The organism is Arsenicicoccus dermatophilus (genome assembly GCF_022568795.1).
Classification (GTDB): domain Bacteria; phylum Actinomycetota; class Actinomycetes; order Actinomycetales; family Dermatophilaceae; genus Arsenicicoccus; species Arsenicicoccus dermatophilus.
The window spans coordinates 226,867-340,296 of the sequence record NZ_JAKZHU010000001.1 but is presented as its reverse complement, the minus strand read 5'-3'; the positions used below and the strand labels follow the sequence as shown (position 1 = coordinate 340,296).

Annotated in this window: 97 protein-coding genes, 3 tRNA genes, 1 other RNA gene and 1 pseudogene (2 of these 102 cut by a window edge); 50 read left to right on the top strand and 52 right to left on the bottom strand. The window is 72.8% G+C overall.

Annotated elements, in window-relative coordinates; genetic code table 11:
* Nucleotides 1–140: the 5' end (the start) of an MFS transporter gene (locus MM438_RS01575; RefSeq protein ID WP_241450020.1), read on the bottom strand. Its footprint begins 1,087 nt before the window's first position; only the first 140 of its 1,227 coding nucleotides appear in the window; its start codon is at nucleotides 138–140; its stop codon lies off the left edge, out of view.
* Nucleotides 141–260: 120 nt separating this feature from the next.
* On the opposite strand from MM438_RS01575, the gene MM438_RS01570 reads away from it, so the two are divergent.
* Entirely contained in the window at nucleotides 261–1,958 is a 1,698-nt protein-coding gene (locus tag MM438_RS01570; RefSeq protein ID WP_241450019.1) for a sodium:solute symporter family protein, read from the top strand.
* Between the two features lie 10 nt (nucleotides 1,959–1,968).
* Nucleotides 1,969–2,292, top strand: a complete 324-nt coding sequence (locus MM438_RS01565; RefSeq protein ID WP_241450018.1) for a hypothetical protein — start codon at nucleotides 1,969–1,971, stop codon at nucleotides 2,290–2,292.
* Nucleotides 2,293–2,368: 76 nt separating this feature from the next.
* Here MM438_RS01565 and nagA read toward each other — a convergent pair whose 3' ends face one another.
* Genes nagA through MM438_RS01550 form a run of 3 tightly spaced genes read right to left on the bottom strand, consistent with a single transcriptional unit; the run spans nucleotide 2,369 to nucleotide 5,569 of the window.
* On the bottom strand, nucleotides 2,369–3,526 hold the full coding sequence (gene nagA, locus MM438_RS01560) for an N-acetylglucosamine-6-phosphate deacetylase (protein WP_241450017.1): 1,158 nt from the start codon (nucleotides 3,524–3,526) through the stop codon (nucleotides 2,369–2,371).
* Nucleotides 3,523–4,773 carry a PTS transporter subunit EIIC gene (locus tag MM438_RS01555; protein ID WP_241450016.1) on the bottom strand — a complete coding sequence of 417 codons (1,251 nt, stop codon included), beginning with the start codon at nucleotides 4,771–4,773 and terminating at the stop codon, nucleotides 3,523–3,525. The genes nagA and MM438_RS01555 overlap by 4 nt, the downstream gene beginning before the upstream one ends.
* A gap of 55 nt (nucleotides 4,774–4,828) precedes the next feature.
* Nucleotides 4,829–5,569 (bottom strand): GntR family transcriptional regulator, encoded by a 741-nt coding sequence (locus MM438_RS01550; protein WP_241450015.1) that lies wholly within the window; start codon nucleotides 5,567–5,569, stop codon nucleotides 4,829–4,831.
* A gap of 164 nt (nucleotides 5,570–5,733) precedes the next feature.
* Here MM438_RS01550 and MM438_RS01545 point away from each other — a divergent pair, with 164 nt between their 5' ends.
* From MM438_RS01545 to MM438_RS01530, 4 genes are read left to right on the top strand one after another with little or no spacing between them, the layout of a single operon-like run.
* On the top strand, nucleotides 5,734–6,879 hold the full coding sequence (locus tag MM438_RS01545; protein WP_241450014.1) for an SIS domain-containing protein: 1,146 nt from the start codon (nucleotides 5,734–5,736) through the stop codon (nucleotides 6,877–6,879).
* Nucleotides 6,872–7,102, top strand: a complete 231-nt coding sequence (locus tag MM438_RS01540) for a PTS sugar transporter subunit IIB (protein WP_241450013.1) — start codon at nucleotides 6,872–6,874, stop codon at nucleotides 7,100–7,102. Before MM438_RS01545 ends, MM438_RS01540 begins: the two co-directional genes overlap by 8 nt.
* On the top strand, nucleotides 7,099–7,548 hold the full coding sequence (locus MM438_RS01535; RefSeq protein WP_241450012.1) for a PTS sugar transporter subunit IIA: 450 nt from the start codon (nucleotides 7,099–7,101) through the stop codon (nucleotides 7,546–7,548). The genes MM438_RS01540 and MM438_RS01535 overlap by 4 nt, the downstream gene beginning before the upstream one ends.
* Nucleotides 7,536–8,261, top strand: coding sequence for an HAD family hydrolase (locus MM438_RS01530; RefSeq protein WP_241450011.1), 726 nt, complete (start codon nucleotides 7,536–7,538; stop codon nucleotides 8,259–8,261). Before MM438_RS01535 ends, MM438_RS01530 begins: the two co-directional genes overlap by 13 nt.
* 197 nt (nucleotides 8,262–8,458) lie before the next feature.
* Here the strand turns inward: MM438_RS01530 and MM438_RS01525 are convergent, their stop codons facing one another.
* The 3 genes from MM438_RS01525 to pepN all read right to left on the bottom strand — a co-directional run bounded on the left by MM438_RS01525 (nucleotide 8,459) and on the right by pepN (nucleotide 16,244).
* Entirely contained in the window at nucleotides 8,459–11,458 is a 3,000-nt protein-coding gene (locus MM438_RS01525) for a S8 family peptidase (protein WP_241450010.1), read from the bottom strand.
* 178 nt (nucleotides 11,459–11,636) lie between these two features.
* Nucleotides 11,637–13,526 (bottom strand): penicillin-binding transpeptidase domain-containing protein, encoded by a 1,890-nt coding sequence (locus MM438_RS01520; RefSeq protein ID WP_241450009.1) that lies wholly within the window; start codon nucleotides 13,524–13,526, stop codon nucleotides 11,637–11,639.
* A gap of 123 nt (nucleotides 13,527–13,649) precedes the next feature.
* Nucleotides 13,650–16,244 (bottom strand): aminopeptidase N, encoded by a 2,595-nt coding sequence (gene pepN, locus MM438_RS01515; protein WP_241450008.1) that lies wholly within the window; start codon nucleotides 16,242–16,244, stop codon nucleotides 13,650–13,652.
* A 76-nt stretch (nucleotides 16,245–16,320) separates the two neighbouring features.
* Here pepN and MM438_RS01510 point away from each other — a divergent pair, with 76 nt between their 5' ends.
* The 3 genes from MM438_RS01510 (at nucleotide 16,321) to MM438_RS01500 (ending at nucleotide 19,599) form a co-directional block, all read left to right on the top strand.
* Nucleotides 16,321–17,178 (top strand): thioesterase family protein, encoded by an 858-nt coding sequence (locus MM438_RS01510; RefSeq protein WP_241450003.1) that lies wholly within the window; start codon nucleotides 16,321–16,323, stop codon nucleotides 17,176–17,178.
* A gap of 259 nt (nucleotides 17,179–17,437) precedes the next feature.
* On the top strand, nucleotides 17,438–18,634 hold the full coding sequence (locus MM438_RS01505; protein ID WP_241449995.1) for a pyridoxal phosphate-dependent aminotransferase: 1,197 nt from the start codon (nucleotides 17,438–17,440) through the stop codon (nucleotides 18,632–18,634).
* Nucleotides 18,631–19,599, top strand: coding sequence for a 2-hydroxyacid dehydrogenase (locus MM438_RS01500; protein WP_241449981.1), 969 nt, complete (start codon nucleotides 18,631–18,633; stop codon nucleotides 19,597–19,599). The genes MM438_RS01505 and MM438_RS01500 overlap by 4 nt, the downstream gene beginning before the upstream one ends.
* Before the next feature lie 67 nt (nucleotides 19,600–19,666).
* Here the strand turns inward: MM438_RS01500 and MM438_RS01495 are convergent, their stop codons facing one another.
* Nucleotides 19,667–20,824, bottom strand: coding sequence for a glycerate kinase (locus tag MM438_RS01495; RefSeq protein WP_241449979.1), 1,158 nt, complete (start codon nucleotides 20,822–20,824; stop codon nucleotides 19,667–19,669).
* 243 nt (nucleotides 20,825–21,067) lie between these two features.
* Between MM438_RS01495 and MM438_RS01490 the strand changes: the two genes are divergently transcribed.
* The 6 genes from MM438_RS01490 to MM438_RS01465 all read left to right on the top strand — a co-directional run bounded on the left by MM438_RS01490 (nucleotide 21,068) and on the right by MM438_RS01465 (nucleotide 29,081).
* Nucleotides 21,068–22,648, top strand: coding sequence for a GGDEF domain-containing protein (locus MM438_RS01490; RefSeq protein WP_241449971.1), 1,581 nt, complete (start codon nucleotides 21,068–21,070; stop codon nucleotides 22,646–22,648).
* Nucleotides 22,649–22,708: 60 nt separating this feature from the next.
* A complete protein-coding gene (locus tag MM438_RS01485; protein WP_241449957.1) occupies nucleotides 22,709–24,217 on the top strand; it encodes a methylmalonyl-CoA carboxytransferase subunit 5S in 1,509 nt (502 codons plus the stop codon).
* A gap of 22 nt (nucleotides 24,218–24,239) precedes the next feature.
* On the top strand, nucleotides 24,240–25,799 hold the full coding sequence (locus MM438_RS01480) for an acyl-CoA carboxylase subunit beta (protein WP_241449955.1): 1,560 nt from the start codon (nucleotides 24,240–24,242) through the stop codon (nucleotides 25,797–25,799).
* Between the two features lie 28 nt (nucleotides 25,800–25,827).
* Nucleotides 25,828–26,088: a hypothetical protein gene (locus tag MM438_RS01475; RefSeq protein WP_241449953.1), complete on the top strand. Its 261-nt coding sequence runs from the start codon at nucleotides 25,828–25,830 to the stop codon at nucleotides 26,086–26,088.
* A 27-nt stretch (nucleotides 26,089–26,115) separates the two neighbouring features.
* On the top strand, nucleotides 26,116–26,481 hold the full coding sequence (locus tag MM438_RS01470) for a biotin/lipoyl-containing protein (RefSeq protein ID WP_241449951.1): 366 nt from the start codon (nucleotides 26,116–26,118) through the stop codon (nucleotides 26,479–26,481).
* A 194-nt stretch (nucleotides 26,482–26,675) separates the two neighbouring features.
* Nucleotides 26,676–29,081 (top strand): transketolase-like TK C-terminal-containing protein, encoded by a 2,406-nt coding sequence (locus MM438_RS01465; RefSeq protein ID WP_241449949.1) that lies wholly within the window; start codon nucleotides 26,676–26,678, stop codon nucleotides 29,079–29,081.
* Nucleotides 29,082–29,104: 23 nt separating this feature from the next.
* Here the strand turns inward: MM438_RS01465 and MM438_RS01460 are convergent, their stop codons facing one another.
* The 4 genes from MM438_RS01460 to MM438_RS01445 all read right to left on the bottom strand — a co-directional run bounded on the left by MM438_RS01460 (nucleotide 29,105) and on the right by MM438_RS01445 (nucleotide 33,541).
* Nucleotides 29,105–29,848 carry a dienelactone hydrolase family protein gene (locus MM438_RS01460; protein WP_241449947.1) on the bottom strand — a complete coding sequence of 248 codons (744 nt, stop codon included), beginning with the start codon at nucleotides 29,846–29,848 and terminating at the stop codon, nucleotides 29,105–29,107.
* Between the two features lie 82 nt (nucleotides 29,849–29,930).
* Nucleotides 29,931–31,430, bottom strand: a complete 1,500-nt coding sequence (locus MM438_RS01455) for an amino acid permease (protein ID WP_241449945.1) — start codon at nucleotides 31,428–31,430, stop codon at nucleotides 29,931–29,933.
* 122 nt (nucleotides 31,431–31,552) lie between these two features.
* Nucleotides 31,553–32,437 (bottom strand): HpcH/HpaI aldolase/citrate lyase family protein, encoded by an 885-nt coding sequence (locus MM438_RS01450; protein ID WP_241449937.1) that lies wholly within the window; start codon nucleotides 32,435–32,437, stop codon nucleotides 31,553–31,555.
* A gap of 6 nt (nucleotides 32,438–32,443) precedes the next feature.
* Nucleotides 32,444–33,541 carry an HpcH/HpaI aldolase/citrate lyase family protein gene (locus MM438_RS01445; RefSeq protein WP_241449935.1) on the bottom strand — a complete coding sequence of 366 codons (1,098 nt, stop codon included), beginning with the start codon at nucleotides 33,539–33,541 and terminating at the stop codon, nucleotides 32,444–32,446.
* A gap of 160 nt (nucleotides 33,542–33,701) precedes the next feature.
* On the opposite strand from MM438_RS01445, the gene MM438_RS01440 reads away from it, so the two are divergent.
* Together MM438_RS01440 and MM438_RS01435 are read left to right on the top strand one after the other, a co-directional pair.
* Complete coding sequence (locus MM438_RS01440) at nucleotides 33,702–34,448, top strand: DsbA family protein (RefSeq protein ID WP_241449933.1); 747 nt, start codon at nucleotides 33,702–33,704, stop codon at nucleotides 34,446–34,448.
* Nucleotides 34,449–34,457: 9 nt separating this feature from the next.
* Nucleotides 34,458–35,288 (top strand): cytochrome c biogenesis CcdA family protein, encoded by an 831-nt coding sequence (locus MM438_RS01435; RefSeq protein WP_241449925.1) that lies wholly within the window; start codon nucleotides 34,458–34,460, stop codon nucleotides 35,286–35,288.
* A 301-nt stretch (nucleotides 35,289–35,589) separates the two neighbouring features.
* Here the strand turns inward: MM438_RS01435 and MM438_RS01430 are convergent, their stop codons facing one another.
* Nucleotides 35,590–36,447 (bottom strand): LytR C-terminal domain-containing protein, encoded by an 858-nt coding sequence (locus tag MM438_RS01430; RefSeq protein ID WP_241449924.1) that lies wholly within the window; start codon nucleotides 36,445–36,447, stop codon nucleotides 35,590–35,592.
* 243 nt (nucleotides 36,448–36,690) lie between these two features.
* On the opposite strand from MM438_RS01430, the gene MM438_RS01425 reads away from it, so the two are divergent.
* Entirely contained in the window at nucleotides 36,691–37,650 is a 960-nt protein-coding gene (locus MM438_RS01425; protein WP_241449922.1) for a TolB-like translocation protein, read from the top strand.
* On the top strand, nucleotides 37,647–38,114 hold the full coding sequence (locus MM438_RS01420) for an SRPBCC family protein (protein WP_241449920.1): 468 nt from the start codon (nucleotides 37,647–37,649) through the stop codon (nucleotides 38,112–38,114). Before MM438_RS01425 ends, MM438_RS01420 begins: the two co-directional genes overlap by 4 nt.
* Nucleotides 38,115–38,221: 107 nt before the next feature.
* Here the strand turns inward: MM438_RS01420 and MM438_RS01415 are convergent, their stop codons facing one another.
* From MM438_RS01415 to MM438_RS01405, 3 genes are all read right to left on the bottom strand, one after another.
* The gene (locus MM438_RS01415) at nucleotides 38,222–38,677 is read right to left on the bottom strand and encodes a hypothetical protein (RefSeq protein ID WP_241449918.1); all 456 of its coding nucleotides are present in this window, start codon (nucleotides 38,675–38,677) and stop codon (nucleotides 38,222–38,224) included.
* A gap of 77 nt (nucleotides 38,678–38,754) precedes the next feature.
* Nucleotides 38,755–39,402 (bottom strand): histidine phosphatase family protein, encoded by a 648-nt coding sequence (locus MM438_RS01410; protein WP_241449916.1) that lies wholly within the window; start codon nucleotides 39,400–39,402, stop codon nucleotides 38,755–38,757.
* Nucleotides 39,403–39,430: 28 nt separating this feature from the next.
* Nucleotides 39,431–40,654, bottom strand: coding sequence for a helix-turn-helix domain-containing protein (locus tag MM438_RS01405; protein ID WP_241449914.1), 1,224 nt, complete (start codon nucleotides 40,652–40,654; stop codon nucleotides 39,431–39,433).
* Between the two features lie 282 nt (nucleotides 40,655–40,936).
* Between MM438_RS01405 and MM438_RS01400 the strand changes: the two genes are divergently transcribed.
* Nucleotides 40,937–41,641, top strand: a complete 705-nt coding sequence (locus MM438_RS01400) for an AzlC family ABC transporter permease (RefSeq protein ID WP_241449912.1) — start codon at nucleotides 40,937–40,939, stop codon at nucleotides 41,639–41,641.
* Between the two features lie 16 nt (nucleotides 41,642–41,657).
* Nucleotides 41,658–41,969 (top strand): AzlD domain-containing protein, encoded by a 312-nt coding sequence (locus MM438_RS01395; protein ID WP_241449910.1) that lies wholly within the window; start codon nucleotides 41,658–41,660, stop codon nucleotides 41,967–41,969.
* A 60-nt stretch (nucleotides 41,970–42,029) separates the two neighbouring features.
* On the opposite strand, the gene MM438_RS01390 is transcribed toward MM438_RS01395, so the two are convergent.
* Nucleotides 42,030–42,641 (bottom strand): hypothetical protein, encoded by a 612-nt coding sequence (locus MM438_RS01390; protein WP_241449901.1) that lies wholly within the window; start codon nucleotides 42,639–42,641, stop codon nucleotides 42,030–42,032.
* 5 nt (nucleotides 42,642–42,646) lie between these two features.
* Nucleotides 42,647–43,804, bottom strand: coding sequence for a toxic anion resistance protein (locus MM438_RS01385; protein ID WP_241449893.1), 1,158 nt, complete (start codon nucleotides 43,802–43,804; stop codon nucleotides 42,647–42,649).
* 148 nt (nucleotides 43,805–43,952) lie between these two features.
* Here MM438_RS01385 and acs point away from each other — a divergent pair, with 148 nt between their 5' ends.
* Entirely contained in the window at nucleotides 43,953–45,881 is a 1,929-nt protein-coding gene (gene acs, locus MM438_RS01380) for an acetate--CoA ligase (protein WP_241449891.1), read from the top strand.
* A gap of 72 nt (nucleotides 45,882–45,953) precedes the next feature.
* On the opposite strand, the gene MM438_RS01375 is transcribed toward acs, so the two are convergent.
* A complete protein-coding gene (locus tag MM438_RS01375; protein WP_241449889.1) occupies nucleotides 45,954–47,495 on the bottom strand; it encodes a hypothetical protein in 1,542 nt (513 codons plus the stop codon).
* A 39-nt stretch (nucleotides 47,496–47,534) separates the two neighbouring features.
* Nucleotides 47,535–48,350 (bottom strand): glycerophosphodiester phosphodiesterase family protein, encoded by an 816-nt coding sequence (locus MM438_RS01370; protein WP_241449881.1) that lies wholly within the window; start codon nucleotides 48,348–48,350, stop codon nucleotides 47,535–47,537.
* A gap of 209 nt (nucleotides 48,351–48,559) precedes the next feature.
* On the opposite strand from MM438_RS01370, the gene nhaA reads away from it, so the two are divergent.
* The 4 genes from nhaA to MM438_RS01350 all read left to right on the top strand — a co-directional run bounded on the left by nhaA (nucleotide 48,560) and on the right by MM438_RS01350 (nucleotide 52,747).
* Entirely contained in the window at nucleotides 48,560–49,969 is a 1,410-nt protein-coding gene (nhaA, locus tag MM438_RS01365; RefSeq protein WP_241449879.1) for a Na+/H+ antiporter NhaA, read from the top strand.
* The gene (locus MM438_RS01360) at nucleotides 49,966–50,832 is read left to right on the top strand and encodes a YwiC-like family protein (RefSeq protein ID WP_241449877.1); all 867 of its coding nucleotides are present in this window, start codon (nucleotides 49,966–49,968) and stop codon (nucleotides 50,830–50,832) included. Before nhaA ends, MM438_RS01360 begins: the two co-directional genes overlap by 4 nt.
* 194 nt (nucleotides 50,833–51,026) lie before the next feature.
* Nucleotides 51,027–51,707, top strand: a complete 681-nt coding sequence (locus MM438_RS01355; RefSeq protein WP_241449875.1) for a phage holin family protein — start codon at nucleotides 51,027–51,029, stop codon at nucleotides 51,705–51,707.
* A 110-nt stretch (nucleotides 51,708–51,817) separates the two neighbouring features.
* Entirely contained in the window at nucleotides 51,818–52,747 is a 930-nt protein-coding gene (locus MM438_RS01350; RefSeq protein ID WP_241449873.1) for an alpha/beta fold hydrolase, read from the top strand.
* 18 nt (nucleotides 52,748–52,765) lie between these two features.
* Here MM438_RS01350 and MM438_RS01345 read toward each other — a convergent pair whose 3' ends face one another.
* From MM438_RS01345 to nth, 3 genes are read right to left on the bottom strand one after another with little or no spacing between them, the layout of a single operon-like run.
* Entirely contained in the window at nucleotides 52,766–53,971 is a 1,206-nt protein-coding gene (locus MM438_RS01345; RefSeq protein ID WP_241449855.1) for a MarP family serine protease, read from the bottom strand.
* A gap of 3 nt (nucleotides 53,972–53,974) precedes the next feature.
* On the bottom strand, nucleotides 53,975–54,637 hold the full coding sequence (locus MM438_RS01340) for an NUDIX hydrolase (RefSeq protein WP_241449841.1): 663 nt from the start codon (nucleotides 54,635–54,637) through the stop codon (nucleotides 53,975–53,977).
* Nucleotides 54,634–55,440: an endonuclease III gene (gene nth / locus MM438_RS01335; RefSeq protein ID WP_241449832.1), complete on the bottom strand. Its 807-nt coding sequence runs from the start codon at nucleotides 55,438–55,440 to the stop codon at nucleotides 54,634–54,636. Before nth ends, MM438_RS01340 begins: the two co-directional genes overlap by 4 nt.
* 146 nt (nucleotides 55,441–55,586) lie before the next feature.
* On the opposite strand from nth, the gene MM438_RS01330 reads away from it, so the two are divergent.
* The gene (locus MM438_RS01330; RefSeq protein WP_241449824.1) at nucleotides 55,587–56,264 is read left to right on the top strand and encodes a Crp/Fnr family transcriptional regulator; all 678 of its coding nucleotides are present in this window, start codon (nucleotides 55,587–55,589) and stop codon (nucleotides 56,262–56,264) included.
* Nucleotides 56,265–56,339: 75 nt separating this feature from the next.
* Here the strand turns inward: MM438_RS01330 and MM438_RS01325 are convergent, their stop codons facing one another.
* Genes MM438_RS01325 through MM438_RS01310 form a run of 4 tightly spaced genes read right to left on the bottom strand, consistent with a single transcriptional unit; the run spans nucleotide 56,340 to nucleotide 58,754 of the window.
* The gene (locus MM438_RS01325) at nucleotides 56,340–57,158 is read right to left on the bottom strand and encodes an MBL fold metallo-hydrolase (protein ID WP_241449822.1); all 819 of its coding nucleotides are present in this window, start codon (nucleotides 57,156–57,158) and stop codon (nucleotides 56,340–56,342) included.
* The gene (locus MM438_RS01320) at nucleotides 57,155–58,081 is read right to left on the bottom strand and encodes an NUDIX hydrolase (protein WP_241449820.1); all 927 of its coding nucleotides are present in this window, start codon (nucleotides 58,079–58,081) and stop codon (nucleotides 57,155–57,157) included. Before MM438_RS01320 ends, MM438_RS01325 begins: the two co-directional genes overlap by 4 nt.
* A gap of 4 nt (nucleotides 58,082–58,085) precedes the next feature.
* Nucleotides 58,086–58,565 carry a RidA family protein gene (locus MM438_RS01315; RefSeq protein WP_241449818.1) on the bottom strand — a complete coding sequence of 160 codons (480 nt, stop codon included), beginning with the start codon at nucleotides 58,563–58,565 and terminating at the stop codon, nucleotides 58,086–58,088.
* Between the two features lie 33 nt (nucleotides 58,566–58,598).
* Nucleotides 58,599–58,754 (bottom strand): Sp36 family protein, encoded by a 156-nt coding sequence (locus MM438_RS01310; RefSeq protein WP_241449816.1) that lies wholly within the window; start codon nucleotides 58,752–58,754, stop codon nucleotides 58,599–58,601.
* A gap of 90 nt (nucleotides 58,755–58,844) precedes the next feature.
* On the opposite strand from MM438_RS01310, the gene MM438_RS01305 reads away from it, so the two are divergent.
* Both MM438_RS01305 and MM438_RS01300 read left to right on the top strand, forming a co-directional pair.
* Nucleotides 58,845–59,873, top strand: a complete 1,029-nt coding sequence (locus MM438_RS01305) for an ArsA-related P-loop ATPase (RefSeq protein WP_241449813.1) — start codon at nucleotides 58,845–58,847, stop codon at nucleotides 59,871–59,873.
* Entirely contained in the window at nucleotides 59,870–61,033 is a 1,164-nt protein-coding gene (locus MM438_RS01300; RefSeq protein ID WP_407568245.1) for an ArsA family ATPase, read from the top strand. Before MM438_RS01305 ends, MM438_RS01300 begins: the two co-directional genes overlap by 4 nt.
* A 38-nt stretch (nucleotides 61,034–61,071) precedes the next feature.
* On the opposite strand, the gene MM438_RS01295 is transcribed toward MM438_RS01300, so the two are convergent.
* Entirely contained in the window at nucleotides 61,072–61,404 is a 333-nt protein-coding gene (locus MM438_RS01295) for a WhiB family transcriptional regulator (RefSeq protein ID WP_241449811.1), read from the bottom strand.
* A gap of 187 nt (nucleotides 61,405–61,591) precedes the next feature.
* On the opposite strand from MM438_RS01295, the gene MM438_RS01290 reads away from it, so the two are divergent.
* From MM438_RS01290 to MM438_RS01280, 3 genes are all read left to right on the top strand, one after another.
* Nucleotides 61,592–63,808 (top strand): transglycosylase domain-containing protein, encoded by a 2,217-nt coding sequence (locus MM438_RS01290; protein WP_241449809.1) that lies wholly within the window; start codon nucleotides 61,592–61,594, stop codon nucleotides 63,806–63,808.
* Between the two features lie 125 nt (nucleotides 63,809–63,933).
* Entirely contained in the window at nucleotides 63,934–64,866 is a 933-nt protein-coding gene (locus MM438_RS01285) for a metallophosphoesterase (protein WP_241449807.1), read from the top strand.
* Nucleotides 64,867–64,918: 52 nt separating this feature from the next.
* Nucleotides 64,919–64,995 (top strand) — tRNA-Pro (locus tag MM438_RS01280).
* 63 nt (nucleotides 64,996–65,058) lie between these two features.
* Here the strand turns inward: MM438_RS01280 and MM438_RS01275 are convergent.
* A complete protein-coding gene (locus tag MM438_RS01275; RefSeq protein WP_241449805.1) occupies nucleotides 65,059–65,703 on the bottom strand; it encodes a hypothetical protein in 645 nt (214 codons plus the stop codon).
* Nucleotides 65,704–65,947: 244 nt separating this feature from the next.
* Here MM438_RS01275 and MM438_RS01270 point away from each other — a divergent pair, with 244 nt between their 5' ends.
* The 5 genes from MM438_RS01270 to MM438_RS01250 all read left to right on the top strand — a co-directional run bounded on the left by MM438_RS01270 (nucleotide 65,948) and on the right by MM438_RS01250 (nucleotide 74,883).
* Entirely contained in the window at nucleotides 65,948–67,153 is a 1,206-nt protein-coding gene (locus MM438_RS01270; protein WP_241449803.1) for a globin domain-containing protein, read from the top strand.
* A 133-nt stretch (nucleotides 67,154–67,286) separates the two neighbouring features.
* Complete coding sequence (locus MM438_RS01265) at nucleotides 67,287–67,700, top strand: VOC family protein (protein ID WP_241449795.1); 414 nt, start codon at nucleotides 67,287–67,289, stop codon at nucleotides 67,698–67,700.
* Nucleotides 67,701–67,965: 265 nt separating this feature from the next.
* The gene (locus tag MM438_RS01260) at nucleotides 67,966–69,045 is read left to right on the top strand and encodes a threonine aldolase family protein (protein WP_241449793.1); all 1,080 of its coding nucleotides are present in this window, start codon (nucleotides 67,966–67,968) and stop codon (nucleotides 69,043–69,045) included.
* Between the two features lie 188 nt (nucleotides 69,046–69,233).
* Nucleotides 69,234–71,108 (top strand): calcineurin-like phosphoesterase C-terminal domain-containing protein, encoded by a 1,875-nt coding sequence (locus MM438_RS01255; protein ID WP_241449791.1) that lies wholly within the window; start codon nucleotides 69,234–69,236, stop codon nucleotides 71,106–71,108.
* 268 nt (nucleotides 71,109–71,376) lie between these two features.
* A complete protein-coding gene (locus MM438_RS01250) occupies nucleotides 71,377–74,883 on the top strand; it encodes a TM0106 family RecB-like putative nuclease (protein WP_241449789.1) in 3,507 nt (1,168 codons plus the stop codon).
* A 33-nt stretch (nucleotides 74,884–74,916) separates the two neighbouring features.
* Here MM438_RS01250 and MM438_RS01245 read toward each other — a convergent pair whose 3' ends face one another.
* A complete protein-coding gene (locus MM438_RS01245; protein WP_241449788.1) occupies nucleotides 74,917–75,789 on the bottom strand; it encodes a CPBP family intramembrane glutamic endopeptidase in 873 nt (290 codons plus the stop codon).
* A gap of 129 nt (nucleotides 75,790–75,918) precedes the next feature.
* Nucleotides 75,919–77,949: a PTS mannitol transporter subunit IICBA gene (locus MM438_RS01240; protein ID WP_407568244.1), complete on the bottom strand. Its 2,031-nt coding sequence runs from the start codon at nucleotides 77,947–77,949 to the stop codon at nucleotides 75,919–75,921.
* Between the two features lie 374 nt (nucleotides 77,950–78,323).
* On the opposite strand from MM438_RS01240, the gene MM438_RS01235 reads away from it, so the two are divergent.
* From MM438_RS01235 to MM438_RS01225, 3 genes are all read left to right on the top strand, one after another.
* Nucleotides 78,324–80,276 carry a M14 family metallopeptidase gene (locus tag MM438_RS01235; protein WP_241449784.1) on the top strand — a complete coding sequence of 651 codons (1,953 nt, stop codon included), beginning with the start codon at nucleotides 78,324–78,326 and terminating at the stop codon, nucleotides 80,274–80,276.
* A 160-nt stretch (nucleotides 80,277–80,436) separates the two neighbouring features.
* Nucleotides 80,437–81,414 carry an LLM class flavin-dependent oxidoreductase gene (locus tag MM438_RS01230; protein WP_241449782.1) on the top strand — a complete coding sequence of 326 codons (978 nt, stop codon included), beginning with the start codon at nucleotides 80,437–80,439 and terminating at the stop codon, nucleotides 81,412–81,414.
* Nucleotides 81,415–81,673: 259 nt separating this feature from the next.
* Entirely contained in the window at nucleotides 81,674–82,798 is a 1,125-nt protein-coding gene (locus MM438_RS01225) for a hypothetical protein (protein ID WP_241449780.1), read from the top strand.
* Between the two features lie 97 nt (nucleotides 82,799–82,895).
* Here MM438_RS01225 and MM438_RS01220 read toward each other — a convergent pair whose 3' ends face one another.
* Nucleotides 82,896–83,957 carry an aspartate-semialdehyde dehydrogenase gene (locus MM438_RS01220; RefSeq protein ID WP_241449778.1) on the bottom strand — a complete coding sequence of 354 codons (1,062 nt, stop codon included), beginning with the start codon at nucleotides 83,955–83,957 and terminating at the stop codon, nucleotides 82,896–82,898.
* Nucleotides 83,958–84,009: 52 nt separating this feature from the next.
* Nucleotides 84,010–85,278 carry an aspartate kinase gene (locus MM438_RS01215; protein WP_241449770.1) on the bottom strand — a complete coding sequence of 423 codons (1,269 nt, stop codon included), beginning with the start codon at nucleotides 85,276–85,278 and terminating at the stop codon, nucleotides 84,010–84,012.
* A 211-nt stretch (nucleotides 85,279–85,489) separates the two neighbouring features.
* On the opposite strand from MM438_RS01215, the gene MM438_RS01210 reads away from it, so the two are divergent.
* The gene (locus MM438_RS01210) at nucleotides 85,490–86,332 is read left to right on the top strand and encodes an AMP-binding protein (RefSeq protein WP_241449762.1); all 843 of its coding nucleotides are present in this window, start codon (nucleotides 85,490–85,492) and stop codon (nucleotides 86,330–86,332) included.
* Nucleotides 86,329–86,679 carry an AMP-binding enzyme gene (locus MM438_RS01205; RefSeq protein WP_241449760.1) on the top strand — a complete coding sequence of 117 codons (351 nt, stop codon included), beginning with the start codon at nucleotides 86,329–86,331 and terminating at the stop codon, nucleotides 86,677–86,679. The genes MM438_RS01210 and MM438_RS01205 overlap by 4 nt, the downstream gene beginning before the upstream one ends.
* Here MM438_RS01205 and MM438_RS01200 read toward each other — a convergent pair.
* The 3 genes from MM438_RS01200 to recR all read right to left on the bottom strand — a co-directional run bounded on the left by MM438_RS01200 (nucleotide 86,666) and on the right by recR (nucleotide 89,759).
* A complete protein-coding gene (locus MM438_RS01200; RefSeq protein WP_241449758.1) occupies nucleotides 86,666–87,790 on the bottom strand; it encodes an 8-amino-7-oxononanoate synthase in 1,125 nt (374 codons plus the stop codon). The two genes, MM438_RS01205 and MM438_RS01200, sit on opposite strands and share 14 nt — an antisense overlap.
* 807 nt (nucleotides 87,791–88,597) lie before the next feature.
* The gene (locus MM438_RS01195) at nucleotides 88,598–89,167 is read right to left on the bottom strand and encodes a DUF5063 domain-containing protein (RefSeq protein ID WP_241449756.1); all 570 of its coding nucleotides are present in this window, start codon (nucleotides 89,165–89,167) and stop codon (nucleotides 88,598–88,600) included.
* Nucleotides 89,160–89,759: a recombination mediator RecR gene (gene recR / locus MM438_RS01190; protein WP_338155488.1), complete on the bottom strand. Its 600-nt coding sequence runs from the start codon at nucleotides 89,757–89,759 to the stop codon at nucleotides 89,160–89,162. Before recR ends, MM438_RS01195 begins: the two co-directional genes overlap by 8 nt.
* Nucleotides 89,760–89,838: 79 nt before the next feature.
* Here recR and MM438_RS01185 point away from each other — a divergent pair, with 79 nt between their 5' ends.
* Entirely contained in the window at nucleotides 89,839–90,660 is an 822-nt protein-coding gene (locus MM438_RS01185; protein WP_241449752.1) for an LLM class F420-dependent oxidoreductase, read from the top strand.
* 100 nt (nucleotides 90,661–90,760) lie between these two features.
* Here MM438_RS01185 and MM438_RS01180 read toward each other — a convergent pair whose 3' ends face one another.
* The 4 genes and pseudogenes from MM438_RS01180 to ffs form a co-directional block, all read right to left on the bottom strand.
* Complete coding sequence (locus MM438_RS01180; protein ID WP_241449750.1) at nucleotides 90,761–91,429, bottom strand: lysophospholipid acyltransferase family protein; 669 nt, start codon at nucleotides 91,427–91,429, stop codon at nucleotides 90,761–90,763.
* Nucleotides 91,430–91,490: 61 nt separating this feature from the next.
* Nucleotides 91,491–92,678: a hypothetical protein gene (locus MM438_RS16585; RefSeq protein WP_241453513.1), complete on the bottom strand. Its 1,188-nt coding sequence runs from the start codon at nucleotides 92,676–92,678 to the stop codon at nucleotides 91,491–91,493.
* A 441-nt stretch (nucleotides 92,679–93,119) separates the two neighbouring features.
* A pseudogene (locus tag MM438_RS16580) lies at nucleotides 93,120–94,477 on the bottom strand (DNA polymerase III subunit gamma and tau); the annotation flags it as partial.
* Between the two features lie 142 nt (nucleotides 94,478–94,619).
* An RNA gene (gene ffs, locus MM438_RS01165) (signal recognition particle sRNA small type) lies at nucleotides 94,620–94,716 on the bottom strand.
* A gap of 97 nt (nucleotides 94,717–94,813) precedes the next feature.
* Here ffs and MM438_RS01160 point away from each other — a divergent pair.
* Entirely contained in the window at nucleotides 94,814–97,369 is a 2,556-nt protein-coding gene (locus MM438_RS01160; protein WP_241449748.1) for a bifunctional FO biosynthesis protein CofGH, read from the top strand.
* Nucleotides 97,370–97,610: 241 nt separating this feature from the next.
* On the opposite strand, the gene MM438_RS01155 is transcribed toward MM438_RS01160, so the two are convergent.
* Both MM438_RS01155 and MM438_RS01150 read right to left on the bottom strand, forming a co-directional pair.
* A tRNA-Ser gene (locus tag MM438_RS01155) sits at nucleotides 97,611–97,698 on the bottom strand.
* Nucleotides 97,699–97,774: 76 nt separating this feature from the next.
* A complete protein-coding gene (locus tag MM438_RS01150) occupies nucleotides 97,775–99,316 on the bottom strand; it encodes a helicase HerA-like domain-containing protein (RefSeq protein ID WP_241449741.1) in 1,542 nt (513 codons plus the stop codon).
* 102 nt (nucleotides 99,317–99,418) lie between these two features.
* On the opposite strand from MM438_RS01150, the gene MM438_RS01145 reads away from it, so the two are divergent.
* Complete coding sequence (locus MM438_RS01145; protein WP_241449739.1) at nucleotides 99,419–99,763, top strand: type II toxin-antitoxin system VapB family antitoxin; 345 nt, start codon at nucleotides 99,419–99,421, stop codon at nucleotides 99,761–99,763.
* A gap of 104 nt (nucleotides 99,764–99,867) precedes the next feature.
* On the opposite strand, the gene MM438_RS01140 is transcribed toward MM438_RS01145, so the two are convergent.
* The 6 genes from MM438_RS01140 to MM438_RS01115 all read right to left on the bottom strand — a co-directional run bounded on the left by MM438_RS01140 (nucleotide 99,868) and on the right by MM438_RS01115 (nucleotide 105,679).
* A complete protein-coding gene (locus MM438_RS01140) occupies nucleotides 99,868–100,515 on the bottom strand; it encodes a hypothetical protein (protein WP_241449737.1) in 648 nt (215 codons plus the stop codon).
* An 11-nt stretch (nucleotides 100,516–100,526) separates the two neighbouring features.
* On the bottom strand, nucleotides 100,527–101,717 hold the full coding sequence (locus MM438_RS01135; protein ID WP_241449735.1) for a S8 family serine peptidase: 1,191 nt from the start codon (nucleotides 101,715–101,717) through the stop codon (nucleotides 100,527–100,529).
* Nucleotides 101,718–102,029: 312 nt separating this feature from the next.
* Nucleotides 102,030–102,809 carry an enoyl-CoA hydratase/isomerase family protein gene (locus MM438_RS01130; protein ID WP_241449733.1) on the bottom strand — a complete coding sequence of 260 codons (780 nt, stop codon included), beginning with the start codon at nucleotides 102,807–102,809 and terminating at the stop codon, nucleotides 102,030–102,032.
* Between the two features lie 123 nt (nucleotides 102,810–102,932).
* Entirely contained in the window at nucleotides 102,933–104,762 is a 1,830-nt protein-coding gene (locus tag MM438_RS01125) for a S8 family peptidase (RefSeq protein WP_241449725.1), read from the bottom strand.
* A gap of 313 nt (nucleotides 104,763–105,075) precedes the next feature.
* A tRNA-Ser gene (locus MM438_RS01120) sits at nucleotides 105,076–105,165 on the bottom strand.
* Nucleotides 105,166–105,175: 10 nt separating this feature from the next.
* The gene (locus MM438_RS01115; protein ID WP_407568239.1) at nucleotides 105,176–105,679 is read right to left on the bottom strand and encodes a nucleoside deaminase; all 504 of its coding nucleotides are present in this window, start codon (nucleotides 105,677–105,679) and stop codon (nucleotides 105,176–105,178) included.
* 16 nt (nucleotides 105,680–105,695) lie between these two features.
* Here MM438_RS01115 and upp point away from each other — a divergent pair, with 16 nt between their 5' ends.
* From upp to MM438_RS01100, 3 genes are all read left to right on the top strand, one after another.
* Nucleotides 105,696–106,334, top strand: coding sequence for a uracil phosphoribosyltransferase (gene upp, locus MM438_RS01110; RefSeq protein WP_241449717.1), 639 nt, complete (start codon nucleotides 105,696–105,698; stop codon nucleotides 106,332–106,334).
* Between the two features lie 244 nt (nucleotides 106,335–106,578).
* Nucleotides 106,579–106,749 carry a hypothetical protein gene (locus MM438_RS01105; RefSeq protein WP_241449715.1) on the top strand — a complete coding sequence of 57 codons (171 nt, stop codon included), beginning with the start codon at nucleotides 106,579–106,581 and terminating at the stop codon, nucleotides 106,747–106,749.
* A gap of 16 nt (nucleotides 106,750–106,765) precedes the next feature.
* Entirely contained in the window at nucleotides 106,766–107,698 is a 933-nt protein-coding gene (locus tag MM438_RS01100; protein ID WP_241449713.1) for a PH domain-containing protein, read from the top strand.
* Here MM438_RS01100 and MM438_RS01095 read toward each other — a convergent pair.
* From MM438_RS01095 to MM438_RS01085, 3 genes are read right to left on the bottom strand one after another with little or no spacing between them, the layout of a single operon-like run.
* Entirely contained in the window at nucleotides 107,691–108,464 is a 774-nt protein-coding gene (locus MM438_RS01095) for an energy-coupling factor ABC transporter ATP-binding protein (RefSeq protein WP_241449711.1), read from the bottom strand. The genes MM438_RS01100 and MM438_RS01095 overlap by 8 nt on opposite strands.
* Complete coding sequence (gene cbiQ / locus MM438_RS01090; RefSeq protein WP_241449709.1) at nucleotides 108,461–109,384, bottom strand: cobalt ECF transporter T component CbiQ; 924 nt, start codon at nucleotides 109,382–109,384, stop codon at nucleotides 108,461–108,463. The genes MM438_RS01095 and cbiQ overlap by 4 nt, the downstream gene beginning before the upstream one ends.
* Entirely contained in the window at nucleotides 109,377–110,417 is a 1,041-nt protein-coding gene (locus MM438_RS01085) for an energy-coupling factor ABC transporter permease (RefSeq protein WP_241449700.1), read from the bottom strand. The genes cbiQ and MM438_RS01085 overlap by 8 nt, the downstream gene beginning before the upstream one ends.
* A 256-nt stretch (nucleotides 110,418–110,673) precedes the next feature.
* Between MM438_RS01085 and MM438_RS01080 the strand changes: the two genes are divergently transcribed.
* Nucleotides 110,674–112,212, top strand: coding sequence for an amino acid permease (locus MM438_RS01080; protein ID WP_241449698.1), 1,539 nt, complete (start codon nucleotides 110,674–110,676; stop codon nucleotides 112,210–112,212).
* Between the two features lie 97 nt (nucleotides 112,213–112,309).
* On the opposite strand, the gene MM438_RS01075 is transcribed toward MM438_RS01080, so the two are convergent.
* On the bottom strand, nucleotides 112,310–112,639 hold the full coding sequence (locus MM438_RS01075; protein WP_241449691.1) for a hypothetical protein: 330 nt from the start codon (nucleotides 112,637–112,639) through the stop codon (nucleotides 112,310–112,312).
* Between the two features lie 244 nt (nucleotides 112,640–112,883).
* On the opposite strand from MM438_RS01075, the gene MM438_RS01070 reads away from it, so the two are divergent.
* On the top strand, nucleotides 112,884–113,430 hold the 5' portion of the coding sequence (locus MM438_RS01070; RefSeq protein WP_241449689.1) for an HAD family hydrolase. Its footprint extends 287 nt past the window's final position; 547 of the gene's 834 nt are visible here — the first part of the coding sequence; it begins with the start codon at nucleotides 112,884–112,886; the stop codon falls past the right edge of the window.

Sequence of the window (113,430 nt, the reverse complement as noted above, 5' to 3'; positions counted from 1 at the left end):
GCCGGCAGGACCGGCGCGATCAGACCGAAGCCGAGCGCGATGAACAGGGCGGCGGCGACCAGGACCCAGATCTCGCGGGGGATGTGGTCTGCGTCGGGGGCGGTGGGCAGGGTGGGCGCGGCGGCGGGGGTCGATGGCATGACCAGGCAAGTATGACGGTTCGGCTACGACGGCCGCCCTCGCCGGGGGTCCTCGTCCGGGCCTGTGGTCAGACCGTCTAAGGTCCACAGGTCCAACTCTCCGACGACGTAGGGACAGCCATGGTTGTACTCGTTCCCGCGGCGCTGGTGGGCAAGGAGACCCTGATCACGGCTACCTGGGTCGACTACCTGCTCATCGCGCTCTACTTCACCTTCGTCCTGGGCATCGGCTTCGCTGCGCGTCGCCAGGTGTCGAGCTCGATCGACTTCCTGCTCTCCGGCCGGTCCCTGCCCGCGTGGGTGACCGGCCTGGCGTTCATCTCGGCCAACCTCGGTGCCGTCGAGATCATGGGCATGAGCGCCACCGGCGCCCAGATGGGCATGCCGACGTTCCACTACTTCTGGATCGGCGCCGTTCCCGCGATGCTCTTCCTGGGCGTGGTGATGATGCCCTTCTACTACGGCTCCAAGGTCCGTTCGGTGCCGGAGTTCATGCTCCGCCGGTTCGGACCGGGCGCCCACCTGGTCAACGCGATCTCCTTCGCCGCCGCCCAGCTGCTCATCGCCGGCGTCAACCTGCTGCTCCTCGCCAAGATCGTCGAGGCCCTCCTCGGCTGGCCGCAGTGGGTCTCCCTCGTGGTGGCCGCCGCGATCGTGCTGTCCTACATCACCTTCGGCGGACTGTCCGCGGCGATCTACAACGAGGTCCTGCAGTTCTTCGTCATCGTCGCGGCCCTGCTGCCCCTGACCCTCATCGGCCTGCACCGGGTCGGCGGCTGGTCCGGCCTGGTGGACAAGGTGACGCACAGCCCCGGCGGCGCCGAGCAGCTGTCGAGCTGGCCCGGCCAGGCGCTGTCCGGCTTCGACAACCCCGTGCTGTCGGCCCTCGGCATCGTCTTCGGGCTCGGCTTCGTACTGTCCTTCGGCTACTGGACGACGAACTTCGTGGAGGTCCAGCGCGCCATGGCCTCCAACTCGATCACCGCCGCCCGCAAGACGCCCATCATCGGGGCCTTCCCCAAGATGTTCATCCCCTTCATCGTGATCATCCCCGGCATGATCGCCGCGGTGCTGGTCAAGGAGATCGCGGCCGTCAAGGCCGGGGGCACCGGGGAGTTCACCTACAACGACTCGATGCTGCTGCTGATGCGCGACGTCCTGCCCAACGGTCTGCTCGGCCTGGCGATCACCGGCCTGCTGGCGGCCTTCATGGCCGGTATGGCGGCCAACATCTCCGCCTTCAACACCGTCTTCTCCTACGACCTGTGGCAGACCTACGTCGTCAAGGACCGTGACGACGCGTACTACCTGCGCATGGGCCGCATCGCCACGGTGATCGCCACGGTCGTCGCGATCTTCACCGCGCTGATCGCCGGTGGCTTCGGCAACGTCATGGACTACCTGCAGACGCTGTTCGGGTTCTTCAACGCCCCGCTGTTCGCGACCTTCATCCTCGGCATGTTCTGGCGCCGGATGACCCCGACGGCCGGCTGGGTGGGCCTGGTGGCGGGCACGCTGTCCGCGATCGGGCTGTGGTCCGCCTCGACCTTCGGCGGGGCCTTCACGCTCAAGGGCCAGGGGCTCGCCTTCCTGTGCGCGTCCACGGCCTTCGTCGTCGACATCGCCCTGAGCGTCCTGGTCTCGCTGGCGACCAGGCCCAAGCCGCGCGAGCAGCTGGTCGGGCTGGTCTACTCCGAGACGCCCAAGGAGCACCTCACCGACGCGGAGGCGGTCCACCTGCCGCTGCTCGCCAAGCCGGTCCCGCTGGCGGCGATCGCGCTGGTGCTCGTCATCGCCCTCAACACGATCTTCGCCTGAGGAGGCAGACATGAGCACCAGCACCTCCGCCCGCGACGGGCACGACGGGCACCGCCCGGGACGCTCCGGCCGCGGCCCCCGCAAGGCCGGCGCCTTCGACATCCGCAGCTTCATCGGCACGCTGCTCGGGCTCTACGGCGTGATCCTCACGCTCATGGGCCTGCTCGGCGACAAGGAGCTCGCCAAGACCGGCGGCATCAACGCCAACCTCTGGGTGGGCCTGGCGCTGCTCGTCGTCTCGGCGGTCTTCCTCGGCTGGGCCAAGGCCCGCCCGATGATCGTCCCCGACCACGTCGAGCAGACCGGGGAGGACGCGGGCCACGGCGGCCACTGACCTTCCCCTCACGCCACGGAGCCTCGCACCCCACGACGGGGTGCGAGGCTCCGTGACATCCGGGCGGTCGGGGTCCTCAGACCCAGACGCCGGCCTGCATCACCCGGGTGACGTGCAGGTCGGCGTCGAGCACCGCCAGGTCGGCGCGCGCACCGGGCGCGAGCACCCCCCGGTCGTCGAGGCCGTGGACGCGGGCCGGGTGGGCCGTGGCCGCGAGCAACGCCGTCTCCAGGGGGACCCCGGCCTCGGTCACGGCGAAGCGCACCGCCCGGTCCAGCGTCAGGGTGCTCCCGGCGATGGCGCCGCCCTCGCGCAGGCGGGCGACCCCGTCGACGACGTCCACGTCCAGCGGTCCGAGCAGGTAGTGCCCGTCCGGCGCACCCGCCGCCGCCATCGCGTCGGTGACCAGCACGAGCCGCTCCGGGCAGGTGCGGGCGACCAGGTCGACGACCGTGGGGTGGACGTGCACGCCGTCGCAGATCAGCTCCACCGCGACGGCGTCGGACGTCAGCGAGGCCCCGATGATGCCGGGCTCGCGGTGGTGCAGCGGCCGCATCGCGTTGCACAGGTGGGTGGCGACGGTGGCGCCCCGCGCGATCGCGGCCCGGGCCACGGCGTCGGTGGCGTCGGAGTGCCCGATGGCCGCGATCGCGCCGTGCTCCACGCAGGTCTCGACGGCGTCGAGTCCCCCCTCCAGCTCGGGGGCGAGGGTGACCATCTGCACCACTCCCGCATGCCGGGTCAGCAGCGCCGCCAGGTCCGCCCGCGTGGGCGCCCGCAGCAGGGCCGGGTCGTGGGCGCCCTTGTGGCAGGGGCTCAGCCAGGGGCCCTCCAGGTGCACGCCGGCCAGCTCGCCGGACGTCACCAGGGGCGCGAGCACGTCGAGCAGCTCGCCGAGCCGCGCGACGGTGTCGGTGACCAGGCTGGCCACCATCGTCGTGGTGCCGTGGGCCCGATGGGTGGCGAGGGCGGTGCGGGCGGCCGCGGCCGTGCCGTCGGTGAACGACGCTCCCCCGCCGCCGTGCGAGTGGGTGTCGACGAATCCGGGTGCGAGCAGGGCGTCCCCGAGGTCGACGTGCTCCTCGCCGGCGCCGTGTCCGGCGCGGGCAGCCTCGCCGACCGGGTCGGCGGAGGCGGCATGAGCCACCTCGACGACGCGGTCGCCCGACACCCGGACCCACCCGGGCCCGCCGAGGCCGGCGGGCCCGAGGAGGCGGGAGGCGGAGACGATCATCGCCGGTCGTCGTCGAGGACCATGCTGGACTCGCCCTCGTCCTCGCGGCCGGGGGTCTTGAGGTTCCAGCGGCGGATGACGAAGCGGAACAGCACGTAGTAGATCGCGGCATACACCAGACCGAGGATGACGACCAGCATCGGCTGGGTGGCGATCCGCCAGTTGAACACCATGTCGAACAGGCCTGCGGAGAAGCCGAAGCCGAGCTTGGCGCCGAGGGCGTTGCACAGGGCGAGCGAGACGCCGGTGAGGACCGCGTGGACGACGTAGAGCGGCCAGGCGACGAACATGAAGGCGAACTCGAGCGGCTCGGTCACGCCGGTGAAGAAGGCCGTGAGGGCGGCGGAGATCATGACGCCACCGGTGACCTTGCGAGCGGCGGGCTTGGCCTCGTGCCAGATGGCCATGGCGGCGGCGGGCAGGGCGAACATCATCACCGGGAAGAAGCCGGTCATGAAGGCGCCCGCGGACTTGTCACCGGCGTAGAACCGTGCGATGTCTCCGTGGACGACCTTGCCTGCGGCGTCGGTGTAGTCGCCGAGGATGAACCACGGCACCGAGTTGAGGATGTGGTGCAGACCCAGCGGGATGAGCAGGCGGTTGAGCGTGCCGTAGACGAAACCGCCGAGGACGGCGTTGCTGGCGACCCACCGACCGATGCTGGTCAGCCCCGAGTTGAAGGCCGGGTAGATGAAGGCCGTGAGGACGGCGAGGGCGATCGCGGCGAGGGCGGTCGCCATGGGCACGAACCGGCGTCCGCCGAAGAAGGACAGGTAGGGCGGCAACGAGATGCGATAGAACTTCTGCCACAGGGCACCGGCGATGAGGCCGATGAGGATGCCACCGAGCACCCCGTAGTTGATCAGCGCCGGCTTGGCGGTCGGGTCGGTCGGCTGGGTGAGCACGAAGGGGGACATCGCCTTGCCGACGCCCTCGAAGACGAGGTAGCCCACGACCGCGGCGAGCGCGGTGGAGCCGTCGGCCTTCTTGGCCCAGCCGATCGCCACGCCGACGGCGAAGAGCAGGGGCAGGTGCTCGAAGAGCGCACCGCCGGCGCCGGCGAAGATCGCGGCCACCTCGTTCCAGCCGAGGCCCTTCTTGCCCAGCATGTCGTCCTGACCGAGACGCAGCAGGATGGCGGCCGCGGGCAGCGCGGCGATGGGCAGCATCAGGCTGCGACCGAACTTCTGGAGCGTGGCCAGGCCCTTGCGCTCCGGTGGCGGCGTTGCCGCGGTGCTGGTGCTCATGTGAGGTGTCGTCCTTCCGTGGCGCGCCGGCCCGTATGCCGGCACGGTGGTGCGGTCAGGGAGCCATGCTCCGGTCGAGGGTCATGTGGATCTGGTAGCGGTCGCCGCGATACCAGCTGCGCACCCGCTCCAGGGGACGTCCGCCGACACGCGACAGACGGTCGAACACCATGACCGGCGCGGTCGCCGACAGGTCGAGGTAGGTTGCCGCGGCGCCTGCCTGGTCGGCCCAGACGGCCTGCTCGGCGGCGTCGACGACCAGGCCGTAGGTCCGGTGCACGAGGTCGTACAGTGACCCGGCCAGGTCGTGATCGTCGAGGCCGGGCAGCAGGTCGGTGGGGTACCACGCCCGCTCGTAGGCCATCGGTTGACCGTCGGCCAGCCGCACCCGCTCGACGAACCATGCGGCCTCCCCCTCGGCGAGCCCCAGGTCGTCGGCGACCTCGACCGGACAGACCCGGCGCTCGACGCGGACCACCCGCGTGGTGGGGGTCAGGCCGCGGCGGCGCATGTCGGTGGTGAAGGACGCGAGGTGCAGGTGGGACTGCACGCGAGGGTGGGCGACGAAGGTGCCCTTGCCCTGGATGCGGTGCAGCACGCCGTCGGCGATGAGGGCCTCGATGGCGCGGCGCACGGTGGCGCGGCTGACCGCGTAGGTCTGCATGAGCTCGCGCTCGGAGGCGATGGCGGTGCCGGGATCCGCGGAGCGGACGGCGCGGGCGAGGGCGTCGCGCAGCTGGGCATGCTTGGGGACGGGCCCCTCGCTCAGCCGCGCAGCGACACGCCTCGTCGCCATGGGCAACCCTCTCATCCGTTCGGGCTAGGATCATTCGCGCTGGTCAACACGGGTGGTCCGTACCAGTACGGACATGTATGATCCGCTCCTGGGGGACGGTCTGTCAACGAGCCCTGCAGGACGTTGTGCACTCGTGACCCGTCGACGCGCACGCAAGGAGAGCCATGACACCGGAGCTGATCTCGTCGTCCCAGAGCACCATGCTCCGAGAGATCCACGAGGGCCCGGAGGCCGCGGCCCGCACCCTGGAGCAGCTGCTGCCGCTGCGGGACGAGATCGCCCGCCTGGCCCAGGGCCGACGCCACGTGCTGTTCTCCGCCCGCGGCTCCAGCGACAACGCCGCGATGTACGGCCGCTACCTGCTCGAGACCCGGGCCGGACTGCCCGCCGCCATGCTGGCGCCCAGCGTCTTCACCCACTACGACGCCCGCCCGGACCTGTCCGACACCCTCGTGGTCTCGGTCTCCCAGTCGGGGGCGACCAGCGAGCTCGTCGACGTCCAGGAGCGCGTGCGCGCCTGCGGGGCGGCCACGATCGCCGTGACCAACGTCGAGGGCTCTCCCCTCGCCGCGGCCGCCGACCTCGCCCTGGTCACCCAGGCCGGCCCCGAGGTGGCCGTCCCAGCCACCAAGACCTATCTGACCCAGACCATCGCCATGGCGGTCCTGGGCACGGCCCTGTCCTCGCAGGGCCCCTCCCTGGACGCCCAGCTGCGGTGCGTGCCCGAGCTCGTGCACGACGCCCTGGGCCGCACCGCCGAGATCGACGAGGCCGCCTGCGCCCTCGCCGGGGCGACCGGCGCCACCCTGGTCACCGGTCGCGGCATGATGCTGGGCACCGCGTTGGAGACGGCCCTCAAGATCGAGGAGACCTGCCTGCGGGCGGTCCGCGGATACTCGTATGCCGACCTGCGCCACGGGCCGATCGCGGTCGTGCGCCCCGGCACCGTCGCCGTCCTCGTCGCCGCGGCCGACGGGCCGATGGTCTCGGCCATCCACGAGCTCGCCACCGATCTGGCTGATCGGGGCGCCGCGGTGGTCGCGATCGGAGGCGACGAGGAGCTGGCCCGGACCGCCCAGGTGCACGTCCCGGCACCTCCCCTGCCCGAGGCGCTGGCCCCCGTCGCCACCATCGTCCCGGCCCAGCTCATGGTCGAGCGACTGGCCGCCCGACTCGATCTTGACCCGGATAGCCCACGCGGTCTGGCCAAGATCACCCAGACTGATGCCCATGGAGCCCAGCCAGCCAACGACGCGCCGGTCCCATCTCAGGGGACGGCACCGACCCGAAGGATTGTCGAAAGTGAATAAGGCACAGAAGATCATCGCTGGGCTCGGCGGCCCCGCCAACATCGTCGAGATCGAGGCGTGCATCACCCGCCTGCGCACCCAGGTCGAGGACCCCTCCGCCGTCGACCAGACCGCCCTCAAGGCCGCCGGGGCCCACGGCGTCATCGTCGCCGGCACGGTCGTGCAGGTCGTCGTCGGCCCCGAGGCCGACAACATCTGCGAGGACATCGAGGACCTCCTGTGACGGAGGTCCTCTCCCCGGCGTCCGGGACCATCCGCCCCCTCGCCGAGGTCCCGGACCCCGTTTTCGCGGCCGAGATGGTCGGCCCCGGCCTGGCCGTCGACCCGACGCCGCAGGTGCAGACCGCGATCGCCCCGATCGCCGGCCGCATCGCCAAGCTGCACCCGCACGCCTACGCCATCGCCGGCGACGGTCTCGCGGTCCTGGTCCACCTGGGCATCGACACCGTCCAGCTGGCCGGGGCCGGCTTCGAGCTCCTCGTGGACGAGGGCGCCGAGGTGGTCGCCGGGCAGGAGCTCGTGCGCTGGGATCCGGCCGGCATCGCCGCGGGTGGCCGCTCGGCCATGGTGATGGTGTGCCTCCTGGACCAGCCCGCCGCAGCGGTGCCCGCCGACCGGGCCGGCGACGCCGTCTCGGTCGGGGAGACCCTGCTCACGTGGACGGCCTGACCGGCAGGGCCCCCCAGGAGGACAGCCCGCACCCCCGGCCGCACGGTCGGCCACCCGCGCCGGCCGGTCTGACCGGGCTTCGGCCGGAGGTGGCGGGATCCCCGGCCGCGGGCCTCCTCCTCGACCTCGACGGGACCCTCGTCGACTCCGAACCGATCCACCGCGAGGGCTACCGCCGCGTCTTCGCCTGCCGGGGGTGGCCCTGCAGCGACGCAGACCTGGCGATCTTCACCGGCCGGCGTGCCGACGACGTCTTCCGCACGACCCCCGGCCCCTGGGACGGACTGGACCCGCAGGCGCTCTTCGAGGAGCTCGTCGCCGCCCTGCCCACCGACCTGGCCCCCGAGCCGCTCGCCGGTGCGGCCGACCTGCTCGACGAGGCCGACCGGCTCGGCATCCCCTGTGCCCTCGTCACCTCGGCCGGCCGCGCGTGGGCCGAGCCCGCCCTGGCCGCCCTGGGCGGCCTCGAGCGCTTCGCCGCCGTGGTCACCCGCGACGACGTGGAGCGAGGCAAGCCCTCCCCCGACTGCTACCAGCTCGGCGCCCACCGCCTCGGCGTGGACCCCGCCCGCTGCGTCGCGGTCGAGGACGCCCCAGCAGGCGTGCGAGCGGCCGTCGCCGCCGGCGTCGGCCGGGTCGTGGCCGTGCCGAGCACCCACGCCCCCGAGCTCCTTCGCGAGGCGGGTGCCCACGAGGTCCTCACCGGCGGGTGACCCCGCCGCGACCCGGCATACGACGTCGTGCCCCGCTCGCGGACACCCCGCGCCGGTGAGCCATGGCAGCGCTCCCGGCTCCCCGGCCGCCCGTGACTGACCAACTCACCGGCTGACCTGCCCGAGCGCGACGGATGGCCCGCCACCCCGGTGGGGTGGCGGGCCATCCGTCGTCGTGAGTCGGCCTCAGCCGAGGATCACTTCGGGTCGAGCGTGACGAGCACGTCCTTGACCGGCGCACCGGCGTTGCCCAGCGCCACGGCGCCGAGGTAGTGCTGACCGGCCGTCAGGCCCTTCCAGTCCACCGTGACGGTGGCGGGCTTGCCGCTGGTGACGGCCTGGCTCTCCGGCGTGGCGGTGAGGTTGCCCTCGGCCTTGTCGGTGAGGACGAAGGAGTGCTGCTTCACGGAGAGGCTGGCCGACGGACCGGCGAAGTACTTCGCCTCGACGGTGTAGGAACCGGCAGCCGGCTTGAGCAGGGTGACCGCCTCCTCCGCCGTGGCCTCGCCGCTGGTGCCGATCTCCTTGCCGTCCTTGAGGACGGTCAGGTCGATGTCGGTGCCGGCCGGGTAGTCCGCGTCGAAGGTCGCGAACCGGACGGCCTTGGTGCCCTCGGGCACCTGGACCGTGGTGCTGAGGGCCTTGCCCTGAGCCACGTCACCCGCGTTGACCTGCGAGGGGACGGCCCCCGCCGGCTTGGCGGTCAACGTGCCCGAGAAGCCGGGCTTGACCAGGAGGTTCGCCGAGCCGGAGGTCGCCGCACCCTTGATCTCGCCGGGCGTCGCGGACAGCGCGACCGAACGGATCGCCAGGGGGCTGCGGACGACCTGACCGCGGTTGCCGGTCCAGGTCAGCGCACCGAAGGCGTACTGGTCGAACTGCGCCGCGGTGCGGCGGAAGGTGACCGTGTAGGTCTTGCTCTCGCCGGGCTTGATGGTGAACATGGTCGGCTGGACCGAGACGGCCACACCGGTGGGCTGCTGGACGCGGACCTTGTAGACGGCGGTCTTGTCCTCGACGTTGCGGACCGTGCGGGTGACCGTCTGCGTGCCTGCCAGGTCGCCGATGGCGATGCTGGGGTAGTTCAGGTCGCTCGGGTCGATGGTGCCGACCTTGGCGCAGGTGCCCGGGTCGGAGATCAGCTCGAGCTGGTTGATCCCGCAGAGGTACTTCATCCAGTCCGGGGCGGCCGAGTCGTAGACCAGACCCGGCGAGACCATCTTGGGAGGAGTGACGTGGCCCGCACCGAAGTCGAGCGGGGTGGCGTTCTCCGAGCCGCGCTGGATCGGCTGACCGTGGTCGTCGAGCACCGAGGCGGTGGTCATCATGGCCGACTTGACCGCCATCGGGGACCAGTCGGGGTGCAGCTGCTTGAGCAGGGCGCCCAGACCCGCGACGTGCGGCGCCGACATCGAGGTGCCAGACATCGAGCCGAAGTTGTTGCCCTGGTACTCCTTGGGCGAGACCGCGGCGATGATGTCCACGCCGGGGGCCGTGATGTCGGGCTTCAGCAGGTCGCCACCGCCGGCGAGGGCCGGGCCGTACGACGAGAAGCCGGCCATCTGCGGGTGCCGGGCCTGGGGGTCCTTGAAGGGGTCGCTCAGCGTCGCGGTCGGGTTGGGGTCGCTCGCGACGTAGGCCTTGACCTCGGCGCCCTGCTTGGCGTCCAGGTGCGCCGTCGGGAGGGTCATGAAGTCGGCGTTGACGGACTGAGCGTCCGACGTGTTGACCTGGAGCATGCCGATGGCACCGGCGTTCTTGGCCGCGTCGCCCTTGTCGGTGCGGGCGTTGCCGCCGCGCTCGCAGAGCAGGATCTTGCCCTTGATCTTGGCGGCGTCCAGGACCGCGGTGACGCCGTTGGTCGGGTCGTCGTCCGCGTCGGAGTAGCACTGCTTGGCCTTGGTGGCGTCCGCGCCGGGCAGGGCCGCGCCGGCGGCGCTGACGACGGGGGCCGGGCCGACCTTGGGGCCGGTGCCGACGCCGGTGTAGACCTTGCCGTTGCCGAGCGTCACGGTCTTGGCGACCGCGTGCGGGGCGGTGCTGGCAGCGACGGTCATCTCCCAGGGGGAGTTGTGGGCGACCGAGGAGGTGCCCACCGTGTCGCCGGAGTTGCCGGCCGAGGCGGAGACGAAGACCCCGGCGTCGGCGGCGTTGAAGAACGCGATCTCGTCCGGGGTGACCGAGTAGGTGCTCGAGCCGGAGACGGAGTAGTTGATCACGTCGACGCCGTCGGCGACGGCCTGGTCGATGGCCGCGACCAGGTCGACGGTGGCACCGCTGGCGCCGCTGTTGTCGGGCTTGGTCCACAGGGCCTTGTAGACCGCGATGCGCGCCGCGGGCGCCATACCGCTGATCTTGCCGACCGGCTGGCCGTTGACGACCGCGTCGACACCGTAGTTGCCGGCCGCCGTCCCCGCCGTGTGGGTGCCGTGGGCGTTGTAGCCACGCGGGGTCTTGAACTCGAAGTCCGGCACGGTCGCCGCGGAGTAGTAGGCCCGGGCGCCGATGAGCTTGTTGTTGCAGGTGACCTTGTCCGGGCCGGTGCCGCCGTCGCAGACGCCGTTCCAGTTGGCGTCGACGCGGTCCTGGCCGACCGGGTTGGCCAGCGGCGCGAAGGACGGGTTCTCCGGCCAGATGCCGGAGTCGATGACACCGACGATCATGCCCGCGCCCGACTTGGCGTTGCCGCCGAACTGCTTCTGCCACACGCCGTTCGGACCGTCGAGGCCGAGGAACTGCGGGGTGGTGTTGGTGTCGGCCTGGCGCTGCTCGTCCTTCCAGACGCGCACGACGGACTTCGACTTCTCCAGCTTGTCGGCCTGGGCCGGGGTGAGGCGCACCGCCATGCCGTTGAAGGTGGTGGTGTAGTCACGGGTCTTGGCGGTGGCGGGGACGCCGATCTCGGCGAGGGCGTCCTTGTGCTCGGTGACCAGGTGGCGGGTGTAGGCCTGACCGTTGGCGGAGCGGACCTTGACCTTGCCCCCCTTGGCGGGCTTGGTCGCCGGGATGCCCTTGACACCACCGGCGTAGGTGGTCAGCGGGTTGCCCGCGACCTGGACGATGTAGAGCGCGGTCGAGCCCTCGCCCGCGGCCTGCGCGGGAGCGCCGGCCAGCGCGACGGGCGCCAGCACCAGCGACATCGCCGCGGTGGAGATGATGACCGATCGTCCTCGACCGGTCGGAGAGTGCTTCTGCACGGTTCCTCCCAAAGATGGCTGCGGTCGATGGGTGACCGCATGGCGAGGGTATGTCCGCCTCGACCGGTCCGCCATACAGAAGACCGGATAGAACCGACGTGCCGCGACTATCGACCCTGAACGCCTCGGAGGTGAACGATCGGCAAACCTGCGGTTGCCGTGCGCATCCGACCGCAGGTCAGCGGGTCCCGGCGAGGAAGGCCTTGAGGATCGGCCCGGCGGTACGCGAGCCCCCCTCCCCCTCGTCCACGAAGACGGCGACCGCAAGGTCACCCCGCGCAGCCACCATCCAGGCGTGGGTGCGCGGCGGTGCGGTCGTGCCGAACTCCGCCGTCCCCGTCTTCGCGATCGGCGCCCCGGGCAGGTCTGCCAGGAGCGCGCCGCTGCCGCCCGTGACGACGCCGCGCATGAGGGCGCGCAGGGTCGCGGCCTCGGCCGGGGTGACCGGGCGGGTCGCCTGGCCCGCGGTGCCCGACGGCACACCCGCGGCCGGCACCACCAACCGCGGCACCACCGGGTGCCCCGCCACCACGCTCGCGGTCACGGTCGCCATGCCGAGGGGGCTCGCCGTGATCTCGCCCTGGCCGATCATCTGGGCCGCGTGGTCGGTCTGGCCGGTGGCGGCAGGGACCCCACCGAGATGGACGGGCAGGCCGACACGCGGCTCGGAGCTGAGCCCGAGGCCCGCCGCGGCGTCGGCGAGGGCGGCGGACGGGGCCTTGCCCCGCAGCCCGATGAAGGCCGTGTTGCAGCTCTTGGCGAAGGACGTCGCGAGCGGGACCTGCCCGAGCCCCGCCGCCGGATAGGCGTCGTAGTTCTCGAAGCGGCGACCGTCGACGACCACCTGGGCCGTGCACGGCGTGGGCGTGGCCGCGGTCACCCCGGCGCGCAGCAGGGCCAGGGCCGAGACGATCTTGAAGGTCGACCCCGGGGCGTACTGGCCGAGGGTGGCGGTGGACTGCCCCTGCCCCCCGGGCCCGCTCGCGGCGACGAGCACGTCACCGGTGGACGGCCGTACGGCGACGACCGCGCTGGCCGGCTTCACCCCGGCGAGCAGGGCCTCGGCGCGCGCCTGGGCGGGGACGTCGAGCGTGGTCGTCAGGTCCTTCCCCGCGACCGGGGCGACCGTGTGCAGCTGCCGGGCCTCGCCGCCGTGGACCAGGGAGACCGTCAGGCCCGGGGTCCCGCGCAGGGTCTCGTCGTGCGATCGCTGAAGTCCGCCCTGCCCCACCAGGTCTCCCGGGGCGACGGCCCCGGCGGACTGCTCGACGATCTCGGCGGTGGCCTCCCCCACGCCGCCCAGGACGGGCCGGGCGAAGGTCTTGGTGGGCGCGAGCGGGAGCTCCGCGGCCAGCCCGGCCACGGTGGGGTTGGCGGCTGCGACCTGCGGGATCGCCGCGACCTTGGGGTCCTCCCGCCGCAGGACCACGGCCTCGACGAAGGCCTGAGGCCCGGCGGCCTGCACCTGGCCGGTGTAGCCCGCCACGTCGGTGAGCCCGGCGAGCGCCGCGACCTGCGGTGCCGCCGCCAGGGCCTGCGCCGGCGTCCCGTGCGACTTGTCGACGCCGAGCCGGACCACCTGGCGCAGCTGGACGATCGGCACGCCGCCCGCGCCGAGGACCCGGCCGCGGACCGCCGGGGTGCGGCTCACCTTGACCGTGTCGCCCGCCTGCGCCCCGGGCAGCGCGACGGCGGGGCTCCAGCGGGCCCGCCAGCCCCCGTCCTTGCGCACCAGGGGGACAGAGGTGTCGTACTCCCAGAGCCGGCCCTCGGCGAGCGGCCAGCTGACGTGGTAGCGCGCGGTGGCGGCCCCCTGATCGTCGGCCCTGGGATCCTCCAGGAGTCGCACCGTCGGCTTGCGTTCACCCAGACCCGCGAGCAGCCCCTTGACCTGCGCGGTGGCGGTGGCGGCATCGATCCCGTCGAGCGGCACCCCGGTCAGGTCGGCCGAGGCGATGGCCCGACCCACCTGGTCCGCGGTCCCCTGCGGTCCCGGGTCCCCCGTGCAGCCGGCGACGAGGGCGCCGGCCGCCAGCACCGCGCATGCCCGACTCGTCCTGCCGCCCATGGCGCCTCCTCGCTCGACGTCGCTCGATCCTAGGCGGGCGAGGCGCCCTCGCCGTGTCGGACCCGCTCGGCGGCGATGACCGGTGGTGATCAGGACCGGCTGATCCGGCCGCCCCCGGCCAGGTCAGCGCTGCTGGGCGCGCAGGGCTCGCAGCACGTGGTCACGCTGCTCGACCACCAGGCGACGCAGGCCGCCGGGGGCCGAGGGGTGCTCGTCGAGCCAGGCCTGCGCGGCGACCGGCACCGGGTGCTCCTCCGGCGTCTGCCCCTCGGCCAGGTCGGCGTCGCGGGGGAACATCCCGAGCACCATCCGGGAGGCCAGCTCCTGCGAGCGCGAGGACCACACCTGCTCCAGCGCCCCGAAGTAGTCCGGCACCAGGTCGGCGGTCAGCGGGCCCTGGCCGGGCTGGGCATAGCCGGTGGTCCAGGCGGACACCATGTCGTTGGTGAGGGAGGTGTCGTCGACGACGGTGCGGAAGGCCTCGCGCTTGAGCTCGGCTCGCGGGAACGACGCGGACGCCGCCCGGTGTCGGACCGGCGCGAGGGAGGTGTGGTCCCGCTCCAGCTCGGTGTCCAGGGTCGCCTGGTCCACCGCGTCCTGGGCGGCCAGCGCCTGCAGGAAGGCCCAGCGCAGCTCCGGGTCGAGGGTCAGTCCGTCGACCTGCAGGCTGCCGTCGAGGAGGCGGGTGAGCTCGCCGGAGCGGGCATCGGTGGCGGCGCTGGTCGAGGCGAGCACCCGGGCCCAGACGAGCTGGTTGCCCGAGCCGGGCCGGGCGGCCTGCAGCTGCCGCCACGTGCCGTCGAGGTAGCGGCTGCGCAGGTCGGCGCGCAGGGCCACCGGGGCGTAGGCCTCCACGGCGGTCGAGGCATTGGCGGTCACGTTGGCGAGCAGCGCGACGTCCTCCTCCTGCGGCGCGTGCCGCAGCACGATGTCGACGTAGTCGGCGGCGGGCAGCTCGCCGTCGCGGCAGGCATTCCACAACGCCGACCACAGCACCGCGCGGGTCAGCGACGAGGAGATGGCCGACAGGTGCTCGCGCACCGTCGCGAGCGACCGCTCGTCCAGGCGGACCTTGGCATAGGTGAGGTCGTCGTCGTTGACCACGACCAGATCGGGCGTGGCCAGACCCGTGGCGGCCTCGACGGTGAGCGACGCGTCGGCCAGGTCGACCTCGAGCCGCTCGGTGCGCTCCAGCGAACCGCCTTGCAGGGCATACAGACCCACGACGAGGCGGTGCGGGCGGACGATCGGCTCGCCGGTCATCGCGTCGGTGCCGCTCTGGTGCACGACGAGCCGCTCGACCCGACCGTCGCGCTCGACCAGCTCGGGGGTCAGCGTCGAGATCCCGGCGGTCTGCAGCCACAGCCGGCTCCACTCCCCCAGGTCGCGGCCGGAGGACGACTCCAGCGCCGTCAGCAGGTCGACCAGCCCCGTCGAGGAGAAGGCGTGGTCCGTGAAGTACGCCCGGGCGCCGGCGAAGAACTCGTCCTGCCCGACATACGCCACGAGCTGCTTGAGCACGGACGCGCCCTTGGCGTAGGTGATCCCGTCGAAGTTCTGCTTGGCCGCCTCGACGTCGGGGATGTCCGCGACGATCGGGTGCGTGGTGGGCAGCTGGTCCTGCAGGTACGCCCAGGCCTTGCGACGCGCGCAGAAGGGGGTCCAGGCGTCGGTGAACTCGGTGGCCCTCGCGTTGGCCTCGGTGCCCACGTAGTCCGCGAAGGACTCCTTGAGCCACAGGTCGTCCCACCAGCGCGGCGTCACCAGGTCGCCGAACCACATGTGGGCCATCTCGTGCAGGATCGTGTTGGAGCGCAGCTCGTACTGCGAGCGGGTGGCGGCGGACTGGTAGACGTACGCCGCGTCGTTGAAGGTCACCAGGCCCGGGTTCTCCATCGCGCCGAGGTTGTACTCCGGCACGAAGATCTGGTCGTACTTGCCCCAGGGATAGGGGAACTCGAAGGTCCGGTGGAAGTAGTCCAGGCCGTTGCGGGTCGTCTCCAGGATGGTGTCCCCGTCGAAGGCCGAGACCAGGGACTGCCGGCACAGCACGCCGAGGGGGATCTCGACGCCCTGGCCGGACCAGGAGCCCCGCTGCAGGTGGTAGGGACCGGCCGCGACGCAGGTGATGTATGTCGACAGCGGCGGCGTCTCGGCGTGGACCTGACGGACCACGGCCTGCCCCGCGGCGTTGGTCCCGGCGTCCTCGCTGGACACGACCGGCTGGTTGGACCGCAGCTGCCAGTCGGCCGGGCCGGTGATGACGAAGGTGAAGCGCCCCTTGAGGTCGGGCTGGTCGAAGCCCGCGAACACCCGCCGGGAGTCGGTCGGCTCGTAGTGCGTGTAGAGGTAGACCTGCTCGTCCACCGGGTCCTGGTAGCGGTGCAGTCCCTCGCCGGAGCGGGAGTAGATCCCCTCCCCGCGCACGGTCACGACGTTGTCCCCGTCGGTGCGCAGCCCGTGCAGCTGCACCCGGTTGCCGTCGTGCTCGACCGGCACCTGCTCGCCGTTGACCTCGACCTCGTGCACCGTCTCGCCGAGGAAGTCCAGGAAGGTGTCCGTCGCGGTGGACGTGAAGGTCACGGTCGTCCGCGTCGGGAAGGTCGCGCGCGTCAGGTCGGCGGCGTCGGACAGGTCGAGCTCGACCTCGTAGGTCGCGATCTCGAGCTGGGCCGAGCGGAGCTGCGCCTCGCTGCGCAGGAGGTTGCGGGTGCTCATGCCGCGACCATATCCAACCTCCGGCACAGGCGGTTCCCGGGGTGTGCAGGCTGTCACGGTCGCCTAGCGTGGGTGGGTGACCACCGCTCCCGAGACCCGCCCCGACCCGGCTGCGCTCGACGCCTCGTCCTCCTGCTACTACACAGCCCTGGGCGAGGGTCGCTACGAGCCGACCCTGCACGCGCAGGGCGCCTGGAACGACTGGGAGCAGCACATGGCGCCGGCGTCGGGCCTGCTCGTGCACGCCCTCGAGCGCCACGATCCGCGCGAGGAGATGCAGCTCGCCCGCATCACCTTCGAGATCCTCGGCCTGATCCCTGCCTCTCCCGTCCGCATCGAGTGCCGCACCGTGCGCCCCGGGCGCACCATCGAGCTGGTCGAGGCCACGATGATCGCCGAGGAGCCCCAGGAGGACGGGTCGTATGCCGGCGGCAAGGCCGTCATCCGCGCCACGGCCTGGCGGCTGGTCACCCAGGACACCGCAGAGGTGGCCGGCGGCTTCCACCCGGACCTGGCCCGCCCCGACGAGGCGGATCCCTGGGACGGGACCTCGTTGTGGGGTGGCGGTTTCATCCGGTCGTTGGAGTTCCGCTCGGTCGCGGGCGGCGAGCCGGGGCGCGGTCAGGCGTGGCTCACCACGCACACCGGCCTGGTGGCGGGTGAGGAGTCCTCCGAGGTCGCCCGGTTCGTCGGCCTGGTGGACACCGCCAACGGCATCGCGGTGCGCGAGCACCCCGGCGAGTGGATGTTCCCCAACGTCGACCTGACGATCCACCTCTTCCGGCGGCCGCGGTTCGGCTGGCTGGGGCTGAACACCGAGGTGACCTTCGGCGAGACGGGTCTGGGGATCACCAGCTCGGACCTGTACGACGAGCACGGGCCGGTCGGCGGGGTCGAGCAGATCCTCACCGTGCGTCGGTTGCCCGGCAGCTGAGCCGGAGATCGTCGGCGACGACAGCCAGACCACAGTGCATGCACTGGGGGTGACCCCATCAGCCTTACGGCATACCGCGGCCTGCACGCTCATGCAGCCCACGTTGGTCTGACCACATCGCGCATGGTGCAATGACGACGATCCCGGGGGAGGGCGCCTGCGCGGGCTCTCCCCGCGGTCGTTACAGTGCGACGACGAGCCTCACGAGGGCTTCGTGCGCTGTCAACGACGACACACACATCGCGAAGGAGACGCAGCCATGGCGCTGGCCAACCGTCTGTCCCGACTCGGCACCGAGACGGCGTTCGCCGTCTCCGCGGCAGCCGCCGCGTGGGGGGCCAAGGGCAACACCATCTATCCCTTCCACCTGGGTGACATCGACCTGGCGACCCCGGGCCACATCACCGAGGCCATGAACAAGGCGATCGCGGACGGGCGCACGGGCTACTGCCCCGGCCCCGGCATCCCGCAGCTGCGCGAGGCCATGGCCGCCGACATCAACGGTGCCCGCGGCACCGACTACACCGCCGACAACGTCGCCATCCAGCCCGGCGGCAAGCCGGTCATCACCAAGTTCGTCCAGGCCGTGATGAACGAGGGCGACGAGGTGCTCTACCCCAACCCCGGGTTCCCGATCTACGAGTCCCAGATCGAGTACTTCGGCGGCATCGCCAAGCCCTACCGCTACGTCCCCACCGAGCGCGGCTTCGCCATCGACCTGGACCAGGTGCGTGCGCTGATCACGCCCAGGACGAAGGCGATCATCTACAACGACCTGCAGAACCCGATCTCCGCGGAGTCCACCCAGGCCGAGCGCGAGGCCATCGCCCAGCTCGCCATCGAGCACGACCTGTGGGTGCTGTCCGACGAGGCCTACTTCGACATGCGCTACTCGGGCACGTCGACCTCCATCTCCTCCATCGAGGGCATGAAGGACCGCACGGTCATCCTCTACACCTTCTCCAAGAAGTACGCCATGACCGGCTGGCGCCTCGGGGCGGGCATCGCGCCGCTCGAGATCGCCAAGGTGTTCTCGACCATGAACACCAACAACGAGTCGTGCACGACGCACTTCATCCAGTACGCCGGCGTCGCCGCCCTCACCGAGAGCCAGCAGCCCGTCGCCGACATGCTGCAGGTCCTGCGCGGCCGGCGGGACACCGCCTGCGAGATCACCAACTCGATCCCCGGCATGTCCGTCGCCGTCCCCGAGTCGACGTTCTACCTGTTCCCCGACGTCACCGAGGCCGTCCAGCGCGTGGGCGCCAAGGACGTCGACGACTTCGCGACGCAGGCGCTGCACGCCACGGGCGTGTCCTTCTGCACCCGCAACCACTTCGGGCGTCGTCAGGACGACGAGACCCGCGACTACATCCGCTTTGCCTACTCCGGCATCTCCGAGGACCGCATCCGCGAGGGCCTCGGCAAGCTCAAGGATTGGATCGAGAGCAAGTGAGCAAGGTCGTCATCACCAACAAGATCCCGCAGTCTGCCGTCGACGCCCTCAAGGCCGAGCACGACGTCGTCTTCTACCACGACGCCGACGAGTGCATCACCCGTGAGGCCATGCTGGAGGCCGTCAAGGGCGCCGACGCCGTCGTCACCCTGCTGACCGAGCGCGTGGACGACGAGTTCCTCGACGCCGCCGGCGACCAGCTCAAGGTCGTCGCCAACGTCGCCGTGGGCTACAACAACATCGACGTCCCGGCGCTGGAGAAGCGTGGTGTCACCGGCACCAACACCCCCAAGGTGCTCACCGAGACCACCGCGGACACGGCCTTCGGCCTGATGCTCATGGTCACCCGCCGGTTCGGCGAGGGCGAGCGCGTCATCCGCTCCCGCACCCCCTGGCAGTGGGGCATGTTCTACATGCTCGGCATGGGCCTGCAGGACAAGACGCTCGGCATCGTCGGCATGGGCCAGATCGGCATCGCGATGGCCCGCCGCGCCAAGGCCTTCGGCATGGACGTCATCTACGTCGACGCCTACGAGCTGGACGCCGAGATCGCCGAGGAGCTCGGCGCCCGCAAGGTCGAGATGGACGAGCTGCTGGCCGAGTCGGACGTGGTCTCGCTGCACTGCCCGCTGCTCGACTCCACCAAGCACCTGATGGACGCCGACGCCTTCCGCAAGATGAAGAAGACCGCCTACCTGGTCAACTCCGCCCGCGGCCCGATCGTCGACGAGGCCGCCCTGGTGGCCGCGCTCGAGGCGGGCGAGATCGCCGGCGCCGGCCTCGACGTCTTCGAGGACGAGCCGACCGTGCACGAGGGCCTCCTCGGGCGCGACGACGTCGTCCTGCTGCCCCACCTGGGGTCCGCGACGATCGAGACGCGCACCGCGATGGCCGACCTGGCCGCCGAGAACGTCCTCAACGTGCTGGCCGGCAAGGCCCCCGTCACCCCGGTGACCAAGGCCTGATCCGCCGTATGCCGAGACCCCCGGCGCCGCTCACCGCGGCCCGGGGGTCTCGGCATACGGGCGCAGGTCAGACGCGGCCGTCCAGCAGGTCGCGGGTCACCAGCGCCGCGAGCTCCTGGAGCAGCGGCCCAGCCTCGGTCATGCAGCGAGCGGTGTCCGGCTCCAGGTGGGTGAGGGCGTAGACCCGCCGGATGCCTGCGGTCTCCGCCTGCCCCTCGCCGAGGAGGCTGCGGCCGCAGACGGCGACCACGGGCACGCCCGCACGGGCGCAGGCATGGGCCACGCCCACCGGCGTCTTGCCCATGAGCGACTGCTCGTCCAGGGAGCCCTCGCCGGTGATGACCAGGTCCGCTCCGCTCGCCAGCTCCGGGAAGCCCACCAGGTCCAGCACCAGCTCCACCCCGGGACGCATCGTCGCCTGCAGGACCTGCAGCGCGGCGTAGCCCACGCCTCCGGCCGCACCGGCTCCCGGCCGGTCACGCTCGTCGCGCCCGGTCGCCCTGGTGAGCAGGTCGGCGAGGCGCTCCAGGCCGGCGTCGACGCGGGGTCGCAGCTGGGCGGTCACGCCCTTCTGCGGGCCGAAGACCGCCGACGTGCCGCGGTCACCGAGGAGCGGGTTGTTGACGTCGCAGGCCACCGTGACGGCCACCTCGCGCAGCCGGGGGTGCAGCCCGGACAGGTCCACCGACGCGAGGGTGTCGAGTCCCTCGGCCCCGTCGGGGATCTCGTGGCCCGCGCGGTCGAGCAGCCGGACCCCGAGGGCGGCGAGCATGCCCGTGCCGCCGTCCGTGCTGGCCGATCCGCCGATGCCGAGCACCAGCTCCGAGCAGCCCTCGTCGAGGGCGATCCGCATGGCCTCGCCCAGGCCCCGGCTGGACGCCGTGAGCGGGGCGAGCTCGCCGCGGGGAAGGTGCACGATGCCGCAGGTCTCGGCCATCTCCACGACGACGGTCCCACCACGGCGCGCGTAGCGGGCTCGCTGCGGCTCGCCGACGGGCCCTGCGACGGTGATCTCACGTGCCTCGAAGCCGGCCGCCAGGGCCGCGTCGATGGTCCCGTCCCCCCCGTCCGCCACCAGGACACGCCGCACCTCGGCCTGAGGTGCGGCGTCCACGACCCCGGCGTGGATCCGCTCGGCCACCTGGGTGGCGACGAGGGTGCCCTTGAACTTGTCGCACGCCACCAGGACCACAGGTGCCGTGACCTCGGGTGCGGTGCCACTCATGCCGGACGCTCCTTCGCGCGAGGGGAGGGGTCCTCAACCTAGCACCGGGGATCGAGGGTTCTCCGGGAGGGCACGTTCCACCCGGCCGCCGCTCGGCGGGAACCGCGAAGCGGGTCCGCCGGCGCCATCGCTCGCGGCGCCGCAAGGGTTTTGGCAGGATGCACGGCGACGTTGCGGCCAAGCAGCGTGACGCGCGCCCCGACCGGGCCGGGCGTCTCTCCCTGGCGCCGAGGCGGAGTCCGCATGACAGAGCGCACCGACCGGCAGCGCCCTGCCGACCTGGTGGAGCGTGCCTGGCACCTGCGCAACCGCGACGGCGACACGGCGGCGGTCCTCGTCGCCGAGGCCCTGCGCCGCGACCCCAGCCTGGCCGGTCCGGCTGCCGTCGTCCAGGCCTCGCTGGCGTTCGGCGAGCAGAACTTCGAACGCGCCCTGGCCGTGGCCAACTCGGCCCTCTCCTCCCCGGGCGGTGGCGCCTGGCGAGCCAGGCTCCACCTGGTCCTGGCCAACGTCTTCGCCGAGGTGGGCGAGCCGCTGCGCGCCGCAGGCCTGTTCACCCAGGCGATCACGGCGGCCGACGAGGCCGGCGACGACCAGCTCGTGGCCCAGTGCCTGCTCGACGCCGCTCTGGACGAGGACGACGGGGACGTACAGCTGCGCACCTTCCGTCGGGCGCTGGTGATCTTCGAACGCCTCGGGGACGACGAGGGCATCGCCTACGCCCGCATCGACGTCGCCCACGCGCTCGCCGACCGTCAGGACCTGGTCGAGGCCGCGGAGCAGGCCCGCCTCGCCGGCACCGCGGCAGATCGGGCCGGCAACACCGCGGTCCTCGCCCACGCCCGGGTGCTCGAGGCCCACGCCTGCGCCCAGCTCGGCCTGCGGCTGCAGGCCATGGCCCTGACGGGCGAGGTGGCCCGGCTGATGCAGCACGGCGCCCGCCCGGGCCTGGAGATCGACGTGACCGTGGAGACGGCGCGCGTGTGGCAGGCCCTGGGCGACGCCGACCACATGGTCGCCCTCCTGGAGCCGCTCACGCCGCGGGCCGACCTGGCCGACCGGCAGCGCATCGCGATCACCGACCTGCTGGCCGAGGCCTATGCCTGGCGGGGAGACCTGGTCTCGGCGTACTGGATGCTCCGTGCCCACGTGGCGCTGCGGGACGACCACGAGGACGCCCTGGCCCGTCGGCGCGCGGGTGCCCTGCTCGTGCTCCACGGGGTGCAGCAGGCCGAGCAGGAGGCGGCCGACGCCCTGGAGCGGGCCCGGCGCATCACCGAGCAGCTCAAGGACCTCAGCGCCGAGCACCGCGCGGCCAAGGAGAGCTCGATCCGCGACGAGCTCACCGGCCTGCACAACCGGCGCCTCCTGGACGAGCGGCTGCGCACCGACGTGGCGTCGGCGACCCCGGACCGGCCGGTGAGCCTGTTGCTGCTCGACCTCGACCGGTTCAAGGACGTGAACGACACCCACGGGCACGTCGCCGGCGACCAGGTGCTGCGCGAGGTCGGCCGGATCCTGCTCACCCAGGTGCGGTCCACGGACGTGGCAGCGCGGTATGGCGGGGAGGAGCTCGCGGTGCTGCAGCCCGGGACCGACCTGGACGCGGCCTGCACGCTGGCCGAGCGGCTGCGCGCCCACATCCGGGAGACGGACTGGCAGTCGCTGCTCGGCACGTACGCCCGGATCACCGTCAGCGTGGGAGCCGCGACCTCCCTGGGCGGGGAGTCCGCGCTCGACCTCCTGCGGCGGGCCGACGACGCGTTGTATGCCGCGAAGTCCGCCGGCCGGGACCGGGTCAGGCAGGCCACGCCCGCCGCCTGATCAGGCGGCATCGGCCACCCCGCCCCGAGGCCTCGGCGGGCGGTTTGGCAGGATGAGGTCATGGCCACAGAGCAGCGACAGATCGGCGTGACGGAGCTGGCCCTGCGGGACGCCCACCAGAGTCTGATGGCGACCCGCATGGCCCTGGAAGACATGGTGGGTGCCTGCGAGGACATCGACCAGGCGGGCTACTGGTCCGTCGAGTGCTGGGGCGGGGCGACGTTCGACGCCTGCATCCGCTTCCTCAACGAGGACCCCTGGGAGCGGCTGCGCACCTTCCGCAAGCTCCTGCCCAACTCGCGGCTGCAGATGCTGCTGCGCGGACAGAACCTCCTGGGCTACCGCCACTACGGCGACGACGTCGTCGACCACTTCGTGGAGAAGGCCGCGGAGAACGGGATGGACGTCTTCCGCACCTTCGACGCCCTCAACGACACCCGCAACGTCGAGCGCGCGATCGCAGCCGTCAAGAAGGCCGGCAAGCACGCGCAGGGCACCATCTGCTACACCACGAGCCCGATGCACAACGTGGACGTCTACCTCAAGCAGGCGCGCGAGCTGCGCGACGTGGGCGTCGACTCCATCGCCATCAAGGACATGGCGGCCCTCCTCAAGCCCCAGCCGGCCTTCGACCTGGTCCAGGCGATCAAGTCCGAGATGCCGGACATGCAGATCAACGTGCACTGCCACGCGACCACCGGCGTCACCCTCGTGTCGCTGATGAAGGCCATCGAGGGCGGGGCCGACGTCGTCGACACCGCGATCTCCTCGCTGTCCCTCGGCCCGGGCCACAACCCGACCGAGTCGCTGCAGGAGATGCTCGAGGGCACCGGCTTCATCGCAGACCTCGACAAGGTGCGCCTCGGCCACATCAAGGAGCACTTCGCCGCGGTCAGGCCGCGCTACACGCAGTTCATGTCGGCGTTCAACGTCGAGACGGACATCTTCGACAGCCAGATCCCCGGCGGCATGATCTCCAACATGGAGTCCCAGCTGAAGCAGCAGGGCGCCGGTGACAAGCTCAAGGAGGTCCTGGAGGAGGTGCCGCGCGTGCGCAAGGACGCCGGCTACCCGCCCCTGGTGACGCCGTCCTCCCAGATCGTCGGCACGCAGGCCGTGTTCAACGTCCTCATGGGCCGCTACAAGGTCCTGACCGCCGAGTTCGCCGACCTGATGCTGGGCTACTACGGCTCGGTCATGGGCGAGCTCGACCCGGAGGTCGTGGAGAAGGCCAAGACGCAGACCGGCAAGGAGCCGATCGACGTGCGCCCCGGCGACCTCATCGGCGACGAGTGGGACAACCTCCGCAAGGAGGCCGAGGGCATCGAGGGCTTCGACGGCACCGACGAGGACGTCCTCACCTACGCGATGTTCCCCAAGGTCGCTCCCGGCTTCTTCAAGAGCCGCCCGGAGGGCCCCAAGAACGTCGGCAAGGACCCCGCCGAGCTCGAGGCCGAGAAGGCTGCCGCCGCCATGGGCGACAGCAAGACCGGCCCGGTCCGGGTGCCCATCAAGTACGAGATCTCCATCGACGGCAAGAAGCACTCCGTCGCCGTCAAGCCGGCCTGAGCGGCCGAGAGGACTGGTCATCATGACTGACGCACCCAAGACGATGAAGGACCGGATCGCCGAGCTGCGCGAGCGTCGCGCCGCCGTCGAGGCCGGTGGTGGCGAGAAGCGCCACGCCAAGCAGCACGAGGCCGGCAAGAAGACCGCGCGCGAGCGCGTCGCCGACCTGTGCGACGAGGGCAGCTTCGAGGAGATCGGGCTCTTCACCGAGCACCGCACCACGCTGTTCGGGATGGACAAGGCCGTCATGCCGGCCGACGGTGTCGTGACCGGCACCGCGACGGTCTTCGGCCGTCCGGTCCACGTCGCCAGCCAGGACTTCTCGGTGGCGGGCGGCTCCGCCGGCGAGATGCACTCCACCAAGGTCGCCAAGACCCTGCACTCGGCGCTGGAGAACGGCACGCCGTTCGTCTTCATCAACGACTCGGGCGGCGCCCGCGTCCAGGAGGGCATCGACTCGCTGTCCGGCTACGGCAAGGTGTTCTTCCAGAACGTCGCGCTGTCCGGCGTCGTGCCGCAGATCTCCATCATCGCCGGCCCCTGCGCCGGTGGTGCGGCCTACTCCCCCGCCCTGACGGACTTCATCATCCAGACCAAGGGCTCGCGGATGTTCATCACCGGCCCGGACGTCATCAAGTCCGTCACCGGCGAGCAGGTCACCGCCGAGGAGCTGGGCGGCCCCCAGGCTCACATGAACCGCTCGGGCGTCACCCACTTCGTGGCCGACGACGACGAGCAGGCCGTGCTCATCGCGCAGAAGCTCCTGAGCTTCCTGCCGAGCAACAACACCGAGGAGCCCCCGCTGGTCGAGGGCTTCGACGAGGTCGAGCCCGACGAGTCGCTGGACTCCGTCATCCCGGACGACCCCAAGAAGGGTTACGACGTCCGCGAGGTCATCGGCAAGCTCGTCGACGGCGCGGACTTCCTCGAGGTGCACGCCGGCTTCGCCCCCAACATCGTGGTCGGCTTCGCCCGCATCACGGGCCGCACGGTGGGCATCATCGCCAACCAGCCCAACGTCATGAGCGGTGTCCTGGACATCGACTCCTCCGACAAGGGCGCGCGCTTCGTGCGCTTCTGCAACGCCTTCAACATCCCGCTCGTGACCCTGGTGGACGTCCCCGGCTTCCTGCCCGGCGTGCAGCAGGAGTACGGCGGCATCATCCGCCACGGCGCGAAGATGCTGTTCGCCTACTCCTCGGCCACCGTCCCCAAGATCACGGTGGTGCTGCGCAAGGCGTACGGCGGTGCCTACCTGGCCATGTGCTCCAAGGACCTGGGCGCCGACCGCGTGTTCGCGTGGCCGACCGCCGAGATCGCCGTCATGGGCGCCGAGGGCGCGGCCGGAGTGGTCTTCCGCAAGGAGATCGCCGACGCCGAGGACCCTGCGGCCAAGCGGGCCGAGCTGGTGCAGCTCTACCGCGACGCCTTCTCGACGCCGTACGTCTCGGCCGCCCGCGGACTGGTCGACGACATCATCGAGCCCGCCGAGACCCGTCGTCATGTCGCCCGGGCCCTGGAGATGCTCGCCGGCAAGCGCGACATGCGTCCCGCCAAGAAGCACGGCCTGATCCCGCTGTGATCTGCCGAGCTGCGAGGAAGGAACCATCATGAGCGAACCCACCGTCGCCGAGCTCCAGTCGCTCGTCGCAGACCTGACTGCGCGTCTGGAGGCTCTCGAGGCCGTCGTCGGCGCCCGTGCCGACGAGGTGCCCTCCGAGGTGCTCCTCGCGATCTCCGCTGCGGTCGCGGCCTACCTGGGCAAGCGGGCCACCGTGAAGCAGGTCCACCTGCGTCGCGGCTCCGCCTGGTCCGCCCAGGGCCGCTCCGACATCCAGCACTCCCACCAGATCCACCACGGCGTCCGCTGACCGCCGCCGGCAACCGAAAGGACTCTCATGTTGCTCAAGGTGACCGTCAACGGAACGGTCTACGACGTCGAGGTGGAGGTGCAGGAGGAGCCCAAGCCCACCCTGGGTGCGGTGCTCGTCGGCAGCATGTCCGCGCACGGCGTGACTCCCACCGCGGCCAAGGCCCCGGCCAGCTCCTCCAACGCCCTCACGGCCAACATCGCCGGCACCGTCGTCAAGGTGCTCGTCGAGGACGGCCAGGAGGTCAAGGAGGGCGAGACGCTCCTCGTCCTCGAGGCCATGAAGATGGAGACCGAGGTCACGGCCCCCAAGGACGGCACGATCAAGGCGGTCGACGTGGCCGTCGGCGATGCCGTCCAGGGCGGTCAGGTCCTCGTGGAGTGGGAGGACTGAGGTCCCCCCACCGCCGACAGGCGCGCAAGCGACACGGTGCGGTCCCCGCGGAGGCGGGGGCCGCACCGTCGTCATACCTGCGGGTCCCCCACCGGCGCCACCCCGGCTGCGCGGGCGACCGCACGTGACCTAGAGTCGGGACGAAGGGACCCGCACGACGACGTGCGGCACGCGAGCGGCGACGAGGAGCCACGATGATCGACGTCCAGGACACCGCCGGCCCCGACGCCCAGGAGCGCCTCGCGCAGCAGGAGCACCCGGAGCCCCGCGCGGACGGGCGTCCCCTGTCCGCCGGCGCCACCGTGGACGGGACCGCCCTGGACGCGATCGCCCAGCGGGTGCTGTGGCTGTCCTGCGCGATCGTCGACCACGCCAACCGCGGGCGTCCCAACACCTCCGGGGTCAAGGTCGGCGGTCACCAGGCGTCGAGCGCCTCCATGGTCGGGATCATGACCTCGCTGTGGTTCGGCGGCGAGCTGCGCGCCGAGGACCGGGTGAGCGTCAAGCCGCACGCCTCCCCCGTGCTGCACGCCATCAACTACCTGCTCGGCGACCTGGACGAGAGCTACCTGCCCCGGCTGCGCGACCTGGGCGGGCTGCAGAGCTATCCGAGCCGGGTCAAGGACCCCGACCGGGTGGACTTCTCCACGGGATCGGTCGGCATCGGGGCCACCGCCCCGCTGTGGGCCGCGATGTCCCACCGCTACCTGCGCGACCAGTTCCCCGAGACCCCGCTGGCCGGTCGCTTCATCTCGCTGCTGGGCGACGCCGAGCTCGACGAGGGGGCCGTGTGGGAGGCGATCACCGACCCCGGCGCCCGGGCGCTCGGCGAGGTCGTCTGGATCGTCGACCTCAACCGCCAGTCCCTCGACCGGATCATCCCCGACGTCCAGATCGCCCGGCTGCAGGGCATGTTCGAGGCCGCCGACTGGCAGGTGCTGACCTGCACCTGGGGCACCCAGGTCACCGAGCTCTTCGGGCGCGGCGAGGGTGGGGCGGACCTGCGCACCCGTCTGGAAGACATGCCCAACGAGGAGTACCAGCGACTCCTGCGCTCCCGCCCGGAGGAGCTGCCCGACCGGGTCCTGGGCGCCGCGCCCTCCCAGGCGCTGCGCGAGCTGGTGGGCTCCCTGTCCGAGCACGAGCTCGCCACCGCGGTGCGTGACCTCGGCGGCCACGACCTGCCCCGGCTGCTCGAGACCTACCGGCAGATCGACGACACCCGCCCGACGGTGATCTTCGCCTACACCCTCAAGGGGCGCGGCCTGGCCACCGAGGGCCACCCGGGCAACCACTCCGCGCTGCTCACCGAGCAGCAGCTCGGGGACCTGGCCGAGCTCTCCGGCATGACCCTGGACGACCCGTGGCACCGATTCGACCCGGGGACCCCGGAGGCCGAGCTCGTCGCGCAGACCGCCCGACGGCTGCAGCGCGCCACCCCCGAGCCGCACCCGGTCGAGACCGTCCCCACCGAGCTGCCCTGGGGCCACAAGGCCGTCACCTCGACCCAGGCCGCGCTGGGACGGTTCCTCTCCGACCTGTCACGCGCCGCGCCCGAGGTGGGTCGGCGCGTGGTCACGGTCAGCCCGGACGTGGCTTCCTCCACCAACCTCGGGGGGTGGATCAACAAGACCGGCGTGTGGTCGCCGGGCGAGCGGCACGACTGGTTCGCCGACGACACCGAGCGGCTCCTGCGCTGGACCGAGGGCTCCCGCGGGCAGCACATCGAGCTCGGCATCGCGGAGGTCAACCTGGTCAGCCTGCTCGGCGAGCTGGGAGCCACGTGGAGTCGCTGGGGCGAGCCTCTCGTCCCGATCGGCACGGTCTACGACCCCTTCGTGTCCCGCGCGCTCGAGCCCTGGTCCTACGGGATGTATGCCGGCGGCCAGTCCATCCTCGTGGGCACTCCCTCCGGCGTCACCCTCGCCCCCGAGGGCGGCGCGCACCAGTCCATCTCGACGCCGTCCATCGGCCTGGAACAGCCCGGGTGCACCGCCTGGGAGCCGGCCTTCGCCCAGGACCTGGAGTGGTGCCTGCTGGACGCCATCTCCCGAATCGGTCGACCCGACGGGCGTTCGGCCTACCTGCGCCTCACGACCCGACCCGTCGACCAGTCGCTGGCGGACGTCTCCACCGATCCCGCGCTGCGGGAGGAGCGGCGCCGTCAGGTCCTCGCGGGCGGCTACCGCCTGCGCTCGCACGACCAGGAGCGGGTGACACTCGTCGGGGTCGGCGCGATCATGCCCGAGGTGCTCGCCGCGGCCGACCGGCTGGCCGAGCTGGGGATCGCGGCCGGCGTGGTGTGCCTGACCAGCCCGGACCGGGTCTTCGAGGCGCTGCAGGCGCGCGACGAGCTGGACGCCGACCGGGGCAGCGCGATCCTGGACGTGATCCTCCCCCGCGACCGACCGGCTCCGCTGGTGACCGTGCAGGACGGGCACCCGCACACCCTGGCCTTCCTGGCCGCGGTGCGCGGCGATCGGACCCGGCACCTGGGGGTCACGGAGTTCGGGCAGTCGAGCAGCGTCGAGCAGGCCTATGCCCTGCACGGCATCGACGTGGACTCGATCGTGCGGGCCGCAGCGGCCCTCGCCCGCTGAGGGCGGCGCTGCTCGGGAGCGGCTCAGGCCTCGTCGAAGACCTGCAGCAGCGCCTCCCAGTGCCGCTCGGTCGCCCTCGCGTCGTAGGCCGGCAGGTCGGACATCGTGAAGCCGTGCCGGGCTCCGGGATAGACCTCGCCCTCGTAGTCGCAGTCGGCGTCCTCGGCCGCGAGGCGCAAGGTCTCGATCTCGGCCGCCGTCATCGTGGCGTCCTGGTCGGCGAACCCGAAGTAGAGCCGCGCCTGGATGTCCTCCAGCAGCAGGTGCGGGCTGTCCGCGCCGCCGGTGACCAGGTGCCCCGCGTGGAAGCCGCACACGACCGACACGTCGTCGGGGCAGCGCGCCGCCAGCCGCAGCGCGAGCGCCCCGCCCATGCAGTAGCCCACCACACGCACGTCCTCGTCGCTGATCTCGCCGAGCGCCCGCAAGCGGGCGAGATAGGCCGGGCCGTCCTCGTCCCAGTCCTCGGGGGTCAGGGTGGACAGCAGCTCGCCGATGCGGGCGTGCCGCTCCGCGGTGCGCTCGGCGGACATCAGGGCCGGGTCCAGGAGCGGCTGGCGTCCGACGCGGTGATGGACGTTGGGCGCCAGCACGGCGTAGCCGTCGTCCGCGAGCCGCCGCGCCATCTCGGCGATCCGGGGTCGCAGCCCGATCGCGTCCATGATCAGCAGCACCGGCGAGTGGGGACCGGGCTCGTCAGGCCGGGCCAGGTAGGCATCGCAGACCCCGTCGGGCATGGTCAGGTCGATCTCGCGAAGCGTCGCCATACGGCCACTCTCGCACGACGAGGACGGTCCGGCACCCCCACCCAGGGGGCGCCGGACCGTCCGTCCCACGAGCCGCGACGCGTCAGACCAGCTGGCCTCGCTCCTGGGCGATGCGGGCGTTGCGCCGGCCGTAGGTGAGGTAGAGCAGCAGCCCCAGGGCCATCCAGACCACGAACCGGACCCACGTCGCGATGGACAGGCTCGCCATCAGGTACGCGCAGGCGAGGACCGAGACGGCCGGCACGATCGGCGACAGCGGCACCCGGAAGGGCCGCTCCAGGTCGGGTCGGGTGCGCCGCAGCACCGGCACCGCCACGCTGACCACGAGGAAGGCGAACAGCGTGCCGATGGACACCATGTCCGCGAGATCCTTCAACGGCACCAGACCACCGAGCAGCATGATCAGGACGACCGTGGCGATGGTGACGCGGTAGGGCGTGCCCCAGCGCGGGTGGATCGTGGACACGGAGGCGGGCAGCAGCCCGTCGCGGCCCAGGGCGAAGGCGATGCGGCACATGCCGATGATGTCGATGAGGATGACCGAGGTGAGACCGCACACCGCCGCCAGGGAGATGAGCGTGCCCGCCCAGCCGAGACCGACCTGGCTGAAGGCCGCGGCGATCGGGGCGCCCTCGTCGATCTTGTCGTACGGCACCATCCCGGTGATGACCAGGCAGACGCCGACATACAGCGCCATGCAGATCAGCAGCGAGCCGACGAGGCCGATCGGCAGGTCCCGCTTGGGGTTGCGGCTCTCCTCACCCATGTTGGCGACCGACTCGAAGCCGGAGTAGGCGAAGAACACCACGGCCGTGGCGGTCAGCACCCCGCCGATGCCGAACTGCGTCGGGGTGATCCCGAAGGCCCACTGGGTGAGTGGCTGCTCAAGCCCGCCGCCGGCGCCGCCCGACGCGATCTGCCGGGTGGCCGGGATGAAGGGATGCCAGTTCTCGGGGTGGACGAAGAACGCGCCGACGGCGATGACGAAGAGGCAGACGGCGACCTTGATGACCACCAGGGTGTTGGTGACCAGGGAGCTCTCGCGCACGCCGATCATCGCGACGACGCCGAGCAGGAGGGTGATCAGCATGGCGCCCACGTTGACGGTGGCCCCCTCGCCGAACAGCGACGACGGCAGCCAGGGGAACAGGTGGAGCATGTAGCCCGACCAGCCCCGGCTCACCACGGCCGCCCCGAGCGCGAACTCCAGGACCAGGTCCCACCCGATGATCCAGGCGAAGACCTCCCCGATGGTCGCGTAGGCATAGGTGTAGGCCGAGCCCGCCGTCGGCACCGAGGACGCCAGCTCGGCATAGCACAGGGCCGCGAGCGCGCTCACGATCCCGGCGAGGAGATAGGCGATGGTGACGGCCGGGCCGGCGTGCTGCTTGGCCTCGATCCCGGTGAGGGTGAAGATCCCCGTCCCGATGATCATGCCGATGCCGAAACCCATCAGGTCGCGGGCGCGCAGGTGGCGCTTGAAGTGGCCGCCTCCCTCGCTGTCCTCGGCCTGCTGGGCCCGGATGGTCTCTATGGGTTTCGTGCGCAGCATGGAGTGTCTGCGCCCTGCATGCATGGTCATGCCCAGACGCTAAACCGCATGCACCTCGGCGACGTGCAGGCAGACGCGGTATGCCGCGACCGACATCACCCTGTGACCGGGCGCCGTCCCGCGCCGGGGGGGCGGGTGCCCCCAGCCGTCCGTCACCTCGAGGCGTCGGACTCCAGCGCCTCGATCGCCTCGTGCATCTGCAGCGCGCGCCGCGCCGACTCGACGTGGAGGTTCTCGATCATCCTGCCGTCGTAGGTCACCACGCCGGAGCCCTGGCCGTCCTCCCAGGCCTGCAGGATGCCGCGCGCCTGCTCGACCGCGGCCGGCGAGGGCCGGAACTCATGGTTGGCGCCGGCGATCTGGCCGGGGTGGATCAGCGTCTTGCCGTCGAATCCCAGCCGGCGGCCCTGGACGCACTCGGCCAGGAAGCCGTCGGCGTCCTTGACGTCGTTGTAGACCCCGTCGAGGATCGCCTTGCCCGCGGCCCGGGCGCCGAGCAGGGCGAGGCCGAGGCCGGCGAGGAGCGGCTGGCGGCCGGGCACGTGCTCGGCATACAGCTCCTTGACCAGGTCGTTGGTGCCCATGACGAGCACGCTGAGCCGCTCGGAGGCCGAGGCGATCTCCTCGCAGCGCAGCATCGCGACGGGCGTCTCCACCATGGCCCACAGGGTGGTCCGGTCAGGGGCGCCGGCGGCCTCCATGGCGTCCACGAGCCGGCGGACCTCGTCGGCGGAGGACACCTTGGGGACCACGATGGCGTCCGGTCCGGCCTGGGCGGCGGCGCGCAGGTCGTCGTCGTGCCAGGGGGTGCCGAGGCCGTTGATCCGGATCGTCAGCTCGCGTCGGCCGTACTCACCGGACTGCACCGCGGCGCAGGCGGACTCGCGGGCCCCGGGCTTGGCATCGGGGGCGACGGCGTCCTCGAGGTCGAGGATCAGCCCGTCACAGGCCAGGGTCTTGGCCTTCTCCAGCGCGCGGGCGTTGGAGGAGGGCATGTAGAGGACGGAACGGCGGGGACGGAAGGTGGTGTCGCTCATCGTGGTTCACTTCCCGGTCGAGGTGGTGGCGGCGGCCCGGACCTCGTCGTAGGCCGCCTTGAGCTCGGGGTCGATCGCGGCGAGCTGCTCGGCGAGCTCGACCATGACGAGGCACTGCTTGAGCGAGGCGTCGTCCTCCATCTTGCCGTCGACCATGACCGCGCCGGTGCCGTCGCCCATCGCCTCCTTGACGACATAGGCGTGCCGCACGTCCTCGACCGACGGCGAGAAGACGCGGCGGGCGATCTCGATCTGCTTGGGGTGCAGCGTCCAGGTGCCCACGCAACCGAGCAGGAAGGCGTTGCGGAACTGGTCCTCGCAGGCCACCACGTCGGTGATGTCGCCGAAGGGCCCGTAGTACGCGCAGATCCCGTGCATCGCGCAGGCGTCGACCATGCGGGCGATGGTGTAGTGCCACAGGTCCTGCTGGTAGGTCGGGCGCGCGCCGGCGATGTCGGCGGTGCCGTCCGCGCCCGTGGTGGGGTCCTGGCGCACGAGGTAGCCGGGGTGACCGCCGCCGACGCGCGTGGTCTTCATCCGGCGGTCGGCCGCGAGGTCGGCCGGGCCCAGCGAGATGCCCTGCATGCGCGGGGAGGCGCCGCAGATCTCCTCGACGTTGGCCATGCCGCGGGCCGTCTCCAGGATCGCGTGGACGAGGATCGGGCGCTGCAGCCCGGCCTTGGCCTCGAGCTGGGCGAGGAGCCGGTCGACGTAGTGGATGTCCTCGGCGCCCTGCACCTTGGGGATCATCACGACGTCGAGCGTGTCGCCGATCTCGCCGACGAGCGTGGTGATGTCGTCGAGGAACCACGGCGAGTCGAGGGCGTTGAGCCGGGTCCACAGCTGGGTGGGGCCGAAGTCCGTGGCCTTGGCGATGTCGACCAGGCCCTGCCGGGCGGCCTCCTTGTCATCGGCCTTGACCGCGTCCTCGAGGTTGCCGAGGAGGACGTCCACCGTGCCGACCATGGCGGGGATCTTGGCCGCCATCTTGGCGTTGCTCGGGTCGAAGAAGTGGATCGCGCGCGACGGGCGGGCGGGGACCTCCCGCAGGGGCGTCGGGGCGCCCACGGCGAGGGGGGCGAAGAAGTCCTTGGCGCTGCGCATGCTGCTGCTCCTTGGGGCGCGAGGCGACGGGGGTCCGCTCGGACGCTAGCAGCGCAGGCCGACCAGGCGGTATGACGGACGCCACGCCCCCGCACCCGCTGCGTGCGGACGCTGCTGCCCCACCGCCTATCCTGGGCGCACAGCCACCTCGGGAGGATGCATGTCCAGCTCCACCACAGGGCGCGGCCGCAGCCGCGAGGTCACCATCCTCGCCGCTCTGCTCGCCGTCGCCGTCGCAATCATCGGGATGCTGCTCATGCGCCCCTCGGGCCAGCCGGCAGCCGCACCCACGGCGGCCACGACGAGCCAGGGCGCCGGGCAGCCGGGCGCCGCCCCCACCACGCAGGGCAAGGTCAAGGACACCGCCCGCCGCAAGGAGGGCGACCCGCTCGCGATCGGCAAGATCGACGCCCCGGTCACCATGATCGAGTACGCCGACTACGCCTGCCCCTTCTGCGCCAAGTGGGCGCTGCAGACGCAGCCCGCGCTGATCAAGAAGTACGTCGACGCGGGGGTCCTGCGCATCGAGTGGCACGACCTGGTGATCTTCGGCGACAAGTCCCGTCGCGCCGCCATGGCCGCCCGCGCCGCGGGCGAGCAGGGCAAGTTCTGGGAGTACCAGCACGCGCTGTTCGCCGCCTCCCCCACCTCGGGGCACCCGGACCTGACCGACGACAAGCTGCTGGCCTTCGCCAAGCAGGCCGGCGTCACCGACCTCGCGAGGTTCACCAAGGACATGGAGTCCTCGAAGATCGACGAGGCCATCGGCACCGAGACGGCCACCGCCCAGCAGCTCGGCGCCAACAGCACCCCGGTCTTCATCATCAACGGCACCCCGCTGGTCGGCGCGCAGCCCGAGGAGGCCTTCGTCCAGGTCATCGAGCGCGCCAAGGCCGCCAGGGGCTGAGCCGCGTCGATGGGTGAGATCGGGCTGCTGGGGGCGCTCCTCGGCGGGGTGCTGTCGTTGGTCAGTCCGTGCTCGGCGCTGCTGCTGCCGTCGTTCTTCGCCCTGGCCTTCGACCGGCCGCTGGTGCTGCTGCGCCAGGTGCTCGCGTTCTACCTCGGGCTGGTGCTCGTGCTCGCGCCCCTCGGCGCCGGCGTCGGCTCGGCAGGCGCCCTGCTCACCGTCCACCGGGAGGCCGCCACCCGCGTCGGGGGGCTCGTGGTCATCGCGCTCGGGCTCCTCGTGGCGCTCGGCGGGGGCTTCCACCTGGCGGCGGCCCAGCGCGCGCAGGGTCGGCTGCGGGTGGGCTCCACCCTCTCGGTCGTGGCGCTCGGTGCCCTCAACGGGCTCTCGGGCTTCTGCTCCGGCCCGGTGCTGGGGTCGATCCTCACCATCGCGATGGCGGGCGGCTCTGCCGCCTACGGCGCGCTGCTCATGGCGGTGTATGCCGCGGGGATGACCCTCCCGCTCGCCGTCCTGGCGATGCTGTGGGACCGCGCCGGGCTGCGCGACCAGCGGTGGCTGCGCGGTCGCGAGGTGCGCCTCGGACCGATCCGCACCCACTCCACCAGCCTGCTGACCGGCGCGATCATGGTCGCCATCGGTCTGGTCTTCGTCCTCAGCGACGGCACGACGACCCTGCCCGCCCCGAGCGACACGGAGACCCAGCTCGCGTGGCAGAGCCGGATCCAGGGCTGGCAGGACCGGGTGAGCGACCTGCACGTGCTGCTGGCGGTGGTGCTGGTCGCGATCGCGGTGGTGGCCGCCCGGCTGCTGCGCCGCGACCGTCCGACCGACGGCTGACACCGCCCCGTGCCGACGGGACCCCTCGTGCTTCTCGGGGCCAGCCTGGCCCCGAGAAGCACGTCATGGGCCCTCTTCGAACGTGCCACGGGGCCAGCCTGGCCCCGTGCGGGCGGGGCAGGACGGGCGGGAACCGGTCCGCGGGGCGGGCCAGCGTGACCATCCGGTCCCGCAGCGGCCCGGGGACGGCGTGCTCCCCACGCGGCAGGCTGTCCCTGTCGTACGCCGGGAGCGTCATGAGGTCGCCCTCCGCGCCCAGGGCGCGAGCGCATCGGCCGGGCCGGTGCGGCGGCGCCGCTCGTCAGGATGCAGGGCAGGGGCGCGCCACGGTGGGCTTGACCACCGGGGGCGGCGGCGGGATCGGCGGGATCTTGTCCCGGGCGATCAGGCCCTTCCACTGCATGCCGAGGAGCAGGTCGAGGGAGCCGTCCTTGCGACCGTCGAGCTGCAGCGTCGACCCGGGCACCTGCTGCTGGAGCAGCTTGGCGTTCAGGTCGCCGTTCTCGCCATGCCGGATGACCGCGATCTCGCGGACCCAGCTCTTCTGCGGGTCGGCCGAGATGGCGCCACGCCGGAAGCCGCGGGCCACCAGCTCGTTGCTGGTGTTGGTGGCGAGGTTCTCGTAGTACGTCGTGTTGTAGACGTTGACCAGGACCTGCTCGGGTCGGGCCGGGGGTCGCGGGGGGCGGGGGGCCAGACCCGGGAAGGCCGTGCCCACGACGACGTCCACGGCGCTGTCGGTGCGGTCCGGGATGCGCATCATCTTGGCACCCGGCACCTGCTGCTGGATCAGCAACGCCTGGTCCAGTCCCTTGGAGCCGTAACGGATCTCGCCCTGCGGGGCGGTCGCGCGCAGGACGGTGTCGTTGCCGAGCGTCGCCATCCGGAAGCCGCGCTTGCCGAGCTCCTGGTAGACCGGGCTGGCCGCGCCCGGGATCCCGCTGGAGTTGAGGACGTTGAGGCTGAAGGAGCTTCGCGCCGGCGCGGCGACCACCATCGGCGAGCACACGGGCTTGCTGTAGCCCCTGAGCCACCCGTTGCCCGCGGCGCTGCCGACGCCGGCGGTGGCGATCAGCACGGCGGGGAAGGTGATGAAGGCGATGACCTGACGACGGCGGCGACGATGCAGCTTGTCTGCCTCGGACAGTGGCGCGGACATGTCGGAACCCCCCAGGATCGCTCGCGGTCCGACAACTACGCTGAGTAACCGCACGCGCGTATGCCGGCCTGCCCATGATGTTGGTCTGATGGTGCCACGAGGTGTGGCACCGCTAGTCTGCGACCTTTCGGGCCTCCGGCGCGCGCGAATGGCGCCCGTGTAACCCATTCGTGTCCAACTCGTCATCCGTGCGTCAAGAACTGACACGCCCTGACGTCACCCCACGCCCAGGAGACACCCAGGATGGCCACTGCTCGCCCCTTCGGGCGCCCCCTCCCCCCGGGGCGCCGCAGCGTCGTTCGACTGCACGACGTGATCACCGACGAGCGCGAGATCCTGCTGGAGAACAGCGAGCTCGTCCTCGAGTCGCCCGACTTCTCGCCCGACGGACGGCACCTCGTCGTCAACGGCGCGGGCCGGCTGCGGGTGCTGCCGCTCGACGCCGAGCTGCGACCCGCCGGCCCCCTCGCCGAGGTGGACACCGACCCGATCCGCGTCGCCAACAACGACCACCTGGTGACCCCGGACGGGTCCGCGCACCTGCTGACCGCTGACGGTCGGGTCTACCGCGTCCCGTGGACCGGCGGGACACCACGCTGCGTGACCCCAGATCCGGGATCTGCGCCGATCAGGTACTACCTGCACGGGCAGAGCGCGGACGGTGGGACGCTGGCGCTGACCGTCCTCACCGGCCGGCTGCACACCGACGACGTGATCCGCACCAACGTGGGCCTCCTGCGCGACGGCCAGGTCCGGCTGCTCACCGACACGCAGGCCTGCGACGGCCCCGAGCTCGGCCCGGGCGCCCCCGGCGAGCCGCACGACTCCTGGGTGTGGTTCAACAGCGAGCTGGCGGCGGAGCGCCCTGGGCACAGCCAGATCTTCCGGATCCGACCGGACGGCGGCGGCCTGCAGCAGGTCACGTACGACGACCGGGTGAGCTGGTTCCCGCACCCCTCCCCCGACGGCCGGTGGCTGGCCTACCTCGCCTACGAGCCCGGCACGCAGCAGCACCCGGCCGACGTACCCGCGCAGATCAGGCTGATCGACCTCGCCGACCCGGCCCTGGGGACCCCGGACGTCCAGGTGCGGGTGCTGGCAGACGTCTTCGGCGGTCAGGGGGCCACCAACGTCAACGGCTGGGCGCCCGACTCGCGCCGCCTGGCATATGTCGACTACCCGCTGGGTAGGGACCAACCATGAGCGACGACAAGAAGATCAGCGTCCAGCGGACCATCGACGCCTCGGCCCAGGAGATCTTCGACGTGCTGACCCTGCCGTCCCGCCACGCGGAGATCGACGGCTCGGGCACGGTGCGCAGCGACTCCAAGGCCGACCGGATCACCGCCACCGGCCAGACCTTCACGATGAACATGCACGCCGAGCACATGGGCGGCGACTACCAGACCGACAACCACGTCACGGGCTACCTCGACAACAAGATGGTGGCCTGGCAGACGGCCCCTGCAGGCACCGAGCCCAAGGGCTGGGAGTGGCTGTGGGAGCTGGAGTCCCAGGGCGCCGACTTGACCCTGGTCACCCTGACCTACGACTGGAGCAAGGTCACCGACAAGCAGCTCCTGCAGCGCGTGACCTTCCCCGTCATCAGCAAGGACCAGCTCGAGGACTCGCTGGCCCGCCTGGCCGACGCCGTCTCCGGCAGCTGATCCCGACCCCGCCGCGACCCCGGCGCGACGAAGCCCCCGACCGATCGGTCGGGGGCTTCGTCGCGCGGGTCTGCGGGCCCGATGCGCGAGCCCGCAGCCGCGCCGCGTCAGTGCCGCTCGATGACCTTGATGATGCGGAAGGCCTTGCCCTGCATGCAGGTCGTCATGACGCCCTTGACGTCCTGGCCCTCCACGGTGACCTTGTCGCCGGGCTTGAGGTCGCCGCCCATGGGCTGCAGGGTCTCGCCGATGTGGGTCACCAGGACCAGGCAGTTGGCCTCCACGCCCTCGGAGACGGTGCCGGTGACCTTGCGGATCGGGCCGGCCTTGCCGGAGTCGCTGACGTCGGTCGAGGGGACGAGGGGCGAGGTCATGGTGCCTCCTGGGGTCGCGGGGGTGGAGGGCGACGTCGCCGGTGACGTCGTGGTGGAGGTGGCCACGGCGGTGGTCGTCGCCGCGGTGTCGGTGGTGGCGCTGCCGCAGGCGGTCAGCACTCCGACGAGCGCGAGGGCGGCCAGCGCGCCGGCCGAGCGGGCAGGGAGAGGACGGGTGCTGGTGCTCATGTCCGTATGACGGACGAAAGGTCCCGAACGTTCCCTCCCGGGGCCGCTCGCCGCGGAGGAGGGACCGTGGCCGGGGATCACGCCGTCGGCCCGTCGTGGGCGACGTCGCCGGGCTGCTCGCCGCCGACGGGCACGTCCTCCCAGGTCACGCAGGACCATCCGACTCCCGGGCTCCCCTCCACGACGACGAGCCCGGTGTTGCTGATGAGGCGCTCCCCCAGCTGGACCGGCGTGAGATTGCCGCACCGCACCAGGCTCCACAACCGCAGGACCGCGCCGTGGCTGACGACGAGCACGTCCGTGTGCCCCGCGGCGGCCATCTGCGCCACGGCGTCGTCGAACCGCTCGAGGACCTGGTGGCCCGTCTCGGCTCCCGGCATACGCACGTCGAGATCGCCGTCGCCCCAGGCGACCAGGGCACCGACGTAGGCCCGGACCGCCTCGGCGTCGCCGCGCATCTCCAGCTCGCCCGCCTGCACCTCGCGCAGGCCGCCGAGCTCGACGGGGGTCAGGCCGCGGGCCTGCGCGACGGGGGCCGCCGTCTGGTGGGTGCGAGCCAGGTCCGAGACGTAGATCGCGTCGAACGGCACGCCCTCCAGGGCCGCGACGACCGCTCGGGCCTGCTCCTGCCCCCTCTCGGTGAGATCGGCACCGGGCTGGGCAGTGTCGAGCAGGGCGTCGACGTTGGCGGTGGTCTGTCCGTGCCGCAGCAGCAGGAGGCGCATGGTCGCAGGCTACCGACCGGGACGGGCGTCACGACCCGGTGGTGATGGTGTCGTGCAGCGTCCACGCCTCCCGCGAGCCCTCGCCGTCGCCCGCCAGGGTGAGCAACCGTGCCGCGGCGACCGCGTCGGCCTCGGCGCCCGCTCGATCACCCCGCTGCTGCCGCAGCCGGGCCCGCTCCAGGTGCAGCCGGCCGAGGGGTGCCTCAGGGACCTCCGGCAGCGCGAAGGCCGCGTCCAGCGCGGCCGACGCCTCGTCCAGCCGGCCCGCCTGCAGATGCCACCGGACCTCGGTGGTCGCCAGCTCGGCGAGCTCGAAGCTGCTCGCCAGACGACCCAGGTGGTGCCGCGCCTCGGGCAGCAGCTCCGCCAGCCCGTCGTCGATGCCGTGGCGCACCCGCTGCAGGATCGTCGCCGACACGAACCGCGACCACTGGCGGTGGTCCAGCTCGGGGTTGACCTCGGTCGCCGCGACCTCGTGCCAGCGCAGACCCTCCTGGAGGTCGCCGTCGTTGAAGGACTCGTTGCCCAGGGTCCACGCCACCAGCCCGCCGAGGTGGGTGCCCGCCAACCGGTGGTGAAGGGTCTCCAGCTCCAGCACGAGGGGCGCAGCCGGCAGCCGCCGGGTGGCGAGCGCAGCGATGATCGCCTCCGCCCGCAGCGCCGCGTCCACGCCATCGCCGCTGGCGGCGAGGGCGGCGTGGGCGTGGTGGGTCGCCGCCGCGAGGTCCAGCGCGCGTCGATGGGTGCGGCTGGCGACGGTGTGCGCCTCGGCGGCGAGCGCCGGGTGGGACTGGACCCAGGGGTGACGGGACAGCGACTCGGCCGCCGCCGCGGCGTCGGCATACCGCCCGGCCGTCTTCAGTGCCGTGATCTGCAGCAGGGACATGCCCCACCAGACCTCCGGCCGGTCCTGGCGCAGGGCCAGCTCGGCGGTCTCCCGCGCCACCTCGGCCTGGTCCGCGGGGCTCGCGGCGAACCGTGACCGCACGACCCGGGACGCGAGCGCGGCCAGGTCGCTGGTCCCCACGTCGTCGCCGGCGTCCTGCGGCCCCCGCCCCCAGTCGCCGCCCGCGAGGTAGCCGCGGGGCAGCGCCAGGCGCCGCTCGAAGACGCTGATCACCCGAGGGCTGGGGTCCCGCCGCCCGGCCTCCAGGTGGGAGACGTAGGACACCGTGAACTCCTCGCCACCGAGGTCCGCCTGCGACAGGCCGGCCTCCAGCCGAGCGTGTCGCAGCCGTGCGCCGAAGGTCATGGACCCACTGTCGTCCATGTCGTCCCCCTCGTCATCTCTTCGGTGAACATTGCGGATTCGTCCGGTGCGACCATTGTGTCAACCGACTTGACAGTGATATCAACTGGAGCAGTGGCGTCGTCGCGGCGCGTCGTTGAGGGGCGATTCGCGGCGGCGGCGCCCCGCCATGCGGCAGCCATGCGGCCGCCCGAGATCCCTGTGCGCGCCAAGCAGGCTTGCCTCCGAGTCCAGCGGGCGGCCGTCCGTCGCCCCGTCCGGCCCCGACGTGGCAGGGTGCCCGGCATGACGCTGACACCCGCCACCCGGATGGGGCTGTCGATCTCCGTGGCGGTCGGGTTGTACGGCCTGTCCTTCGGCGCTCTCGGGGTCGGGGCAGGCCTGAGCGTGTGGCAGAGCTGCCTGCTGTCCCTGCTGATGTTCACCGGAGGTTCACAGTTCGGGTTCATGGGGGTCGTCGCCGCCGGAGGAGCCCCCACCACCGCGCTGTCGACCGCCGTGCTGCTCGGCGTGCGCAACGCGCTCTACGGCATCCAGATGAACGCCATGCTGAGGCCGCCGTGGCTCCTGCGACCCCTCCAGGCGCACCTGACCATCGACGAGTCCACCGCCACGGCCCTCGCCCAGGAGGACCAGACCGAGCAACGGCGCGGCTTCTGGACCGCCGGGGTCGGGGTCTTCGTCCTGTGGAACCTCTTCACCCTCGTCGGGGCCCTGGCCGGCGACACCATCGGCGACCCCACGGTCTGCGGCCTCGACGGGGCCGCGGTCGCGGGCTTCCTCGGGCTGCTGTGGCCCCGGCTCCAGGACGGCGACGGCCGCGCCATCGCCGTCGTGTGCGCCCTCGCCTGCGTGCTCGCCACGCCCTGGCTGCCCTCTGGCGTCCCGATCATCATGTCCGGGCTCGTCGCCCTGACCATCGGGCTGGCGACCGCGCACCGCCACCCCGCCGGCGGCGTGCATCGCCCGACCACGAAGGACACGGCATGACCGCCGAGGAGAACCCGTGAGCGTGACCGCCGCCCTGCTGCTCGCCTGCCTCGCGTGCTACGTCACCAAGCTGTCGGGCTACCTGGTGCCGAGCCACCACCTCGAGCACCCCGTCGTCGGGCGGCTCGCCGCCACCACGACCGTCGGCCTGCTCGCCGCGCTCGTCGCCGCCAACACCGTCGTCACCGGGCGCCACGTGACGCTGGACGCGCGGCTCGGTGCCTTCGCCGTGGCCTCGCTGGCGCTCCTGCTCCGACTGCCCTTCGTCGTCGTCGTGGTGCTGGGAGCGACCGCGGCAGCGCTGCTGCGGCTCGCCGGGATCGGCTGAGCCTTCCACCGAGGCCCAGGGTCCGGAGCCCAGGGCTCGCGGCTCGGGGCCGACCGCGCGTCAGCCGCCGAGTCGCTCGTCCAGGAACCGCCCCTGGTCCGACAGCGTCTGCGCATCCCCCGCCACGAGCGACCGCCGCACCCCGGCGACCCGCTCGCGCACCGCACCGAGCTGGTGGACCAGCTCCTGGTCGGCGGTGCGCCCCTCGGGGCCGGGCACCGTCAGCCGGTCGGCCGGGAGGTGGAGGTAACCCTCGATCGTCGTCGGGAGGTAGTCGTGGACGGTGCGCTCCACGACGTGCAGGTCGTCGGGGGAGACCGCGAGCCGGGCAGGCCGGGCGAGCACGTCGCGCAGGTCGTCCACGGTGTCGCGGAAGGCCTGGTAGCCCTCCGCGGGCATCCGGTTGGCCGCCCGGTCGGTCGAGTCCACCAGCCGCTGCAGGTCGGTGCGCAGGCCGGCGACCAGCTGCTGGGTGCCCTGCGTGCCGGTGCGCATGCTCCTGGGCTCGGGCATCACCGCGGCGCCGAGGGCATAGACCCCCACCACGGCGGCCGGCCACCAGTCACCTGCCAGATGGGTCGGGACGGTCGCCGCGGCCGTGCCCGCCGCGAGCACGGTGCCCGTGATGTTCTTCCTCGACGCGAGATAGCGCGTCACTGCGTTGCCCGCCACGGCCGTCAGCCGTGCCGGGCGATGTCGCGCTCACCGCGCTGCTGGGCGGCCACGGTGTCGTCCAGCGCGGCATACACCTCGCCGAAGGCCTCCTTGAGCCGACCCACCGCGGCCTCCGGGGCCTCGCCCGACGCCGCCTGACGCACCTGCGCCGCCGAGCCGTCGAGCATCCCCGCAGACGCGCGGTCCGCGCCCGCCACCCGGTCGAGCACCAACCGCTGCCCCTGCAGCGCGTCGGACACCACGACCGCGGTCCGCAGCGCCGCCATCGTGGTCGTCGCGGCCCGGTCGATGCCGCCGACGAGGAGCTCGTTGTTGCTGCGCACCAGGTCCAGCGCCAGATAGCCCTGGACGCACACGGCGAGGTGGGTGAGCAGGTCCTGGCGCTTCTGCCGGACGGCGTGCAGGACCCGGTCGCGCAGCACCGCCGCGCGCCCCGGGTCGGTGGCGTCCAGGCCGGCGAGCGCCGCGGTGAGCTGGTCGTCGATGGCGCCGCACAGGACGACGTACTCCTGCAGCTGGCCCATGAACCGCCACAGGTTGGCCCGCTCGCCCGCGATGGCGGCGTTGTCCTTGCGCAGCTCGTCCTGCTGGGTGCGCAAGGCCAGGATCATCATCGTGATCCGGTCCTGGCTGGCGAGATAGCGCTCGAAGTAGTCCCGGACCCGGTCCCCCATCGGCAGCACCCCGAGCAGCTTGCGCGTCGGCCGGTCGAGCTGGGCAGGGTCGAGCTCCTCGACGACGCGGCGCAGCTGCACCAGCTGGTCGGCGGCGGCGCGCTCGGGGCCGCCCTGGGTGCGCTCGGCGGACGTGGAGCGGGCCTGCCGGTCCAGCATCCGACGGCTCAGCGCCGCCGACTCGGCGACCTCCCGGTCAGCCATCGTGCCGATGTCCCGCACCCGGGCGTCCAGGTCGGGCGAGTGCGGGTCGAGGGCCAGCACCTGCTGCACGAAGCCACCCGCGTTGGCGCGCAGAGCCTCCTGGACCTGCGGTGCCACGGGTATGTCGAGACGTCCCGCGCCGGCCGGCTCGGTCTGTCCGCCCGGCGGCGCGGCGGGACGGGGAGCGGGCCGGGCGTCGGGTCCGGCGGGCGGGGTGAGCGCGGCCGCGGCGGGGCCCTCGCCCTCTGGCGGGGTGAGCGGGGTCAGGTCGAGCGAGGACATCGGCGCCTCCCGAGAGCGTGCGTGGGCCCCCTGATCGTGGCACACGGGCCTGCGAGCACGGGATGCGACCAAGGGATGGGCGGTGGGTGGCGGGGGTGCGCCGTACGGGCTATGAAGGAGCCCCACGACGTCTCGAGGAGGAGCCCCCGTGAGCGACCAGACCTTTGCGCCCGACCCGGAGCTCACCGCGCAGGCCAACGGCCGGGCCGAGCTGTTCGACGCTGCGGCGGCCGACCACGAGGGCTTCTGGGCGGACCAGGCCCGGCGCTACGTCACCTGGAGCAAGGACTTCACCCAGGTCCTGGACTGGAGCGAGGCGCCGTTCGCGCGCTGGTTCGCCGACGGCGAGCTCAACGTGGCGTGGAACTGCGTGGACCGCCACGTCGAGGCGGGCCACGGCGACCGGGTCGCGATCCACGTCGAGGGCGCCGACGGCAGCCACGAGGCGATCACCTACGCCGACCTGCAGCGCCGGGTCTGCCAGGCGGCCAACGCGCTCACCGAGCTGGGCGTCGCCACCGGCGACCGAGTGGCGATCTACCTGCCGATGATCCCGGAGGCGATCGTCGCGATGCTCGCCTGCGCCCGGCTGGGCGCCCCGCACTCGGTGATCTTCGGCGGCTTCAGCGCCGACGCGATCCGCACCCGCGTCGCCGACGCCGAGGCGCGCGTCGTCATCACCGCCGACGGGCAGCTCCGCAAGGGCCGGGCGGTGCCGCTCAAGGCCGCCGTGGACCAGGCGGTCGCGGCCGAGGACTCCCCGGTCGAGCACGTCGTCGTGGTCCGGCGCACCGGCGGCGAGGTCACCTGGGGCGACCGCGACGTGTGGTGGCACGAGCTGGTCGAGCGCCAGGACGAGCAGCACGAGGCGCAGCCGATGCCGGCCGAGCACCCGCTGTTCATCCTCTACACCTCCGGCACCACCGGGAGGCCCAAGGGCATCCTGCACACCTCTGGGGGCTACCTCACGCAGGTGGCCTACACGAATGCCGTGGTCCACGACCTGCACCCGGAGACGGACGTCTACTGGTGCACCGCCGACATCGGCTGGGTGACCGGCCACTCCTACCTCGTCTACGGGCCCCTCGCCAACGGCGCGACCCAGGTCGTCTTCGAGGGCACGCCGGACCACCCGCACCAGGGCCGCTGGTGGGAGCTCGTCGAGAAGCACAAGGTGACGATCCTCTACACCGCCCCCACCGCCATCCGCACCTGCATGAAGTGGGGCGCGGACATCCCGGCGGGGTACGACCTGTCCTCGCTGCGCGTCCTCGGGTCCGTGGGCGAGCCGATCAACCCCGAGGCCTGGCTGTGGTACCGCACGAACATCGGCGGCGACCGCTGCCCGATCGTCGACACCTGGTGGCAGACCGAGACCGGAGCGATCATGATCAGCCCGATGCCGGGCCTGACCACCCTGGAGCCGGGCTCGGCGCAGCGCCCGATCCCCGGCATCAGCGCGGAGATCCTGGACGACCTGGGCGAGCCCTTCACCGACCCGGAGAAGGTCGGCTACCTGGTGCTGACCAAGCCCTGGCCGTCGATGCTGCGCGGCATCTGGGGCGACCCGGAGCGTTACCGCGACACCTACTGGAGCCGGTTCGGGGAGAAGTACTACTTCGCCGGGGACGGCGCGAAGTACGACGCCGACGGCAACATCTGGCTGCTCGGTCGCGTGGACGACGTGATGAACGTGTCCGGCCACCGGCTGTCCACCGCCGAGATCGAGTCGGCCCTGGTCTCCCACCCGTCCGTGGCCGAGGCCGCCGTGGTCGGCGCCGCCGACGAGACCACCGGCCAGGCGGTGTGCGCCTTCGTGATCCTGCGCGAGGGGGCCGAGCAGACCGACGGGACGAGCGAGGAGCTGCGCGCGCACGTGGCCCAGGAGATCAGCCCGATCGCCCGCCCCCGCTCGGTGATGATCGTCGCCGAGCTGCCCAAGACGCGGTCCGGCAAGATCATGCGGCGTCTGCTCAAGGACGTGGCGGAGGGCCGCGAGATCGGCGACGCGACCACCCTCACCGATACGTCGGTCATGGACTTCATCAAGCGGGGTATGGCGCAGCAACCGCGCTGACCCACCCCCACCACCAGGAGCACCTGGCGGTGGCCTGCGGCGCGTCGCGACCCCTGGGGCAGCTCGCGGGGGTCACCGTCGCGGCGGCGTCTGCTCGGGGGGCAGGAGTCGCACGGGGTGGCCGGCGACGCGCTCCATGGCGCCGTCGGCGGCGTCCCAGCGCAGGAGCAGCGCCTGGCTGCCGCGCTCGCCCGAGACCACGTGCAGCAGGAGGGTGTGGTCGTCCTCCCAGCCGACCACCTCGATGCCGCCGCCGGCCTGCATCGGCTGGTCGCCGCTCGCGTACCGGCGGGTCTGCCCGGTGGTGGTGTCCATGACCTGGAGGCCGCCGCCGGGAGTGTCCTGCCACCGGTAGCGCCCGCCCGGTCCCCGCCCGGCCTGCTGGTCCGCCGTGAGGCAGGGCAGGCCCGTGGCGAAGAGGTCGCGGCTGGTCACCTGCCGGGCGCAGTCCTCGTCCTGCCGCACCAGACGTCGGTGGGGGTCGCGCGGGTCCGCCACGAAGGAGCTGCTGGTGACCCCACCCACCGACCGAGCCGCAGGCTGCTGCGGCTGCCACCAGGCCCAGGAGGTGACCGGCTGGATCACGCCGCCGTCGCGCGGGGGCGCGGCAGGGGTGGCCGGCCCCGGCCGCCCGAGCAGCAGGCCCTCGTCGGTCCAGGCCACGAGCGTGGTGCCCTGGGGCACGTCCAGCGACGCCGTCTGCTGCGCGGTCCTGGCGTCCAGGACCCGCACCCGCCAGCGGGCCGGGGCTCCCGGGCGGGGCGCGTCGGCCGCGCTCACCGCGACGGCGGTGCCGTCCGGCCGGGCGACGAGGCCACCCACGTCGCCGAGGGCCAGCTCGTGCGGGGCGTCCTGCCCCAGCCACCACCACACCGAGGCGGTGCCGGGGGTCACGTCCTCGGGCCGGTCCGCAGGCGGGCTCGGCGGCGAGGTGAGGATCATCGAGATCCCCCCGTCGGGGCCCAGCCGGTCCAGCCACGGGGGCGTCCCGGAGCCGTCGGCGGTCGCGCCGAGGCGGTCGACGCGATCCGGCCGCACCAGGCGCACCTGGTCGCCCACCAGCTCCAGGCGCGGCGTCAGCGAGATCGGTCTCCCGAGCGGCAGCCGGAGGGCTGCGTCGTAGGGCGAGGCCGGCGACGGCCCGGGCCGGGGTCGGGCGGACGTGCGGGGCGGCGAGGAGACCGTCGGCCGAGGCGCCGCGTCCTGCCCCTGGATGGCTCGCACGCCACCCCAGACCCCCATGCCGAGCGTCAGCGCGGCCAGTCCACCCACGACCAGGCGACGGGTCCGCCGCTCGGACGCCACCCGGGCCCGCACGGACTGCGCGGTGGTCGCGGCGGCCGAGCTGCCACCCGCCCTGGCCCGGGACCACAGCAGAGCCAGCTCGTCGTCCGTCGGGACCGGCACGTCCTCCTCGCGGCACGCCCGCCGCAGCTCCCGGGCGACCGCCTGGCGCACCAGCTCCTCGTCGTCCCCCGCCCCCCGGCGGGCTCGGGCGACCCGGGCCAGCGACCGCTCGGTGACCGCGGTCCCGGGCGCCCCCGGCAGCACGGACCCCACGACGCGCTCCACGGCGCCGCCGTGCTCACCGACCACGCGGTCGAGGTCGTCCATGGCTGTCCCCTTCGTGCGCCCTGGCTCGGGCGCCCAGGGTCACAGGTTGCCCGAGAGTTCCTGCGGGTGTCCGTCGGACGCGCCGCGGGCCGACCCGGCCATCGGGGTCCAGTCGCCGCGGGCGACGAGGACCTCCCGGAGCAGGTCGGGGCGGTCGGAGATGACGCCGTCGACCCCGAGGGAGTAGAGCCGGTCCATGGCGACCGGGTCGTTGCAGGTCCAGGTGATGACCCGGACGCCGACGGAGTGCGCCAGGTGGACGACCTCCTCGACGAAGACCGGGACCCGCCCGAGCCGGATCGGCACGTGGGCGAAGTCCGCCGACGCGATCCACCGCGGCACCGGGACGCCGGCCCGGGAGCAGGCGATGAGCGTGGTCAGCGAGCGCCAACCCAGGGAGGTCGACACGCCAGGCACCTCGGCCCGCACCTGGCGCAGCCAGCCGTCCCACGCGCCCGCGACGCAGACCCGCTCGCGGTAGCGGCGCTGCCGCAGCACCTGGACCAGCGGCCCGATCGCGGCGGCGTCCTTGAGGTCGATGGAGAAGCACGCCTCGGGGAAGATCTCCAGGGCCTCGACCAGGGTCGGTATGCCGCCCTGCCCGCAGACGCGGAGCCGGCGCGCCTGCGCCAGGGTCAGCCGGTTGACGGGCCCGGTGCCGTCGGTGACCCGGTCCACCGTCTCGTCGTGGAAGCACACGATCTCGCCGTCCGCGGTGAGCCGGATGTCGGACTCCAGATAACGGACGCCGAGCGCCACCGACCTCTCGAAGGCCGCGAGGGTGTTCTCGGGTGCGAGCTGGGCCCCACCCCGGTGGGCCAGCGCGAGGGGGCCAGGACCGTCGCCATACGCCATGACCCCATGCTCCCCGCCGCACCGGGCGGACGGAGGGCGCGTGCCCGAAGCCGCATCGGTGTTCACCCAGGTTTCGCAGCCAGGTCATGCCCGGGCCCTCCGCGCTCGGCGGGCCCTCCACCTGGTACTCCGGTAGAATCAGACCCTGGTGTGCCGGGAAGTCTGGTCGGCGATCCCCTTGTCGACCCCGCTCCCGAGAGTGAGTCCGTATGCCGCTGTCCGACCAGCCCGAGACCCCCACCCCGCACGTCTCCCACCCCGACTCGTCCTCCCGGCCCCGACGCGCCCCGCAGGTCCCGGCCCAGCGCCCCGCCCTGCGGCACGAGCACCCGCGACTGTTCTCCCGGGGCAGCTGGCGCGAGGCCCAACGGATCGCCGCTGCCCTGCGCACCGAGACCGTCGGCGGCGCCCTGCTGCTCACCGCCGCGCTGGCCGCGCTGGTCTGGGCCAACTCGCCCTGGCGCGAGGCCTATGCCAGCCTGCGGGACCGGCACCTGGCCGTGCCGGGTATCGGGCTGGACCTGTCCCTCGGCCACTGGGCCGCCGACGGGCTGCTCGCGATCTTCTTCTTCGTCGCGGGGGTCGAGCTCAAGCACGAGTTCACCGAGGGCGACCTGTCCGACCGCCGACGGGCCGCCGTCCCCGTGGCTGCCGCGTGCGCCGGGGTGGCGCTGCCCGCACTGATCTTCACCGGGACCGCGCTCCTGCACGGCGGCGACGCCGCGGTGCTGCGCGGGTGGGCGATCCCCACCGCGACCGACATCGCCTTCGCGCTCGCGGTGCTGGCCGTGATCGGCACCCACCTGCCGTCGGCCCTGCGGTCCTTCCTGCTGACCCTGGCGGTCGTGGACGACCTGATCGCCATCACCATCATCGCGGTCGCCTATACCTCCTCCCTGCAGATGGTCCCCCTGGCCCTCGCCCTCGTGCCGCTGGGCGCCTTCGCCCTCGCGACCCGCCGCGGCTGGACCTCCCCCTGGATCCTCATCCCGCTCGCGGTCCTCACCTGGGGCCTGGTGCACGGCTCCGGCATCCACGCCACCGTGGCCGGCGTCCTGCTCGGCCTGGTCACCCCGGTCGACGTGGGCGGGCGGCTGGAGCACGTGGTCCGGCCGGTCTCGGCGGGCTTCGCCGTGCCGCTGTTCGCGTTCTTCGCGGCCGGGGTGACCGTCGGCGGCGGAGGTCTCGGCGAGGCCGTGCGCGACCCGGCCGCCCAGGGCGTGGTGCTGGCCCTCGTCCTCGGCAAGCTGCTCGGCATCTTCGGCGCGACCTGGCTGCTGGCCCGCTTCACCAGGGCCGAGCTCGACAGCGACATCACCTGGTCCGACCTGCTCGGCCTGTCCCTGCTCGCCGGGATCGGCTTCACCGTGTCCCTGCTGGTCGGCGAGCTGGCCTATGGCACGGGCTCCCCGCGCGACGACCACGTCAAGCTCGCCGTGCTCCTCGGGTCCCTGCTCTCGGCCCTCCTCGCCGGGGTCGTGCTGCGCCGCCGCAACCGGCACTACCGCGAGGTCGAGGCCCGGGAGAGCTCCGACGAGGACCAGGACGGCGTCCCGGACGTCTACCAGACCGACGGGTCGCACCTGGTGACCCCGCGGCCGACCGGACCCGCCGCGTGAGTCCCCGCGGCGGCCGGCGGCGCTCCCCCGGCTGGGTGCCGCAGCAGCACGGCGCCTGGGCGATGCTCCTGGTCCCCGCCGCCACGGGCAGCACCGTGCTCGTCCGCGACCACGGCTGGCGGTGGGCGGCGCTGCCCGTCCTCGCCATCACGCTGGTCGGCTACCTGCTGCTCAACGCCACGACCTTGTGGCTCAAGTCCCGACGCAAGGCCCGTTATCTGCCGCCCGTGCGCGCTTATGCCGCCGCCACGGCGGTCCTCGGCCTGGTCACGCTGCTGCTCGCCCCCGCCCTGGCCGGGTGGCTCGCCCTCGCGGCGCCCCTCGTCGGGGTCGCCCTGCTCCTCGCCGCACGACGCCAGGACCGGGCCCTGGCCAGCGGCCTGGTCACCGTGACCACGGCCTGCCTGGTCACCCCGGTCCTGTGGAGCGCCGGCCTGGCCGGCCGTGCTCCGCTGGGCGCCCTCACGGCCGTCGGCGACGCGGTGCGGGATCCGGGCCTGCGGCGCGCCACCGGTGTGCTCGCCCTCACGACCGTGGCCCAGCTGGCGTACTTCGTCGGGACCGTGGCCTACGTCAAGACGATGATCCGCGAGCGCGGCGACCGGGGCTGGCTCGTCGGGTCGGTGGCCTACCACGCGGTGTGCACGGTCGCGCTGCTGGCGGCGGCGCTCCTCGGCCTGCCCTCGCTGGTGCACCCGCTCGCCCGCTGGGGCCTGGTCGCGCTGCTGGGGCTCGCCACGGCGCGGGCGGCCCTGATGCCGCTGCTGGGCGCGCGTCCGGGACGCACGATCACCCCGATGCAGGTGGGTCTGCTGGAGCTCGGGTTCAGCGCGACGCTGCTGGCCTGCTGCCTGGCCCTGTGACCTCATGTGTCCCCCGCGATCCGTGAGATCACGATGCAGACACCCGCGGCGGGTATCACGGCTGGTGGACCAGCCCGTGGGTATGGTTTCCGGTGAATGTGTGCATGACAGGGTCAGAGCCTGACCTGACGGCGAGTGGCGAACCGGGTATCGGTCGCACCGGCGTCACCGAGCCCACCAGAGGAGCTATCTCCATGTCGACGTCCTACAACGAGCAGGAGCACGAGGCCCGCCGCGCCGTCCGCGACCAGGAGGCCCGGTCCTACGCCGATACCCACCCGACCACCGCGCGCACCATCGGTCAGCTCGTCGCCGATGCCACGCAGGACGTCTCGAGCATCATCCGCAACGAGATCCAGCTGGCCAAGTCGGAGATGAAGACCGACGTCACCAAGGCCGGCAAGGGCATCGCGATGTTCGCCGTCGCCGGCGTCATGGCCTTCCTGGGCCTGATCTTCCTGCTCCACACCCTCGCCTGGGCGCTCATCGGGCTGGGTCTGGCCGCGTGGCTGGCCTACCTCGTCGTGACGCTCATCCTGTTCGCCGTCGCCGGCGCGCTCGCCATGGTGGGCAAGAAGTCGCTGACCAAGCTCAACGTCAAGCCCGAGCGCACCATCCGCAACGCGCAGGAGACGGTGCAGGCGCTCAAGCCCGCCAAGCCCGCCCCGACCGGTGCGGGCACCAACCCGGCGGCCTACACCGGCACCACGCACGCCACGGCTGCGAGCTCGACGACCTACGGCACCGACGGCGGCAGCGTCACCGCCTACGGCGCCCACGCCGACGACACCCAGGTCTACGACTCCCGCTCCCACGAGACGGTGACCTACGACGCCACCGGCCAGGACGGCGGCGCCCACCGCACCGACGTCTGATCCTGACCTCTGCCGAAGGGCCGACCCCAGCACGGGGCCGGCCCTTCGCCGTCGCCGGGGCTCCGCGGACCGCGACCCGGATCCCCGGCCGTCCTGACAGGATGATCCCGATGACCGACGGCACCATGCGCGACGCCGCCAGCACCCTCGTGGAGGGTCCCTGGCGGCATCGTTTCGTGTCGGCCAACGGCGCCCGCTTCCACGTGGCGGAGCTCGGGGCCGGTCCCCTCGTGGTGCTGCTCCACGACTTCCCGGAGTTCTGGTGGGCCTGGCGGCACCAGGTCGTCCCCCTCGCCGAGGCCGGGTGGCGGGTCGCGGTGCTGGACCTGCGCGGCTTCGGCGCCAGCGACAAGCCACCCGTGGGCTACGACACCTTCACCTCCGCCTCCGACGTGGCCTGCGTGGTCCGCTCGTTGGGCGAGGACTCGGCCGCCGTCGTCGGCCAGGGGCTCGGCGCCTGGATCGCCTGGGCCATGCCCTCCCTGGAGCCGGAGGTCACGCGCGCAGTCGTCGCCCTCGGCTGCCCCCACCCGCTGGCGTTGCGGGCCGCGTCGCTGACCCTGCCCACCCAGATCCAGGCCGGGCGGACCTTCGCGGGCCTGCAGCGGCCCTTCGTCCCGGAGCGTCAGATGAGCGACCCCGCGTCCGGCTACGTCGCCCGGGTGCTGTCCGAGTGGTCCGCGCCGGGCGCGACCTGGCTGTCCCCCGACATCAGCCGGCGGTATGCCGACCAGATGGCCCTGCCCTTCGTGGCCCACTCGGCCGCCGAGTACTACCGCTGGATGGCGCGCTCGCAGCTGTGGATCTCCGGGCAGCGGTGGGCCCGGGCCCTGCGCCGCCCGATCCAGGTGCCGGTGCTGCACCTGCACGGCGCCGAGGACCGCGCGGTGCTCCCGGCGACGATCGGGGGTTCGGCCCGGCACACGGCTGCCGGGCTGGACGCGCACGTCCTGCCGGGAGCGGGTCACTTCCTGGCCGAGGAGGCCCCCGAGCAGGTCACCGCCCACCTGGTGAGCTGGCTGGCGGGGCACGCCCGCTGATCCCTCGGCGGTGCCTCGTCAGCGGGTGGTGCAGACGCCGGTGTCGACCGGCCGGTGCGCCGTGACCGCGGCCGCCACGACCGCACGGGTGGCCGAGGAGGTCAGCGCGTAGCCGGTGCTCGGGTCGTCCACCGAGGTGGCGAAGACCGTTCCCGCGACCGCGCCGTCGGTGGTCAGCAGCGGGCCGCCGGAGTTGCCGGGGCGCACCGCGGCATACACCGAGTAGACCTGGCGGACCACCCCGGACCGGCCGTAGATGTCCGACCCGCTGGCCGCCATCACCGAGCGGACGCGCCCCGCCCCGAGGCGGTAAGGGCCGCCGCCGGGGAATCCCGCCACCACGACCGAGCGCCGGGCCGGCAGGGCGGGCGCGGTCGACAACGGCGGGGCGGGCAGGCCCGGCACGGCCAGGACGGCGAGGTCCAGCTTGGGGTCGAAGGCCACGACGGTGGCGAGGTAGCGCCGACCGGTGCCGCCGATCCGCACCCGCACCCGGTCGGTGCCGGCGACGACGTGGGCGTTGGTGACGACCCGCTCGGGGGCCGACACCCACCCGCTGCCGTCCTGCTCCCGGCGGCAGTCGACGGCGTCGCCGACCACCTGGACGACCGATCGGGCGGCGGCGATCACCCCCGGGGTCCGGACGACGCGGGGGTCGGGCGGCTCGGCCGACACGATGGGCTCCGCCGCGATCCCGTCGAAGACGCGCGGGAACTCCGTCGCCTCCAGCTGCTGCCGGAAGCCCGTGAAGGCCCGGCTGGCCGCCGGGGGCATGACCTCGTCGATCGTGCGCAGCACCCGTGAGGCCGCGACCGTGCGGGCGATCTCGCCGGGGGCGGCCACGCGCAGGGCGTCACCCGCGAACCACACGAGGCCGGCCACGACGACGAGGGCCGCCACCGCCCCGGCCAGGGCGTCCACGAGCTGCGCGGGGCGCAGCCGCACCCGGTCCCGGACCATCGAGCCGAGCACGGACATGGCGACCTGGCCCACCGAGCCGAGCAGGAGCACCCCCAGCGACAGCGTGCCGATGCGCAGCGGGACGCTGTCGTGCAGCGCACCGACATGACCGAGCAGCGGGGGCAGGGCCCACATCCCCACCACCGCGCCGAGGAGGAAGCCGAAGGTCGCGCTGGCGGACAGCACCAGACCGCTGCGCCACCCGGCGACGGCGGTGAGCACGAGGAGCAGGACGACGAGCGCGTCCAGGACGAGCGGGTCCACCGGTCAGCCCCACATCCGCTCGGGCAGCGGCTCGTGGCGGGTCCGGTCCCAGGGCCGGTCCAGCCCGGCCAGCGACAGCAGCTGGGTGAGCACCCCTGCGGTGAAGCCCCAGACGAGGAGCCCGTCGACCGCGAAGGCCGGGCCCCGGTAGCCGCTGGGGTGGGTGACGGTGAACCGGTTGGCAGGGTCGACCAGCTCGTCGAGGGGTGCGCGCAGCACCGCGGCCACCTCGCCGGGGTCGACCGCCGCGACCGGGTGCGGGTCGCGCCACCAGGCCACGACCGGGGTGACGCCGAAGTCGCGGTGCGGCATGTAGAGCTCGGGGACGCTGGCGAGCACCTCCACCGTCTCCGGGCGGAGGCCGACCTCCTCGTGGGACTCGCGCAGCGCGGCCGCGACCACGTCCTCGCCGGGCTCCAGCGAGCCGCCCGGGAAGGACACCTGCCCGGCATAGGAGCGCATCGTGTGGGCGCGCTCGGTGAGCAGCACGTCCTGGCGCGCGGGGTCGTCGGCGCGGGGCCCGACGAGCACGAGCACGCCGGCCCGGCGTCCGGCACCGGCCTCGGGCGGCAGGAAGCGGGAGTAGTAGGACGGCGGCGTCGCACCCATCCGGTCCACCAGGTGGTCGAGCCAGGGCGGTCGCGGCGCCGAGGGCTCTGCGCTCACCCGGTCACCTCGGCCCAGCGGGCGGCGAGCCCGGAGGGGGTGGCACCGAGCCGCTCGGGCCACGGGGCCCCCTCGGCCAGCTCGTACTTCGCGAGCCGGCGAGCCTTGGCCGGGTCGGTCTCGCCCTCGCCGTATGCCGGGCACAGCGCGGCGATCGGGCACACCCCGCACGCGGGCTTGCGGGCGTGGCACAGCCGCCTGCCGTGGTAGATGAGGACGTGCGAGAGCATCGTCCACTCCTTGCGCGGGATGAGTGCGGCGACCTCGTGCTCGACCTTGACCGGGTCGTCCTCCCCGGTCCACCCCAGGCGTCGCGCGAGTCGCCCGAAGTGGGTGTCGACCGTGATCCCGGGGACCCCGAAGGCGTTGCCCAGCACGACGTTCGCGGTCTTGCGCCCGACGCCCGGCAGGGTCACGAGGTCCTTGAGCCGCTCGGGGACCTGACCGTCGTACCGCTCGACCAGGGCCTGCCCGAGCTTGATCAGGGAGTCGGTCTTGGCGCGGTAGAAGCCGGTCGGGCGGATCAGCTCCTCCAGCTCGGCCCGGTCGGCCTCGGCGTAGGCCCGGGCCGTCGGGTAGCGGCGGAAGACCTCCGGGGTGACCTTGTTGACGCCCACGTCGGTGGTCTGGGCGGAGAGCACGGTCGCCACCAGCAGCTCAAGCGGCGTGGTGAAGTCCAGCTCGCAGATCGCGTAGGGATAGGTCTCGACCAGCTCGCGGTAGGTCCGGCGGGCACGACGGGTCAGTGCCAGCGGCGTCTCCCCGGTCGGGGTCGGACTCGGGGCGGTCTCCTGGGTGGGCACCGGGTCAGGCTACTCGTCCCGTCCGGGAGACTTCTGTGCGTGCAGCAGTCCGATCCGTCCGCGCCCCAGGCTGATCCGCGCAGGGCATCAGGCCCGTCCGTCGGGGTCAACGGGCACCGGACGTGACAGATGGCACAATGGCGGCCGTGGACAACGACGTGGTGAGAAGGTCTCCGCTGTTCGCGGCCCTCGATGACGAGGCCGCCGGCGCCCTTCAGGCTCAGATGACCCCCGTGCACCTCGACCGAGGGGAGGTCCTGTTCCACGAGGGAGCGCAGGGCGATGCCCTCTACATCATCCGTGACGGCAAGGTGAAGCTCGGTCGCACCTCCGGCGACGGACGCGAGAACCTCTTCGCCGTCCTCGGGCCTGGTGAGATGTTCGGCGAGCTGTCGCTGTTCGACCCGGGCCCGCGCACCCTGACCGCCACCGCGGTCGCCGAGACCGAGCTCGTCGGTCTGCGCCACGACAGCCTGCGCGGCTGGCTGCAGGGCCGCCCCGAGGTCTCGATGACCTTGCTCGCCGCCCTGGCCCGGCGCCTGCGCCGCACCAACGAGTCGCTGGCCGACATGGTCTTCACCGACGTCCCGGGCCGCGTGGCCAAGGCACTGGTCGACCTCTCCCGACGCTTCGGGCGCCCTTGCGAGGACGGGGTGCTCGTCGCCCACGACCTCACCCAGGAGGAGCTGGCCCAGCTGGTCGGTGCCTCCCGCGAGACCGTCAACAAGTCCCTCGCCGACTTCGCGAGCCGGGGCTGGATCCGGCTCGAGGCGCGCGCCGTCGTGCTGATCGACATGGAGCGGCTCTACCGTCGCGCCCGCTGACGGGACCGCCGGCTGCCCCGAGTCACGCCTGAGGGCCCCGCCGGAGCAGGTCGGGCCGGGCAGCCCGGCTCGAGGTCAGGTCCCGGCCGCCAGGTGGTGCAGCTGGGCCAGGACGCTGAGGCGGGCCGCCGGCCACAGCTCGCGCGGCACCTCGGCATAGACCCGCTCGACCACCTCGTCGGCCGTGGTGTCCCCGGCGGCCAGCGCCGCCCGCACCTGGTCGAGCCGCTCGCGCCGATGGTGCAGGTAGTACGCGACTGCCTGCTCGGCCGCCGTCACGGTCGGTCCGTGCCCGGGAAGGATCCGGGTGACCTCTCCCGAGCCGGTGAGCCGGTGCAGCCGCTCCAGCGAGGTGAGGTAGTCCCCGAGCACGCCGTCGGGGTGGGCGACCACGGTGGTCCCGCGGCCCAGGAGGGTGTCGCCCGTCAGGACCGCGGCGTCGGCCGGCAGGACGAAGGAGATCGAGTCCGCGGTGTGTCCCGGCGTGGCGAGGACCACCACCTCCAGGGCACCGACCCGCAGGTGGTCCCCCTCGTGCAGGTCCTCGCGCCCGTCGCCGATCGCCAGCACGCGGGTGCCGGCGAGCTCGGCGAACCGCCCTGCCCCCTCGGCGTGGTCGGGGTGGCCGTGGGTGAGCAGGGTGTGGGTGACCCGCCGTCCGGCCGCGGTCGCGGCGGCGAGCACCGCCCGCAGGTGGGCCTCGTCCAGGGGCCCCGGGTCGACGACCGCGACGGCGTCGTCCTCGGGCTCGGCGAGCAGCCAGGTGTTGGTGCCGTCCAGGGTCATCGGGCTCGGGTTGGGGGCGAGCACGCACGTCGCGCGTGGCGTCACGGCTCCCCCGTGCCACTCCCCCAGGGCCGCGGTGGGCTCGGGGGGCCGGCCGGGGGCCGTCATACCTGCTCCGGCCGTATGCCGGCTGCCCGGAGCGGCACGGGCTCGGTGGTCGCGTCGCCTCGGGCGGTGGCCGGGACCGGGGCGCGGAGCACCACGACGCCGGGCTCGACCTCGACCAGCTCGGGCGAGATCGCCCAGACCTCGGGCTGCTCGGCCACCAGGGCGGCGGCGCCGGTGGCCTCGGCGAGCTGCTCGACGGCGACGATGGTGGGGGGCAGCATCAGGACGCGGCCCCGCTCGAGGCGGGCGAGCAGGTCGGCGGGTCGGCACCAGCCGGCGCTGTCGGCCTCGGTGGTGCGGTCGTCGGGGTGCTGCCCGGTGGGCAGGAGCGCGGCGAAGAAGGCCGTGTCGTAGCGCCGCGGCTCGAAGGCCGGGGTGATCCAGTGGGCGCGGTAGGCGAGCAGGTCCGAGCGCAGCACGAGCCCGCGGCGCAGCAGCAGGTCGGTGAGGCTGAGCTCGCGGGCCTCGAGGGCGACCCGGTCGGCGTGCCAGTCGGGGGTGGCGAGGTCGCGGACGACGTCGTCGGGGCCGGCGCCGGCGAGCAGCACCCCGCACTCCTCGAAGACCTCGCGCACGGCGGCGACGACGAGCTGCTGGGCGACGGCGGCGGGCCGGCCCATGCGCTCGGCCCACTGCTGCGGGGTGGGTCCGGCCCAGTGGTCGCGGGCGAGGGCCTCGTCGGCGTCGCGAGGGTCGACCCCGCCGCCGGGGAAGACCATCGTCCGGGGCGCGAACTCCATCGTCGCGACGCGGCGCAGCATGAAGACCTCGACGCCGGCGCCGTCCTCGGCGTCGCGGACGAGCTGGACGGTGGCGGCGTGCCGCACCGGGCGCTCGGCGCGGACCTCGGGGTCGCCGTCGAGCCACCGTCGGGCGCGCTCACCGAGCCCGCCCGACGGGAAGTCCCGCTCGACGCGGGTCATCGGGTCAGTCGTCCTCGCGCAGCGCGACGGTGATCTCGACCTCGACGGGGGCGTCGAGCGGCAGGACCGCGACGCCGACGGCGGAGCGGGCGTGGATCCCGGCGTCGCCGAAGGCCTTGCCGAGCAGCTCGCTGGCGCCGTTGATCACGCCGGGCTGGCCGGTGAAGGAGGGGTCGCTCGCCACGAAGCCGACGACCTTGACGACCTGGCCGACCTGGTCCAGGTCGCCGACGACGGACTTGACGGCGGCGATGGCGTTGAGCGCGCAGGTCTGGGCGAGCTCCTTGGCGCGGTCGGGGCTGACCAGGCCCTCGCCCTCGCCGACCTTGCCGGTCGCGGCGAGGGAGCCGGACACCATCGGCAGCTGGCCGGAGGTGTAGATGCGGCGTCCGTCCCGCTGGGCGGGGACGTAGGCGGCCACGGGGGCGGCCACCTCGGGGACGGTGAGGCCGAGCTCGGCGAGACGGTCTTCGACAGCACTCATGATGGGACTCCTGGTTGCGAGAGGTGGTGCGGCTCAGGCCTGGCGGGGCCGCTTGAGGTAGGCCACGAGGTTGCCCTCGGGAGACTGCAGGACCTCCACGAGCTCCCAACCGTCCTCGCCCCACTGGTCGAGGATCTGCTTGGTGGCGTGGACGATCAGCGGCACGGTGGCGTACTCCCAGGTGGTCATGGCGGCACTCTATCCACGTGTGTGCGAGCCCACCCGGCCGGATCCGCGCTCCGCGCCCCTCGGCGGGGTCTCCGCACTAGCATCGAGATCATGGCTGCCCCCACGGACTCCCAGGCCTGGCGCTCGGCCCGCCTGCACGTGGTGACCGGCAAGGGGGGCACGGGCAAGTCCACGGTGGCGGCGGCGCTGGCGCTGGCCTTGGCCGACGCGGGCCGCCGGGTCCTGCTGGCCGAGGTGGAGCAGCGCCAGGCCCTGGCCCCGATCCTGGGCTGCGCACCGCTGGACGACCGGGAGCGGCTGGTCCGGGCGGGAGCGGCCGGCGGGGAGCTGCACGCCGTCGCGGTCGACGCGCACGGGTCGCTGCGGGAGTACCTCACCACCCACTACCGGCTGGGCGCCGCGGGCGCCGTGCTCGACCAGGTGGGGGCGGTGGAGCTCGCGACGAGCATCGCCCCCGGGCTGGGCGACGTGCTGCTCATGGGCAAGGTCTACGACGTCACCCGGCGCACCCCCGCCCACCAGCGCCCCCGGGGGGCGCCGGACCGCTACGACGCCGTCGTGCTGGATGCACCGCCGACGGGCCGGGTGGTGCGCTTCCTGGACGCGAGCGAGCAGGTCGCGGACCTGGCCCGGGTCGGTCCGATCCGACAGCAGGCCGACGCCGTCAGCGCCCTGGTGCACTCCGCGCAGACGACGGTGCACCTGGTGACCCTGCTCGAGGAGATGCCCGTGACGGAGACCGTGGAGGCGGTGGCCGAGCTGCGCCGCGAGGGCCTCGGTCCCGGGCTGCTCGTCGTCGACCAGGTCCGCGACGACGGTATGACGGAGGGCGATCTTGCCGGGTTCGACGCCGCCGTGGCCGGGAAGGTCACCGAGGCCGAGGTGGCCGCGGAGCTGGCGGCGGCGGGCCTCCCGGACGCCGCCCTGCTGGCCGGAGGACTCGTCGAGCGGGCCCGGGCGCACGCGGCCCGTCTGCAGGTGGAGGGCGAGCAGCAGGAGGTCCTCGACGGTCTGGGCCTGCCCACCGTGCTGCTCCCCCAGCTCGTGGCCGGGGTGACGCCGCAGACCCTGCCGGAGCTGGCGGCCCTGCTCGCCGACCAGGTGGGGGGCCTGGTGTGAGCACCACCGGCGCGCCCCGCCCGCTCCCCCGGCCTACCGCCGCGAGCCTGTCCGAGCTCGCCCGCGACCCGGGCACCCGGGTGGTGCTGTCCTGCGGCGCGGGGGGCGTCGGCAAGACGACGACCTCCGCCGCCCTGGCGCTGGCGGCGGCCGAGTCGGGGCGCCGCGTCGTGGTCCTCACCATCGACCCGGCCCGCCGCCTGGCCCAGTCCCTCGGCCTGGTCGAGCTGGACGACGTGCCGCGGGAGGTGGCGGGCGTCGACCGGACGGCGGGCGGCCGCCTCGACGCGATGATGCTGGACATGAAGCGCACCTTCGACGAGGTGGTGCTCACCCATGCCTCGCCGCAGGCGGCGGAGCAGATCCTGGCCAATCCCTTCTACCAGGCGGTCTCCAGCTCCTTCGCAGGCACGCAGGAGTACATGGCGATGGAGAAGCTCGGGCAGCTGCGGCAGCAGGCCGACCGCGAAGGCACCTGGGACCTCGTCGTCGTGGACACCCCGCCGAGCCGGTCCGCGCTGGACTTCCTGGACGCGCCCGCCCGGCTCGGGTCCTTCCTGGACGGGCGGCTGGTACGGCTGCTGACGGCCCCGGCGCGGGTGGGCGGACGGCTCGGCGCCCGCTCCCTCGTCAGCGGTATGGCGGTCGCGACGTCGGTGCTGAGCCGGCTGCTCGGCGGCGAGCTGCTGCGGGACGTGCAGACCTTCGTGCTGGCGCTGAACTCGGTGTTCGGCGGCTTCCGGGAGCGGGCCGACCGGACCTACGCGATGCTCTCCGAGCCGGGCACGGCCTTCGTGGTCGTCACCACGCCGGAGCCCGCGGCGGTGCGCGAGGCGGAGTTCTTCATGAGCCGGCTGCGCGCGGAGGCGATGCCGCTCGCCGGTCTGGTCGTCAACAGGGTCGTGCGCCCGGTGACGGGGTCACCGGGCGCACGGGAGGCGATGTCGGTCGCGGAGCGGCTCCTGGGAGGCGGGGCCGCGGGGGCGACGCGGGCGCTGCTGCGGCTCGCGTCGGCCGACGAGGAGGTCGCCGAGCGCCAGGCCGCGGTGGTGGCGGGTCTGCGTCAGCAGGCGGGAGGACTGCCGCTGAGCGAGGTGCCGGCCGCGGGGACGGACGTGCACGACCTGGCCGGTCTGCGGACGGTGGCCGCCTCGCTGTGAGCCGTCGGCGGCGGTGCGCAGGAGGGCGGACCGTGAGGTCAGGCGACCTTGCCGTCCTTGCCGCCGCCGCGCTTCATCATGGCCTCGAGCACCGGGCGCCAGGAGCGCACCTCGGGGCGACGCTTGAGCAGCGCCCGCCGCTCACGCTCGGTCATGCCACCCCACACACCGAACTCGGTGCGGTTGTCCAGGGCGTCGGCGAGGCACTCGGCGATCACCGGGCAACCCACGCAGATCTGCTTGGCCTGCTGCTGCGCGGCCCCCTGCACGAACAGGGCGTCGGGGTCCTGCGTCACGCAGTTGCCGAGCGGTGCCCACTCCTGGACCCACTGCCCGGCCCGCTCGACCGCCTGCGTCGTCGGAACAGTCATGTCAGTTGCCTCCCAGTCTTCACCCAACAGGGTACGTGCCTCGCAGTTCGTCTCCCATGGCCCGGCCGAGGGATCTACCCTCGACCTGTCGGACTAGTCCGTGGGAGCTTCTCTCGCCGTTCTCGTGCTGTAAACGCGCGCACGACCCCTGGGTTACGGGTCTCAGGAAAAAAAGTAGGCTGGCGCCATGAAGCAGGGACGACTACGAGCCATACCCACGGTGATGAGCCTGTTGACGGCGTTCCTCGCCGTCGCCGTCGTGGGGGGTGTGCTCGGCGCGGGGCTGCTGATCCCCGCCACCGCGCTCGTGGGCACCGTCGTCAAGTCGGGCACGGCGGTCTACGACTCGTTGCCGACCGAGTTCGCCCCCGTGGTGCCGCAGCAGCAGACCGAGATCCTCGCCTCCGACGGCCGCACCGTGATCGCGACGTTGTACGACCAGCGCCGGATCATCGTGCCGCTGAAGGCGATCTCGCCGTGGATGCAGAAGGCCCAGATCGCCATCGAGGACCACCGTTTCTACGAGCACGCGGGCGTCGACCTGCAGGGCATCGGGTCCGCCCTCGGCGGTGCGCTGGTCGGCGGCACCGCCCGCGGCGCCTCCACCCTGACCCAGCAGTACGTCAAGGTGACGCTGGAGACGGCCGCGCTCTACCGCGACGACTACGAGGCCGCCAAGGCGGCCAAGGCCGTCACCCCGGCGCGCAAGCTCCAGGAGCTGAAGTACGCCGTCCAGGTCGAGAAGCAGATGACCAAGGAGCAGATCCTCACCAACTACCTCAACCTGGTCTACTACGGCGACAAGCAGTACGGCGTGGAGGCTGCGGCCCGTCACTACTTCGGCACCACCGCGGCCAAGCTGACGATCCCGCAGGCCGCGACCCTCGCAGGCATCGTGCAGTCGCCGGGTGCCAACGACCCGGTGCACAACCCCAAGGCCGCGCTGGCGCGTCGTCAGCAGGTGCTGGCGGCCATGCACAAGTACGGCGCCATCGACGCCAAGCAGTACGCCGCGGCCAGGAAGACCCCGCTCGGCCTGGTCAAGACCGACCCGGCCAAGCGCAACTGCGACGGGTCCAGCGAGCCCTTCTGGTGCAACTACGTGCTGACCTGGCTCAAGATGCAGCCGGCCTTCGGCTCCCAGCCGGGCGAGCGGGAGGGCCGGATCGAGCGCGGCGGCTACCGCATCATCACCACCCTCGACCCGTCGCTGCAGGCCGCGGCCCGGGCCTCGATGGGCCGGATCATCTCCCCGCAGGACTACGACGCGAACGGCAAGCGGTACGGCGCCGCCGCCACCACCGTGGAGACCGGGACCGGCAAGATCCGGTCGATGGTCCAGTCGACGGCCTACACGGCGACGGGCCGGCGGGAGACCGGCAAGACGCAGGTCAACTGGGCCGCCGACTTCAAGTTCGGTGCCTCGGGCGGGTTCAGCTCTGGCTCGACGATGAAGCTCTTCCCGGTGGTCGAGGCGCTCAAGCAGGGCAAGGACGCCAACTACGTCATCAAGGGCATCCGGCCCGCCGGAGCGCCGTGGCGTGGCGGTGAGTTCCAGGACCCCTGCAGCTTCGTCGGCAAGCCCTGGGCGCCGCGCAACGCCGAGGGCGACGACCCCAGCCCGACCGAGACCCTCGCGCACGCCACCCAGAACTCCATCAACACCGCCTTCGTCGCGCTCGCGCACGAGATCGGCACCTGCAACATCCGCAACACCGCGCTGCAGATGGGCATGCACACCTCCACCCGCAAGGCGCCCGAGGGCAAGGTCGACGGCAAGCCGCTGTCGCTGATCCCCAACCAGCTGCTCCTGAGCACGGACACCAGCCCCGAGACGATGGCGCAGATGTATGCCGTGATCGCCAACGGCGGCAAGCTGTGCCCCAACCTGCCGGTCGAGTCGGTGGTGGACGCCAACGGCAAGAAGGTCAACCTCAAGCTGCCCGGGTGCCGCCAGGTCCTGCCCAAGCACGTCGCCGACCGGGCCGCCGCGATCTTCCAGAGCGTGATGACGACCGGAACCGGTCGCGAGATGCAGTTCGGGCGGCCCTCGCTGGGCAAGACGGGCACCGACTCGGACAACGAGACCTGGTTCGTCGGCGCCTCCCCGCAGTACGCCACCGCGGTGTGGGCCGGCACCCCGGACACCAACGACAACTCCTGGCAGCGGGTCACCCTGCACGACGTCCGGGGCAACAAGCGTTACTTCGCCAAGACCCAGGGCCGTCTGATCCCCGGGCCGATCTGGCGAGGGATCATGCAGGCTGCCCACGAGGACGAGCCGGTCCGGCACTTCGCGCTCGGCCCGGTGGTCAACCCGGCGCCGGCACCGGCCAAGCCGGGAGACCCGGCCCAGCCCGCGGACCCGGCCCAGCCGACCACCCCCGCCCCACGCCGTGGCTGACGGTGAGGCACCCACGCGGTGACCGCCGGGCCCCGGACCACACGGTCCGGGGCCCGGCGGCGTCATACCGCGGACCTGCGCCGGTGGACCGCCGCCCGGGCGCCGCATCTGCGAGCATGGAGGCGATGAACACTCTCGCGCGCACCCTCACCGGACTGACGGCGGCCGGGGCCGCCACCGTGGCCTACGCCTCGCTGATCGAGCGGCAGGCGTTCACGCTGCGCCGGGCGACGGCGCCCGTGCTGCCCACCGGGCAGGCCCCGATGACGGTCCTGCACCTGTCGGACATGCACCTGGTGCCCGGGCAGGAGCGCAAGATCGGGTGGATCCGTGACCTGGCCCGGCTCGAGCCGGACCTGGTGGTCAACACGGGCGACAACCTGGCCCACCCGCAGGCGGTGCCGCTCGCGATGCGGGCGCTGGAGCCCTTCCTCGGGCTGCCGGGGGCCTTCGTCATGGGCAGCAACGACTACCTCGCCCCCCGGCCCAAGAATCCCCTCCGCTACCTCACCGCCGACTACGCCCGGTCCACCGGCGAGCGACGGGCGTTGCCGACCGGCGACTTGGTCGCCGGCTTCGAGACCGCGGGGTGGGTCAACCTCAACAACCGTCGCAGCGCGCTCACCGTCGCCGGGCGCGAGCTGGAGCTCGTCGGCGTGGACGACCCGCACATCGGCCGGGACGCGTATGCCGAGGTGGCGGGCGCCGCGGACCCGGCGGCCGACCTCACCGTCGCGGTGGCGCACGCGCCCTACCTGCGGGTGCTGGACGCCTTCACCCGGGACGGGGCCTCGCTGGTCATCGCCGGGCACACCCACGGCGGCCAGGTGTGCGTCCCGTTCTACGGCGCGCTGGCGACCAACTGCGACCTCGGGCGCCAGCGGGTCAAGGGCCTCTCGCGCTGGTGGGAGGGCTGCGACAACGCCCCCGACAGCCAGGCCCCGGACCAGGCGGCATGGCTGCACGTGTCGGCCGGTCTGGGCACCTCGCCATACGCCCCGGTGCGTCTGGCCTGCCGCCCGGAGGCGACCCTGTTGACGCTGGTCGCGCGCTCCTGACCGGCGGATTGGTGGCCGAGGGCTCTTGTCGGCTATTCTCTGTCAGTCATCACGGGGTGTGGCGCAGCTTGGTAGCGCGCGTCGTTCGGGACGACGAGGCCGCAGGTTCAAATCCTGTCACCCCGACCAGATGAAGCAGACCGGCTCGGACCTGAGGGTCCGGGCCGGGTCTGCTGCTGTCCCCCGACCCGGTCAGCCGGCCAGACCTCCGATCGCCCGGGCGAAGGTCACGCCGGTGGCGACGGAGCCGACCACCAGGCCCACGAGCACCTGCAGGAGGGTATGTCGCCCTGCCCGCACGCGCGCCCACCCGCAGAGGGCGAGCAGGGGCACGAGCGCCAGGAGGGCCGGTCGCCCGAAGGTCTGCGACAGCACCGAGGTCATGCCCGCGAGGGCCCCGACGTGGAAGGACGCCTTGTGCCAGCAGGACACGAGGCTCATGGCGGAGAGTCCGGCCAGGATGGCGAGGACGAGAGCCACCACGGCGGCGGGCGCCCCCAGCAGCCACAGCAGGGTGAGCCCGCCGACGACGAAGGCCGCGGCCACCAGCAGCGGCCCGCTCCGCTGCTCGCGGACGACGAGCTGGTGGTCCAGGACCGCGCCGGTCCGCACCTGCGCGCGCAGCCACAGCAGCGGCAGCGCCACGCAGACCACGACGGCCAGGGTCGCCCACAGCAGCCCCTGCCACCAGGACCGGCAGGAGGGGACCGAGACGATCAGGAGCGTCACGGTCACGCACCAGCCGGGGTGGCAGACGGCGGCGATCCGGTCGGCGGTGCGGGAGGGACGGGCCGCCCGCAGGCGCGCCACGTCCGGATGGTCGTCCCAGCTGGTCACCCGCTCAGTCTGCCCGGACCACAAGCGCTTTCGCGCGACGAGGGGCGGTGGGCCGCGGACACGGCCGCGGCGAGCAGCCCGCCGCACCGCAGGCTGGCCACGGCGCCCCGGCCCGGCGACGAGGTCACCACCGGACCCACCTGGGCAGCGTCGCCCGGTCTGCGGTGGGCATGTCCAGCCACCCGCGCTATCGTGACCGAGGATCCACTAAATCCTCTTAATAGCACCCTGCGAAGGAGTCCCCGTGCTGTCACCCGAGTCCACCGAGGTCGTCAAGGCCACCGCCGGCGTCGTCGCCGCCCACGCCGAGACCATCACCAGCCGCTTCTACCCCCACATGTTCGCGGCGCACCCCGAGCTGATGCGGGTCTTCAACAAGGCCAACCAGGCCGTCGGCGAGCAGCCCAAGGCGCTGGCCGCCTCGGTCGTGGCCTATGCCGTCAACCTGATCGACCCGGACGCACCCGACTTCACGCCGATCATGCAGCGCATCGCCCACAAGCACGTGTCGTTGGGCATCAAGGCGACGGAGTACACGATCGTCGGGCACCACCTGATGTGGGCCATCGGCGACGTCCTCGGCGACGCCGTCACCCCCGAGATCGCCGGCGCCTGGGACGAGGTCTACTGGCTCTTCGCCTGCCAGCTGATCGCGGAGGAGGCCAAGCTCTACGCCCTCGGCGGGGTCGACCCCGAGCAGCCCTGGCGCAGGTACGTCGTCCAGGAGCGCACCGAGGAGGGCCAGGACGCGTTCTCGCTGGTCATCCGCCCGCAGGAGGGCGAGCTGCCGGCCCACCGCACCGGTCAGTACGTCGCCCTCGGCATCGACCTGCCCGGCGGCGAGCGCCAGCCGCGGCAGTACACCATCTCCGGCGTCCCCGGCGGCACGGCCTTCCGCCTGACCATCAAGCGGGTCACCGGCGCCGAGGGCGTCCCGGACGGCCAGGTCTCCACCTGGCTGGCCGAGCACGCGCAGGTGGGCACCGTCCTGGACGTCTCCCTGCCCTCGGGCGACGTCGTGCTGGACGACACCGACGCGCCGCTGGTGCTGGTCTCGGCGGGCATCGGCATCACCCCGATGGCGGCGATCATGGAGGACCTGTCGCAGCGCCAGCCGGGCCGCACCGTCCGCGCCTTCCACGCGGACAAGGGCCAGGACACGCACGCGCTCTTCACGACGCTGCAGGAGTATGCCGAGAAGATGTCCGACGTCCGGACGCAGATCTGGTACGAGACCGGCGCGCAGGCTCCCGCCCGCGAGGGCCGCATGGACCTCACCGATGTCGAGATCCCCTCGGGCGCCAAGGTGTTCATGTGCGGACCGCTGCCCTTCATGCAGGCCATGCGCCGTCAGCTGATCGCGAAGGGGGTGCCCGCGTCGGACATCGGCTACGAGGTCTTCGGTCCCGACCTGTGGGCGCAGAACCCGGACGCCGCCGACGCCGCCTGAGCGGGTCGCGCCGGACCGGGGGTCCGCTTCGCGTCCATGGTCTGCGCTCCCGTCCGGCGGCTGCCGGGCGGGAGCGCAGCGGTGCCCCTAGGGTGATCGGCGTCACGTCATACGACCCGAAGGCAGGCCGCTCATGACCACCAACCGTCTCTCCCCCTACGTCGCGTTCGACGGCAACGCCGCCGAGGCCCTGGAGTTCTGGCACTCCGTCCTCGGCGGGGACCTGCGCATCACCCGCTTCGGCGACCTGCAGGTGCCGGGGATGCCGGCCGAGGGGGTCATGCACGGGCAGCTCGACACCGAGGCCGGCTGGACGATCATGGCGGCCGACTCCACCCGTCCCGGCGACGAGGTCGTCCGTGGCGGCACCAGCCTGTGTCTGTGGGGCCGGGACGAGGCGACGCTGCGCAGCTGGTTCGACGGCCTGGCGGAGGGCGGCACCGTGCACCAGCCGCTCGAGAAGCAGGTCTGGGGCGACGTCTACGGCGACCTCACCGACCGGTTCGGAGTCACCTGGAGCGTCAACATCGGGTCCGAGCAGGACTGACCCCCCTCCTGGGCCGGGCGCCGGGGAGTCGCCTCCCCGGCGCCCGGCCCGTCCGCGGGCCGCGATGATGGCCCCATGACGAGGCCGACGAGCGCTTCCGCACCGAGGGGGCCGAGGCCCTGGCCACCCTCGCCCCCGAACGGCTCGGGTGGGATCCGTCCTCCCGTGCGGGCGCCCGCTGCTGCACCTGCCGGCAGCCCCCGCTGGCTCACCCAGGGCGACGAGTCGGCCCTCACCTGGCAGAACTACTGACGAGGAGCACCTGATGACTCTCGACGAACGCGTGGCCGCGGCCCGCGCCGCCTGCACCGACGCACTCCCCCGCCCACGCACGACGATGGCCGAGGAGCTGCGCGCGCTCGCCGCGCTGCCCGAGGCCGACTCCGGCGACCAGGACGTGTATGGCGACGGCGGCCCGGTCGCCGAGCTGGAGCGGCGGGTCGCGCAGCTGCTGGGCACCGACACGGCGGTGTTCTTCCTCTCCGGGATCATGGCGCAGCAGGCCGCCCTGCGGACCTGGTGCGACCGCACCGGCAGTCGCCGGGTGGCGCTGCCGGACCTGTCCCACCTGCTCGTCCACGAGGAGGACGGGCCGCGGCTGCTGCACGACCTGGAGGTGGTGCACCTGACGACCGGCGCGCGGACGCCCACGGCCGACGACGTCCGGGCAGTGCCCGGGCACGTGGCCGCCGTGCTCGTCGAGGTGCCGCTGCGCGACGGCGGTTACCTGGTCCCGGATCTCGACGAGCTGCGGATGCTCTCCGCCGCCTGCCGCGAGCGCTCGATCGCCCTGCACCTGGACGGGGCCCGGCTGTGGGAGGCCGCGGCAGGTCTGGGCTGCGAGCCGAGCGACCTGGCCCGGACGGCGCACTCCACCTATGTCTCGTTCTACAAGGGCCTCGGGGGTATGGCGGGCGCGGCGGTCGGCTGCGACGAGGACGCCGCCGACGAGCTGCGGCTGTGGCGCCGGCGGCTGGGCGGGACGATCTTCACGGCATACCCCCTGGCGCTCGCCGCGCTGCACGGGCTGGACACGCTGCTGCCGCGGATGGGTGAGCTGCACGCGTACGCCAAGGATCTCGCGGTCGCGCTGGACGAGCGGGGGCTGCTCACCCGCCCGCAGGACGTGCGCTCGCTGGCCTTCCGAGCCTGGGTCCCGGGCTCGCCGGACGAGGTGCGGGAGCGTGCGGCCGCGGTGATGGAGGAGACCAAGGTCGTGGTGCCCGACCGGTGGCGCGCCGCCGACGTGCCCGGCTGGTCGTGGACCGAGATCACGGTGACCGCCCACCTGGCGACCCACCCGGTGGCGCAGGCGGCGGACCTGCTGGCGCGGCTGCTCCCCTGAGGCCCGAGGGCGGGCTGCGGTCCCCGCTCGCCGGCGAAGGTCACTGGCAGCCACGACGATACGGATCGCGGCTTCCACCGGTGGACACCTCCCCATGGCGTCGTCGCCGCCCGGAGTTCAGTGCCGGACCCCACGGTGGGGGACGAGCGGGCCACCGCCCGCTCGTCCCCCACGCACAGGAGAAGGTCATGCGTCACGCACCCGTCCGGATCGCTGCAGCGCTGCTCCCCCTCGTCGGCCTCGCGGCGGCCCCCGCCCTGCCGGTCCAGGCCGCGGCCACCACCACACCTCCCGTCAACCCCGAGAAGAAGGCCCAGACCGTCCGGGACGACTACCGCGGCCACGTCGACGTCGTCCGGGGCAAGGCCGCCGACCCCACGGTCCTGCGCGGCACGGTCTTCGTCGACCGTGACAGGGACAGCGTCAAGGACAAGGGCGAGCGGGGCATCTCCGGCGTGAGGGTCTCCAACGGCCGCGACGTCGTCACGACCGACGCCCGTGGCGCCTACGCGCTGCCCGCCTTCGACCGGATGACCGCCTTCGTCACCCAGCCCGCGGGCTACGCCGTGCCGGTCGACGAGGACAACATCGCCCAGTTCTCCTACAACCACTTCCCCGCCGGGTCGCCCACCCTGAAGTTCGGCGGCGTGCGGCCGACCGGTGCGCTGCCCAAGGCCGTGAACTTCCCCATGGTCACGTCCACGGCGACCGCCAAGGTCTCCCAGAACTGCGCCATCGCCTCCGACACGCAGCCCCGCAACCTCAAGGAGGTGCACTACGCCAAGGAGGGCCCGGTGCGTGAGCTGGTGGCCCGCAAGGACCTCGGCGGCTGTGGCGTCATGCTGCTCGGCGACAACGTGTGGGACGACCTGGCGCTGAACGCCCCGGTCAAGGACATCTACCGCGACGTCCAGGGCCCCATCCGCGCCATCGCCGGCAACCACGACATGGACTTCGATGCCAAGGACGACGAGGGCAGCCTCGACACCTTCCGCGAGCAGTTCGGCCCGGCGTACTTCTCGTACGACGTGGGTCAGGCCCACCTGATCGGGCTGGACGACGTGCTCTACAACGGTGCGGTCCCGAACGCCAGGAGCGGCGGGTACACGACCGGTCTGGACGCGCAGCAGCTCGAGTGGCTCAAGAAGGACCTGGCCACGGTCCCGGCGACCACGCTGGTCGTGATCAACGCCCACGCGCCCTTCGTGCACTACACGAACACGGGCACGCAGGACGCGAAGGAGGTCTTCGAGGTCCTGAAGGCCGCCGGACGCACCGCCGAGAACACCCTGCTCATCGGCGGCCACACCCACACCATGGAGAACCTGCTCCCCGGCGACCGGCGTGCGGAGTGGGCGGCCGAGGGAATCGAGTCGCTGCCCTTCCACCAGATCGTGACCGGCACCATCTCCGGTGACTGGCACTCCGGCAACCTGGACCAGCACGGCCTGCCCTACGCCATCGGCAAGGGCGGCGTCCGCCCCGGCAGCCTGACCATCAGCCTCGCCGGCAAGGAGTACGTCGAGAGCTACAAGGTGCGCAACGAGCCGTGGTCCCATCGCTTCTCGCTGGGCATCAACTCCCCCTCCTGGCGCGGCTGGGCCGCCAGGCGTCTCGCCTGGCGCGGTGACAAGAACCCGGCCAAGGGCGCTGGCCCCGAGCTCGGCAACCTCGGCGTCGTCACCGATGCGGTCCTCGCGGACAAGACCTACGTCTCCGCGAACTTCATGGCGGCCAGCACCGCCGCCACGGTCGAGATCGCCCTCGACGGCGGCGCCCCTCGCCTGGCCCGGCCGACGCAGCCCGCCAAGGGCGAGAAGCTCCGGACCGGGTGGGAGTTCGCCGACGTGGCGGGTGCCAACGCCAACCTTCTGTCCGCGACCGGCAACGTGCCGCAGGACGGCACCTCGATCTGGCGCCTGGAGCTGCCTCGCTCCCTCGCCCACGGCACGCACACGGCCACGGTCAAGGGCACGGACCGTCACGGCCGCACCTACACCGACACCGTCCGCTTCACCGTCGTGGGTGAGCGTCCCCCGGCCACCACGACGTTCGTCGAGTGATCTGACCGTCGCACGCCGACGCCCCGCCGCAGACCGGGAACGGTCCGCGGCGGGGGATCGGCACACGGCTCGGGCCGGGGCCGCACCGTCGCCTGCGACCACGAGGACGTCCATGACGGGCGTCCGGCGAGCAGGCGCCGTCATACCGGGACTCCCGTGGACCCGCAGGCACCGCCTCCCACGGACCGGGCACCGTGGCTCCCGTGCCGCCGCCCGGGGTCTGTCGGTGCGGGTCGCTAGGGTGCGGACCACGGACCTGGGAGGGCTCATGCACCGGATCGACGACCGCTTCGTGATCAGCGCCAGCGACCTGACGCGGGCCTCGGCCTGCGAGCTGGCGCTGCTGCGGGACCTGGACGTGCGGCTCGGCCGGCTGCCCGCCCCCGAGGCCGTCCCCGACCCGATGATGGCCCAGCTCGCGCAGCTCGGAGACGCCCACGAGCAGCTGGAGCTGGAGCGCTGGCTGCGGGTGCACGGCGAGGCGGGGGTGCGCGAGATCCCTCGCCCCCGGCCGACGCACGAGGAGCTGGTGCAGGCGCGGGAGGCGACCTTCGCGGCGATGCGCGAGGGCGTGCCCGTGGTCTACCAGGGCTGCTTCTACGACGGCGAGCTGATGGGCTTCGCCGACTTCCTGGTCCGGGCCGACGGGTGGCAGCCGGACCGTCCGGCCTACGAGGTGCACGACACCAAGCTCGCCCGGCACGCCAAGGTGACGGCCCTGCTGCAGCTCGCTGCCTACGCCGACCAGCTCCGGCGCGGCGGCGTCGACCCGACGGACCGGGTGACCCTGGTGCTGGGGGACCGCTCCCGGCCCACCTATCCCGTGGCCGAGCTGCTGGCGGTGTATGCCGAGCGGCGGCGCCACCTGCTCGGGCTCGTGGCCGACCGCGTCGCCGCCGTCGCCCCGCTGGCCTGGGGCGAGCCGGGCGTGAGCGCCTGCGGCAGCTGTGACGTCTGCTCGACCGAGGTCGCGGCGCACCGGGACGTGCTGCTGGTGGCGGGGGTGCGGGCGACGCAGCGCAAGCGGCTGCTGGCGGCCGGCGTGCGGACCATCGACGACCTGGCCCGCCACGAGGGGCCGGTCGAGGGGTTGGGCCGGGCGACGCTCGACAAGCTCCAGGCCCAGGCCCGCCTCCAGGTGCTGCAGTCGCCCCCCGACGGGTCGGCGGGACAGATCTCGGTCGAGGTGCACACGCCGGAGGCGATCAGCGCGATCCCAGCCCCGGACGAGGGCGACATCTTCTTCGACTTCGAGGGCGACCCGCTGTGGGCCGGGGACGAGACCGACGCCCAGGGCCTGGAGTACCTCTTCGGCGTGGTCGAGACGGACGGCACCTTCCGGCCCTTCTGGGCGCACGACCGCGCGCAGGAGAAGGCCGCCCTCCTCGACTTCCTGGCGTACGTCGAGGAGCGCCGCGCCCACCACCCGGGCCTGCACATCTACCACTACGCGCCCTACGAGCGGACCGCCTTGCTCAAGCTCGCCGGTCGGCACGGGGCGGGCGAGGAGGCGGTGGACCGGCTGCTGCGCGAGGGCATCCTCGTCGATCTCTACCAGGTGGTCAAGCGCTCGATCCGGGTCTCCCAGCCGTCCTACTCGATCAAGAAGCTCGAGCCGCTCTACATGGGTGACCAGCTGCGCGGCGGTGACGTGACGACGGCGGGTGACTCGATCGTCGAGTATCACCGGTGGTGCGAGGCGCGGGCCCGCGGCGACCGGGCCGAGGCCGACCGGCTGCTGCAGGCGATCGCGGACTACAACGAGTACGACTGCGTGTCGACGCTGCGGCTGCGGGACTGGCTGCTCGAGCTGATGCGGGACGCGGGGGTCGCCGCGCGGGAGCCCCGCCGGCTGGAGGAACTGCCCGAGGACGAGGAGGACGCGCTCGTCGACCCGCGCGCCGAGGTCGCGGAGGCGCTGGCCGCCCTCGCAGGGCCGGCCGAGGACCGCTGCGACGACGACCACGCGATCGCGCTCGTGGGGGCGGCGGTCGGCTATCACCAGCGCGAGAGCAAGCCCTTCTGGTGGGCGCACTTCGACCGGCTCCAGTCGGCGCTGGACGACTGGCCGGTCTCCCGGGATGCCTTCGTGGTCGACCGGGTCGAGGTGGTCGAGGACTGGGGCAAGCCCCCGGGCAGGCGTTCGCTGCGCCGCGTCCTCTCCGCGGTCGGCCGCCACGAGCCGGGGATGCCCTTCACGGAGGGTGCGAGCGGCTACCTGCTCTATCCCCCGCCCGTCCCCGACGGGCTGCAGCAGCCGAGCCCCGAGGCCATGGGCACGACCTCCTCGCTGACCGTCACCGAGGCCGAGCCGGTGGCGGGCGGGCGGGTGCGGCTGACCCTGGAGGAGCGGCTGGCCAAGGGCTGCGAGGCGTACGTCGATCTCCCGGTCGCTCTCACCGTGGGTCCCCCGCCCCCGGTCAAGGCCGTGCAGGAGGCCCTGCTCGACCTCGCCCAGCAGGTGCGGCGCGAGGGATTGCCCGAGCACCCCGGCATCGAGATCCTGCGCCGTCGCCCGCCGCGTCTGAGCGGGCTCGACGCCCTGCCGCCGGTGGTCGACGGTGACGCGGTCGCCGCGATCACCGCCGCCGTGCAGGCGCTCGACCACAGCTATCTCGCCGTGCAGGGGCCGCCCGGCACCGGCAAGACCTATGTCGCGTCGCGGGTGATCGCCGCGCTCGTCCGGCTCGGCTGGCGGATCGGTGTCGTCGCCCAGTCCCACGCCGTGGTCGAGAACGTCCTGGACCGGGTGGTCGCCGTCGGCGTCGACGCGCGCCAGGTCGGCAAGACCAAGACCCGGCAGGAGGACGCCCCCTGGACACCGCTGAAGGACACGCGCGCCCTGCGCACCTTCCTCGACGAGCACCGGGACGCCGCGGCGGGCTGCGTCATCGGCGGGACCATGTGGGACTACTGCAACCTCAACGCCGTCGACGAGGGCGAGCTCGACCTGCTGGTGGTGGACGAGGCGGGGCAGTACTCCCTCGCCAACACCCTCGCCGTCGCCCGGGCCACCCGGCGGCTGCTGCTCCTGGGCGATCCGCGGCAGCTGCCCCAGGTCTCCCAGGGCATCCACCCCGAGCCGATCGACGAGTCGGCCCTCGGCTGGCTGTCGGCAGGGCACGACACGCTCCCGCCCGAGCTGGGCTACTTCCTGGAGCGGACCTGGCGGATGCACCCCGCCGTCTGCGAGCCCGTCTCCCACCTGTCGTATGCCGGGCGGCTGCGCTCGCAGGAGGTGGCCACGCTGGGCCGCTCGCTGGAGGGCGTCGACCCCGGTCTGCAGGTCGTGACCGTCGACCACCACGACAACGCCGTGTCCTCGGTCGAGGAGGCCGACGAGGTCGTGCGGGTGGTGCAGTCCCTGCTGGGCCGGTCCTGGCGGCCTGCGGCGGATGCCCCGGCGACCCCGCTGGCGGAGGACGGCTTCGTGGTCGTGGCGCCCTACAACGCGCAGGTGGGGACGATCCGTGCCGCCCTCGACCGGGCCGGGCTGCGCGACGTGCGCGTCGGCACGGTGGATCTCTTCCAGGGGCAGGAAGCCCCGGTCGCGATCATGTCCATGACCGCGTCGGCGCTGGCCGACCTGCCGCGCGGGGCGGACTTCCTGCTCAACCGCAACCGTCTCAACGTCGCCATCAGCCGGGCCCAGTGGCTCGCGGTGGTGGTCCGCTCGGCCAACCTCACGTCGCTCACCCCCACGACGCCCGAGCAGCTGCTGCAGCTGGGCGGATTCATCCGACTGTGCGAGTCCAGGAGCAGGCCTCGGGTCTGAGGGCCGGCCGGCCGCAGCGGGCGCCGGCGAGGCTCAACCCCGGGGCGCCGTGGCCTGCGCCCCCGGGCCGCGCCGCAGCAGTCGCATCCCCAGGGGCAGGCAGGGCAGCACCAGGAGCAGGGTGATCACGGCGCCTCCCCAGGACAGGTCGCCCGCGGCGGGAGTCCCACCCCCGCCGGTCAGGGCGTCCCCGATGTCGCTGATCAGGTCGAAGACCGCGTGCAGCACCGCGACCCCGAGCAGGCTGCCCGTCCGCACGAGGACCGCCCCCAGCAGGACTCCGACCAGGGCGGTGTAGCCGACCTGGGTGAGCACGGCCACCGGCCGGTCCGGGGTGCCGGTGAGGTTGACCAGGTGGAACACGCCGAAGATCGCGGCCGACTGCAGCACCGCGGTCGTGGTGCGCGACACGTCGGCACGCCCCCGACCCAGGACGCCTGCCCGCTCCAGCAGGGCGACGAGCACCACCCCGCGGAAGAGCGTCTCCTCGGCGACCCCGGTGGCGGCCGCGTCGAGGAGCACGGCGAGCCACCGGTGCGGCGCCGGCATGGTGAGCCCCGAGGTCACGGCGCTCAGGGTGAAGGCCGTGCCGACGAGGGCGACCGCCAGCAGGCCCCAGCCGACCCGGAGCGCATGGCCGATCCCCGCAGCGCGGGTCAGCCACGAGCCCTGGCCTAGCCACGTCAGGAGACCGGCGCCCAGCATCGCGGCCACCAGGTGCTGCACCGCCGAGGCCCAGGACTCGTCACCGATCCCCCGAGAGACCAGCGCTCCCGCGACCAGCCCCAGGACTGCCAGGGCGAAGCCCACGGCCACCCGGGCCCCGGGGGAACGCATCGCGCGCGGCGGGTCGGCCGGCGGCATGAGGGGCAGGGTGTCGGTCATCAGGTCTCCCTTCTCGATCATCACTCATGACCTTACTTTGAGTGACTCTCAAGAGGGTGCCCCGCCCACCCCACGAGATCGTGGGCGTCTGCAGCCGGAGGACGGCTGCAGACGCCCACGACCCTGCGCGGCATGCCGACGGGGTCGGCCTCAGACCTGGACGGCGGCCAGGACCTGCTCGACCTCGTCCGGCGTGCGGGCTGCCTCCAGACGGGCGACCTGCGCGTCGTCGAGGAAGACGCCGGCGAGTCGGGAGAGCAGCGAGAGGTGGTCGTCCCCGGCACCGGCGATCCCGACGACGAAGCGGACGTCCGAGCCGTTCCAGCTGATCGGTTGGTCGTAGCGCACGAAGGACATCGCGGTGCGCCGGATCGAGCCCTTCGCCTCGTTCGTGCCGTGCGGGATCGCGAGCAGGTTGCCCATGTATGTCGAGACGGACTCCTCGCGCTCGTGCATCGACGCGACGTACGCGTCGTCCACGCTGCCCTGGACCACGAGCAGCCGCCCCGCCTCGTCGATGGCCTGGTCCCGGGTGCGGGCCTGGCCGTGCAGCTCGATGCCCTCCCGGCCGAGCACGCCGGACCCGGCCACGACGGGTGCCGCGGCGGTGTCCGCAGCCGAGGCACCGGCACCCGGCGACGGGTCGACCACGGTGGCGGGCGCCGGCGCCCTGGTGCCGCCGGACCGGTTGGTGCGGTCGATCAGGTCGACGATCTCGTCGTACCGGGGCGAGCTCAGGAAGTCGTCCACGCTGACGTGGGTGGCCGATGCGGTGCGCTGCTGGGCACGGGCGGTCAGGTCCTGGTGGGTGACCACGAGGTCCCACTCGTCCTGCAGGGTGGAGATGGCCTTGTTGACCACGGTGACGTCCCGGTGGCCGGCGGCCTGGACCTTGCGGCGCAGCACCGAGGAGCCCATGGCCGAGGAGCCCATGCCGGCGTCGCAGGCGAAGACGATCGCGTGGATGGGTCGGTCCGCGGCGAGGGCGGTCCCGGCAGCCGCGCCGCCGGCGAGGTGGCCCGCGACCGAGGACTTCCTCCCCTTGCGGGCCTCCATGTCCGCGGTCGCGGCCGCCAGGTCGATGTCGTCCGAGCGGTCGGTCCGGAGCAGCACCGCGGCCACGGCGAAGGTCACCAGGGCGGCCAGCAGCACCGACAGGACGACACCGACATAGCTGTGGCGCTCCGTGTTGGCGAGGATCGCGATGATGGATCCGGGAGCCGCCGGGGCGATGAGCCCGGAGCCGAGCAGGACGTTGGTGAAGACCCCCGTCATACCACCGAGGACGAGCGCGGCGACGAGCCGCGGCTTGGCGAGCACGTAGGGGAAGTAGATCTCGTGGATGCCGCCGAGGAAGTGGATGATCGCCGCGCCCGGCGCGGAGGCGCGCGAGACGCCCTTGCCGAAGGCCATGTAGGCCAGGAGCAGGCCGAGACCGGGGCCGGGGTTGGCCTCCAGCAGGAAGAGCACCGACTTGCCGGCGGAGCCCGAGGCCTGCTGGATGCCCAGGGGCGTGAGGACGCCGTGGTTGATGGCGTTGTTCAGGAAGAAGACCTTGGCCGGCTCGATGACGATCGAGGTCAACGGCAGGATGTCGTGTCCGACGAGGAACTGCACGGCGTCGCCCAGCCCGGCGATGAGGGCGAGGACCACGGGGGCGAGGAGGAACATCCCCGCGACGGCCATGACCATGGCCCAGATGCCGGCCGAGAAGTTGTTGACCAGCATCTCGAAGCCGGGCCGGATCTTGCCCTCCCACAGGGAGTCGAGCTTCTTCATGGTCCAGGCGGTCAGCGGACCCATGATCATGGCGCCGAGGAACATCGGGGACGCGTGCCCGTCCTTGCCGATGAACAGCGGGTCGCTCGTGGCCATGATGATGCCCATCACGCCGAAGGCGCCGACGACGCCGCCGCGGGTGCCGTAGACGTTGGCGCCGCCGGTGTAGGCGATGAGGACGGGCAGCAGATAGGTGATCGCCGGGCCGACGACGGTCGCGATGTGCTCGTCGGGCCACCAGCCCTGGGGGATGAAGAGGGCGGTGACCAGGCCCCAGGCGATGATGGCGCCGATGTTGGGCATGATCATGGCGGACAGGAAGGTGCCGAACTTCTGCACGCGCACCCGGGCCGAGACGCGCTCCGCTCCGGCTGGGCTAGCCGTGGTCGTGGCCACAGGCATGTCCTTTCGCAGGTGACCCTCGTCGTCGAGGATCTGTACTCACCTTTGTACGTGCCCGCTTTTGTCCAGTCAATAGCAGAAGTGTCCCGAATCGTTGCATTTCAGTGACTGGTCAGTTACCTCAAGCAATCACTCCGGACGTCCACAGATGTGGAATCAGTTCCGAACGGGGGGTGCGAGGTGGCGTGGGGCGCCGGAGACGGGCATCCCCGCCGGTCACCGGGCGTGCACTCGCCGATCACCAGGCGTGAACCGGACACACCCCTGTGCGACGAGGCGCCCTGGATCGCGCCAAGATCGCCGCACACTCTTGTCGCTGCTCCATTCGGGGGATAGCGTCTGGCTTCTTCCTGCACCGCGTCGAAGGACCTGCCATGACCCACCCCCGCCCCACCCTGCTCGCCCTGGCCCTGGCCGGCAGCGCCGGCCTGCTCGCGTCCGGCAGCGCCGCCGCACTGCCGATCGCCCAGGAGTCGGGCTCCCCCCGCCCGGCCGCCAGGTCGCAGGCCCCCGCCACCTACGTCGTCAGCGGCGACCGCACCGTGCTGCGTGCGGGTCTGTCCCGCTCGGGCGTGGACGTCCAGGGCCCCGTGGGCGACACGGCGACGGTGGCCGGCTCCCCGGCCGAGCTCGCCGTGCTGCGCAGCATGGGCCTGACACTCACCCCCACCGCCTCGTCGGCGGACCGGGCCAACGAGCGGGTCGCCGCGATCGCCGCGCAGCGCCGGGCCAAGGGCGTCGCGGTCCGGGTGGCGGATGACTTCCCCGCGGGCGACGAGGCCTACCACACCTACGCCGAGACGCTCTCGGCCATGGACAAGACCGTCTCCAGCCATCCCGACCTGGCGAGCATCAGGTCCATCGGGAGCAGCACCGAGAACCGCGACCTGCGGATGCTCAAGCTCGGCAAGGGCGGTGCCGGTGCCCCCGAGGTCGTCATCACCTGCAACCAGCACGCCCGCGAGCACCTCACCACCGAGCAGTGCCTCTACCTGATCGACGAGCTCACCCAGAAGTACGCGACGGACGACCGGATCAAGAAGATCATGGACACCCGCGTGATCTGGGTGCTGCCGATGATGAACCCCGACGGCTCGACCTACGACATCTCCGGCGGCAAGTACCAGTCCTGGCGCAAGAACCGCACCAAGAACTCCGACGGCACGATCGGCATCGACCCCAACCGCAACTGGGGCTACAAGTGGGGCTGCTGCAACGGCGCCTCGGGCACCCCCTCGTCGGGGACCTACCGCGGGCCCTCGGCCTTCGCCGCGCCGGAGACCAAGGCCGTCGCCGACTTCATCAAGAGCCGCCGCGTCGGTGGCGTGCAGCAGGTCAAGGCCTACATGGACATCCACACCTTCAGCGAGCTGATCATGTGGCCCTTCGGGCACACCACGGACGCCGTCACGACCAACATGACGCAGGACCAGTACGACATGCACGTCGCGCTGGGCAAGAAGCTCGCCGAGTCCAACACCTACACGCCGGGTCAGAGCTCCGAGCTCTACATCACCGACGGCGACTCGATGGACTGGGTCTGGGGCGACCAGCAGATCCCGACCATCGGCATGGAGATGTACCCCAAGAGCTCCTCCGGCGGAGGTTTCTACCCGCCGGCGAGCGTGATCGGCCGTGAGACCAGCCGCAACCGTGAGGCGCTGCTGACCTTCCTCGAGCTGGCCGACTGCCAGTACAAGCTGACCGGCAAGGAGGCGACGTACTGCAAGCAGACGCCGACGCCCACGCCGACCAGCACCCCGACGGGCACCCCCACCGCCACGGCGACCCCCACGGCCACCCCGACCAGCACGCCTACGGCCACCCCGACCCCCACGGCCACGCCAACCAGCACGCCCACGGGCACCCCGACCTCGACCCCGCAGCCCGGCGGCAACGCCGTGACCAACGGTGGCTTCGAGGCCGGCCAGTCCGGCTGGACCGGCTCCAACGGTGTGGTCACCGACAACACCGGCCGCAAGGCCCACTCCGGCACCTGGAAGCTGTGGCTCGGCGGCAACGGCAAGACCACCAGCGAGTACGCCCAGCAGACCATCACCGTTCCCGCAGGCTCCCCGAAGCTGACCTACTGGGTCGCCATCGACACCGCCGAGACCTCCGCCTACTCCAAGTACGACAAGGCCACCGTGTCCATCGACGGCACCGCGGTCGCGTCCTACTCCAACCTGGACAAGACCAACGGCTACGTCCAGAAGACCATCGACCTGACCAAGCACGCCGGCAAGACCGTCACCCTCAAGCTCGCCGCCACCGAGGACTCCGTCCACCAGACCTCCTTCGTCTTCGACGACATCACGGTCCAGTGACCCGCTGACCGACCCACCCGGACGGCCCGGTCCCGCACGTCGAGCTGCTCGACGTGCGGGACCGGGCCGTCCGACATCCTGACCGGAGGGGAACACCGGCGACCGGGGCACGGTTGTCGCCGGGGAGCACCGCTTCCGCCATACGACCTCCGGAGACCTGATGAGCATCCCCCTGTCGATCCTCGACCTCGCCCACGTGGCCCCCGGCCAGAGCACCCGGGAGGCGCTGCAGGAGTCGATCGCCCTGGCGCGCAAGGCGGATCAGCTGGGCGGCTTCGAGCGACTCTGGTATGCCGAGCACCACAACATGCGCACCATCGCCTCGGCCGCGACGAGCGTGCTGGTCGGGCAGGTGCTCGCAGCCACGCAGACCATCCGGGTCGGGGCGGGCGGGGTGATGCTCCCCAACCACTCCCCGCTCGTGATCGCCGAGCAGTTCGGCACGCTCGCCGAGCTCTACCCCGACCGGGTCGACCTCGGGCTCGGACGCGCCCCCGGCACCGACCAGCAGACCTGGCAGGCGCTGCGCCGCGACCCGCGTGCCTCCGACCGCTTCCCGCAGGACGTGCAGGAGCTGCAGGGCTACCTGGGCGAGCGCACGGCGGTGCCGGGGATCCACGCCTACCCCGGGTGGGGGACGCGGGTGCCGCTCTACGTCCTCGGGTCGTCGATGTTCGGCGCCCAGCTGGCCGCGACGCTCGGGCTGCCGTATGCCTTCGCCAGCCACTTCGCCCCGGACCAGCTGCGGCCGGCGATGCAGGCCTACCGCGACCGTTTCCGGCCGAGCGAGCAGCTCACCGCGCCGCGCGCCATCGCCGCGCTCAACGTGATCGTCACCGACGACCTGGAGTCCGCCCAGGAGGCGCACGGCCAGGTGGTCCGGCAGCGGGTGCGGGCGATGGCCGGGCGGCGCGGCGCCGACCTGACCGAGGCCGAGGTGGACCTGGCCCTGAGCTCGCCCTTCGGCGCGCAGGTGCAGCACATGATGCAGCACACGGCGGTGGGTACCCGGACCGAGGTCGCGGCCTACCTCGAGCAGTTCCAGGAGCTCTCGGGCGCCGACGAGCTGATGGTCACCAACGTGGTGCCCGGGCTCGAGCAGCGCGAGCGAGCGCTGGAGATCCTCGCCACCCTGTGATCCCGGCCCCGCGCGGGAGATGACGTCCCGGACCGTCTCGGACCCGGTCCGCAGGCCGGTGCGTCGCCGTCAGGTCGGGGCACCTCGTCGGACCCGGTCGGACGAGCCGCCCTGGTCGAGCCACTGCCGACGACGGGCTCGACCGGGTTGAGGCCCTAGTCATTTGGAGCTATGGGCCAGCGTGTCGCGGACCCCTAGGGTACTGGCCGGTAGGTGTTGTTCGCCCTACCGACCACCTCGACGAATAGGTTCATCAACCATGTCTGCTCACCGCGTCCACGGGGTCCTGTCCGCGACCCTGGCCATTGCCTGCCTGGCCCTTCCCCAGGCGCCCTCGGCGTCTGCGACGACCGCTCAGCCTGTCCGTGGGATCACCGCGGTCACGTCGCCCGTCTCGGGCACCGACGCGGGCAAGCCGCTCGTCCAGCTCCCCCACGAGCTCGTCGTCAAGCCCGGCGGCTGCCACAAGGTCCTGGTCACCAACCCCTTCGGCAACCCCACCGTCCAGCTCTCCTTCGGCACCCCCGACGGCACCACCACCGACCGCACCATCTCCATGCCCGCCGGCGCCACCGCCACCATCACCACCAGCCGCCCCACCATCTCCGTCAAGGCCACCGTCCCCCAGGGCATCGGCTACCTCGACACCCACACCGTCGACCAGACCTGCGACACCAAGCCCGCACCCAAGCCCGCACCCAAGCCGGCCCCCAAGCCCGCACCCAAGCCCGCACCCAAGCCGGCCCCCAAGCCCGCGCCCGCGCCCGCGCCGGCCCCCAAGCCGGGCAAGCCGCTCGTCCAGCTCCCCCACGAGCTCGTCGTCAAGCCCGGCGGCTGCCACAAGGTCCTGGTCACCAACCCCTTCGGCAACCCCACCGTCCAGCTCTCCTTCGGCACCCCCGACGGCACCACCACCGACCGCACCATCTCCATGCCCGCCGGCGCCACCGCCACCATCACCACCAGCCGCCCCACCATCTCCGTCAAGGCCACCGTCCCCCAGGGCATCGGCTACCTCGACACCCACACCGTCGACCAGACCTGCGACACCAAGCCCGCACCCAAGCCGGCCCCCAAGCCCGCGCCCAAGCCGACCCCCAAGCCGGGCAAGCCGCTCGTCCAGCTCCCCCACGAGCTCGTCGTCAAGCCCGGCGGCTGCCACAAGGTCCTGGTCACCAACCCCTTCGGCAACCCCACCGTCCAGCTCTCCTTCGGCACCCCCGACGGCACCACCACCGACCGCACCATCTCCATGCCCGCCGGCGCCACCGCCACCATCACCACCAGCCGCCCCACCATCTCCGTCAAGGCCACCGTCCCCCAGGGCATCGGCTACCTCGACACCCACACCGTCGACCAGACCTGCGACACCACCGCTCGTTGATCCTCGGCAGCACCAGACAGGACCCCGGGGTCGCGCATCCCAGCTGCGGATGCGCGACCCCGGGGTCGGGGCTGCCGGCCGTCGGGTGCGCGACGGCTCAGGACCGGCCGAGCTCCTCGGCGACGAGCTCGGCGATCTGCACGGCGTTGAGCGCGGCGCCCTTGCGCAGGTTGTCGTTACTGATGAAGAGCACCAGTCCGCGGTCCCCGTCGACGGACCGGTCCTGGCGGATCCGCCCGACGTATGACGGGTCGGCTCCTGCGGCCATCAGCGGGGTCGGCACGTCGACGACCTCGACGCCGGGCGCCGACGACAGCAGCTCGGTCGCCCGGGCCGCGGTGATCGGCCGAGCGAACTCGGCATTGATCGACAGCGAGTGGCCGCTGAAGACGGGAACCCGCACGCAGGTGCCCGAGACGCGCAGCTCGGGCAGCTCGAGGATCTTGCGGGACTCGTGGCGGAGCTTCTGCTCCTCGTCGGTCTCGGCGGACCCGTCGTCGACGATCGACCCGGCGAGCGCGACGACGTTGTAGGCGATCGGCGCGACGTACTTCACCGGCTCGCCCAGGTCGACGGCGCTCCCGTCGTGGGTGAGCCCCTCGATGCCGCCCTCGCTGGCGTCGGTGCCGCGACGGACCTGACCGGCGAGCTCGTCGACGCCTGCGAGCCCGGACCCGGAGACGGCCTGGTAGCTGGACACGACCAGCCGCTCCAGCCCGGCTTCGTCGGACAGCGGCTTGAGGACGGGCATCGCCGCCATGGTGGTGCAGTTGGGGTTGGCGATGATGCCCTTGGGGCGGTCGGCGACGGCGTGCGGGTTGACCTCGGAGACGACCAGCGGCACCTGCGGGTCCTTGCGCCAGCCGGAGGAGTTGTCGACCACCACGACGCCCGCCTCGGCGAACCGCGGCGCCTGGGCCTTGGAGGTCGTCGCTCCCGCGGAGAAGATCGCGATGTCCAGCCCGGTCGGGTCGGCGGTGGCGGCGTCCTCGACGGTGATCTCCTGGCCCTTGAAGGTCAAGGTCTTGCCCGCCGACCGCGCCGAGGCGAAGAGCCGCAGCGAGGCGACCGGGAAGTCCCGCTCCTCCAGGATGCGCAGGACGACGGTGCCCACCTGGCCGGTGGCTCCGACGACGCCGAGGTTGACGCCAGTGCTCATGTCAGTCTCCTTGTGCTGCAAGCTTCTTCAGGTATGGCGGCAGGGTCCGAGGTCAGCGGCCGGTGCCGCCGTACACGACGGCCTCGCCGGAGGAGGAGTCGAGCCCGAAGGCTGTGTGGACCGACCGGACCGCGTCGTCGAGCTGGTCGTCGCGGGTGATGACCGAGATGCGGATCTCGGAGGTGGAGATCATCTCGATGTTGATCCCGGCGTCGGCGAGCGCCTTGAAGAAGGTGGCGGACACCCCGGGGTTGGACTTCATCCCGGCGCCGATCAGCGAGAGCTTGCCGATCTGGTCGTCGTACTGCAGGGAGGCGAAGCCGACCCGGTCCTGGACCCGGCCGAGGAACTGCGCGGCGGTGGGGCCGTCGGTCTTGGGCAGGGTGAAGGAGATGTCGGTCAGCCCTGTCTGCACGGTGGAGACGTTCTGGACGATCATGTCGATGTTGACCCCGGCCTGGGAGAGCGCCTCGAAGATCTCGGCGGCCTTGCCCGGGTGGTCGGGGACACCGACGACGGTGATCTTGGCCTCGCTGCGGTCGTGCGCGACGCCGGAGATGAGGGACGCTTCCACGGCTTCTCCTTCGGGTGTGTCGATGACGAGGGTGCCCTCCTTGGGGGAGAACGACGACCGCACGTGGATGGGCAGGTCGTAGCGGCGGGCGTACTCCACGCACCGCAGCATGAGGATCTTGGCGCCGTTGGCGGCCATCTCGAGCATCTCCTCGCTGGAGATGCGGTCGATCTTGCGGGCCGTGGGGACGATCCGCGGGTCGGCGGTGAAGACGCCGTCGACGTCGGAGTAGATCTCGCACACGTCGGCGTGCAGCGCCGCGGCCAGGGCGACGGCGGTGGTGTCGGAGCCGCCGCGGCCGAGGGTGGTGATGTTCTTGCTCGCGTGCGAGACGCCCTGGAAACCGGCGACGATCGCGATGTGACCGCCGTCCATGGCGGCGCGGACCCGGCCGGGGGTCACGTCGAGGATGCGGGCCTTGCCGTGCTGCTCGTCGGTGATGATGCCGGCCTGGCTGCCGGTGAACGACTGCGCGGTGAAGCCGAGGTTGGCGATCGCCATGGCCATCACCGCCATCGAGATCCGTTCCCCGGCCGTGAGCAGCATGTCCATCTCGCGCAGGGGCGGGAGCGGGGAGATCTGCTGGGCGAGGTCGATCAGGTCGTCCGTCGTGTCGCCCATGGCCGAGACGACCACGCACACGTCGTTGCCGGCCTTCTTGGTCTCGACGATGCGTCGCGCGACGCGCTTGACGCTGTCCGCGTCGGCCACGGAGGAGCCGCCGAACTTCATGACCACGAGGCTCACGGGTGGGATCGCCTTCCGTCGGGGATGAGGGGTGCACCACCTCTCAGAGGCGGGGTGCCGGGCCAAGGTTACCGACCGGTGCCGGGCGGTCCCACCACCGCCGCTCCGCGAGACGTCCCCGGACGTGCCGGGGACGCCCGCGCGGCGCACGGCGCGCGGCCGGGCGAGCCGCGCCTGAACACCGTTCAGGGGCTGTCGCTAGGCTCGCGGCATGAGCCGTCCTGTCGTCACCTGGCCCGCCCCCGGAGCCACCGCCCACGAGGTGGTCGCCGACCTGTCCGTGCTCGAGGCTGCGATGGCCGGGACCGGCCCGGCCGTGGCGGTGCCCGGGGTGCTCGACCGCCCCGAGCAGGTGCGGGTGCCCGAGGAGACCGCGGTGGTGATCGCCACCTCGGGGACCACCGGCCGCCCCAAGCCGGCGCTGCTCACTGCCGACGCCCTGCGACACGCGGTCCACGGGCTCGCCGACGTGCTCGGCACCGGCCAGTCGATGCTCGCGGTTCCCCCCACCCACATCACCGGGATCGCGGTGATCCTGCGCAACCTCGCGGCAGGGCGCCTTCCCCTCGCCGTGGCCCCGGGACACTTCGGCCCACAGTCCTTCGTCGATGCGTGGGCGCGCCGGGACCGCTCGGCGTCGCGGCACTTCTGCACGCTCGTGCCGACCCAGCTGCGGCGGCTGCTGGCGTCACCCGACGCGCTCGCGGCCGCGCGGGAGCTGGACGCGATCATCGTGGGCGCGGCACCGCTGCCGGCGGCGGACGCGGCGCTGGCGCGACGGCTGGGCCTGCGGATCGTGGTCGGTTATGGCTGCAGCGAGACGGCCGGCGGCTGCCTGTACGACGGTCGCCTGCTGCCCGGCCTGTCCGCCTCCCTCGACCCCGACGGCAGGCTCCGGATCGGGGTCCCCAGGTGGCGCTGGGCTACCTCGGTCGCCCGGGCGGCGATGCCTTCGCGCAGGACGCGGCCGGGGTGCGGTGGTATCGCACGGACGACCTCGCCCGCCGCGGCCCGGACGGGGCGATCGAGATCCTCGGCCGCGTCGACGACGTGATCAACACGGGCGGTCTCAAGGTCGCCCCGGTCGTCGTCGAGGACGCGCTCGGGCTGGCTCGGGTGCCGGGGCTGGGCGCGGCGATGGTCGTGGGGGTGCCCGACCCGGAGTGGGGCGAGACCGTGGCGGTGCTGGCGGTCCCGGCGGGGGCCGCGACGGGACCGACGGCGCCGGGGGACCAGCCGGCCGGCACGTCTCCCACCCTGGCGGACGTGCGCGCCGCCCTGGCCGACCACCTGCCCTCCCACGCCCTTCCCCGGGCCCTGCACCTGGTGGGTGAGCTGCCTCTCGTGGGACCGGGCAAGCCGGACCGGCGACGGGCGCGTGAGCTGGTCAGCGCCCGCTGACCTGCCGCACCACCTCGATCGCCCGCAGGACCTGCACGTCGGTGAGGTCGGCATGGCCGGTGAGCCGCAGCCGGGACTCGCCGTCCGGGCTCGACGGCGGCCGGAAGCACCCGATCCGCACCCCGGCGCAGCGGGCCGCCTCGACGGCTTCCACCGCCTCCCGTGGGCCCGGCATGGGGATGCTCAGCACCGCCCCGGCCGGCCGCGGCACCGACACCGCGTCCGCGACGGTGGTCATGACCTCCCGCAACCGCCCCGGGCGCCAGGGCTCCTCGCGCAGCGCGTCGAGCGCCCCGACGGCCGCACCGGCCGCCGCGGGGGCCAGGCCGGTGTCATAGACGAATGGCCGGGCGGCGTTGACCAGGTGATGGCGGACCATCTCGGGCCCGAGCACCGCGCCGCCCTGCGCGGCCAGCGACTTCGACAGGGTGGCGGTGACCACGACGTCGTCCCGACCCGCCAGCCCCATGGAGGCCACCAGCCCCTCTCCCCGCTCCCCCACGACGCCCAGCCCGTGAGCCTCGTCGACGAGGAGCGTGGCCCCGGATCCCGCGACGGCGGCGAGGATCTCGGCGAGCGGGGCGGCGTCGCCCAGCACCGAGTAGACCGACTCCAGCAGCACCAGCACCCGCTCGGTGCGGGCGGATCCGACGAACTCGGCGAGGTGGGCGACGTCGTTGTGGCGGGCGACCACGACGGCGGCGCGCGACAGCCGGGCGGCGTCGATGAGCGAGGCGTGCACGTGGGCGTCCGAGACGATCGTGGTGCCCGGGTCGGCGAGCGCCGTCACGGCGGACAGGTTGGCGTGATAGCCGGTCGAGAGCGCGAGCCCGGTCACGGCCCCGGTCAGCTCGGCGAGGCGGCGCTCCAGCTCGGCGTGGACCGCGAGGGTGCCGGACACGAGCCGGGAGGCACCCGCGCCCCCGCCATACGTCTCGAGGGCCTCGATCGCACCCCGCACCACGAGCGGGTGGCGCAGCAGCCCGAGGTAGTCGTTGCCCGCGAGGTCCACGAGGTCGTCGGCGTCGCGGTCGCGCAGCCGGCGGGTCAGGCCCAGCGACTCGCGCCGGGCGTCCTCGACGGCCAGGTGCCGCAGCAGTGGGGTGCTCATCCCTCGAACCTACCGCCGGTAGGTCTGCACGGGCCGCGGGAGCGGGTCGCCTGCCTAGGCCGACGACCTGCGCATCCTCCTCGTCGCCTGGGGCTCGCGCGGCGACGTCCAGCCCTTCGCGGCCCTGGGTCTGGGGCTGTGCGCCGCCGGCCGCGAGGTGACCGTCGCCGCCACCCAGGACTTCGCCGGGTAAATCCGCGGGCTGGGGCTCGGCCACGCGGAGTTCCCCGTCTCATCCAGCACCCTGAGCTTCGACGCGTGCTGGGCGCTCGCGTGCCACCGGCATCCGGCACGCCATCGCGCTGTTCGCCCCGGTCCTGCAGAGCCGGCTCGGCTCGTCCGACGTGCATGCCGTCCGGCCGAGGAGCGGACCCCGGACCCCGCGCCGGCAGACTTCGTCGCGGCCGGCCCGCCACCCGTCTACGTCGGCTTGGAGTCGATGAGTGCCGCTGCGCCCGAGCAGGACTCGCGGCTCGTCGCCGAGGCGATCACCCGTGCCGGGGTGCACGCGGGGGTGCCGCAGCTCGTCGTCCCGCACATGGTCGACCAGCCCTACTGGGGTCGCCGCGTCCCTGAGCTCGGGGTCGGCCCCCGGCCGGTGCCGCGCCGCGCGCTCACGGCCGAGCGTATGGCGAGAGGCCTCCTCGCCGCCCGGTCACCGCACCACCGCCGCGCGGCCGCCGCGCTCGCCGAGGCCCTGCGCCTGGAGGACGGGGTGACGACCGCCGTACGACACCTGGAGACCGGCCTCGGCCGAGGGACGCGCCTCCGGCCGGATGGCGGCAACCCACCGACGAGCGGACACCGTCAGGTGTGCAGCGCGTCGAACTCCGCCTCGGCCACGGTCTCCTCGTCGGCGTCCAGGCGGATGTGCGCCAGGATCGACTGCAGCACCCGCAGCGCCGCCGCGGCCCGGTCGCCCCAGGACGAGAGGTAGGAGAACTGCCACCACCACAGCGCCTCGGTCAGCCGACCGGCGTCGTGGTGGCGCAGGCCGTGGACCAGGTCCACGCAGATCGTGGCGAGGTCGTTGGACAGCGACCCGGAGGCCAGCTCGCCGGAGGTGACCGGGTCGACCACGTCGGCATAGTCGTCCAGGCCGTCGAAGAGCGTGGCCAGCCCGGCGCGGATGGGGTCCAGGTCGGCGTCCTCGCCCGGGTCGGCCTCGAACTTCTCCGCCGGGAGCACGTCCTGGATCGCGCCGAGACGGGCACCGGTCATCAGGATCTGCGAGAGCCCCAGCAGCAGGAAGGGGATCGCCGAGTCGGGGGCATCGCCTCGGGCGACGTCGGTCACCATGTCGCAGAAGGCGCGGACGTCCGCCGCCGTCTGTCGCTCCACCCCGGCGAGGTCGTCGGTCATGGTCGGGTCAGACATTGAGCATCCTCCTGCCCTCGAACGCCCTCCCGAGCGTCACTTCGTCGGCGTACTCCAAGTCTCCCCCGACCGGCAGGCCGCTCGCGAGGCGAGAGACCTTGAGCCCCAAGGGGCCCAGCAGTCGGGCGAGATAGCTGGCGGTGGCCTCGCCCTCGAGGTTGGGGTCGGTGGCGATGATGATCTCGGTGATCTCGGTGTTCCCCAGCCGCGCCATCAGCTCGGTGATCCGCAGGTCGTCCGGGCCCACCCCGTCGATGGGGCTGATCGCGCCACCGAGCACGTGGTAGCGCCCGCGGAACTCGCGCGTGCGCTCGATGGCGACGACGTCCTTGGGCTCCTCGACCACGCAGATGAGCCCCGGGTCACGGCGCGGGTCGAGGCAGATCCGGCACTGCTCGGCCTCGGCGACGTTGCCGCACACCGCGCAGAAGCGCACCTTGGCCTTGACCTGCTCCAGCGCCTGGACGAGCCGCTGCACGTCGGCCTGCTCGGACTGCAGGATGTGGAAGGCGATGCGTTGGGCAGACTTCGGCCCGACCCCGGGGAGTCGTCCGAGCTCGTCGATGAGGTCCTGCACCGCGCCTTCGTACACACCCTGCACCCTAGGGCCTCCCACCGACATACCCCCTCGCCGACAGGCGACCACCGCTCACCTGCGTCAGGCTGGCGGTATGACGACCCCCACGCGCCCCGTCACCATCGGCGTCCAGCTCCAGCCCCAGCACGCGACCTACGCCCAGATCCGGGACGCCGCGCGTCGCGCAGAGGACCTGGGCGTGGACGTGATCTACAACTGGGACCACTTCTACCCGTTGTACGGCGACCCCGACGGCGCCCACCTCGAGTGCTGGACCATGCTCGCGGCCTGGGCCGAGCAGACCTCGCGCGTGCGTCTCGGCGCCCTCGTGACCTGCAACTCCTACCGCAACCCCGAGCTGCTCGCGGACATGGCCCGCACCGTCGACCACATCAGCGACGGCCGCCTGGTCCTGGGCATCGGGTCGGGCTGGTTCGAGCGCGACTACGACGAGTACGGCTACGAGTTCGGCACCGCCGGCTCCCGACTCGACGACCTCGCCGCGGCCATGCCGCGCATCAAGGACCGGTGGCGCAAGCTCAACCCGCGGCCCGTCCAGGACCCGATCCCGGTGCTCGTCGGCGGGGGCGGCGAGCGCAAGACCCTGCGCATCGTGGCCGAGCACGCCCAGGTCTGGCACTCGTTCACGGCCGGCGAGGAGCTCGCCCACAAGATCGAGGTGCTGCACCAGCACTGCACGACCGTCGGCCGCGACCCGCAGGAGATCGAGATCTCCTGCGGGGTGGGTGGTCGCGGCCGCGACGGACGTGAGCCGCTGGCCCCGGAGGAGGAGGGGCGCCCGCTGCTGGACCTCGGCGCGACGGCCTTCACGATGGGCGTCAGCGGCCCCGACCACGACCTGAGTCACGTCGAGGCATGGGTGCGCTGGCGCGACGAGGTCAACGCCGACCGCTGACCCCGGGGCCGGCAGCCTGGCTCCGCACGACCGGGGTCCAGGCACGCGCGGCGTGCGCGGCGGGCCTGGGCTCCGACAGGCCGGGCAGGAGCGTGAGCGGTCAGGCGGATGCCGAGCGGTCGTTGACCACCCCGGCGAGCTCCTGGCCGGTCAGCGCACGGATCGCCGCCATCACCTCGTCGGTGATCTGGCGGCGGGCCTTGGCCGCGGGCACCCCGTCGAAGCGGCCGGCCACCTGGACGGGCTCGCCGAACCGCACGGTCACGTCGGCCAGACGGGGGAAGCGCGCACCGACGGGCTGGATGTCCTGGGTGCCGAGCAGCCCGACCGGCATGATCGGGCACTGCGCCTCCAGGGCCAGCCAGGCGACCCCGGTGCGCCCGGCATACAGCCGCCCGTCGCGCGAGCGGGTGCCCTCGGGATAGATGCCGGTGGCCCCGCCCGCGCGCAGGACGGCGAGCTGCGCGGCCAGCGAGTCCTGCGCCGCGCGCGGCGAGTCCCGGTCGACGGGGATCGCGCCGACGGCCTCGAAGAACTCCTTGCGCAGCCGGCCGCTCAGGCTCGTGCCGGTGAAGTACTCCGCCTTGGCGAGGAAGCCCACCTGCCGCGGCGACGCCAGCGGGATCACCACGCTGTCGATGAACGACAGGTGGTTGCTCGCGATGATCACCGGACCGGCCGTGGGGACGTGCTCGATGCCCTCGACGGTCGGGCGGTAGATCGCGAACGACAGGGGCTTCAGGACGGAGTGGACGATCCGGTAGAGCATGGCGACCTCGTGGCGTCGGTGGGGCGAGGCAGGGCGAAGGGGTGGGCAGGCGGCGGGCGCGTCAGCGCCGGGTGTCGGAGATGATCGTCCCCCCGAGGACACTAGCGATCACGGCCGGTCCTGCCGAGCCGCCCTCGTCGATCGACTCGTCGTCCTGCGACACGTCGTCGTCGGACACCACGTGCCGGACCTGCACCCGCGGGGACTCCGCCTGGGCGCGGCGCATCGCCCGCTGGAAGGGCGACAGGCCGTCGTCCTCCGGCGGCACCGTCTCCTCGTCGACGGGCTCGTCCTCGTCGCGCGGCCAGGGCGCGTCCCCGGTCGGGGGCTGCGGGGTGCGGCTTCCTCCAGGTATGCCGGTGGGTGCCGCGGGGTCACCCGCGCGCCCGGACGGCGCAAGACCGGAGGCCGAGTCTGCGCCGGCAGCAGCAGCGGTGCTGCTCGCGACCGGAGCCCGCTCGGCAGGCGCCGCCCCCCTAGGGCCGGACGCCCACTCGGGACCTGGTGCGCTCTCGGGGCCGCCCGCTCCCTCGGGACCGGCCGGAGCCGGGGCCGCCCAGTCGGGCACGGGAGCCCCCGCTGCCCAGCCGCTCCCGGAGCTGCCGCCCCCGACGTCGGTCACCCCGAGGGCGTCGCGCATCGCCTGGGAGGGCACGGCCCGACCCGACCCGCCCGCAGGCCCTGCCTGCGGAGCCTGCGCCCGGGTCGGCGCACCGCCGCGCGGGACCGCGCCGCCCGCTGCCGAGGCCTCGACCGACGGGGCGGGGGGCCCGGACGGTCCGTCGCCATGGGGCGCGTGGCCCGCGCTCTCGCCGCCGACCGGCGCCGGTCCACCAGGCCCGGGACCGTCGGCCCCCGGGCCGGTCCTGACGGGGCCCGGCGCGGCGGGGCGGGACGCCCCGCCGTCGGTGGCCCCGGAGCCGGAAGCCCCAGGGCCGGAGGATTCAGGGGTGGCGGCCCCGGAGGACTGCTGGGAGCCGTCGCCGCCACCGCGGGGCCCGCCCGGCCGGGGCGGGACCGCGGGGTGGGCCGACTGCCGGGGCGCCTCGGCGGCGTGGGAGGCGAGCGGGACGCCCTCGATCCTGGCGTCCACCCCGAGCACGTCGATGAGGGCCTGGCGGACCACCTCGGGGTGGACCTTGCTGGTCGAGAAGTTGCGGGCTACGCCGGGGTTGTTGATCCCGAGCCGGACGGTGCGCCCGTCGAAGTCCATGACCTGGGCGTGCTCGGAGAGCATCGTCCAGGTCACACGCTTCTCCTTGAACACCCTGGCCAGGACGTCGGGCCAGGCCCGCCGGAGCATGTCCGCGTCCACGCCGCCCGGGGCAGGCCCGCCTGCCGGGGCCGGTGCTGCTCCGCCCGGGGCCGACCCCGCAGGTCCGGCCGGGGGTTGCCGCCTCGGGGCCCGAGCGGGCGCGCCTGCACCCGAGGCACCTGCACCCGGCGCCGGACCGCCGGCAGCTCCGCCCTGGGGCGAACCGCCGTGCGGGACACCGCCGGCGGCGCCGTGGGGGACGGCACCGACGTCGGGTCGTGCGGCCCGCTGGTCGATGCCGCGCTGCTGCACCGCCTCCCGCTCCACCGGACCGGGACCACCCGCCGCCGGCACCGAACCCTCCTGGGGGTCGAGGACCCCGCCGGTGGGCCGGACCGCTTCCTGGGCCGCCCGCTCGTGGGTGCCGTCCACCTGTCCTTCGCGCAGGGGCGCCGCGTCGGCGGGCGCGAGGTCCGGGGCCGCGGGCGACGCCGCGGACCTCGGCGAGCCCGGGCCACCGGCACCACCTGCCGGGGCCCCCGGACCCACCGCGGCACCCCCGGGCGGGGCACCCGGGGACGGCGGCGCGGAGGTGGCCTGGCTTCCGGCATACGCCGGACCGCTGCTCGCAGCACCCAGCTCCATCCGCCGCTCGAGCCGGTCGAGACGGGCGGCGTAGCCCTGCTCCCCCACCGCGCCGGGCAGCAGCAGCCGGGCGCAGATCAGCTCGAGCTGCAGGCGGGGGAGGTGGTGCCGGTCATCTCGGTCAGGCCGGTGTTGACCACGTCGGCGGCTCGCGCCAGACCCCCGGCGCCGAACGCCCCGGCCTGCCCGCGCATCCGCTCCAGCTGGTCCTCGGGCACCCCGCGCAGCACCGCGGCGGCGCCGTCCTCGGTGGCGAGCACCACGATCAGGTCGCGCAGCCGCTCGAGCAGGTCCTCCAGGAAGCGACGCGGGTCCTGGCCGGACTCGATGACCCGGTCGACCTGGCGGAAGACCGCAGCCCCGTCCACGGCGGCGAGGGCGTCCACGGTCGCGTCGAGGAGCTCGACCTCGGTGAAGCCCAGCAGGGCCGCGGCCCGCTCGTAGGTCAGCCCCTCCTCGCCCGCGCCGGCCATGAGCTGGTCGAGCACCGACAGCGAGTCACGCACCGAGCCGCCCCCCGCGCGCACCACGAAGGACAGGACACCGGGCGCCACCTGCACGCCCTCGGCGTCGCACAGCTGCTGGAGGTAGTCGGTCAGGCGAGCGGGCGGCACCAGCCGGAAGGGATAGTGGTGGGTGCGCGAGCGGATCGTGCCGATGACCTTGTCCGGCTCGGTGGTCGCGAAGACGAACTTCACGTGCTCGGGCGGCTCCTCGACGATCTTGAGCAGCGCGTTGAAGCCCTGCGGCGTCACCATGTGCGCCTCGTCGATGATGTAGATCTTGTAGCGCGAGCGGGCCGGCCCGTAGGCGGCCTTCTCCCGCAGGTCGCGGGCGTCGTCCACGCCGCCGTGGGAGGCCGCGTCGATCTCGATGACGTCGACCGAGCCCGCACCCCCGCGAGCCAGGGCCACGCAGGACTCGCACTCGCCGCACGGGGTGTCCGTGGGCCCCTGCTCGCAGTTGAGGCAGCGCGCCAGGATCCGCGCCGAGGTGGTCTTGCCGCACCCTCGCGGGCCGCTGAACAGGTAGGCGTGGTTGACGCGGCCGTTGCGCAGGGCCTGCCTCAACGGCTCGGTCACGTGCTCCTGCCCGATGACATCGGCATATGTCTCGGGACGGTAGCGGCGGTAGAGGGCTGTGCTCACGGGACCGACCCTAGTCGCCAGGTCCGACAAGGGGTACGGCGTCCCGGCGCGCCGCGCCAGGTGGTCCCGGCGCGCCGCGCGAAGCGTCCTGCGCGGCATCGGATCCGCGACTCGCTCCGAGCCGTGCGTCCCTGCCCGGGCATGAGAGGACCCCCCACGCACCTGGAAGAGCTCTCTTACCCTTGCTGCATTCCTGCCCTGGGGGAGTTGGGAGAGGTACCACCACGCGGGGGGCCGACCCTCATCGTATGACAGCGGGGCCGTCCGGTCCCAATCACCGATCCGTCCGTGATCGGTCCGAGGGGTATGTCGGCGATCAGGCATAGCCTGCGCCCCATGACGGAGCACGCGATGCGACGAGCCCTCGCCCGGGCCCGCGACGGCAAGGCCCTGGACGCCGCCGAGGCGGAGGTGCTGCTCGGCGCACGCGGGGCAGACCTGGAGACCCTGTGCGCCGCGGCGACCCGGGTGCGCGACGCGGCCATGGAGCAGGCCGGGCGCCCGCGCACCGTCACCTGGTCCCGCAAGGTCTTTGTCCCGCTCACCCGGCTGTGCCGCGACCGGTGCCACTACTGCACCTTCGCGACGACCCCGGGGCGGGTCGAGGCCCCCTACCTGTCCCCCGACGAGGTCCTCGTCATCGCCCGCACGGGGGCCGAGCAGGGCTGCAAGGAGGCGTTGTTCACCCTCGGAGACCGGCCCGAGGAACGCTGGCCCACGGCCCGGGAGTGGCTGGACAGCAAGGGCTACGACGACACCCTCGCCTACGTGCGGGCCATGGCGATCCTGGTGCTCGAGGAGACCGGCCTGCTCCCCCACCTCAACCCCGGCGTCCTGTCCTGGTCGGAGCTGCAGCGCCTGCGTCCGGTCGCCCCGTCGATGGGGCTGATGCTCGAGTCCACCGCCACGGCCCTGACCGAGCCGGGCGGCCCCCACTTCGGCTCCCCGGACAAGGACCCGGCCGTGCGCCTGCGGGTGATCGAGGACGCGGGCCGCATCGGCATCCCCTTCACCACCGGCATCCTCGTCGGCATCGGCGAGACGCCCGCCGACCGGGTCGAGTCGATCCTGGCGATCCGGCGCCTGGCCCGCGAGCACCACCACGTGCAGGAGGTGATCGTCCAGAACTTCCGGGCCAAGGAGGATACCGCCATGAGGGCGGCGCCGGACGCCGACCTGGAGGACCATCTCGCCACCATCGCGGTCACCCGACTGCTGCTCGGCCCCTCGACCACCGTGCAGGCACCGCCCAACCTCAGCGAGATCGCCGACTGCGAGCGGCTGCTCGCCGCCGGGGTGGACGACTGGGGCGGGGTCTCCCCCGTCACCCCCGACCACGTCAACCCCGAGCGCCCCTGGCCCGAGGTCGAGGTGCTCCGCGCCGCCACCGCGCGGGCCGGGCTGCACCTGCGCGAGCGCCTCACCGCGCACCCCCGCTATGTCCGCGGGGCGCTGCAGCAGGACCGGCCGTGGCTCGACCCGCGGCTGCACCCTCACGTGCGGGCGCTCGCCGACGAGACGACCGGCCTGGCCCGGGAGGACGCCCGACCCCGGGGTCTGACCTGGCAGGAGCCCGACGGCGGTCTCACGAGCGGGGGTCGGACCGACCTGCACCGGTCCATCGACACCACCGGCCGCACCGGGGATCGCCGCAGCGACTTCGACGAGGTGTACGGCGACTGGGCAGCCGTCGGCGAGCGGGCGGCAGCGGCCGGGCGCTCCGCGACGGCCGCAGGTGACCACGAGGGAGCTCGCGACGCGGGTGATGAGGCTGCTTCCCCGGCATACGGCCCGCAGGTCGTCCGCCCCACCGAGGCCCGGGCCGCGCTCGCCCGCGCCGAGGCGGACCCGGCCGGCCTGTCCGACGAGGACTACCTCGCGCTGCTGACCTGCGACGGGGACGACCTCGAGCAGGTCACCCGCCTCGCCGACGCCCTGCGGCGACAGGTCGTGGGCGACCCGGTGACCTATGTCGTCAACCGCAACATCAACTTCACCAACGTCTGCTACGTCGGGTGCCGGTTCTGCGCCTTCGCCCAGCGCAAGACCGACGCCGACGCGTTCACGCTCAGCCTCGACGACATCGCGCAGCGGGTGACCGAGGCCGCGGCGCTGGGCGCCACCGAGGTCTGCCTGCAGGGCGGGATCAGCCCCGACCTGCGCCCCGGCGACTACGCCGCGATCGTGCGCACCATCAAGGCCGCCGCCCCCGACATCCACGTGCACGCCTTCTCCCCCATGGAGATCGCCACCGCCGCCGCCAAGGCCGGGCAGTCGCCACGCGCCTGGCTGCAGGAGGTCAAGGACGCCGGGCTCGACTCGATCCCCGGCACCGCGGCCGAGATCCTCGACGACGAGGTCCGCTGGGTGCTCACCAAGGGCAAGCTGCCCACCGCCCAGTGGCTCGAGATCGTCCAGACCGCCCACGAGCTCGGGATCCCCAGCTCCTCGACGATGATGTACGGCCACGTCGACCACCCCCGGCACTGGGTCGGGCACCTGCGCACCCTCGCCGCCCTGCAGGACCGCACCGGCGGGTTCACGGAGTTCGTGCCGCTGCCGTTCGTGCACACCAACGCGCCGGTCTACCTCGCCGGGATCGCCCGCCCCGGGCCGACCCTGCGGGACAACCGGGCCGTGCACGCCGTCGCGCGGATCCTGCTGCACGGGCGCATCGACCACGTGCAGACCTCGTGGGTCAAGCTCGGCGTCGACGGCACCCGCCTCATGCTCACCGGCGGCGCCGACGACCTCGGCGGCACCCTGATGGAGGAGACCATCAGCCGCATGGCCGGCTCCGAGCACGGGTCGGCCAAGACGGTCGCAGAGCTCCGGGAGATCACCGACGGCATCGGACGACCGCTGCGCGCGCGCACCACGACGTATGCCTAGCCGATGACCACGTCCGCCTGACGCCTCCACGACATGGTGGTCTGGTCGCACCCGCGTGCCCCTGCGCGACGGACCCGCCGATCCGTCCACGAGGAAGGGCAGGACGACCGAGGCCAGCACCAGCAGCACCGCGGCGACGGGAGCACCGCGCCGAGGGGGGTGGTGAGGTTGACCGTCGAGCCGGGCCCGCCCGCTTCGGACATGCAGCAAGGCCCCGCACCGTGGTGCGGGGCCTTGCTCGTGGCGGAGGATGGGGGATTTGAACCCCCGAGGGTTTTATCCCAACACGATTTCCAATCGTGCGCACTAGGCCACTATGCGAATCCTCCGCAGGAGACCTTACCGGATCTGGGCCCTGGGTCCCAATCCGTCGGTCACCTGCCCGTCAGCGGGCGTTCACCCGCCTCAGCGCCGACGGGCGGTCCCGAAGATCGACCGGGTGATCTCGCGGCCGATCTGGGTGCCGGCGGAGCGCATCATCGACCTGAACGCCGAGGACTGCACCACCTGCTGGAACAGGCCCGGGTCCTCCTTCGCGCTCTCCTGCCTGGTCTTGGCATGGCGCTCCGGAGCCTTGGTCTCGGGCGCCGGGGCGGCGGCCTCCTGGGCCGTGAGCTTCTCGTACGCCGACTCGCGGTCCTGGGCCTGGGCGTACTTCGCCGCCAGGGGCGAGGTCGCGATGAGCTGGTCCAGCGTCGCCGGGTCGCTCGGGCCCATGAGCGACTGGGGCGCCCGCATCCGGGTCCATGCCACCGGGGTCGGCGCACCGGTCTCGGACAGCACCGTGACGATCGCCTCGCCGGTGCCGAGCTGGGTGAGCAGCTGCTCCAGGTCGTAGCCGGACCTCGGATAGGTCTTGACCGCGGCCCTGAGCGCCTTCGCGTCGTCGGGGGTGAAGGCACGCAGCGCATGCTGCACGTGGTTGCCGAGCTGGCCGAGGACGCCCGAGGGCACGTCCTGGGGCGACTGGGTGACGAAGAAGACGCCGACACCCTTGGAGCGGATGAGCCGGACGGTCTGCTCGATGGAGCCGAGGAAGGCCTTGGACGCGCCGTCGAACAACAGGTGCGCCTCGTCGAAGAAGAACACCAGCTTGGGCTTGTCGACGTCGCCGACCTCCGGCAGGTCGTGGAAGAGGTCGGCCAGCAGCCACATCAGGAAGGTCGAGAACAGCTGCGGCCGGTCCTGCACCGCCGGCAGCTCCAGGCAGGAGATCGTCCCGCGCCCGTCCGCGGCGACCTGCAGGAAGTCGCTGGTGTCGCACTCGGGCAGCCCGAAGAACGCGTCGGCGCCCTGGTTCTGGAAGGTCACCAGCTCGCGCAGGATCACCCCGGCCGTCGCCGTGGACAGCCCGCCCACGGCCTTGAGCTCGGCCTTGCCCTCGTCGCTCGTGAGATGGGTGATGACCTCGCGCAGGTCCTTGAGGTCGTCGAGGAGCAGACCCTTGGAGTCGGCGTAGTGGAAGATCAGCCCCAGGCTGGACTCCTGGGTGGCGTTCAGGCCCAGCACCTTGGCGAGCAGCGTCGGGCCGAAGGACGTGACCGACGCGCGCAGCGGGATGCCCTTGCCCTGCCCGCCCAGGGAGAACAGCTGCGTCGGGAAGCCCGCCCCCTCCCAGGTCTGGCCGACGTCGGTCGCCCGGGCCTGCACCTTGTCGCTGCCCTGACCGGCCGTGGCCAGCCCGGACAGGTCGCCCTTGATGTCGGCGACGAAGACCGGCACCCCGCCGTGCGAGAGCTGCTCGGCCATGAGCTGCAGGGTCTTGGTCTTGCCGGTGCCGGTCGCGCCGGCGACGAGACCGTGCCGGTTCATCACCGACAGGGGGATCCGGACGGGGGCCTCGGGGTGGGCCTGGCCGTCGGCCACGGCGGCGCCGAGCTCGAGGGCGGCCCCGTCGAAGGCATAACCCTGGCGGATGGCGTCGATCTGAGCGGTGCTGTCGGTCACGGTGGTGACTCTAGACGCGCGGATCCCTCACGTCAGCACGCTCGCCGGGGCTTGTCGGCATGCTCCCGGTGCAGCCGCAGGCGGGGGGCCTAGAGTGCACGCGTGATCTTCAGGCGAGTGGGCGAGGACCGGCCGTATCCCGAGCACGGTGTCACCGCGCCGCGCGACTGGGCGCAGATCCCCCCGACCCTCGTGCGTCTCGACCAGCTCGTGACCACGCGCACCACCCTGGACCTGCACCAGCTGCTGTCGCAGGACTCGACGTTCTACGGCGACCTGTTCGCCCACGTCGTGCACTGGCACGGCGAGAGCTATCTGGAGGACGGGCTGCACCGCGCGCTGCGGGCCGCCCTCCAGCAGCGGCCCCACCTGCACGCCCGGGTGCTCAACCTGGACTCCCCCGGCACGCCGATCGGCGAGCCCCTGCCGCCGCTGCGCCGCCCCTGATCACGCCAGGGGTATGACGAAGCGGGCCGCCCCGTCTGCCCCGGGGCGACCCGCTCGCGGTGCCGTCGGCCCGGGAGCTCGCCCCCGGACCCACCTGTCGACCCTCAGCGCACCACCAGGGAACCCGTGGAGGTGGCGACGAGGATCGCGGAACCGGGCGTGGTGACCCGGTAGGTGCCGGGGGCCACGCCGGTGAAGGTCGCGGAGCCGGAGGACGTGGTGGTCAGGCGGCGCGACAGCGACCACACGCGGCGGGTGGCGTCGTAGCGCACCAGGTCCACGGTGGTCTGGCGGGGCCAGACGATCGTCGAGACCGAGCGGGTGCCCGTCCAGGCCTTGAGGTTGTAGGCCGTCCGGGAGGTCACGGTGGAGCTCGCGGCCTTGGCGGCGGCGTTGCCCGTGAACCGCGCCGTCACGGCCGTGATCCGCCGGGCGGCGAAGGTCGCGTCGACCCGGCCGGCCGCGTCCGAGGTCTTGGCGTAGCAGGAGGGGGTGGCCACGTCGACGTACTTGTAGCAGAGGGAGACCGGGGCGTTGACGATGGCGCCGCCGTTGGCGGTGCGCAGGGTGACGGTGGCCAGGGCGGCGGTGCCGGCGACCGGGGTCCACGAGGGGGTGGACCAGGCGAAGACCGCCGGGCAGGCACCGAGGTAGCACAGGGCGCGGTTGGGGTTGACCAGGCCGGCGCCGTAGACGTTGTCGCGGCCGGCGACACCGAGGTCCGTGGCGGTGGCGGCGAGGACGCTCTGCACGCCCGCGGAGGTCAGCGTGGGACGGACGGCCTTGAGACCGGCCGCGACCGCGGCGACCTGGGGGTTGCCATCGAGGTGCCGCTCATGGCGACGTAGGAGCCGTACGACGTGCCGGTCCGGTAGGTCGACATGATGCCGACGCCGGGCGCGGCGATGTCGACGTAACGACCGGTGTTGGAGAAGCTCGCGGCGTTGCGGTAACGGTCGGTCGCGGCCACGCCGATGACGCCGGCGTAGTTGGCGGGGTAGGTGACCGGGTTGCCCTCCTGGCGCTCGTTGCCGCCGGCGGCGACGACGACCACGGACTTGCCGACGGCATACTGCACGGCCTTCTCGACGTTCGCGTCGTAGGCCCCGCCGAGGGACATGTTGATGACCTTGGCGCCGTGGTCGGTGGCCCAGACGATGCCGCGGGCCACGTCCGAGGACCAGCCCACGCCCTCGGCGCCGAGCACGCGGACCGGCAGGATGCGCGCACCCGGGGCCAGACCCGCGACGCCGGTGGCGTTGTTGGCCGTCGCCGCGACGATGCCGGCGACGTGGGTGCCGTGGCCCTGCAGGTCCACCTGGCCGTTGCCGGTCATCTGGCTGGTGCCGGAGACGTACTCCGCACCGGACAGCACCGTGCCCTTGAGGTCCGGGTGCGAGGCCTGCACGCCGGTGTCGATGACGGCGACGGTCACGCCCGTGGTGCTGACGCGGGAGTGGAAGGTCTCGCCGCCGAGCATGGTCAGGTCCCACTTCTGGGGCCGCAGCGGGTCGTTGTAGGCCGCGACCTTGACCGGGGTGTCGACCGAGACGGCCACCGCGCCAGGCGTGTCCTGCGCCCGGTCGACGGCGGCCACCGCCTGCGCGGCGGGGACGGTCGTGGTGCTGAGCCGGGGCTTGCCGGCCACCACGGTGGTGGTGACCACGTCGACGGTGGGGGCACCCGTCGACAGGGCGGGTGCGGCGACCGCGGCGGCGGGGGCGGTGACGGAGGGGGCAGGCACCGTGAGCGCGGCACCCGCGGCCGGGGCCACGGCGGGGCTGGAGGGCACCTGGACGGCGGGGGCGGGGTCGACCGGGGCGGGGACGGCGGGGGCCGGCCCGGTGGTCGTCAGAGGGACGGCAACCGCTGTCGCCGTCGGCACGAGACCGGTCGCGGCCGCGACCGCGGCGGCGAGGCCGGTGGCCACGAGGGCAGAGCGGGGCGAGCGCATGGAGAGGGGTCCTCACTGGGAAGGGGGTCCGACCCTGAGCAGGGGTCGCCGCCGCTTGCGCAACGTGACAATTACGCTACCGAACGTGATTGTCGGCTTCCTAGTGAATGCTGATCACCGACCCCCACCAGTCACCTGAATAGGGGAGACGATCCTCGCCAAAGGGGCGCACTACCCGGGAGTAGACCCGGATGACTAGTCCTTCTCCCCCCGGGAGTAACTATTCCTGCCGGTAGATCCTCATGCGCATCCTGCACCGGGGACCGACCGTCACCACCTCACCGGCACCAGGCCCTGATCGGGCCACGCCGCTCAGCCGGGGTGCCGCCACGGGAACTGGGGCTGGCGCCGCTCCTGGAAGGCCCGCACACCCTCCTGCAGCTCGCCGCAGGCGATGGTCTCGAGGTAGCGCGCTCGGGCCGCAGGCTCGGGGTCCTCGCCCTGCAGCAGCAGCCGCACGGTCTCCTTGACGGCCACCGCGGTGAGGGCCGAGCGGGCTCGCAGGTCGGCCAGCAGCGCCCCGACGACGCCGTCGAGCTCCTCCTCGGTCGCGAGGTGCTCGACCAGGCCCAGGCGCAGAGCCTCCTCGGCCCCGACCAGCGCACCGGTCATCAGCAGGCGGCGCGTGGCGCCGGGCCCCACCAGGTCGAGCAGGGTGCGCACCCCCATGGGTGCATAGGCCACGCCGAGGCGGGCCGGGGTGATCCCGAGCCGGGCCGAGCTCGTCGCGACCCGCAGGTCGCAGGACACCGCGATCTCCAGGCCACCGCCGATGCAGCTGCCTCGGATGACGGCGACCGTGGGCTTGGGACAGTCCAGCAGGGCCCGCTGCGCCGCCAGGTCTGCCTCGCGCACCGGCCGCATCGGGTCCTGCGGGTCCGGCCCGGCGAGCAGGTCGTCGATGTCGGCCCCGGCGCAGAAGTGACCGCCGACCCCCGCCACCACGACCACGCGCACGGAGGGGTCGTCGACGAGCGACCGCAGGGCCGCCGGGAGCTCCTGCCACATCGCCAGGCTCATCGCGTTGCACTTGTCCGGGCGGTCGAGCAGCAGCCGACCCACCCCCGCCTCGATCTCCGTACGCACCGTCATGACCCCAGACCCTCACAGACCGGTCCCGCCCGTGCACGCTGGGACGCGCCGCCACCTGCCAACGCGGCTCGGCCGCTCCACCCGGGTGCGGGTGGAGCGGCCGAGGTATGTCGACCGAGCGGGTCAGCGCCCGACGTAGAGGAGACGGTTCGGCGTGTCGTCCTTGATGCCCGAGAGGGCGTCCTTGGTCGCGGAGCTCACGATCCAGTCGAGCACCTCGGCAGGCTTCGCCTGGGGGTGCAGACCCAGGTAGACGGCTGCCGCGCCCGAGACCATGGGCGTCGCCATGGACGTGCCCGACTTCTTCATCGTCTCGTTCTTGGTGCCGTTCTTGGCAGCCACGATGTCGACGCCCGGGGCCAGGAGGTCGATGCACTTGCCGTGACCGGTGAATCCGGAGATCTTGTCCCCGGGGGACGACGCCGCCACCGTGATGACGCCCTCCGCGTTGGCGGGGAAGAAGTCGCAGGCGTCGTTGCCGGCGTTGCCCGCAGCGGCGGCCCAGGTGATGCCCATGCCCTGGGTCTTCTTGATCGCCGCGTCGATCGCGGACATGCGGGAGCCACCCCAGCTGGCGTTGACGACAGCCGGGAGCTCCGCGTTGGTGGCCACCCAGTTGATGGCGTCGACCATCCCCGAGGTGCTCGACTCGCCCTTGCAGTTGTAGATGCGGACCGAGTGGAGGGTCGCCTCCTTGGCGACGCCGTACTTCGCCCCGGCTGCGGTGCTTGCCACGTGCGTCCCGTGGGAGTAGCAGTCGCCGGTACCCAGGCCGTCGTCGATCGCGGTGAAGCCCTTGTCCGAGACGCGACCGCCGAAGTCCTCGTGGTCGGCGGTGATGCCGGAGTCGATGACGTAGATGTGGACCCCCTTGCCGGTGCCCAGCGGGGCATAGCTGCCGTCCAGGGGCAGGGCCCGCTGGTCGACGCGGTCGAGGTGCCACTGCGGGGAGCCCTGGCCGGGCGGCACGGGAGCCGGCGGCGTGGTGGTCGGGGCACCGGTGGGCTGCTGCGTCGGCGTAGTGGTCGGGGCGCCGGTGGGCTGCTGCGTCGGCGTCGGCGTCGGCGTCGCCGTGGGCCGCTGCGTCGGCGTCGCCGTCGGCGTCGGGGTCGCCGTCGGCGATCCGGTGGGCAGCGAGGTCGGCGTCACGGTCGGGACCGGGGTGGGCTGCTGCGTCGGCAGCGGCACCGGGCTCTCCGTGGGCCGGGGCGTCGGAGCGCCTCCGCCGGTCACCTGGGTGACCCAGGCGCGCAGGGCGCGGCTGCTCGCGCGGGACATGTCGAAGGTCCCGGCGACCTTGCCGTCGCGATAGGCCACGAGCTTGTCGCCGGTGACCCCGGAGTCCTGCCGGACCTTGGCCGCTGCCTGAGGCGCGGTGCGGTCGTAGAGGCGGGCGAGGGTCCAGCTGCCGTTGTCCTGGACGTTGACGTTGCGCAGCTCCATGTCGGCGCGCTGCCACTGCGGCGACATGAGGTTCCCGACGTTGACGATCACCGTGCGTCCGGCGCTGCCGGAGATGACGGTGCTCTCGAAGGTGGCATCCGTGACCGTGACGACGGAAGCGGTCAGGGCCGCCACGTCGGGGGCGAGCACGACCTGGTCCGGCACGACGCCGGCCACCCCGGGCTGGCGCGCGAGGGTTCGCGCCTGATCGGCGGTCATGGTGGCGGCGAAGGCCCCGACCGCGGGCATGACGCGATCCGGGGTGATACCCGAGCGCTGCGCGACGGCGGTGACCGAACGCGTGGCGGTCATCGTGGCTGCCACCGTGGCTGAGGGCTTGACCATGACGACATAACGGTCAGGGATGACGTCGCCGTTGCGGATGGCCCGGATGGGAGCGGGGTTCGGCGCACCGGGACCGGCGGGCTGGAGAGCGAGGGCCGGGGTGGCCGAGCCGGCCACCGCGAGAGCTGCCGCGGTCGCGGCCGCGAGCCTGAAGGACGTGGACATGAATGCCTCTCGGGGGAGTGTGGGTCACACCTGGCGCAAGGGATGGCGCACCAGCTAGATCGTGACCGTTTCGCCCCCAATAGTCCACCCATGTGCACTATCGATCTTGGCCCTGAGTGGCGATCAGCGGAACGGCGTTGCCCCTAGCAGTCGCACCGTCGCAGAGGACGTCACGGCGCGCGACGGAACGGGAGCACATCCTGGTCCCCGGCTGGCAGGCCCGCGCCCTCCCCGCGGTGAGGCGCCGGCCGAGAGGCGAGCCGCCCTGCGCACCAGAAGACCCCCGACCGAGATACCGGTCGGGGGTCGTGGCTGGCGGTGGCGGTGGGATTTGAACCCACGGAGGGCGTCAACCCTCATACGCTTTCGAGGCGTACTCCTTCGGCCGCTCGGACACGCCACCGCCGGACACTTTACACGGCGCGCCGGGACCCGAAGAAATCCGAGAGCAGACGCGAGCACTCGGCCTCGCGCACCCCGCCCACGGCCACGACCTGGTGCAGCGCCCGCCGGTCGCGCACCACGTCCCACACCGAGCCGACGGCCCCGGCCTTCGCGTCGTAGGCCCCCCAGACGACGCGGGCGACGCGGGCAGCCACGAGGGCCCCGGCACACATGACGCACGGCTCGAGGGTGACCACGAGGGTGCAGCCGGCCAACCGCCAGGTCCCGACCGCCGCTGCGGCCGCCCGCAGGGCCTCCACCTCCGCGTGCGCCGTCGGGTCGCCCCGGCGCTCGCGCTCGTTCAGACCCGTGCCGAGCAAGGATCCGGTCTCGGCATACACGCAGGCGCCGACGGGGACGTCGGCCCCGCAGGACCGGGCCAGCTCCAGCGCGTGGCCCATCCACGCCTCCCACCGCTCGTCGACGGGGAAGCCGTCCTGCGGCAGGCCGGTCGACGGAGGAGGGCTGGTCACGGGATAACTTTGCCTCATGCAGGTTCACGTGGCAGACCACCCGCTCATCAAGCACAAGCTGACCTACCTGCGTGACGAGCGCACGGACAGCCCGACCTTCCGGCGGCTGGCCGAGGAGCTCGTGACGCTGCTGGCCTACGAGGCGACGCGAGAGGTGCGCACCGAGCCCTTCCCGATCCGCACGCCGGTCGCCGAGACCACCGGCGTCAAGCTCGCCAACCCCAAGCCGGTGATCGTGCCGATCCTGCGCGCCGGGCTCGGGATGCTCGAGGGCATGGTCCGGTTGCTGCCGTCCGCCGAGGTGGGCTTCCTCGGCATGGTGCGCGACGAGGAAACCCTCGAGGTCAGCGCCTACGCCAACCGCCTGCCCGAGACGCTGCGGGGCCGACAGGTCTTCGTCGTCGACCCGATGCTCGCCACCGGTCACACGCTGGTGATGGCCTTCGAGTTCCTGCGCGACCTGGGCGCGGACGACATCACCGCCGTGTGCCTGCTCGCGGCCCCCGAGGGCATCCAGAACGTCCAGGAAGCGGTCAAGGACATCGGCATCCCGGTGACCCTCGTGGTGGGCAGCGTCGACGAGCGCCTGGACGAGCGCGGCTACATCGTGCCGGGCCTGGGCGACGCGGGCGACCGCCTCTACGGCGTGGTCTGAGCCCGGCGTGTCGGAGTCGGCGACAGCCGGGTCCGACCCGGCCGACACGGTCCGGCGCCGCCGGGTCCGGGCGTGACGTGGCCGGCCTGACGCGAAGACCCTGGACCCGTGACCCCCGCGTGGCCTGGCGTTACCCAAACTCGACCCGGACTCGCGGCGAGCCGACACGCCGCACAGCACAACTCGCTGATTGACTGACGCCGAGCCATGCCTCAGGCGACCCCTCCAGCAAGGAGCCCTGCACGTGAACCCGAAGGCCAAGAAGGTCCTGATGTGGATCCTGGTGGCGTTCCTCGTCTACGCGATCATCGTCTCGCCCGACCGGGCCGCGGAGATCGTCAAGACGGTCTGGGACATCCTGGTCCAGGCGGTCGAGTCCCTCGGTCGCTTCTTCGACGCGCTGCTGCGGCACTGACCCGGGGGCGGAAGTGGTGACCGTCACCGACGATCCGTCCCTGCCGGCGTCCGTCCAGAAGAAGTACGTCCTGGAGGGCGAGAAGCTGGTGATGGCGATCCACCAGCACCCGGTCGTCGTCTCCGAGCCGGTGGCCACGGCGCTGGCGATCCTCGCCGCCGTGGTGGCGGTGGACGTCAACGTCACGGGGTCGGCCTCGGCCCTGGTCGACATCCTGTGGTGGGTGTGGTTCGCGGCGGTCGCCCGGGCCGCGGTGCTCGTCTTCGACTACCGCCAGCAGTGGATCATCGCCACGGACAAGCGGATCATGCGCACGCACGGCTTCTTCGTCCGCAAGGTCGCGATGATGCCGCTGAGCAAGGTCACCGACATGTCCTACCACCGGTCGATACCCGGGCGGATCCTCGGCTGGGGCACCTTCGTCATGGAGTCCGCGGGCACCCAGCAGGCGCTGTCGACGATCCCCTTCGTCCCCAACCCCGACGACAACTACCGCGCGCTGTGCGCCCAGATCTTCGGGGTGGACGACGCGCGCGTGGCCGTGGCCGACCCGCAGGGCCGCCAGGAATGGGTGGACGAGGACGGGGACGGCGTCGACGACCGGCAGAGTGCCTACCTCGTCGAGCCGGGCCCGATGAGCGGTCGCTTCGTGTCGGTCCCCCGCCGCCCGCGCGCTCCCCGCAACGGGCACGACACGGCCGACCTGCCGGTCGTCGACCCCGTGGTGGCGGCCCGCGACGCGGAGGCGCGGGACCTGCTGTCCGGCTGGGAGCGGTTCGCCCAGCGGTACGACGAGGTGCGGGCCACCCCCGTCGACTCCCTGGAGGCGCGCACCGCCGAGCACCCGGTCCCCGTGGAGCTTCCGCCGACCCCGGGCGTCGAGCAGGTCCCGCACGACCGCGACACCGGTACGACGATCTATCGCAGCGGCGACGACCCGCTCACCTGACGCGAGCGCCCGGCACCGACAGCGGGTCGAAGCCGTACGGCAGCTCGAGCCGGTGGGCGTGGAGCAGCTCCTCGTCGGCGAGGACCTCGCGGGTAGGCCCGTCGGCGACGATCCGGCCCTCGTCGAGCAGCACCGAGCGGGGGCACAGCTGCAGGGCATAGGGCAGGTCGTGGGTGACCATCAGCAGCGCGACGTCCAGCCCGGTGAGGATCTCCGCCAGCTCGCGTCGACTGGCCGGGTCCAGGTTGGAGCTCGGCTCGTCGAGGACGAGGACGTCGGGCTCCGTGGCAAGGACGGTGGCGACGGCCACACGGCGGCGCTGGCCGAAGGACAGGTGGTGCGGGGGGCGGTCGACGACGTCCGTCATACCGACCTGTCGCAGCGCCCGCTGCACCCGCTCGTCGAGCTCCGCCCCGCGCAGCCCCAGCTGGTGCGGGCCGAAGGCCACGTCGTCGCCGACCGTCGGCATGAAGAGCTGGTCGTCCGGGTCCTGGAAGACCACACCCACCCGTCGGCGAACCTCGACGAGGGTGCCGCGCTCCAGGAGGGTGCCCGCGACGTGGATCGTGCCGGTGCCGACGCCACCGCTCACCGAGCCGAGGGTGCCGTTGAGGTGCAGCAGCAAGGTGGTCTTGCCCGCGCCGTTGGGGCCGAGCAGGGCGACGCGCTCGCCTGCGCCGACGGTGAGGTCGACGCCGTACAGCACCTGCCGTCCGTCGGGATAGGCGAACGCGAGGCGGGAGACCGCCAGGGCGGGTGGGGTCATCGGAGCACCGTCCAGGTCAGCAGGGGTATGGCGGCGGCTGCGGGGAGGGCCAGCCCGTGGAGCCACTCTCCCGCGGTGGCGACGCGGGCGGAGGAGGCGGAGGGCAGCCGTCCGGTGTAGCCGCGGGCGAGCATGGCCTGGTGGACCCGCTCGCCGCGCTCGTAGGACCGCACGAACAGCGCTCCCGCTCCCCCGGCCACGGCGACGAGGTGCCCGGCCCGGCCGCCCACGTAGCCCCGGGACTCGCGGGCCACCCGCATCCGGTGCAGGTCGCCGGTGACCACCGCGAGGTAGCGCACCATGAACGACAGGATCGCCACGAAGGTCGCGGGCAGCCGCAGCCGGTCCAGCCCTGCGACGATCTCGCGGGGCGAGGTGGTGGAGGCGAGGACCACGGCGGCGAGGACCCCCAGGGTGGCCTTGGCCAGCAGGGTGCCGCCTGCCAGCAGGCCGGCGCGGGACAGCGACAGGCCCAGCACGTCCACGCGGGGACCGGTCGCCACGAGGGGCGTCACGAGGGCGAACGCCACGAAGGGCGCCTCGACGAGGAGCCTGCGCAGGACGTGCCCCCACGGCAACCGGGCCAGGGCGACGACGCCGGCGAGCAGCAGCGCGTCGGCCGCGAGGACCGGCCAGCCGCCCGCAGGCGTGGCGACCACGACCATGGCGAGCGCCACCAGGGCGACGACCTTGACCTGCGCGGGGAGCCGGTGCACGACGGAGTCGCCGGGGATGACGAGCCCCTCCTCCGGCGCACCCCCGCCGTGGGCGTGGCCGTGCCCGCTCAGGTCCAGGTGGACGGGCTCCGGGTCGAGACGACGCAGACCGGACGGCAGCCCCGCGGCGGTCAGCCCGCCGGACGCCGGAGCGCCGGGAGACGCCGCGAGCGAGGTCGCCGTCGCGTCGGCGTCCTCACGCATCGGCACCGGTCCGCCCGGCGAGCCGGGCGAGCCGGGCGAGACCCAGGCCGACGACGAGGGTGAGCAGCACCCCGATCACGCCGGCCAGGACCGTGGCCCAGACGCTGCCGGGGAGCCAGGCGAGGGCATAGTCCGCGAGCGGGGAGGAGGCCACGGCCGACTCGTGCGCCCGGGCCCCGAAGCCCAGCCGCTCGCCGACGTACTCCAGCCCGTCGGGGTGGCTGCTGGCCAGCAGGCTGAGCCCGCCGCCGACGACCAGGCTGGCACCGAGCAGCGCGGCGGCGGTCCGGGCGCCGAGCCGGGGTCGGGCCGCGGTGGCCCCGGCGTGGCCGTCTGCGCCGACGACGTGGCGGGTGCCGTCGGCGTCCACGAGCACGAGCTCGGGGGCCAGGTGCCGGGCCGCGTGGATCAGGTCCGGGCGAGACGCCACCACGGCCCCGACGACGGCGGCGGTGATCACGGCCTCCCCGATGCCGATGACGACGTGCCAGCCGAGCATGGCCGTGGCGAGCGCGTCGAGCGGGACGGGCGCCGTCCCCCCGACGGCGTACAGGAGGGTGAAGGCGAGGGCCGCCGCCGGGACGGACAGGAATCCCCCGACGGCTGCGGCCGGCACCACGCAGGAGGGGCGGCGCGGCAGCACGGCGAGGGCGCCCCGGACCGCGAGGTAGCCGACGAGGACGCCGACGACCCCCATGTCGGTGATGTTGGCGCCCAGAGCGGTCAGCCCGCCGTCGGCGAAGACGAGCCCCTGCACGAGCAGCACGGCGGTCATGACGAGGGTGGCGGTCCAGGGACCGACGAGGGTGGCAGCCAGCGCGCCGCCGAGCAGGTGACCGCTGGTGCCGGCCCCGACCGGGAAGTTCACCATCTGCACCGCGAAGACGAAGCACGCCACCAGGCCGGCCAGAGCAGGCCCGGTCTCCCCGAGCTCGGTGCGGGCCCGGCGCAGGGACACCCCGACGGCGCCGGCTGCGACCACCGCGGCGCCTGCGCTCGTGGTCAGGTCCAGGAAACCGTCGGGGATGTGCATGACCTCATCATGACGGCTGGACCGGACCGTCCGAAAGTCGCGCGGGGACCGGCGGCCTGCGCGGCCGCGATGACGGACAGAGCACGCAGTCCCGGCATACGGACACTCTCCGCACGATCTGGTCACGGTGCGGCTTCATCGGGGGGAAGGGGGTTCCCAGCAAACCCCTGGTAGGGCACGCTGTCGGCCGCATGTCCATGCGTTCGGACATGGTCTGCGACTCGATGCCGCGCCGCACACCCCACAAGGAGACCGGATGAGCCTGTTCCGCACCAAGTCGATCGAGGCGTCCATCGCCGAGACGACCGAGGAGGAGTACCTCCTCAAGAAGAACCTCACGGCCCTGGACCTCACGGTCTTCGGCATCGGCGTGATCATCGGCGCCGGCATCTTCACCCTCACCGGCCGCGCCGCGGCGAACTATGCCGGGCCGGCCATCGTGATCTCCTTCGCGGTCGCTGCCCTCGCCTGCGGCCTCGCGGCCCTGTGCTACGCCGAGTTCGCCTCCACCGTTCCGGTGTCCGGCTCGGCCTACACCTTCTCCTACGCCACGCTCGGCGAGATCGTCGCGTGGATCATCGGCTGGGACCTGCTCCTGGAGATGATGCTGGGCGCCTCCGTCGTCGCCCAGGGGTGGTCGCAGTACTTCGTGACCTTCCTCAAGCACATCGGCATCACCTTCCCCGAGTCCGTGGCCCCCGGGGCGACCTTCGACCTGGCGGCCTTCCTGCTGATCATGGTGATCACCGCGCTGATCGCCTACGGCATCAAGGAGTCCATGCGGGTCAACCTGGTCTTCGTGGCGATCAAGCTGTTCATCGTCATGTTCGTGATCGTGATGGGCCTGCGCTTCATCAACACCGCCAACTACTCCCCCTTCATCCCGCCGGCCCACGCCACCGAGGCCACGTCCGGCACCCTGAAGGCCCCGCTCGTGCAGCTGCTCTTCGGTCTCAACCCGACGACCTACGGCTGGGGCGGCATCCTGGCCGGCGCCTCGCTGGTGTTCTTCGCCTACATCGGCTTCGACGTGGTCGCGACCACCGCGGAGGAGGCCCGCAACCCGCAGCGCGACCTGCCCATCGGCATCATCGGCTCGCTGATCATCTGCACCATCCTCTACATCGCCGTCTCCCTGGTCATCACCGGCATGGTCCACTACGACCAGATCAACCCCAAGGCCGCGCTCGCCTCGGCCTTCGAGTCCGTCGGGCAGTCCTGGGCCGCCACGCTCATCTCCGCCGGCGCCGTCGCCGGTCTGTTCACCGTGGTCATGACGCTGATGATCGGCAGCACCCGCGTGATCTTCGCGATGTGCCGCGACTGGCTGCTCCCCGCCTCGTGGGGCAAGACCAGCCCCAGGACCGGCACCCCGGTGCGGATCACCCTGGCGCTCGGCCTGATCGTGGCCCTCGTCGCCTCCCTCACCCCCATCGGCGAGCTGGAGGAGATGGTCAACATCGGCACCCTGTCGGCCTTCGTCCTGGTCTGCTGCGCGGTCCCGGTGCTGCGCAAGCGTCGCCCCGACCTGGAGCGGTCCTTCAAGGTCCCCGGCAGCCCGGTGCTGCCCTACCTCGCGGCCATCACGTCGTTCTACCTCATGCTCAACCTGCCCCTCGAGACCTGGATCCGGTTCCTGGTCTGGATGGCCATCGGGTTCGTCATCTACTTCGCCTACTCGCGCAAGCACTCCCGCCTGCACGTGATGGGCGAGGCGGCCACCCCGTCCGAGCACATCGGCAACCCCGCCGTCGGCGGTCGCTACGACGCCCACGGGTCCACCCGGCAGGACTGATCGCTGCGGTCCGCAGTCCGTCCGCACGCACGAGGAGCCTCGCACCCGATCTCGGGTGCGAGGCTCCTCGCCGTCCGTGGCTCCGGGGACCGATGGCTCAGCTGCCGTGGCTGTGGCCGGCGGCAGGACCCTGGCCGGGCAGCAGCTGCCCCTGTCGGCCCTGGCTCTGCTGACTCTGGCCCTGCCGGGTCTGGGACCAGCCGTCCTGAGCCGGTATGCCGGGGAGGTGGTCGGTCCCGTCCTGCTGCTGCCCCCGCCCGGCCTGGTCCAGGGGCAGGTCCCGGGTCGCGGGCGTGGTCGCCGGGGTCGCGGCGCCGCCCTGGGCGACGGCGATGCCGCCGACGGCCGCGGCGACGCCGAGTCCCGTGCCGGCCAGGACCGCGGTGGCGGTGCGGATCGAGGACCCGCCGCGGGTGGTCGCGCTCATGGTGTCGTCTCCTTGTCGTGCGATCGGGGTGATGGTGCGCATGAGCTCTCCTGAGGTAGGTCGGGATGCGGGTGGGTCGCGGGGTGCTCGTCGGAGGGCCTCTCGGCTCTGGTCGAGGGCGGGGGCGCTGCCGACGTACGGTCGGTCGTCCCCGGGTGGTGGCACCATGTCACCGCCGCGCACTGTGCCGCTGCCCAGGTGTCGCTGTCCCGCTCCCGTGAGGGCAGCTGTGGGAGATTGGGGCATGAGCTCCTGCCCGCGCGTCTTCGCCACCGACTTCGACGGGACCCTGCTGCGCAGCGACCACACCCTGTCCGCGCGGTCGGTCGCCGCCATCTCGGCCGCGGAGTCCGCGGGCTGCCTCGTCGTGGTGGTCACCGCGCGACCGCCCCGCTGGATGGACGAGTTCCGGGCGCAGGTGGGCGCGCACGGGCTGGTGATCTGCGGCAACGGCTCGTTCGTGTACGACGCGCACGGGGGCACCGTGGTCGAGGAGCACCCGATCGACCGGGCGACCGTGTTGGAGGTCGTCGGGCTGCTGCGGGCGGCGCTGCCGGGCACGGCCTTCGCGCTGGAGGGACGCTCGGGCATGGCCGCGGAGGACGCCTTCGTCGCCATACCGGGACCGTCCGGGGAGCCGGTGCGCGACACCCGCCGCGTGGGGCCGCTGGAGACGCTCCTCGACGAGGAGCTGCCCGGCAAGCTGCTGGCGCGGCACCCGGCGACGGCGCTGGACGAGTTCCTGGTGCGCGCGGCCGAGGTCGTCGGGGACCGGGTGCAGCTGGCCTACT

What these genes read in the sequence shown, in the direction of transcription:
- MM438_RS01450 (WP_241449937.1), bottom strand. Translation starts at nt 32,437, where the DNA reads ATGAGCGACACCACCTTCCGTCCCCGCCGTTCCGTCCTCTACATGCCC.
- MM438_RS01385 (WP_241449893.1), bottom strand. Translation starts at nt 43,804, where the DNA reads ATGTCCTCGCTCGACCTGACCCCGCTCACCCCGCCAGAGGGCGAGGGC.
- MM438_RS01445 (WP_241449935.1), bottom strand. Translation starts at nt 33,541, where the DNA reads ATGCGCAGCGCCAAGGACTTCTTCGCCCCCCTCGCCGTGGGCGCCCCG.
- MM438_RS01080 (WP_241449698.1), top strand. Translation starts at nt 110,674, where the DNA reads ATGAGCCTGTTCCGCACCAAGTCGATCGAGGCGTCCATCGCCGAGACG.
- MM438_RS01420 (WP_241449920.1), top strand. Translation starts at nt 37,647, where the DNA reads ATGAGCGACGACAAGAAGATCAGCGTCCAGCGGACCATCGACGCCTCG.
- MM438_RS01440 (WP_241449933.1), top strand. Translation starts at nt 33,702, where the DNA reads ATGTCCAGCTCCACCACAGGGCGCGGCCGCAGCCGCGAGGTCACCATC.
- MM438_RS01460 (WP_241449947.1), bottom strand. Translation starts at nt 29,848, where the DNA reads ATGGCGACGCTTCGCGAGATCGACCTGACCATGCCCGACGGGGTCTGC.
- MM438_RS01545 (WP_241450014.1), top strand. Translation starts at nt 5,734, where the DNA reads ATGACACCGGAGCTGATCTCGTCGTCCCAGAGCACCATGCTCCGAGAG.
- MM438_RS01285 (WP_241449807.1), top strand. Translation starts at nt 63,934, where the DNA reads ATGAACACTCTCGCGCGCACCCTCACCGGACTGACGGCGGCCGGGGCC.
- cbiQ (WP_241449709.1), bottom strand. Translation starts at nt 109,384, where the DNA reads ATGCGTGAGGACGCCGACGCGACGGCGACCTCGCTCGCGGCGTCTCCC.
- MM438_RS01305 (WP_241449813.1), top strand. Translation starts at nt 58,845, where the DNA reads ATGGCTGCCCCCACGGACTCCCAGGCCTGGCGCTCGGCCCGCCTGCAC.
- MM438_RS01555 (WP_241450016.1), bottom strand. Translation starts at nt 4,773, where the DNA reads ATGAGCACCAGCACCGCGGCAACGCCGCCACCGGAGCGCAAGGGCCTG.
- MM438_RS01370 (WP_241449881.1), bottom strand. Translation starts at nt 48,350, where the DNA reads ATGGCGTATGGCGACGGTCCTGGCCCCCTCGCGCTGGCCCACCGGGGT.
- MM438_RS01355 (WP_241449875.1), top strand. Translation starts at nt 51,027, where the DNA reads ATGTCGACGTCCTACAACGAGCAGGAGCACGAGGCCCGCCGCGCCGTC.
- nagA (WP_241450017.1), bottom strand. Translation starts at nt 3,526, where the DNA reads ATGATCGTCTCCGCCTCCCGCCTCCTCGGGCCCGCCGGCCTCGGCGGG.
- MM438_RS01310 (WP_241449816.1), bottom strand. Translation starts at nt 58,754, where the DNA reads ATGACCACCTGGGAGTACGCCACCGTGCCGCTGATCGTCCACGCCACC.
- MM438_RS01185 (WP_241449752.1), top strand. Translation starts at nt 89,839, where the DNA reads ATGACGACCCCCACGCGCCCCGTCACCATCGGCGTCCAGCTCCAGCCC.
- MM438_RS01255 (WP_241449791.1), top strand. Translation starts at nt 69,234, where the DNA reads ATGCGTCACGCACCCGTCCGGATCGCTGCAGCGCTGCTCCCCCTCGTC.
- MM438_RS01180 (WP_241449750.1), bottom strand. Translation starts at nt 91,429, where the DNA reads ATGCTCTACCGGATCGTCCACTCCGTCCTGAAGCCCCTGTCGTTCGCG.
- MM438_RS01470 (WP_241449951.1), top strand. Translation starts at nt 26,116, where the DNA reads ATGTTGCTCAAGGTGACCGTCAACGGAACGGTCTACGACGTCGAGGTG.
- nhaA (WP_241449879.1), top strand. Translation starts at nt 48,560, where the DNA reads ATGCCGCTGTCCGACCAGCCCGAGACCCCCACCCCGCACGTCTCCCAC.
- MM438_RS01260 (WP_241449793.1), top strand. Translation starts at nt 67,966, where the DNA reads ATGACTCTCGACGAACGCGTGGCCGCGGCCCGCGCCGCCTGCACCGAC.
- MM438_RS01095 (WP_241449711.1), bottom strand. Translation starts at nt 108,464, where the DNA reads ATGACCCCACCCGCCCTGGCGGTCTCCCGCCTCGCGTTCGCCTATCCC.
- MM438_RS01250 (WP_241449789.1), top strand. Translation starts at nt 71,377, where the DNA reads ATGCACCGGATCGACGACCGCTTCGTGATCAGCGCCAGCGACCTGACG.
- MM438_RS01200 (WP_241449758.1), bottom strand. Translation starts at nt 87,790, where the DNA reads ATGAGCACCCCACTGCTGCGGCACCTGGCCGTCGAGGACGCCCGGCGC.
- MM438_RS01435 (WP_241449925.1), top strand. Translation starts at nt 34,458, where the DNA reads ATGGGTGAGATCGGGCTGCTGGGGGCGCTCCTCGGCGGGGTGCTGTCG.
- MM438_RS01550 (WP_241450015.1), bottom strand. Translation starts at nt 5,569, where the DNA reads ATGGCGACGAGGCGTGTCGCTGCGCGGCTGAGCGAGGGGCCCGTCCCC.
- MM438_RS01375 (WP_241449889.1), bottom strand. Translation starts at nt 47,495, where the DNA reads ATGGACGACCTCGACCGCGTGGTCGGTGAGCACGGCGGCGCCGTGGAG.
- MM438_RS01195 (WP_241449756.1), bottom strand. Translation starts at nt 89,167, where the DNA reads ATGTCTGACCCGACCATGACCGACGACCTCGCCGGGGTGGAGCGACAG.
- MM438_RS01125 (WP_241449725.1), bottom strand. Translation starts at nt 104,762, where the DNA reads ATGTCCACGTCCTTCAGGCTCGCGGCCGCGACCGCGGCAGCTCTCGCG.
- MM438_RS01565 (WP_241450018.1), top strand. Translation starts at nt 1,969, where the DNA reads ATGAGCACCAGCACCTCCGCCCGCGACGGGCACGACGGGCACCGCCCG.
- MM438_RS01290 (WP_241449809.1), top strand. Translation starts at nt 61,592, where the DNA reads ATGAAGCAGGGACGACTACGAGCCATACCCACGGTGATGAGCCTGTTG.
- MM438_RS01320 (WP_241449820.1), bottom strand. Translation starts at nt 58,081, where the DNA reads ATGACCCGCGTCGAGCGGGACTTCCCGTCGGGCGGGCTCGGTGAGCGC.
- MM438_RS01485 (WP_241449957.1), top strand. Translation starts at nt 22,709, where the DNA reads ATGGCCACAGAGCAGCGACAGATCGGCGTGACGGAGCTGGCCCTGCGG.
- MM438_RS01415 (WP_241449918.1), bottom strand. Translation starts at nt 38,677, where the DNA reads ATGAGCACCAGCACCCGTCCTCTCCCTGCCCGCTCGGCCGGCGCGCTG.
- pepN (WP_241450008.1), bottom strand. Translation starts at nt 16,244, where the DNA reads ATGAGCACCCGCAACCTCCTGCGCAGCGAGGCGCAGCTCCGCTCGGCC.
- MM438_RS01490 (WP_241449971.1), top strand. Translation starts at nt 21,068, where the DNA reads ATGACAGAGCGCACCGACCGGCAGCGCCCTGCCGACCTGGTGGAGCGT.
- MM438_RS01480 (WP_241449955.1), top strand. Translation starts at nt 24,240, where the DNA reads ATGACTGACGCACCCAAGACGATGAAGGACCGGATCGCCGAGCTGCGC.
- MM438_RS01235 (WP_241449784.1), top strand. Translation starts at nt 78,324, where the DNA reads ATGACCCACCCCCGCCCCACCCTGCTCGCCCTGGCCCTGGCCGGCAGC.
- MM438_RS01405 (WP_241449914.1), bottom strand. Translation starts at nt 40,654, where the DNA reads ATGACCTTCGGCGCACGGCTGCGACACGCTCGGCTGGAGGCCGGCCTG.
- MM438_RS01475 (WP_241449953.1), top strand. Translation starts at nt 25,828, where the DNA reads ATGAGCGAACCCACCGTCGCCGAGCTCCAGTCGCTCGTCGCAGACCTG.
- MM438_RS01135 (WP_241449735.1), bottom strand. Translation starts at nt 101,717, where the DNA reads ATGCGCTCGCCCCGCTCTGCCCTCGTGGCCACCGGCCTCGCCGCCGCG.
- MM438_RS01210 (WP_241449762.1), top strand. Translation starts at nt 85,490, where the DNA reads ATGAGCCGTCCTGTCGTCACCTGGCCCGCCCCCGGAGCCACCGCCCAC.
- MM438_RS01520 (WP_241450009.1), bottom strand. Translation starts at nt 13,526, where the DNA reads ATGGGCGGCAGGACGAGTCGGGCATGCGCGGTGCTGGCGGCCGGCGCC.
- MM438_RS01075 (WP_241449691.1), bottom strand. Translation starts at nt 112,639, where the DNA reads ATGAGCGCGACCACCCGCGGCGGGTCCTCGATCCGCACCGCCACCGCG.
- MM438_RS01240 (WP_407568244.1), bottom strand. Translation starts at nt 77,949, where the DNA reads ATGCCTGTGGCCACGACCACGGCTAGCCCAGCCGGAGCGGAGCGCGTC.
- MM438_RS01160 (WP_241449748.1), top strand. Translation starts at nt 94,814, where the DNA reads ATGACGGAGCACGCGATGCGACGAGCCCTCGCCCGGGCCCGCGACGGC.
- MM438_RS01455 (WP_241449945.1), bottom strand. Translation starts at nt 31,430, where the DNA reads ATGACCATGCATGCAGGGCGCAGACACTCCATGCTGCGCACGAAACCC.
- MM438_RS01265 (WP_241449795.1), top strand. Translation starts at nt 67,287, where the DNA reads ATGACCACCAACCGTCTCTCCCCCTACGTCGCGTTCGACGGCAACGCC.
- MM438_RS01325 (WP_241449822.1), bottom strand. Translation starts at nt 57,158, where the DNA reads ATGACGGCCCCCGGCCGGCCCCCCGAGCCCACCGCGGCCCTGGGGGAG.
- MM438_RS01570 (WP_241450019.1), top strand. Translation starts at nt 261, where the DNA reads ATGGTTGTACTCGTTCCCGCGGCGCTGGTGGGCAAGGAGACCCTGATC.
- MM438_RS01495 (WP_241449979.1), bottom strand. Translation starts at nt 20,824, where the DNA reads ATGAGTGGCACCGCACCCGAGGTCACGGCACCTGTGGTCCTGGTGGCG.
- MM438_RS01245 (WP_241449788.1), bottom strand. Translation starts at nt 75,789, where the DNA reads ATGATCGAGAAGGGAGACCTGATGACCGACACCCTGCCCCTCATGCCG.
- MM438_RS01220 (WP_241449778.1), bottom strand. Translation starts at nt 83,957, where the DNA reads ATGAGCACTGGCGTCAACCTCGGCGTCGTCGGAGCCACCGGCCAGGTG.
- MM438_RS01130 (WP_241449733.1), bottom strand. Translation starts at nt 102,809, where the DNA reads ATGACGGTGCGTACGGAGATCGAGGCGGGGGTGGGTCGGCTGCTGCTC.
- MM438_RS01400 (WP_241449912.1), top strand. Translation starts at nt 40,937, where the DNA reads ATGACGCTGACACCCGCCACCCGGATGGGGCTGTCGATCTCCGTGGCG.
- MM438_RS01430 (WP_241449924.1), bottom strand. Translation starts at nt 36,447, where the DNA reads ATGTCCGCGCCACTGTCCGAGGCAGACAAGCTGCATCGTCGCCGCCGT.
- upp (WP_241449717.1), top strand. Translation starts at nt 105,696, where the DNA reads ATGCAGGTTCACGTGGCAGACCACCCGCTCATCAAGCACAAGCTGACC.
- MM438_RS01225 (WP_241449780.1), top strand. Translation starts at nt 81,674, where the DNA reads ATGTCTGCTCACCGCGTCCACGGGGTCCTGTCCGCGACCCTGGCCATT.
- MM438_RS01230 (WP_241449782.1), top strand. Translation starts at nt 80,437, where the DNA reads ATGAGCATCCCCCTGTCGATCCTCGACCTCGCCCACGTGGCCCCCGGC.
- MM438_RS01350 (WP_241449873.1), top strand. Translation starts at nt 51,818, where the DNA reads ATGACCGACGGCACCATGCGCGACGCCGCCAGCACCCTCGTGGAGGGT.
- MM438_RS01465 (WP_241449949.1), top strand. Translation starts at nt 26,676, where the DNA reads ATGATCGACGTCCAGGACACCGCCGGCCCCGACGCCCAGGAGCGCCTC.
- MM438_RS01315 (WP_241449818.1), bottom strand. Translation starts at nt 58,565, where the DNA reads ATGAGTGCTGTCGAAGACCGTCTCGCCGAGCTCGGCCTCACCGTCCCC.
- MM438_RS01410 (WP_241449916.1), bottom strand. Translation starts at nt 39,402, where the DNA reads ATGCGCCTCCTGCTGCTGCGGCACGGACAGACCACCGCCAACGTCGAC.
- MM438_RS01505 (WP_241449995.1), top strand. Translation starts at nt 17,438, where the DNA reads ATGGCGCTGGCCAACCGTCTGTCCCGACTCGGCACCGAGACGGCGTTC.
- MM438_RS01425 (WP_241449922.1), top strand. Translation starts at nt 36,691, where the DNA reads ATGGCCACTGCTCGCCCCTTCGGGCGCCCCCTCCCCCCGGGGCGCCGC.
- MM438_RS01085 (WP_241449700.1), bottom strand. Translation starts at nt 110,417, where the DNA reads ATGCACATCCCCGACGGTTTCCTGGACCTGACCACGAGCGCAGGCGCC.
- MM438_RS01295 (WP_241449811.1), bottom strand. Translation starts at nt 61,404, where the DNA reads ATGACTGTTCCGACGACGCAGGCGGTCGAGCGGGCCGGGCAGTGGGTC.